This window comes from Variovorax sp. GW823-FHT04B03 (genome assembly GCF_058796495.1).
Genome location: NZ_JBXAIT010000004.1, coordinates 671393 through 774441 on the forward strand (window position 1 = coordinate 671393; position 103049 = coordinate 774441).

Annotated in this window: 100 protein-coding genes and 2 tRNA genes (1 of these 102 cut by a window edge); 29 read left to right on the forward strand and 73 right to left on the reverse strand. The window is 68.4% G+C overall.

Going from position 1 to position 103049, the window contains the following annotated elements; genetic code table 11:
• The 4 genes in view from AC1RAD_RS20420 to AC1RAD_RS20435 are tightly spaced (at most 22 nt apart) and all read left to right on the forward strand, a layout consistent with a single transcriptional unit that may run on beyond the window.
• Positions 1-1568: the 3' portion of a DUF8741 domain-containing protein gene (locus AC1RAD_RS20420; protein WP_492736845.1), read on the forward strand. 1210 nt of this gene lie to the left of the window's left edge; only the last 1568 of its 2778 coding nucleotides appear in the window; the start codon falls outside the window, past its left edge; its stop codon occupies positions 1566-1568.
• Positions 1569-1590: 22 nt separating this feature from the next.
• Positions 1591-6033: an Eco57I restriction-modification methylase domain-containing protein gene (locus tag AC1RAD_RS20425; RefSeq protein WP_492736847.1), complete on the forward strand. Its 4443-nt coding sequence runs from the start codon at positions 1591-1593 to the stop codon at positions 6031-6033.
• A 16-nt stretch (positions 6034-6049) separates the two neighbouring features.
• Positions 6050-8059 carry a hypothetical protein gene (locus AC1RAD_RS20430; protein WP_492736849.1) on the forward strand — a complete coding sequence of 670 codons (2010 nt, stop codon included), beginning with the start codon at positions 6050-6052 and terminating at the stop codon, positions 8057-8059.
• The gene (locus AC1RAD_RS20435; protein WP_492736851.1) at positions 8056-8826 is read left to right on the forward strand and encodes an HNH endonuclease; all 771 of its coding nucleotides are present in this window, start codon (positions 8056-8058) and stop codon (positions 8824-8826) included. The genes AC1RAD_RS20430 and AC1RAD_RS20435 overlap by 4 nt, the downstream gene beginning before the upstream one ends.
• Here the strand turns inward: AC1RAD_RS20435 and AC1RAD_RS20440 are convergent.
• Entirely contained in the window at positions 8814-9152 is a 339-nt protein-coding gene (locus AC1RAD_RS20440) for a hypothetical protein (protein ID WP_492736853.1), read from the reverse strand. The genes AC1RAD_RS20435 and AC1RAD_RS20440 overlap by 13 nt on opposite strands.
• Before the next feature lie 260 nt (positions 9153-9412).
• A complete protein-coding gene (locus tag AC1RAD_RS20445) occupies positions 9413-9826 on the reverse strand; it encodes a hypothetical protein (protein WP_492736855.1) in 414 nt (137 codons plus the stop codon).
• Positions 9827-9935: 109 nt separating this feature from the next.
• Here AC1RAD_RS20445 and AC1RAD_RS20450 point away from each other — a divergent pair, with 109 nt between their 5' ends.
• Complete coding sequence (locus AC1RAD_RS20450) at positions 9936-10112, forward strand: hypothetical protein (RefSeq protein ID WP_157627325.1); 177 nt, start codon at positions 9936-9938, stop codon at positions 10110-10112.
• Positions 10113-10246: 134 nt separating this feature from the next.
• On the opposite strand, the gene AC1RAD_RS20455 is transcribed toward AC1RAD_RS20450, so the two are convergent.
• From AC1RAD_RS20455 to AC1RAD_RS20470, 4 genes are all read right to left on the reverse strand, one after another.
• On the reverse strand, positions 10247-10810 hold the full coding sequence (locus AC1RAD_RS20455) for an HNH endonuclease (RefSeq protein WP_492736857.1): 564 nt from the start codon (positions 10808-10810) through the stop codon (positions 10247-10249).
• Positions 10811-10853: 43 nt separating this feature from the next.
• Positions 10854-10927: transfer RNA gene (locus AC1RAD_RS20460), tRNA-His, on the reverse strand.
• 40 nt (positions 10928-10967) lie between these two features.
• Positions 10968-11180, reverse strand: coding sequence for a short-chain dehydrogenase (locus AC1RAD_RS20465; protein ID WP_487848917.1), 213 nt, complete (start codon positions 11178-11180; stop codon positions 10968-10970).
• A 140-nt stretch (positions 11181-11320) separates the two neighbouring features.
• Positions 11321-11397 (reverse strand) — tRNA-Pro (locus tag AC1RAD_RS20470).
• A gap of 111 nt (positions 11398-11508) precedes the next feature.
• On the opposite strand from AC1RAD_RS20470, the gene AC1RAD_RS20475 reads away from it, so the two are divergent.
• A complete protein-coding gene (locus AC1RAD_RS20475) occupies positions 11509-12012 on the forward strand; it encodes a hypothetical protein (protein WP_492736859.1) in 504 nt (167 codons plus the stop codon).
• 3 nt (positions 12013-12015) lie between these two features.
• Positions 12016-12432 (forward strand): hypothetical protein, encoded by a 417-nt coding sequence (locus AC1RAD_RS20480; RefSeq protein ID WP_492736861.1) that lies wholly within the window; start codon positions 12016-12018, stop codon positions 12430-12432.
• A 14-nt stretch (positions 12433-12446) separates the two neighbouring features.
• On the opposite strand, the gene AC1RAD_RS20485 is transcribed toward AC1RAD_RS20480, so the two are convergent.
• From AC1RAD_RS20485 to AC1RAD_RS20600, 24 genes are read right to left on the reverse strand one after another with little or no spacing between them, the layout of a single operon-like run.
• A complete protein-coding gene (locus AC1RAD_RS20485; protein WP_492736863.1) occupies positions 12447-12914 on the reverse strand; it encodes an acyl-CoA thioesterase in 468 nt (155 codons plus the stop codon).
• Positions 12911-13444: a MarR family winged helix-turn-helix transcriptional regulator gene (locus AC1RAD_RS20490; RefSeq protein WP_062473285.1), complete on the reverse strand. Its 534-nt coding sequence runs from the start codon at positions 13442-13444 to the stop codon at positions 12911-12913. Before AC1RAD_RS20490 ends, AC1RAD_RS20485 begins: the two co-directional genes overlap by 4 nt.
• On the reverse strand, positions 13441-14217 hold the full coding sequence (locus AC1RAD_RS20495; protein WP_139702005.1) for an SDR family NAD(P)-dependent oxidoreductase: 777 nt from the start codon (positions 14215-14217) through the stop codon (positions 13441-13443). The genes AC1RAD_RS20490 and AC1RAD_RS20495 overlap by 4 nt, the downstream gene beginning before the upstream one ends.
• Before the next feature lie 53 nt (positions 14218-14270).
• Positions 14271-15020: an SDR family NAD(P)-dependent oxidoreductase gene (locus AC1RAD_RS20500; RefSeq protein ID WP_492736865.1), complete on the reverse strand. Its 750-nt coding sequence runs from the start codon at positions 15018-15020 to the stop codon at positions 14271-14273.
• A complete protein-coding gene (locus AC1RAD_RS20505; RefSeq protein WP_492736867.1) occupies positions 15017-16606 on the reverse strand; it encodes an ATP-dependent acyl-CoA ligase in 1590 nt (529 codons plus the stop codon). Before AC1RAD_RS20505 ends, AC1RAD_RS20500 begins: the two co-directional genes overlap by 4 nt.
• The gene (locus tag AC1RAD_RS20510) at positions 16596-17327 is read right to left on the reverse strand and encodes an ABC transporter ATP-binding protein (RefSeq protein ID WP_056571787.1); all 732 of its coding nucleotides are present in this window, start codon (positions 17325-17327) and stop codon (positions 16596-16598) included. The genes AC1RAD_RS20505 and AC1RAD_RS20510 overlap by 11 nt, the downstream gene beginning before the upstream one ends.
• Positions 17324-19111: a branched-chain amino acid ABC transporter ATP-binding protein/permease gene (locus tag AC1RAD_RS20515; RefSeq protein WP_492736869.1), complete on the reverse strand. Its 1788-nt coding sequence runs from the start codon at positions 19109-19111 to the stop codon at positions 17324-17326. The genes AC1RAD_RS20510 and AC1RAD_RS20515 overlap by 4 nt, the downstream gene beginning before the upstream one ends.
• Complete coding sequence (locus AC1RAD_RS20520) at positions 19108-20163, reverse strand: branched-chain amino acid ABC transporter permease (protein WP_070062349.1); 1056 nt, start codon at positions 20161-20163, stop codon at positions 19108-19110. Before AC1RAD_RS20520 ends, AC1RAD_RS20515 begins: the two co-directional genes overlap by 4 nt.
• 55 nt (positions 20164-20218) lie before the next feature.
• Complete coding sequence (locus AC1RAD_RS20525) at positions 20219-21382, reverse strand: ABC transporter substrate-binding protein (protein ID WP_492736871.1); 1164 nt, start codon at positions 21380-21382, stop codon at positions 20219-20221.
• 39 nt (positions 21383-21421) lie between these two features.
• Positions 21422-21886 (reverse strand): aromatic-ring-hydroxylating dioxygenase subunit beta, encoded by a 465-nt coding sequence (locus AC1RAD_RS20530; protein ID WP_492736873.1) that lies wholly within the window; start codon positions 21884-21886, stop codon positions 21422-21424.
• Complete coding sequence (locus AC1RAD_RS20535; protein ID WP_492736875.1) at positions 21883-23202, reverse strand: aromatic ring-hydroxylating dioxygenase subunit alpha; 1320 nt, start codon at positions 23200-23202, stop codon at positions 21883-21885. The genes AC1RAD_RS20530 and AC1RAD_RS20535 overlap by 4 nt, the downstream gene beginning before the upstream one ends.
• Before the next feature lie 26 nt (positions 23203-23228).
• On the reverse strand, positions 23229-24371 hold the full coding sequence (locus AC1RAD_RS20540) for an ABC transporter substrate-binding protein (protein WP_492736877.1): 1143 nt from the start codon (positions 24369-24371) through the stop codon (positions 23229-23231).
• A gap of 42 nt (positions 24372-24413) precedes the next feature.
• On the reverse strand, positions 24414-26870 hold the full coding sequence (locus AC1RAD_RS20545; protein ID WP_492736878.1) for a penicillin acylase family protein: 2457 nt from the start codon (positions 26868-26870) through the stop codon (positions 24414-24416).
• 37 nt (positions 26871-26907) lie between these two features.
• Positions 26908-28074: an ABC transporter substrate-binding protein gene (locus AC1RAD_RS20550; protein WP_062474998.1), complete on the reverse strand. Its 1167-nt coding sequence runs from the start codon at positions 28072-28074 to the stop codon at positions 26908-26910.
• A gap of 56 nt (positions 28075-28130) precedes the next feature.
• Positions 28131-28865: an SDR family oxidoreductase gene (locus tag AC1RAD_RS20555; protein ID WP_492736880.1), complete on the reverse strand. Its 735-nt coding sequence runs from the start codon at positions 28863-28865 to the stop codon at positions 28131-28133.
• Positions 28862-29674 carry a cyclase family protein gene (locus tag AC1RAD_RS20560; protein WP_095950538.1) on the reverse strand — a complete coding sequence of 271 codons (813 nt, stop codon included), beginning with the start codon at positions 29672-29674 and terminating at the stop codon, positions 28862-28864. Before AC1RAD_RS20560 ends, AC1RAD_RS20555 begins: the two co-directional genes overlap by 4 nt.
• Positions 29675-29691: 17 nt before the next feature.
• The gene (locus tag AC1RAD_RS20565; RefSeq protein WP_492736882.1) at positions 29692-30945 is read right to left on the reverse strand and encodes an SDR family NAD(P)-dependent oxidoreductase; all 1254 of its coding nucleotides are present in this window, start codon (positions 30943-30945) and stop codon (positions 29692-29694) included.
• Complete coding sequence (locus AC1RAD_RS20570; protein WP_492736884.1) at positions 30942-32114, reverse strand: thiolase family protein; 1173 nt, start codon at positions 32112-32114, stop codon at positions 30942-30944. The genes AC1RAD_RS20565 and AC1RAD_RS20570 overlap by 4 nt, the downstream gene beginning before the upstream one ends.
• Positions 32111-33736, reverse strand: a complete 1626-nt coding sequence (locus tag AC1RAD_RS20575) for an AMP-binding protein (protein ID WP_492736886.1) — start codon at positions 33734-33736, stop codon at positions 32111-32113. Before AC1RAD_RS20575 ends, AC1RAD_RS20570 begins: the two co-directional genes overlap by 4 nt.
• A gap of 10 nt (positions 33737-33746) precedes the next feature.
• Entirely contained in the window at positions 33747-34235 is a 489-nt protein-coding gene (locus AC1RAD_RS20580) for an aromatic-ring-hydroxylating dioxygenase subunit beta (protein WP_492736888.1), read from the reverse strand.
• On the reverse strand, positions 34235-35548 hold the full coding sequence (locus AC1RAD_RS20585; RefSeq protein ID WP_095746383.1) for an aromatic ring-hydroxylating dioxygenase subunit alpha: 1314 nt from the start codon (positions 35546-35548) through the stop codon (positions 34235-34237). The genes AC1RAD_RS20580 and AC1RAD_RS20585 overlap by 1 nt, the downstream gene beginning before the upstream one ends.
• 34 nt (positions 35549-35582) lie before the next feature.
• Positions 35583-36569: a PDR/VanB family oxidoreductase gene (locus tag AC1RAD_RS20590; protein ID WP_492736890.1), complete on the reverse strand. Its 987-nt coding sequence runs from the start codon at positions 36567-36569 to the stop codon at positions 35583-35585.
• 13 nt (positions 36570-36582) lie between these two features.
• Positions 36583-38088: an indolepyruvate oxidoreductase subunit beta family protein gene (locus tag AC1RAD_RS20595; protein ID WP_492736892.1), complete on the reverse strand. Its 1506-nt coding sequence runs from the start codon at positions 38086-38088 to the stop codon at positions 36583-36585.
• A 4-nt stretch (positions 38089-38092) separates the two neighbouring features.
• Positions 38093-40285 (reverse strand): thiamine pyrophosphate-dependent enzyme, encoded by a 2193-nt coding sequence (locus AC1RAD_RS20600; protein WP_492736894.1) that lies wholly within the window; start codon positions 40283-40285, stop codon positions 38093-38095.
• A 144-nt stretch (positions 40286-40429) separates the two neighbouring features.
• On the opposite strand from AC1RAD_RS20600, the gene AC1RAD_RS20605 reads away from it, so the two are divergent.
• The gene (locus tag AC1RAD_RS20605; protein WP_099791754.1) at positions 40430-40906 is read left to right on the forward strand and encodes a MarR family winged helix-turn-helix transcriptional regulator; all 477 of its coding nucleotides are present in this window, start codon (positions 40430-40432) and stop codon (positions 40904-40906) included.
• On the opposite strand, the gene AC1RAD_RS20610 is transcribed toward AC1RAD_RS20605, so the two are convergent.
• The 6 genes from AC1RAD_RS20610 to orn all read right to left on the reverse strand — a co-directional run bounded on the left by AC1RAD_RS20610 (position 40903) and on the right by orn (position 47613).
• The gene (locus tag AC1RAD_RS20610) at positions 40903-41781 is read right to left on the reverse strand and encodes a quinone oxidoreductase family protein (protein ID WP_492736896.1); all 879 of its coding nucleotides are present in this window, start codon (positions 41779-41781) and stop codon (positions 40903-40905) included. The genes AC1RAD_RS20605 and AC1RAD_RS20610 overlap by 4 nt on opposite strands.
• A complete protein-coding gene (locus AC1RAD_RS20615) occupies positions 41778-42581 on the reverse strand; it encodes an alpha/beta fold hydrolase (protein ID WP_492736898.1) in 804 nt (267 codons plus the stop codon). The genes AC1RAD_RS20610 and AC1RAD_RS20615 overlap by 4 nt, the downstream gene beginning before the upstream one ends.
• Positions 42578-43582 carry a 3-hydroxybutyryl-CoA dehydrogenase gene (locus AC1RAD_RS20620; RefSeq protein WP_492736900.1) on the reverse strand — a complete coding sequence of 335 codons (1005 nt, stop codon included), beginning with the start codon at positions 43580-43582 and terminating at the stop codon, positions 42578-42580. Before AC1RAD_RS20620 ends, AC1RAD_RS20615 begins: the two co-directional genes overlap by 4 nt.
• On the reverse strand, positions 43572-44645 hold the full coding sequence (locus tag AC1RAD_RS20625) for an NAD/NADP octopine/nopaline dehydrogenase family protein (RefSeq protein ID WP_492736901.1): 1074 nt from the start codon (positions 44643-44645) through the stop codon (positions 43572-43574). Before AC1RAD_RS20625 ends, AC1RAD_RS20620 begins: the two co-directional genes overlap by 11 nt.
• Before the next feature lie 215 nt (positions 44646-44860).
• Complete coding sequence (locus AC1RAD_RS20630; RefSeq protein WP_062475051.1) at positions 44861-46768, reverse strand: DEAD/DEAH box helicase; 1908 nt, start codon at positions 46766-46768, stop codon at positions 44861-44863.
• A gap of 248 nt (positions 46769-47016) precedes the next feature.
• The gene (gene orn / locus AC1RAD_RS20635) at positions 47017-47613 is read right to left on the reverse strand and encodes an oligoribonuclease (RefSeq protein WP_492736903.1); all 597 of its coding nucleotides are present in this window, start codon (positions 47611-47613) and stop codon (positions 47017-47019) included.
• A 62-nt stretch (positions 47614-47675) separates the two neighbouring features.
• Here orn and AC1RAD_RS20640 point away from each other — a divergent pair, with 62 nt between their 5' ends.
• From AC1RAD_RS20640 to rsgA, 3 genes are read left to right on the forward strand one after another with little or no spacing between them, the layout of a single operon-like run.
• Complete coding sequence (locus AC1RAD_RS20640) at positions 47676-48941, forward strand: M48 family metallopeptidase (RefSeq protein ID WP_095747692.1); 1266 nt, start codon at positions 47676-47678, stop codon at positions 48939-48941.
• A 31-nt stretch (positions 48942-48972) separates the two neighbouring features.
• The gene (locus tag AC1RAD_RS20645; RefSeq protein WP_095746391.1) at positions 48973-49323 is read left to right on the forward strand and encodes a 4a-hydroxytetrahydrobiopterin dehydratase; all 351 of its coding nucleotides are present in this window, start codon (positions 48973-48975) and stop codon (positions 49321-49323) included.
• 12 nt (positions 49324-49335) lie between these two features.
• On the forward strand, positions 49336-50295 hold the full coding sequence (gene rsgA, locus AC1RAD_RS20650; protein ID WP_083259283.1) for a ribosome small subunit-dependent GTPase A: 960 nt from the start codon (positions 49336-49338) through the stop codon (positions 50293-50295).
• Between the two features lie 25 nt (positions 50296-50320).
• Here rsgA and AC1RAD_RS20655 read toward each other — a convergent pair whose 3' ends face one another.
• The 8 genes from AC1RAD_RS20655 to rpsP form a co-directional block, all read right to left on the reverse strand.
• Positions 50321-51349: a hypothetical protein gene (locus tag AC1RAD_RS20655; RefSeq protein ID WP_492736905.1), complete on the reverse strand. Its 1029-nt coding sequence runs from the start codon at positions 51347-51349 to the stop codon at positions 50321-50323.
• Positions 51350-51368: 19 nt separating this feature from the next.
• Positions 51369-52454, reverse strand: a complete 1086-nt coding sequence (hisC, locus tag AC1RAD_RS20660; RefSeq protein WP_492736907.1) for a histidinol-phosphate transaminase — start codon at positions 52452-52454, stop codon at positions 51369-51371.
• 4 nt (positions 52455-52458) lie between these two features.
• Positions 52459-53460 carry a CobD/CbiB family protein gene (locus tag AC1RAD_RS20665; RefSeq protein WP_062475069.1) on the reverse strand — a complete coding sequence of 334 codons (1002 nt, stop codon included), beginning with the start codon at positions 53458-53460 and terminating at the stop codon, positions 52459-52461.
• A 58-nt stretch (positions 53461-53518) separates the two neighbouring features.
• The gene (locus tag AC1RAD_RS20670; protein WP_492736909.1) at positions 53519-54262 is read right to left on the reverse strand and encodes a CoA pyrophosphatase; all 744 of its coding nucleotides are present in this window, start codon (positions 54260-54262) and stop codon (positions 53519-53521) included.
• A gap of 127 nt (positions 54263-54389) precedes the next feature.
• On the reverse strand, positions 54390-54773 hold the full coding sequence (rplS, locus tag AC1RAD_RS20675) for a 50S ribosomal protein L19 (RefSeq protein WP_056572437.1): 384 nt from the start codon (positions 54771-54773) through the stop codon (positions 54390-54392).
• A 110-nt stretch (positions 54774-54883) separates the two neighbouring features.
• Positions 54884-55630, reverse strand: a complete 747-nt coding sequence (gene trmD / locus AC1RAD_RS20680) for a tRNA (guanosine(37)-N1)-methyltransferase TrmD (protein WP_492736911.1) — start codon at positions 55628-55630, stop codon at positions 54884-54886.
• 16 nt (positions 55631-55646) lie between these two features.
• Entirely contained in the window at positions 55647-56201 is a 555-nt protein-coding gene (gene rimM, locus AC1RAD_RS20685) for a ribosome maturation factor RimM (RefSeq protein ID WP_095950554.1), read from the reverse strand.
• A 15-nt stretch (positions 56202-56216) separates the two neighbouring features.
• A complete protein-coding gene (gene rpsP, locus AC1RAD_RS20690; RefSeq protein WP_007831311.1) occupies positions 56217-56480 on the reverse strand; it encodes a 30S ribosomal protein S16 in 264 nt (87 codons plus the stop codon).
• A gap of 179 nt (positions 56481-56659) precedes the next feature.
• On the opposite strand from rpsP, the gene AC1RAD_RS20695 reads away from it, so the two are divergent.
• Positions 56660-57184: a GNAT family N-acetyltransferase gene (locus AC1RAD_RS20695; RefSeq protein WP_062475081.1), complete on the forward strand. Its 525-nt coding sequence runs from the start codon at positions 56660-56662 to the stop codon at positions 57182-57184.
• 13 nt (positions 57185-57197) lie between these two features.
• A complete protein-coding gene (locus AC1RAD_RS20700) occupies positions 57198-57644 on the forward strand; it encodes a TM2 domain-containing protein (RefSeq protein ID WP_070062592.1) in 447 nt (148 codons plus the stop codon).
• Between the two features lie 43 nt (positions 57645-57687).
• On the opposite strand, the gene AC1RAD_RS20705 is transcribed toward AC1RAD_RS20700, so the two are convergent.
• The 5 genes from AC1RAD_RS20705 to hda form a co-directional block, all read right to left on the reverse strand.
• Positions 57688-58698 (reverse strand): inorganic phosphate transporter, encoded by a 1011-nt coding sequence (locus tag AC1RAD_RS20705; RefSeq protein ID WP_062475084.1) that lies wholly within the window; start codon positions 58696-58698, stop codon positions 57688-57690.
• A gap of 14 nt (positions 58699-58712) precedes the next feature.
• Positions 58713-59357 carry a DUF47 domain-containing protein gene (locus AC1RAD_RS20710; protein ID WP_056571891.1) on the reverse strand — a complete coding sequence of 215 codons (645 nt, stop codon included), beginning with the start codon at positions 59355-59357 and terminating at the stop codon, positions 58713-58715.
• A 222-nt stretch (positions 59358-59579) separates the two neighbouring features.
• Entirely contained in the window at positions 59580-60215 is a 636-nt protein-coding gene (folK, locus tag AC1RAD_RS20715; RefSeq protein ID WP_307637415.1) for a 2-amino-4-hydroxy-6-hydroxymethyldihydropteridine diphosphokinase, read from the reverse strand.
• A complete protein-coding gene (gene pcnB / locus AC1RAD_RS20720) occupies positions 60212-61849 on the reverse strand; it encodes a polynucleotide adenylyltransferase PcnB (RefSeq protein WP_492736914.1) in 1638 nt (545 codons plus the stop codon). The genes folK and pcnB overlap by 4 nt, the downstream gene beginning before the upstream one ends.
• Before the next feature lie 46 nt (positions 61850-61895).
• A complete protein-coding gene (hda, locus tag AC1RAD_RS20725) occupies positions 61896-62585 on the reverse strand; it encodes a DnaA regulatory inactivator Hda (protein WP_056571899.1) in 690 nt (229 codons plus the stop codon).
• Between the two features lie 152 nt (positions 62586-62737).
• Between hda and purM the strand changes: the two genes are divergently transcribed.
• The 5 genes from purM (at position 62738) to AC1RAD_RS20750 (ending at position 67181) form a co-directional block, all read left to right on the forward strand.
• Positions 62738-63778, forward strand: coding sequence for a phosphoribosylformylglycinamidine cyclo-ligase (gene purM, locus AC1RAD_RS20730; RefSeq protein WP_062475090.1), 1041 nt, complete (start codon positions 62738-62740; stop codon positions 63776-63778).
• 50 nt (positions 63779-63828) lie between these two features.
• Positions 63829-64899 (forward strand): AI-2E family transporter, encoded by a 1071-nt coding sequence (locus AC1RAD_RS20735; protein ID WP_070062317.1) that lies wholly within the window; start codon positions 63829-63831, stop codon positions 64897-64899.
• A 112-nt stretch (positions 64900-65011) separates the two neighbouring features.
• A complete protein-coding gene (locus AC1RAD_RS20740; RefSeq protein WP_492736916.1) occupies positions 65012-65590 on the forward strand; it encodes an isochorismatase family protein in 579 nt (192 codons plus the stop codon).
• Positions 65587-66216: a DJ-1/PfpI family protein gene (locus AC1RAD_RS20745; protein WP_492736918.1), complete on the forward strand. Its 630-nt coding sequence runs from the start codon at positions 65587-65589 to the stop codon at positions 66214-66216. The genes AC1RAD_RS20740 and AC1RAD_RS20745 overlap by 4 nt, the downstream gene beginning before the upstream one ends.
• Complete coding sequence (locus AC1RAD_RS20750) at positions 66186-67181, forward strand: GlxA family transcriptional regulator (protein WP_492736920.1); 996 nt, start codon at positions 66186-66188, stop codon at positions 67179-67181. The genes AC1RAD_RS20745 and AC1RAD_RS20750 overlap by 31 nt, the downstream gene beginning before the upstream one ends.
• On the opposite strand, the gene AC1RAD_RS20755 is transcribed toward AC1RAD_RS20750, so the two are convergent.
• Positions 67178-68470, reverse strand: a complete 1293-nt coding sequence (locus AC1RAD_RS20755) for an RNA polymerase sigma factor (protein WP_492736922.1) — start codon at positions 68468-68470, stop codon at positions 67178-67180. The two genes, AC1RAD_RS20750 and AC1RAD_RS20755, sit on opposite strands and share 4 nt — an antisense overlap.
• Before the next feature lie 143 nt (positions 68471-68613).
• On the opposite strand from AC1RAD_RS20755, the gene AC1RAD_RS20760 reads away from it, so the two are divergent.
• Positions 68614-69507 carry a formylglycine-generating enzyme family protein gene (locus tag AC1RAD_RS20760; RefSeq protein WP_492736972.1) on the forward strand — a complete coding sequence of 298 codons (894 nt, stop codon included), beginning with the start codon at positions 68614-68616 and terminating at the stop codon, positions 69505-69507.
• Positions 69508-69514: 7 nt separating this feature from the next.
• Here AC1RAD_RS20760 and AC1RAD_RS20765 read toward each other — a convergent pair whose 3' ends face one another.
• From AC1RAD_RS20765 to murJ, 5 genes are all read right to left on the reverse strand, one after another.
• Complete coding sequence (locus tag AC1RAD_RS20765) at positions 69515-69934, reverse strand: YciI family protein (protein WP_070062312.1); 420 nt, start codon at positions 69932-69934, stop codon at positions 69515-69517.
• Between the two features lie 31 nt (positions 69935-69965).
• Positions 69966-70388, reverse strand: coding sequence for a YciI family protein (locus AC1RAD_RS20770; protein WP_369629774.1), 423 nt, complete (start codon positions 70386-70388; stop codon positions 69966-69968).
• A gap of 123 nt (positions 70389-70511) precedes the next feature.
• Positions 70512-70940 carry a bleomycin resistance protein gene (locus AC1RAD_RS20775; protein ID WP_056571928.1) on the reverse strand — a complete coding sequence of 143 codons (429 nt, stop codon included), beginning with the start codon at positions 70938-70940 and terminating at the stop codon, positions 70512-70514.
• A 23-nt stretch (positions 70941-70963) separates the two neighbouring features.
• Entirely contained in the window at positions 70964-71815 is an 852-nt protein-coding gene (locus AC1RAD_RS20780; RefSeq protein WP_492700017.1) for a SirB1 family protein, read from the reverse strand.
• A gap of 64 nt (positions 71816-71879) precedes the next feature.
• The gene (gene murJ, locus AC1RAD_RS20785; protein WP_492736924.1) at positions 71880-73433 is read right to left on the reverse strand and encodes a murein biosynthesis integral membrane protein MurJ; all 1554 of its coding nucleotides are present in this window, start codon (positions 73431-73433) and stop codon (positions 71880-71882) included.
• A gap of 118 nt (positions 73434-73551) precedes the next feature.
• On the opposite strand from murJ, the gene rpsT reads away from it, so the two are divergent.
• Positions 73552-73866, forward strand: coding sequence for a 30S ribosomal protein S20 (rpsT, locus tag AC1RAD_RS20790; RefSeq protein ID WP_056571937.1), 315 nt, complete (start codon positions 73552-73554; stop codon positions 73864-73866).
• A 163-nt stretch (positions 73867-74029) separates the two neighbouring features.
• Here rpsT and AC1RAD_RS20795 read toward each other — a convergent pair whose 3' ends face one another.
• Positions 74030-74368, reverse strand: coding sequence for a DUF3579 domain-containing protein (locus AC1RAD_RS20795; RefSeq protein WP_119558463.1), 339 nt, complete (start codon positions 74366-74368; stop codon positions 74030-74032).
• 160 nt (positions 74369-74528) lie between these two features.
• Between AC1RAD_RS20795 and AC1RAD_RS20800 the strand changes: the two genes are divergently transcribed.
• From AC1RAD_RS20800 to AC1RAD_RS20815, 4 genes are read left to right on the forward strand one after another with little or no spacing between them, the layout of a single operon-like run.
• Positions 74529-75740, forward strand: coding sequence for an aspartate aminotransferase family protein (locus tag AC1RAD_RS20800; protein WP_492736926.1), 1212 nt, complete (start codon positions 74529-74531; stop codon positions 75738-75740).
• Positions 75737-76672, forward strand: coding sequence for an ornithine carbamoyltransferase (gene argF, locus AC1RAD_RS20805; protein WP_139706507.1), 936 nt, complete (start codon positions 75737-75739; stop codon positions 76670-76672). Before AC1RAD_RS20800 ends, argF begins: the two co-directional genes overlap by 4 nt.
• Positions 76673-76706: 34 nt before the next feature.
• On the forward strand, positions 76707-77267 hold the full coding sequence (locus tag AC1RAD_RS20810) for a hypothetical protein (RefSeq protein WP_369646124.1): 561 nt from the start codon (positions 76707-76709) through the stop codon (positions 77265-77267).
• Positions 77264-77581, forward strand: coding sequence for a YkgJ family cysteine cluster protein (locus AC1RAD_RS20815; RefSeq protein ID WP_062477195.1), 318 nt, complete (start codon positions 77264-77266; stop codon positions 77579-77581). Before AC1RAD_RS20810 ends, AC1RAD_RS20815 begins: the two co-directional genes overlap by 4 nt.
• A 12-nt stretch (positions 77582-77593) precedes the next feature.
• On the opposite strand, the gene AC1RAD_RS20820 is transcribed toward AC1RAD_RS20815, so the two are convergent.
• Positions 77594-78070 carry an Lrp/AsnC family transcriptional regulator gene (locus AC1RAD_RS20820; RefSeq protein ID WP_070062307.1) on the reverse strand — a complete coding sequence of 159 codons (477 nt, stop codon included), beginning with the start codon at positions 78068-78070 and terminating at the stop codon, positions 77594-77596.
• A gap of 175 nt (positions 78071-78245) precedes the next feature.
• Between AC1RAD_RS20820 and kynB the strand changes: the two genes are divergently transcribed.
• The 4 genes from kynB (at position 78246) to AC1RAD_RS20840 (ending at position 82389) form a co-directional block, all read left to right on the forward strand.
• Entirely contained in the window at positions 78246-78890 is a 645-nt protein-coding gene (gene kynB / locus AC1RAD_RS20825; protein ID WP_492736929.1) for an arylformamidase, read from the forward strand.
• 13 nt (positions 78891-78903) lie between these two features.
• The gene (gene kynU / locus AC1RAD_RS20830; RefSeq protein WP_492736931.1) at positions 78904-80184 is read left to right on the forward strand and encodes a kynureninase; all 1281 of its coding nucleotides are present in this window, start codon (positions 78904-78906) and stop codon (positions 80182-80184) included.
• The gene (kynA, locus tag AC1RAD_RS20835) at positions 80181-81041 is read left to right on the forward strand and encodes a tryptophan 2,3-dioxygenase (protein ID WP_492736933.1); all 861 of its coding nucleotides are present in this window, start codon (positions 80181-80183) and stop codon (positions 81039-81041) included. Before kynU ends, kynA begins: the two co-directional genes overlap by 4 nt.
• A gap of 94 nt (positions 81042-81135) precedes the next feature.
• Positions 81136-82389 carry an SMI1/KNR4 family protein gene (locus tag AC1RAD_RS20840; RefSeq protein ID WP_492736935.1) on the forward strand — a complete coding sequence of 418 codons (1254 nt, stop codon included), beginning with the start codon at positions 81136-81138 and terminating at the stop codon, positions 82387-82389.
• A 266-nt stretch (positions 82390-82655) separates the two neighbouring features.
• Here AC1RAD_RS20840 and AC1RAD_RS20845 read toward each other — a convergent pair whose 3' ends face one another.
• The 11 genes from AC1RAD_RS20845 to AC1RAD_RS20895 all read right to left on the reverse strand — a co-directional run bounded on the left by AC1RAD_RS20845 (position 82656) and on the right by AC1RAD_RS20895 (position 94770).
• A complete protein-coding gene (locus AC1RAD_RS20845; protein ID WP_492736937.1) occupies positions 82656-83840 on the reverse strand; it encodes an FAD-dependent monooxygenase in 1185 nt (394 codons plus the stop codon).
• A 5-nt stretch (positions 83841-83845) separates the two neighbouring features.
• Positions 83846-84148 carry a DUF6587 family protein gene (locus AC1RAD_RS20850; protein ID WP_062477175.1) on the reverse strand — a complete coding sequence of 101 codons (303 nt, stop codon included), beginning with the start codon at positions 84146-84148 and terminating at the stop codon, positions 83846-83848.
• 27 nt (positions 84149-84175) lie between these two features.
• Positions 84176-86071, reverse strand: a complete 1896-nt coding sequence (feoB, locus tag AC1RAD_RS20855; RefSeq protein WP_492736939.1) for a ferrous iron transporter B — start codon at positions 86069-86071, stop codon at positions 84176-84178.
• Entirely contained in the window at positions 86064-86363 is a 300-nt protein-coding gene (locus tag AC1RAD_RS20860; RefSeq protein WP_307586733.1) for a FeoA family protein, read from the reverse strand. Before AC1RAD_RS20860 ends, feoB begins: the two co-directional genes overlap by 8 nt.
• 140 nt (positions 86364-86503) lie before the next feature.
• Positions 86504-87340: an iron uptake system protein EfeO gene (efeO, locus tag AC1RAD_RS20865; protein WP_492736941.1), complete on the reverse strand. Its 837-nt coding sequence runs from the start codon at positions 87338-87340 to the stop codon at positions 86504-86506.
• 44 nt (positions 87341-87384) lie between these two features.
• A complete protein-coding gene (efeB, locus tag AC1RAD_RS20870; protein WP_159275669.1) occupies positions 87385-88686 on the reverse strand; it encodes an iron uptake transporter deferrochelatase/peroxidase subunit in 1302 nt (433 codons plus the stop codon).
• Positions 88687-88708: 22 nt separating this feature from the next.
• On the reverse strand, positions 88709-89887 hold the full coding sequence (gene efeO / locus AC1RAD_RS20875) for an iron uptake system protein EfeO (RefSeq protein ID WP_492736943.1): 1179 nt from the start codon (positions 89885-89887) through the stop codon (positions 88709-88711).
• Between the two features lie 11 nt (positions 89888-89898).
• Complete coding sequence (efeU, locus tag AC1RAD_RS20880; RefSeq protein WP_307694778.1) at positions 89899-90735, reverse strand: iron uptake transporter permease EfeU; 837 nt, start codon at positions 90733-90735, stop codon at positions 89899-89901.
• Positions 90736-90856: 121 nt separating this feature from the next.
• Positions 90857-91318: a metallophosphoesterase family protein gene (locus AC1RAD_RS20885; protein ID WP_095746437.1), complete on the reverse strand. Its 462-nt coding sequence runs from the start codon at positions 91316-91318 to the stop codon at positions 90857-90859.
• A 4-nt stretch (positions 91319-91322) separates the two neighbouring features.
• The gene (locus tag AC1RAD_RS20890; protein ID WP_159275666.1) at positions 91323-94190 is read right to left on the reverse strand and encodes an aconitate hydratase; all 2868 of its coding nucleotides are present in this window, start codon (positions 94188-94190) and stop codon (positions 91323-91325) included.
• A gap of 166 nt (positions 94191-94356) precedes the next feature.
• A complete protein-coding gene (locus AC1RAD_RS20895) occupies positions 94357-94770 on the reverse strand; it encodes a hypothetical protein (RefSeq protein ID WP_492736946.1) in 414 nt (137 codons plus the stop codon).
• 132 nt (positions 94771-94902) lie between these two features.
• On the opposite strand from AC1RAD_RS20895, the gene AC1RAD_RS20900 reads away from it, so the two are divergent.
• Positions 94903-95757 (forward strand): helix-turn-helix domain-containing protein, encoded by an 855-nt coding sequence (locus AC1RAD_RS20900; protein WP_062477152.1) that lies wholly within the window; start codon positions 94903-94905, stop codon positions 95755-95757.
• Here the strand turns inward: AC1RAD_RS20900 and AC1RAD_RS20905 are convergent.
• The 5 genes from AC1RAD_RS20905 to AC1RAD_RS20925 all read right to left on the reverse strand — a co-directional run.
• Complete coding sequence (locus tag AC1RAD_RS20905; RefSeq protein ID WP_492736948.1) at positions 95663-97921, reverse strand: acyl-CoA dehydrogenase; 2259 nt, start codon at positions 97919-97921, stop codon at positions 95663-95665. The genes AC1RAD_RS20900 and AC1RAD_RS20905 overlap by 95 nt on opposite strands.
• Before the next feature lie 122 nt (positions 97922-98043).
• Complete coding sequence (locus AC1RAD_RS20910) at positions 98044-98634, reverse strand: hypothetical protein (RefSeq protein WP_492736950.1); 591 nt, start codon at positions 98632-98634, stop codon at positions 98044-98046.
• Positions 98635-98645: 11 nt separating this feature from the next.
• Positions 98646-99812, reverse strand: a complete 1167-nt coding sequence (locus tag AC1RAD_RS20915; RefSeq protein ID WP_492736952.1) for a DUF2827 domain-containing protein — start codon at positions 99810-99812, stop codon at positions 98646-98648.
• A complete protein-coding gene (locus tag AC1RAD_RS20920) occupies positions 99809-100960 on the reverse strand; it encodes a DUF2827 domain-containing protein (RefSeq protein WP_492736954.1) in 1152 nt (383 codons plus the stop codon). Before AC1RAD_RS20920 ends, AC1RAD_RS20915 begins: the two co-directional genes overlap by 4 nt.
• Before the next feature lie 85 nt (positions 100961-101045).
• Positions 101046-103049: YadA family autotransporter adhesin (locus AC1RAD_RS20925; RefSeq protein WP_492736956.1), on the reverse strand; the 2004-nt coding region annotated here is incomplete at its 5' end.

The window sequence follows — 103049 nt, forward strand, 5'->3', positions numbered from 1 at the left end:
TGCTCGATGAGGACGCGCTGAGCGACGACCGCCTGTATGACGGCGAAGCCGACGACCTCGCCGGCAGCGACCTGGAGCCCGCCGCGCAGTTGCAAGACCCCAGCCACCTGCAAGTCCTGATCGCCGACGCGCACCGCCTGTCGGGCAAGGCCGGCGACCCGAAGCTGGGCGTGCTCATCCAGCACCTCGGCCCGCTGCTCAAAGACGGCTATCACCCTGTGGTGTTCTGCCGCTACATAGCCACCGCCCACTACGTGGCCGAACACCTCAAGGCGGCCTTTCCCCAGGCCACAGTGGAAGCCATCACCGGCGAACTCACGCCCGAGGAACGGCGCGAGCGCGTCGAAGACATGGCCGAAGGCGACAGCCGCATCCTGGTCGCCACCGACTGCCTCTCGGAAGGCGTCAACCTGCAGCACCTGTTTACCGCGGTCGTTCACTACGACCTGGCGTGGAATCCCACCCGCCACGAACAGCGTGAAGGCCGCGTAGACCGCTTCGGCCAACAGGCCGACGAAGTCCGCTGCACCATGCTGTACGGGCAGGACAACCCGGTCGATGGCTTTGTGCTCAACGTCATCTTGCGCAAGGGCGAGGCCATCCAGAAAGAGCTGGGCGTGCTTGTGCCGATGCCCGAAGACGAAGCCCGCATCAACCAAGCGCTGGTCAAGGCCGCGCTGATGCGGCGTGAACGCGTGGCCATCCCCTACACGCCGGATATGTTCGCTGAGGCCAACGTTGAATTGCAGCCGTTGCAAGCCCGGTGGCAAGACGCCTTGGAGAAAGCTAAGGCCAATCGCACGGTGTTCAGGCAGGGGCGTATCAAACCAGAGGAAGTGCTACCCGAGTGGCACAAGCAGCAACAGGCCCTGGGCACTCAGGCTGATGTGCAGCGCTTCCTGCAAAGTGCCTGCGTGCGGCTGGGCTCACCGCTGGAGCCCGCCCGCAAGCTGCGTCACCGCTTCTTGCCACAGCACCTGCCCGAAGCGTTGAAACTTCGCCTGGCCGATGAAGGCATCGTCGCGCCGCAGCTTATCGACTTCGACGAACTGCATCGCAGCCACCCACTGGTGGGTCTGCTGGCTGAACACCTACTGGAAGACAGCCTCTCGGGCGACCGCCCGCTTGCTGCCCGCTGCGCCGCGACCCTCACTGAGGGCGTGCAAGTCGTCACCACCGTTTACCTACTGCGCCTGCGCCATCAGCTCGGCTACGTGCGCCGGCGTGAACCATTCCAGATGATGGCCGAAGAAACCGTGGCGCTGGCCGTGCATGGCCGCAGCCAACCGCAATGGCTCAGCGACGACACGGTGGTCCGCCTGCTTGAGTGCACGCCCAGTGGCAATCTGCCTCCTGATACGGTACAGCGCGAAGTGCGCGCCGCGCTCGACTTCCTGGCCGCCCATCCGCAACAACTGCAAGCCCTGGCCGAGCAGCGTGCGCAGGCTCTTTTGGCTGACCACCAGCGTGTGCGCGAAGCCGCCCGCGACGTGGGCCACTACCACGTCAGCCCTTGCCTGCCGGTGGACGTGATGGGCGTGTACGTGCTGCTGCCCGACTCGTTGTGAGCCGCCGCCAGAGACCCAGACAATGAAAAAAGTCCGCAAAGCACTCGCTGCGCTCAACCTGCCGACACTCACGCTCGAAGGCGGCCTGTTCCTGCCTGACCAGCTCGACAAAGCCGCCCAAGGCCGAGCCAGCGGGCAAACCGAAGCCGACTACGGCACCCCAAAAGGCGTCAAGCTTAAGGACGAATACAGCCGGTCCTTCCAGATCGCCTGCGCACAATGGAAACACTTCGACGCGCAGCTCGAACGCGGCGACGTGGATGCCACCGCGCTCACTACCGCCTTCGTGCACGAGTTGCTGCGCGACGCCTTGGGCTATGCCACGCTGCAGACCGCCGAGCCGGTCAGCGTGGGTGAACGCCGCTATCCGGTGACGTTCAGCGCCCCTGGCCTCCCGGTGCTTGTGGCCCCCCACACTTTGGGCTTGGACGACGCCGACTCGCGCTTTGCCGTAGTTGGCAGCGGAAGTCGCAAGAAGTCCGCCTTCCAGGCCATGCAGGAGCTCCTCAACACCAGCCCTGGTCACCAGTGGGGCATAGTCAGCAATGGCAGGCAACTCCGCCTGTTGCGCGACGCCGCCACGCTGACCCGCCCCAGCTTTCTTGAAGTGGACCTAGCCGACTTGCTGGGGGGCGAGCGCTACGCCGAGTTCGCCAACGTCTGGCGCCTGATGCACGCCAGCCGCGCCCCGCAATCCGTGCAGGCGCCCGTGCCCGGCTCAAGCCTCTGTATGTGGGAGCGCTGGCGCGAAGTGGGACAGGTAGAAGGCACCCGCGTGCGCGAGGGCTTGCGCGAAGGGGTCACCGAAGCATTGATGATCTTTGGCGGGGGCTTCCTGCTGCACCCGGCCAACGATGCACTGCGTACCGCGCTGCACGATGGCACGCTTAGCCAAGACGCCTACTTCCAGCAACTGCTGCGCCTCATCTACCGCCTGATCTTCGTCTTCAGCGTGGAAGAGCGCGGGCTGCTGCATCCGCAGGACGACAGCCCTGCCGCCATGGCTTCCCGCCGCGCATATGCCGAGGGCTACGCCCTGGCTCGCCTGCGCGAGCGCTGCCTCAAGCGCCGCGCCCGTACCCGCTTTGACGATCACTGGCAGGCCATCCTCATCGTGTTCCGCGGCTTGGCCGAAGGTGAGCCACGACTGGCGCTGCCCGCGTTGGGCGGCCTGTTCGCGACCAGCCAGTGCCCCGACCTAGATGCGGCCAGCCTAGCCAATACTCACCTGCTTGCCGCCATGCAGCAATTGCGCTGGGCCAGTACCGGGCAGGGCCGAGCCAGCACCTTCGCCCCGGTGGACTACCGCAACATGGGTCCGGAAGAACTGGGCAGCGTGTACGAGAGCCTGTTGGAACTAGTACCGAGTATCGACCTGCCGGCACGCACTTTCGGCTTCGTGGGCCTCACTTCCGAAGGCAGTACCGCCGGCAACGCTCGTAAGCTCACCGGCAGCTATTACACGCCCGATGCGCTGGTCCAGGAGCTCATCAAGTCCGCGCTGGACCCGGTCATCGAGCAGCGCCTGGCCGCTCAACCGGTCAGCCCTATTGACGCCCTCCTCGCGATCCGCGTCATCGACCCCGCCTGCGGCAGCGGCCACTTCCTGCTGGCCGCGGCACGCCGACTGGCGGAAAAGCTGGCACAACTGCGCGCTGTGCAGGGCGGCCAGGAAGGCGCCGTCAAGCCTCAAGACTACCGCCATGCCCTACGTGAGGTCATCGCCCACTGCATCTTTGGCGTGGACCGCAACCCCATGGCCATCGAACTCGCCCGCACTGCCCTGTGGTTGGAAGGTTTCGAGGAAGGCCGCCCCCTGGGCTTCCTGGACCACCACCTGCAGGTGGGCGACGCGCTCTTGGGCCTGACCGACCTGAAGGCCCTGGAACGCGGCATCGCCAAGGACGCGTTCAAGCCGCTTTCTGGTGACGACAAGGAGACGTGTAAGCAACTGGCCAAGGCCAACGCCGCCGCCCTCAAGGATCTGGAAAAGAAGCGCACTGCCCAGGCCTTTGGCCAGCTCGACGTGACTCACCAGAGCGACAGCGGCCTAGCAGGCTTGCAAACCATTGAAGCGCTGCCCGAAAACACCACCGCCGAGATCGCCGCCAAGGAAACCGCATATCGGGCTTTCTTACAGCAGGCGCAGACTGGCCGGTTGGCTCAGGCCGCCGATCTGCTACTAGGCGCCTACTTGCTGCCCAAAGCGAGTGGTGCGCAAGACAGCGTACCAACCACCGCCACGATTTACCTCACGCTGCAAGAAAGCGCCTTGCCGGCGGACCAGCAGGGAGCCCTCGTCGCCGCCCAAGCCGCCTGTCGCCAGGCCCGCGTGCTGCACTGGCCGTTGGCCTTCCCACAGGTGTTTGCCTCGGGAGGGTTTGATTGCGTACTGGGCAATCCGCCGTGGGAGGTGACACAGATGGGTGAAGAAGAGTTCTTCGCAACGCGTGCACCGTACATCGCCGCGTTGACAGGCGAAAAACGCAAACGCGCGATTGCAGCTCTGCCCCTGGATGATCCGCGCTTGTGGACGATCTATGTTGCTGAGAGTCAGCGCATCGCAGCGGCCAACAACTTCTTTCGCGAATCCGGGCGCTATCCTCTTACTGCGGTCGGCAAGCTAAACACCTATCCGCTTTTTGCTGAGACCATCAGCCAGCTCACGCATGCACGGGGCCGCGCGGGTTTCATCGTGCCAGCGGGCATTGCTACGGACGACAGTACGAAGGGGTACTTTTCAGACCTCATTCGACGACAACGGTTGGTGAGCATTCGTTCGTTCGAAAACGAAGAGTTCATTTTCCCCGCGGTGCATCATGCTTTCCGTTTTTGTCTTTTGACACTTGGCACAACTGATCAAGCGGACTTTGTATTTTTCGCTCGGCAACCCATACAAATTCATGATGAACGGCGCCGCTTCCAGTTGACCGCTGATGAGTTCAGACGGCTCAATCCGAACACGCTCACCTGCCCCATTTTCCGCAGCCAAAGCGATGCCGAACTTACAAAGAAGCTCTACCAAGCCTCGCCGGTGCTGATCGACGAGAACCGGCCCGGTGGCAACCCCTGGGGCATTAGCTTCTCGCAAGGATTATTCAACATGACGAGCGACAGCCAGCTTTTCGCCGATGCGCCCGGCGTGGACCTGCTGCCATTGTATGAAGCCAAGATGATTCACCAGTTTGATCACCGCTGGGCTACGTACATGTCCGATGGTGAAAGTCGCGACGTCATCGAGGCAGAGAAGGCCGCCCCATCCTATGACGCGACGCCTAGATACTGGGTCAAGAAATCGGAAGTAGAGCAGCGCCTTGTCGACAAAGGTTGGACAAGCAGTTGGTTAATGGGGTGGCGCGACATCACTGGCGTTGAAAAGATTCGCACCGTCATTGCGACAGTAATACCTATGGTGGGGGTGGGGCACACCATGCCCATATTTACTACCACGCAGGAGCCTAAACGGGCGGCGGCATTGCTTGGTAACTTTGGATCGCTGGTGCTTGACTTTGCTGCCCGTGTCAAAGTCGGTGGCACCCACTTGACCTACTCCTACTTCAAGCAATTCCCCGTACTTCGTCCTGATCAGTACACCGACGCCGACCTTGCCTTCATCGTCTCGCGCGTGCTGGAACTCACCTACACCGCACACGATCTGGCGCGATGGGCTCAAGACTTGGGCTACACCGGCGGTCCCTTCGCTTTCAACTCTGAGCGGCGCGCCGTGCTGCGCGCCGAACTCGACGCCTTTTACGCCAGGCTCTACGATTTGGAGCGCGACGAACTGCGCTACATCCTTGATCCCGCCGACGTGATGGGCGCAGACTACCCCTCAGAAACTTTCAGAGTGCTCAAGAACAAGGAGCTAAGGGATTTCGGCGAATACCGCACGGGGAAGCTGGTGCTGCGCGAGTTCGACCGCATGGCGCTTGCCAAAGCGAATGACGAGCCCTACATCAGCCTCCTAAACCCGCCACCAGGCCAGCAGACACAGCCCACCTATTCCACTCACGGCATCGTCAAAGACGAGATCGATGCGCGACTGCTTGGCCTGCTGCTCGCGATGGTTCAGCAGCGGGGAAGTTCGCCGCGCCGCCATTTGACGGATGCGCTATCACTGGCCGGTCAAAGTACATTGCTCGGCACGTTCGCCGATGCGCAGGGTATCGACATCGTCGCTGAATACCAGCGTCGCCATCCTTCCATCTTCGACGCGTCCCGGCTCGCTGGCGACCGCACTCACGCCTGGCTCCGCCACCTGGAATCCGTGGGCGTGATCCGGTTTGAATCGCAGGCAGACCTGCTTGTCGCCATGCCCGGTGCCGCCGTACCCACTCATGTGCTGCTGGACGATGACACGGTCCGCATCGCAGCAGTGTTGGCGCAAGCCGCAGCAAAAGCCTCGTCCAACGCCGCCGCAATCAACGAGACACCGGCCACGGTCCCATCAGTGAAACGAGCGTGACGACAGGAGCAGCGCGATGGACGAACTGACCCAGCACTTGCCCACCGACAGACGCCATCCGCGTCTTTGGTTCGAACGCTTGGACATTTTCAGTGAGCCCGATGAAGCGCATATCTTCCGCACCATCCCTTTTCATCGCGGCCTGAATCTGGTGTGGGCCAAAGAGCCTGCGGCAGGCAGTGCACAAGGGATACGCGCCGCCGGTCACGGCGTCGGTAAGACCTCCCTATGCCTGCTGCTGCGTTTCTGCCTTGGCGAACCTTCCAAAGCGGTGACAGAACTGCGCGACGAACTTTTTGGCGAGTTTGCGCAAGGGGGCGTTGTCGCCGTCTTGCACGTGGACGGCCAGCCTTTCACGCTGTGCCGCTACTTCAACGGTCACAAGGAAGGCGTGGCCTGCGCGGGTGATGACACCGCGGACATTTGGACCCGTGCACCGGAATACGGCGATCGAGCGTTTATGAAGAAAATCGCCGACGACATGATGGACCGCGTATCCCCGCGAAGCATTCCGGAGACGGGCCAAGTTATCGAATGGAAGCATGTGCTAGCGTGGATCAGCCGGGATCAGGGTTCGCGCTTCAAGTCCTTCTTCGCGTGGAGAGATGGCGAAGGAGCACAGTTGCAGCGAAGCCGACAAGATCCACCGATCGTCATGCGGGCCGTATTGGGATTGCTGGAACAGACTGAGTTGCATCTCATGAATCGGCTGGCAACGCTGGAGCACGATCTGGAGCAGGCGGAGAAGAAGACAGACGAGCTTCTTCAGGAGCCTGTGTTAATCCGGCGTCGCATCGAGTCGAGCCTGCGAGCAAAAGGCAAGCTCCCGGAGGACTTGCCCGTTCGTGCAAATGATCTTTTTGACGACTCCGTGGAGCAGCGCATCAAGGCGGCGAATGAGGAAGCCGCATCCCGCTTGGCGCAGTGGGACGCCAGACAGGAAGACGCCGATCAAGCCGTTGCCGATTTGCGCGCGAGCTTGAAGCTTCTCCACAACGAGCAGGACAAGGTGAAGGCCGAATACGAACTCGCCGACGCTGCCAGGCGCGGCGATGAGGAGGCCTTTCGCTCCATCGGAGCCCAGCTGTTGAAACTCAGGCAACTGGCTGGTCCCTGCGAGGAAGGCAACGTGCTCTTCTCGCAGTGCCAGCATGTCCAAGCGGAAATCAGCAAGCTGGAACTTGCGAGCTTGCGCGATGCGCGCGACAAACGCAACCTACAACAAGCAATGGCGGACTCAGCCAGTCGAGCCAGCAGAGCACTCGCGCGCAAGAACGAGTTGGATGCGAAGATCAACCTGATGAGAGGCCAAGCTGAATTGTTGGAGGCCGCCCAGAAGAAAACCCGTCTCGCCAAACGAACTGCCGAAATCGAAGCGAACAAGTGGCCGGACCTTCTGGATGAACTCAATCGCTGGGAGCACACGGCAGGCTCCACTCAGGCGCAGGCGGCCATCGATTCCTCTCTGAAGAACAGCGCGCAAATCGAACAGGAACTGAATCGTGTGCGTACTCAGTTCACCGTGCTGCAACAAGACCGGTCTGAACGGGAAAAGGCACTGGCACACATCACGGATGGTCTGACGCGCCAGCTACTTCCCGAAGGTGCTTTCGGCTCATTCGACCCTCGTGACGAGAATCGGCCCTTTCGCTTGTCCCTGCGCGGCGGCGAAGCCTATCGCGTGCTGGAAGTGCTGCTGGGTGACGTCGCCTGCATGCTGGATAGCCCCAGGCCGGAAAGCGCACTACCCGGTCTATTCATCCACGACTGCCCCAGGGAGGCAGACATGAGTACAGGGCTGTACGAGAATTTCCTTTCGTTGATCGACCTCCTACAAAGAGAGCAATACGCAGGCCGCGAGCCACCGTTCCAGTACATCGTGACCACCACTACGCCACCGCCGGTCAATCTGCAGAACAGGGCTGTGTGTCTGACGCTGGATCCCAGCTCCGACAAGGAATTACTGTTTGGTCGTCGGTTTTCAGACGAGCGACAAGCAGCGATTGGTTTGACAGATTCCCCATGAGTCCGCTCCAACGCGCTCTGATCGAGAAGATCGGTCACGACAATGGCTTCGAACATGTGCTTGCGCACGACGCCGAAGCGGTGACGGTTGCCTCGGCTCGTCATCGGACTCGGGCCATGGTGTCGGTGTCCACGGTAGGTAGCTTTGATGTCCTCTTTCAGGCCACTACGCCTGCTTTGCTCTCGGAGCTGCAACGCTCATTTGGACCTTCCACAGCAGGGGTGAGTGGCTTTGCAGCGGCCACAGAAGCCGAACTCGCCTTGCTGTTACGGCGGGCGGCCAATCTATCTCAAGCACTGCCGAACCAGGCGACTCAGGATTACCAAACCGCCGTGATGGCCGAGCTGGCCCAGTTGCCGGCCGGCATTAGTGGGACGGAAGTAGAACGGCTCGTTCGCCAGCGCGTGGGACAAGCCAAGTTTCGTAGCGCCATGCTCGAATACTGGGGCGGAGCCTGCTCCGTCACAGGGGTGACAGTGCCCGCGGTTCTGCGAGCCAGCCACGCCAAGCCATGGTCCGAGTGCACATCGGATACTGAAAGGCTTGATGTGTTTAACGGCTTCTTGCTTGTTGCCAATCTCGACGCCGTGTTTGACCGTTTTCTAGTCACCTTCGATGAGGAAGGAACGCTTATGGCATCGCCTTCACTGACTCAGGAGGTATTGCAGCGTCTGGGCATCCTCCCCGGCATGCGGCTGCGCTGGATGGCTGATGCCCATCAAGCCTATCTGTCATTCCATCGAACGCGCTTTCTTCACGCGTCTTGATGTGGCGAGCTTTCGGCGCATTCCGATGTTCGTCGCACGCAGTTGGCGAAGCCGATGTCGCTACTTGGCGATTGGTTGTGCCTGACCATCGCTACCCTCTGGAATAGCTTGGCAGCGTCTTCGGCGAGATCCGCCGCAATCCACATGATTTTGTCTCGATGCGACGCCCCGATCGCATCAAACCACGCCCCCTCATCCCCATAGCAGCAACTCAGCAGAGATTGCAGTTGGGTCAGCTTGTTCTCAAGAATGTCTGACGCGTCCGGCTGGTGGTTCGCGTCGTGGGATTCGGGCGTGGTTTGCCCGGCGATAATTTGATCAGCCATTTGGTGTGCGTCCTTTCCGAGGTTTTGCACGTCACTTGGTCAGACGGTCAGGGTGTTAGCGCACCCCGGCCGTCGCCTTTTGTGCCTCACATCGACATCGCTGCGGTGTGCATCGATGTCCCGCCGTGAGGCGCGGCGGTCGTTCAAATGTAGGGAGAGAAGCGCGTCAGCGGAAGCCTCTCACGGTGAACAAATGAGGACTCGCGTCGACTTGTAGTCGCGCACGCGAAGGCAATCGCGCTGCGAGCCGCTCGCCTGCCTTAACCAGCCCCCGCGGCCCACGCCTCCACCCGCTGCACCAACGCATCCCGCCGCGCCACCACCTCCGCCAGCAGGTACTGCCGCGCCTGCTCTTGCGCCACGTCGCTCGACAGAAACCACTGCTCACGCTCGGCGCTGCCTTGCGGTGGCGGGGTGCCCCACCCTGCTTCGCCGTTGGCGCCTCTGAACGCTTCGGTCATGGGCAGGCGGCCGTCGGTCTTGCCGATGCCCGACAGCGCATCGGGCGGGCCGTCGAGCGCGATGCGCACGTGCACGACGCTCTCGCCTTCGGTGCGGATCGATGCGCCCAGGCCGCCCTCGCGGTGCACGCGCCACAGCTCGGCTGCGGAGGCGTTGCGGACCCAGCTCTCCAGGGCTCGGACCAGGCTCTCGAGAATGATTTGTTGGTTCATGAGGAATATTTCACACGTTTCTGTCTGGTGTCGGCAAGCGGCCACGGTGCGATGGGGCCAAAAAGCCGTTGTAACTTCTTGCCTTGGCGCCTGCGCTATATTTCTTGGCATGGAAAAGGCATCCGACATAGGCAAACCCACGGTTCCGATCGATCTGATCGGGCCGGAGCATTGGGTCCGTTCACGGCGCGGCCCTCGCCGTACGACGAAGGTGCTCTTTATCTTGCTCGGCGGGCTCGCAGCAGCCACAGCAGTGGCTTACAGCTTCTTCGGCGCGGGGCGCTGAACACAAGCAAGCAAACAAGCAAGCCGCCCACGCCTCCACTGATTCACTCACTCGCTCACCGCGAGCCGCACAAGGCAAAGCCCGCTGTCCGTTGATCCAACGGGCAGCGGGCTTTTCTCTTTGTGCGCATGGCGCTACTGCAGCCGCGAGCCGCGCGGCAGGCGCCTGGCCAGCCATTCGTGCACGTCCGCGCGGATGTTGCGGCCTTCGAGCAGGAAGTTCTCGAAGCGGCTCGGCACGTACGGCAGGTAGACCAGCGGCATGCCCGCTTCTTCGGGCGTGCGCGCGGCCTTGCGGTTGTTGCAGACGGCGCAGGCGCTGACAAGGTTGGTCCAGCTCCACGGGCCGCCGCGCGACTCGGGCATGACGTGTTCGCACTGCAGGTCGCGGTCGGCGAACACCTGTGCGCAGTAGGCGCAGGTGTGGCGGTCGCGGCGCAGCAGCTTGGCCTTGGTCACGCCGGGCACGACGTCGAAGAGGTTGATCTTCGACGCACCGCGCAGCGCGATGATGGGCGCCACGTCGATGCGCGACTGCACACCGCGCGCCACGTTGAAGCCGCCGCGCAGCGTGGCCAGCGGCAGAGCGCCGTCTTCCCAGGCCACGTTGCCGGTGGCGTAGCGCAACACCGCCTGCTCCAGCGAGATCCAGGCTTGCGGCGTGCCCTGAATATCGAGTTGCAGGACGTGTGAATGCATGACGAATCGCCTCCCTTCGCGGCGATGGCTTGTGTTGAACGGATGGGGTGCACGAACGGAGTCGAACCGTTGTCAGCGGGACCACAACCCGCGGCTCTGCCATTGAGCTACACGCACCATTGAAAAGAAGAAACAGAAAACGAGCAGTGCTGAGCTGCTACCACTCGCCCGACGCGCGCACGCGCTGGTCGAGGTCGAGGCTGTCGAGCGACGCCTCGCTGCCGCCCGGCAATGCCGATGCGCGATCGGCCACGTAGCGCGGCCCGAGCCCCACGCCGAAGCGCTGGGCCAGCGACCACACCATGTGCCTGCGCGGCAGCGGCGCCGGGTGCACGGCGATCATCCGGATCGGTGTGTTGCGCTTGCGCATGAGGGCCTCCTTGGTGGGTAACGAAAAAAGAAAGTAATGACTTGAAAAATGTCCGGTGACGGGTTCCGGCGCCGCCCTATCTTTGCGGCCGGTTTCCGCGGGCGGGCCACGCGTTGGCATGGCCCGGTCCCGCTCGGGTGTGGTCCGTGTGGCAGGAGTTGAACCTGCGACCCTCTGGTCCCAAACCAGATGCGCTACCAGGCTGCGCCACACACGGAAGAAAAACAAAAGAAGCCTGCCGCGCTTCCATTTCGGTTGTGTCCTCACGCGACGGGCCGCGCGCTGGGCGCGGCCCCGTCGAACGTCGCTGCACAGGAGTGATCAACTCATGCACATCCCGCCAGACCGTCGACGCGGCAATTTCTGGCGGTGGGGTGAAGGCACACCCGAAATGGAAAAGCGGCAAAAACAAAAAGGCCCGGAACCTTGCGGTGTCCGGGCCTCTTTGCGAGAGAGCTTGAGAGATGCGCGCCTACGCGCGACCTCCACCCGGGGGCACCTGATGAGCCTCGAACTGACCACCCACGCGCAGACGGGCTGCGGCTTTGGCGGCGTACGCGGTGTTCAGATGCGAAGACAACGACAGGGGCGACGGCATGTCGAAACCATGGCAGAACCCGACGCGCACGAGCGGTCGGCCCGAAGCGGGTCGATGGCTGGTGAGGGTCAGTGCGGTGTTCACGATGGTTCCTGGTCAAAAATTGCCGCTGTCGGCTGTAAGGGGTTGGAAAAAAGGGACGGCTTGTGCCGTGAATTGGAGGCAACTGTAAAGAGTGTTTACGGCGACGTCAACAACCGGGACAATCTTTTCTTGTCTTGTTGTTGTTTTTGAACAGTGCCCCATACCACCGTCGCGCGCCGCCGCAATGCGCTTGTGCTGCATCGCCGCTTTCTCGAGGACGCCGTCGCGGCGGGCCTGCCCGCCAAGGGGCTCGACCAGGCGTTCGCGCGCAAGCTCGAAATCTCTCCGAGCATGTGGAGCCAGATCAAGAGTGCGCGGCCCATCGGCGACAAGCTCGCACGGCAGATCGAACGGCATTGCGACGTGGCCGCCGGCTGGCTCGACGAAGACAACACTGCGTCTTCAGAAGCACCGCCCGATGCGGCGGAAGAGCGCTTCGTGGCCGCCGCGCGTGACGCGTGGCGACAGGCCAATGCGAAGGGAAAGCGGGAACTCAGCGGCTGGCTGAAGAAGCACGCGCTGGAGAAGAAGGCGCTGGAGCCTGCCGACGGCGCTGCGCCGGCGCCCTAGCCTTGCTCAGGCCTTCAGGCCTTGCCAGCGGGCTCGGCAGCAGCCAACGCCGGCGCATCGCGCAGGATGGCCGCGCGCATGTCGTCCGGCACGGCGATGGCGCGGTGGGTGTCGAGCGAGGTCGTCACCAGCACCTGACGCACCTGCATGCGCACCTCGCCCGAGGTGGGCTCGAAGCAACGCAACAACAGCGTGATCGAGCGCGAGCCCAGCTGCGCCACCGAGAGGCCGAGCATCACGCGGTCGCCCATGCGGCTCACGGCGCGGAAGTCGGCGTCGAGCTTCACGGTCGGCAGGCCGACGCGGCGCTCGCCGATCAGTGCGTGGTAGCCCACGCCGAGCCCCTCGCTCACCCAGTCTTCGACCAGGCCGTTGAGCATCACGAAGTACTGCGGATAGAAGACGATGCCCGCCGGGTCGCAGTCGGAAAATCGGATCAGGCGCGGGCGCTGGAACTCCACACCACCGCCCTCGCCGCTCATGCGCGGTCCTCGACCGCGCCGTCGCCGCGCATCACGTGCACGCGCAGCAACCCGAGCTGGTTGTGCATCTGCTTGACGGTCTTCATGTCCAGGCCCGAGAACATCTCGAGGATCCACTGCTCGTGCTCGGTGGCCATGGCTTCGAAGGCGTTGCGGCCTTCGGGCGTGAGGCTCACGATCCAGGCGCGGCGGTCGTCGGGGCTGGGCGCGCGCGCCACCATGCCTTCGCGCTCGAGTTCGTCGGTCAGGCCGGTGACGTTGCCGCCGGTGACCATCAGGTAGCGCGAGAGCACGCGCATCTTCAGGCCGTCTTCGTAGCGGTACAGCTGGGCCATGTAGTCGAAGCGCGCCAGCGAAATGCCGAAGCGCTCGCGCAGCCGGCGCCGGATCTCGGCCTCGATCTGCGTGGTGCTCGCGAGCATGCGCAGCCACAGCTTGAGCATGGCGTGGTCTTCATGGCCGGCGCGGGCTTCGTGGCCGAGTTCTTCGGCGTCGCTCAGCACGGCGTGGGAGGCATCGTTGCGACTCATGTGACTTCTCCTCCGGAAACGGAGATCGACTGGCCCGTGACCGAGGCGGCGCCTTCGCCGCACAGCCAGCGCACGGCGTCGGCCACTTCGGCCGGCTGCACGATGCGCTTTTGCGGGTTCACGCTGGAGAACTCGGCCAGCGCATCGGCTTCGCTGCGGCCGGTCTTGCCGACCACGTTGGCGACGCTGTTGCGCAGGATGTCGGTGTCGGTGTAGCCCGGGCACACGGCGTTCACGGTGATGCCCTTGCGCGCCACTTCGAGCGCCAGCGCACGCGTGAGGCCGATCACGCCGTGCTTGGCCGCGGTGTAGGCCGACACGTAGGCGTAGCCCTTCTGGCCCGCCGTGCTGGCGATGTTGACGATGCGGCCCCAGCCGGCGTCGAGCATGTCGGGCAGCGCGGCCTGCGCGCACAGGAAGCTGCCGGTGAGATTGACCGACAGCATGCGCTGCCACAGCTCGACCGAGGTCTTCAGGAACGGCGCGCTCTCGGCGGCGCCCGCGTTGTTGACCAGCACGGTCACCGCCCCGCGTTCGGCCCGCGCCTGCGCGAAGGCCGACTGAACAGCCTCCGGGTCGGCCACGTCGGCCGCCACCACGCCGTGGCCGCTGCCCGCCAGGGTCTCGGCCACGCGCTGCAGGGCCTGCGCATCGCGGCCCAGCAAGGTCAGCACGGCCCCCTGGGCAGCGAGGGTGCGGGCGATCTCTGCGCCGATGCCGCGAGCGGCGCCGGTGACGAGGGCATGACGGCCAGTGAGCGAATTTGTGTGCATACCTGAATGGTTTAGTTCTGAATCATTTTAGCCATTTGCGCACCGCCGGGGTGCTACCGCATGAAACGGCCGCCGTTGAGGTCCAGCGTCGCCCCGGTCATGAAGGCCGCGGCCGGCGAGGCCAGGTAGACGACGGCGGCGGCCACCTCGTCGGCCAGGCCGAAGCGGCCGAGCGGGATGCCGGCCTTCAGCACCTGCTGCCGCTCGGGTGGCAGCGCAGCGAGCGCGGGGCTGTCGATGGCCGCGGGCGCCAGCGCATTCACGGTCACGCCGTGCGGCGCCAGCTCCTGCGCAAAGGCACGCGTCAGCGCCAGCAGGCCGGCCTTGCTGGCCGCGTAGTGCACGCCGGTGGCGCTGCTGACCTGCTGCCCGGCCAGCGAGGCCAGGTTGACGATGCGGCCCGCGCCGCGTTCCCGCATGTGCCTTCCGGCGATGCGGCAGCCGAAGAAGCTGCCGCGCAGGTTGATGGCGAGCACGTCGTCCCACTCGGCGGGCGTGATGTCCCACAGCGAGGTGGTCGGCGTGCGCGCCGCGTTGTTGACCAGGATGTCGACCGCGCCGAAGTGCGCCACGGCCTGCGCGAAGCGGTCGCCGAAGGCCTGCTCGTCGCGCACGTCGAGCGGCAGCGCGAGGCCATTCACCTCGGCGGCAACGGCCTGGGCGTTGGCTTCGTCGATGTCGGCCAGCGCCACGCGCGCACCGGCCTGCGCCAGCCCTCGCGCGATGGCCGCGCCCAGCCCCTGCCCTGCGCCGGTCACGAAGGCCACGCGCCCTGCCAGTGGAAGCGCGGTGGCGTGCGTCATCCGGCTTTGGCGGGCCGACCGTCCCAGGTCTGCGGCCCCACGCCGCGCTCGCGCAGCTTGAACTTCTGCACCTTGCCGTTCTCGGTGCGCGGCAGGTCGGGCAAGAGGTCGATGTAGCGCGGCACGGCGAAGTACGGCAGCCGGCCTTCGCAGAAGCGCGCCAGCTCGGCCGGGTCGATGGCCACGCCCTCGCGCGCCACCAGCGCGGCCATCACCTCGTCTTCGGCCAGCTCGGAGCGCACGGGGTACACCGCGCACGAGGCCACGCCGGGGTGGCTCAGCAGCACCTGCTCGACCTCGAAGGACGAGATGTTCTCGCCGCGCCGGCGGATCGCGTCCTTGATGCGGTCCACAAAGCGGAACGCGCCGTCGGCATCGCGCACCACGCGGTCGCCCGTGTGGAACCACAGGTTGCGCCAGGCCTCGACGGTCTTCTCGGGCATGTGGAAGTAGCCGCTGGCAAAGGCATAGGGCTCGTCCGCGCGCAGCAGCAGCTCGCCGGCCTCGCCGGGCGGCAGCGGCACGTCGTCTTCGTCGGCCACGCAGGCCTGGAAGCCGGGGCGCAGCCAGCCCATGACGCCGCCGCGCGGCGAATCAGGCGCGGTGGCGATCGCGAAGTTGGTTTCGGTCGAGCCGTAGCCTTCGAGCAGCGCCACGCCCGTGCGCGCCTGGAAGGCCTGACCCGCCGCCGCGGGCACGCCGGGCCCGAGGCCGGTGCGCACGCGGTGATTTCGCTCGCCCTCGCCTTCGGGCTGCGCCAGCAGGATCGGCACCATCGCGCCGAGCAGGTAGACCACGGTCGCGCCGTTGGCGCGCATCGCCGGCCAGAAGCCCGAGGCGGAGAAGCGCGACTCGAACACCACCTCGGCCCCGGTGAGCGCGGCCTGCGCGAAGGTGTTGAGCGCATTGATGTGAAACAGCGGCAGCGTGGTGCACAGCACGTCGTCGCGGCCGACGCCGAGCACCTCGGCGCTGTTCACGCCCCACCAGAAGTATTGCGCCTGCGGGCAGATGACGCCCTTGGCCGGGCCCGTGGTGCCCGAGGTGTAGAGGATGGCGAGCGGGTCGCCCGGCTGCACCGTGGCGGGCGGCAAGGCCTGCGCACCCGGCGGGTAGGCCGACGCGCGCACGCCGGCGGGCGGCGTCCACGGCGCTTCGGCCTCGCCGACCACCCACACCTCGCGCAGCTCCGTGCGGGCCAGGTCGGCCGTGGCCAGCCGATCGAGAAAGCCCGCCTCGATCACCAGCAGCTTCGCCTCGCTGTTCGCGAGGAAGTATTCGATCTGCGGCCCCATCGACGCGGTGTTGACCGGCACGACCGAGGCGCCGAGCCAGCCCGCGCCGAGAAAAGTGTCGAGGAACTCGATGCGGTTGCCACACATGACGGCGATGCGGTCGCCGCGCGCCACGCCATGCTGCGCGAGCGCACCGGCGCGCGTGGCCGCCGCATCGGCCGCGTCGGCATGCGTCCATTGCCGGCCTGCGATGCGCAGCAGCGGGCGGGCGCCGAACAGCGCCGCCTGCCGCTGCAGCATGGCGGGCAGCGTGCGTTGCGCCGGCGGCACCGCGCGCGGGTCACTCGTCATCGTGCGTGCCTCCGCCGAGGTAGGTGGCCTGCACGCGCGGGTCGCTGGCCAGTTCGGCCGACGCGCCCGAGAGCGCGATCTCGCCCGTTTCCAGCACGTAGCCTTCGTCCGAGCTTTCGAGCGCGGCGCGTGCGTTCTGCTCCACCAGCAGGATCGACACGCCGTCGTCGCGCAGCTTGCGCACGATGGTGAGGATGTCGCGCACGATCAGCGGCGCCAGGCCCAGGCTGGGCTCGTCGAGCATCAAGAGGCGCGGCGCCGACATGAGCGCGCGGCCCACGGCCAGCATCTGCCGCTCGCCGCCCGAGAGCGTGTCGGCGCGTTGGGCGCGGCGCTCGGCCAGGCGCGGAAAGCGGTCGTACACCGACTGCAGCTGCTTCTTCATCGCATCGCCCCGCAGCCGCTTGGCGTAGGCGCCGAGCTGCAGGTTGTCGAGCACGGTGAGTTCGCCGAACAGTTCGCGCCGCTCGGGCACGAGGCACAGGCCGCGCTCCACGCGCGACTCCACATCGAGCCCCTGCAGGTCTTCGCCTTCGAAGCGCAGCGTTCCTTTGCACGGCAGCAGGCCCATGGCCGCGGCCAGCAGCGTGGTCTTGCCCGCACCGTTGGGGCCGATCACCGAGATGATCTGGCCCCGCTGCACGTCGAGTGACACGCCGCGCACCGCCTCCACTTGCCCGTACGACACATGCAGGTCCCCGATCTCCAGCATCGCGGTCATACAACGCTCCCCAGGTAAGCCGCCTGCACACGCTCGTCCGCGCGGACCGCCGACGGCACGCCCTCCACGAGCTTGGAGCCGAAGTTCATCACCACCAAACGGTCCACCAGTTTCATCACGAAGTCCATGTCGTGTTCGACGATCAGGATGGTCACGCCCTCCTCGCGCAGCTTGCGCAGCAGGTCGCCCAAGGCCATCTTTTCCTTGCGGCGCAGGCCGGCCGCGGGCTCGTCGAGCACCAGCAGCACGGGGTCGGCGGCCAGCGCGCGTGCGATTTCCAAAATGCGCTGCGTGCCCAGCGGCAGGCTGCCCGCGAGCTCGTGCGCGCGGTCGCCCAGGCCGATGCGGTCGAGCTGGCGCTGCGCCTCCTGCAGGATCTGGCTTTCTTCTGTGCGATCGAGCCGCAGGCCCGCCTTCAGGATGCCCGAGCGCGTGCGCGAGTGCGCGCCCAGCGCCACGTTGTCCAGCAGGCTCATGTGCGGGCGCAGCTTCACGTGCTGGAAGGTGCGCGCCAGCCCGAGCCGCGCCACCGCGCGCTGCGGCATGCCGGCGATGTCGTGCTCGAGAAAGCGCACCTGGCCCGCGCTCATCGGCAGCGTGCAGGTCAGCAGGTTGAACATGGTCGACTTGCCCGCGCCGTTGGGCCCGATGAGGCCGATGATCTCGCCCGCCTTGACGTCGAAGCTCACGTCGTTCACCGCCACCAGCCCGCCGAAGCGCTTCACGGCGCCGTTGACCGACAGCACCTGCGTGCCGCGTGCCGGCAGCTGCCGGTGCGGCAGCGGCTCGACCGGCGCACCGGTGTAGCGCGAGGCGCCCTGCGGCGCGGCACGCCGGCGCGTCCAGCGCCGCAGCAGGCCCATCACGCCGCCGCGCGCAAAGTGCAGCAGTAGGATGAACAGCGCCGCGAAGGCCACGGCCTCCAGCTGGCCCGCGCGCTGCGTGAGCATCGGCAGCACGTCCTGTAGGCCGTTCTTCAACACCAGCACCAGCGCCGCGCCCACCAGTGCACCCGCCAGCTGCCCGAGCCCGCCGGCCACGGCCATCAGCAGGTACTCGATGCTGGCGCGCACGTCGAAGGGCGACGGGCTCACGAAGCGGTTCATGTGCGCATAGAGCCAGCCCGCCAGCCCCGCGAACAGCGCCGCCGTGACGAACAGCGACAGCCGCACGCGGTACGCATCCGCCCCCACGCTGGCCAGCAGCGTGGCGCCGCCGCGCAGCCCGCGAATCGCGCGGCCGGGGCGCGACTGCAGCAGGTTGTGGCTGAACAGGCAGGCCAGCCCGACCACGACCCAGATCAGGTAGTACATCGCGCGCGGATCGGCCAACGACCAGCCGCCGATCTGCAGCGCCGGGATGTTCGACAGGCCCGTGTGGCGCCCGAGCGCATCGACGTTGCCGAACAGCATCGCGATCGACAGCCCCCAGGCGATGGTGCTCAGCGGCAAAAAGTGCCCGCCCAGGCGCAGCGTGAGCATGCCGATGGCCAGCGCCGACAGCCCCGTGAGCAGCAGCGCGAACAGGAGCCCCAGCCACGGCGACAGGCCCTGCGTGGTGGTGAGCCACGCCGTGGCGTAGGCCGCGATGCCCACGAAGGCCGCCTGGCCGAACGAGGTGGCGCCGCCCACGCCGGTGAGCAGCACGAGGCCCAGCGCCACCAGCGCGCCGATGCCGATGTCGTTCAGCAGCGAGACCGTGAAGCTGCCCGCCACGGCCGGCACCAGGGCCAGCACGACGATCACCGCCGCGATCCACGCCATGCGTTTGGTGTTGCCGTTCATTGGTCCACCTCGTCTTCTTCCTCTTCCGAATGGGCCGCCATGAAGGAGCGCAGCATGAGCACCGGGATCAGCAGGCTGAACACGATCACGTCTTTCAGCGCGCCGCTCCAGAACGACGCGAAGCTCTCGACCACGCCGACCGCCAGCGCGCCGATGGCCGTCATCGGGTAGCTCACGAGCCCGCCGATGATCGCGGCCACGAAGGCCTTCAGGCCGATGATGAAACCCGAGTCGTAGTACATGGTGGTCACCGGCGCGATCAGCACGCCGATGAGCCCCGCCAGCAGCGAGGCGCAGCCGTAGGCCAGCAGCGCCGTGCGCACCGGCCGGATGCCGACCAGCCGCGCGCCCACGCGGTTCACGGCCGTGGCGCGCAGCGCCTTGCCGGCCACCGTGCGCTCGAACACCAGGAAGAACAGCCCGCTCAGCACCACGGCCGCCCCCACCATCAGCACCACCTGGCCGCTGACCGTGAAGCCGTCGCCCAGCGTGAACACCGCGCTCGTGAGCGGCGTGGTGCGCGAGCCCTCAGGTCCGAAGAACAGCAGGCCCAGGCCCGACAGCAGAAAGTGCAGCGCGAGCGACACGATCAGCAGCACCAGCACCGAGGCATCGGCGATCGGCTGGAACACCACGCGCGCCAGCAGCGGCGCGATGGGCACCACCAGCAGCACGGCCACCGCGATGTGCACGGCCACCGGCACGCCGGGCCGCGCCGCCAGCCAGGCGAGCACGCACGGAATGGCGGGCAGCACGCCCCACATGAGCACCGCCTTCGGGATGCGCGCGGCCTCGCCGCGCCGCAGCAGGCTGCCGATTTCGGTGGCCAGCGCCAGCGCGGCCAGCACCGCGACCATGCCGATGGTCGGCGGCACGCGGCCGGTTTCGAAGGCCGCCAGCGACAGCGCGGCAAAGGCCGCGATGTCGCCGAACGGCACGAACACCACCCGCGTGACCGAGAAGATCAGCACCAGCCCGAGCCCGGCCAGCAGATAGACGGCACCGTTGGCCAGGCCGTCGGTGACGAGGATCAATGCCACGTCCCAGTTCATAGAAAAACCTCTGTCGGAGTCATCGTTGTCGTTGTCGTGAAGAAAAACGGGAGATTCAAGGGGCGAGCTTCCATTGGCCGTTGTCGAGCTTGACGATCACGCGGGCGCGCTCGTCCACGCCGTACAGGCTGCCGGGCTTGAAGGTGTAGACGCCGTGCGTGCCGACCACTTCCTTGGTGCTGAAGATGGCGTCGCGCAGCGCCACGCGGAACTCGGGCGTGCCCGGCTCGGCCTTCTTCATGGCGCGCGAGGCGGCGTCGGCGAACACCAGCCAGCCGTCGAACGAGTAGGCCGAGAAGGCGTCGCTGGTGGGTGCGTTGTTGACCTTCTGGAACACGGCGCGGAAGTCGGTCGCGATCTTCTTGGTCGGGTAGTCGGCCGGCAGCTGCTCGGCCACGATCACCGGGCCCGTGGGCATGAGCGCGTTCTGGCCGGCCGCGCCGACCACGCGCACGAAGTCGGGGTTGATGAGGCCGTGCTGGCCGTACACGCCGCCCTTGAAGCCGCGCTCCTGCAGCGCCAGGAACGGCAGCGCGCCCGGCGTGCCGGCGCCGCCGGTCATCACCGCGTCGGGGCGCAGCGCCACGATCTTCAGCACCTGGCCGGTCACCGAGGCGTCGGCGCGCGCGTAGCGCTCGTTGCTCACCACCTTGATGCCGGCGCCCGGCGCGGCCTTCATGAGGGCTTCGTACACCAGGTCGCCCCAAGCGTCGGAAAAGCCGATGTAGCCCACGGTCTTGACGTTGTTGCGCTTCATGCGCTCGACCACCGAGTCGATCATGAGCTGCGTGGGCTGCGCCACCGTCATGACCCACGGGTTCTCGTTGGGGTCGAGCAGGATGGGCGTGAGGCCGATCATCGGCGTCTTGGCCTCCTTGCCCACCTGCGCCATCGCGATGGCCGACGGCACGCCCGAGGTACCCATGAGCACGTCGACCTTTTCGTCCTCGATGAGCTTGCGCGCGTTGCGCCCGGCCGTGGTCGGGTCGGAGCCGTCGTCGAGCACCACGAGCTGGATCTTGCGGCCGTTGACCTCGCCCTTGTAGGCCAGCGCGGCCTGCATGCCCTTGGCGTACGGCACGCCCAGCGAGGAGTTGGGCCCCGACAGCGACACGCTGAGTCCGACCTTGAGGTCGGCCGCCAGTGCGCTCGCCACACCACAGGCGGTCAGCGCCGCGGCGAGGGCACCGCGCGTCAAGGTCTGCATCAGGTTCTTCATGTCGTAGCTCCAGTGAGGAAGGATGGAAGGAACAGAAACTCAGATGAACAACTGGATCGCGGGCAAGGCGCGCGTGGCATTGAGCAGGTCGATGCGCTTCTCGCGGATGGACCAGCCCGTGGGGGTGCGAATGAGGTGGTGGCGGGCGGTGCCGCTCAGCAGAATCTGGTCGTCGCCGCGCGCCTCGATGTAGAGAAAGGGCGTGCGCAGGCGCACGTCGTCGGCGCCCTCTTCCTCGATGTGCGAAGGCTGCAGCACATGCTGGCTGTGGCTGGCCGGGTGCTGCGAATGCGCGCGCGGGTTCTTCAGGCGCTCCACGCGCAGCTGCAGCAGCAGCCGGTCTTCATACGCCAGCGAGTTGTGCGAGAACGGATCGGCCTGCGCCGCGCCGAGCAGCGGCACCCAGTAGTGGCCGTCGTCGGCGAACAGGGCCAGCCAGTCGTCGAAGCGGCGCGCGTCGAGCAGGGCCGCCTCGTGGGCGATGAAGTCGCGCGGGTCGTTCATGCCGCCACCTCCGGCGTCATGGCGCGGGCCCAGGCGCGGAACTGGTTGCGCATGAGCAGCTCGTTGGTGCCGTTGGTGGTCACCGTGGCCTGCTGCGTCTCGGCCGGGTCGTGGTTGCGGTGCAGGCTGATCCATTCGTTGCCGCCGGCGCGCAGGCCCTTCTGGATGCTCTCGAACAGGTGCACGTCGTCGTGCGCCACCACCGACATGGGCGAGAACACGAGCCGGTTGTAGCTCATGGCGCGCTCGAACAGGAGCGCGGGCGCGCCGGCCGCGCGGAAGCTCCAGGCCTCGACGAGCGTGCGGTTGGCCGCCAGCGGGCGGATCACGCGGATGGCCTGCGGCGAGCCCTTGACCGACAGGCTCGGGTACAGCACCGAGTTCTGCGGCGAGCGCTGCAGGATGTCGGCGGCGCGCTCCACGCCGTGCGCGGCCTGCATCGCGGCCTCGTACTCGGGCAGCTGCGCGTAGTTGGAATGGATGCTGAAGTTCACGCCCAGCACGCTGTGGCCGTTGGCGAACACGCGCCCGCCCATCTGGTCGAAGAACTCGTAGCCCGAGCCGAAGGGCAGGATCTGCTCCATCGCCATCGGCTTGGGGTCGGTGGGCGCATGCCCTTCCCACAGCGCCTCGGCGGCCTTGGTGGCCGACTCGTGCGTCGACATCGGGTGCACCGTGTCGTTGATGTTCTCCAGGTACATCTTCCAGTTGCAATGGACGATGTTGCGCAGCACGCCGCCGCCCACGGTGAGCTTGCCCTCGGGCGAGCGGTCGACCATGTTGTCCAGCGCGCCGAGCACCTCGCCGAAGTAGTCCTCGAACGACGGGCCCGTGTCCGCGAGGCGCACGAACACGAAGTCGCGGTACACCTTCACGTGCTTCACCACCGACAGCCCCTGCCCCGACTCGCAGGCCTTGAGCTGCGTGCCCTCGTAGCCGTTCTTCAGCGGCAGGCCCAGCGGCGCGCCGTCGAGCTTGTAGGTCCACGCGTGGTACGGGCAGCGAAAGAAGCGGCCGGTGTTGCCGCTCTCGTCCGTCACCAGCTGCGTGCCCTTGTGGGCGCAGCGGTTGTACATGACGTGCACCGCGCCGTCGGGCTGGCGCACCATGAGCAGCGGGCGGCCCGCGATCTCCTGCGTGACGAAGTCGCCCGCCGCCGGCACCTGGCTGGCATGGCCCAGGAAGACCCAGGTGCGGGCGAACAGGCGCTCCTGCTCCAGCGCGAACAATTCGTCGCTGAGGTACAGGTCGCGGTGCACCCGGTCGTCGCGGACCAGCGCCGCGACGAGATCGGGGCGGTTGCGGTAGGCGGTCATGGCGGTGGGCTTCGGTTAGACCAAGGTCAGGGAACGAGCTTCCACTGGCCCTTGTTCATCTGCACGATCACGACGCCGCGCTGGTCCGAGCCGTAGCGGTCGTCGGGCTTGAAGGTGTAGATGCCGTGCGTGCCCACCAGCTCCTTGGTGCCCACGATGGCATCGCGCAGCGCCGTGCGGTACTGCGGCGTGCCGGGCTCGCCCTTGGTGCGCGAGGCCGCGTCGGCCAGCAGCAGGTAGGCGTCGTAGGTGTACGACGAGAACGCATCGGTGGGCACCGCGCCGTTCGCCTTCTGGTACGCAGCGCGAAAGCCCATCGCGACCTTCTTGATGGGGTTGCTCTCGGGCAGCTGGTCGGCCACCAGCACCGGGCCGCTGGGCACCTGCAGGCCGTCGATGGCCGTGCCGCCCACGCGCACGAAGTCGGCGTTGATGAGGCCGTGCGTGCCGTAGATCTTGCCCTTGTAGCCGCGCTCGGCCAGTGCCAGGTAGGGCAGCGCGCCCGGCGTGCCGGAGTTGCCCGCGAACACCGCGTCGGGCCGCGCCGCGACGATCTTCAGGATCTGCCCGGCCACCGACGAGTCGCTGCGTGCATAGCGCTCGTTGGCCACCACCTTGATGCCCGCGGTGGCGGCGCTCTTCATGAGCGAGTCGTAGGCCAGGTCGCCCAACGCGTCCGAGAAACCGATGAAGGCGACCGTCTTCACGCCCGACTTCTGCATGCGCTCGACCACGCCCGCCACCATGAGCGGGAACGGCTGCGACACGGTGACGGTCCACGCGCCGTCCGCGCCCGGGATGGTCACGGGCGTGGGCGAGATGAGCGGCGTGTTGAGCTCGCGCGCCACCGAGGCGATGGCCATCGCGCCCGGCACGCCCGAGGTGCCGATGAGCACGTCGACCTTGTCTTCCGTCACCAGCTTGCGCGCGTTGCGCCCGGCGGTGGTCGGGTCGGACGCGTCGTCGAGCACGATGAGCTGCACCTTGCGCCCGCCGATCTCGGGCCGCTCGGCGATGGCCGCGCGGATGCCCTTCTCGTAGGGCACGCCCAGCGCCGCGACCGGCCCCGAGAGCGAGCTGATGAAGCCGATCTTGAGGTCTGCCGCCGCCGCACCGACGGCGGTGAAGGCGGCCAGCAGCGCGAGGCCAAGGCGGGAGATTTTCTTCATGGGAGCTTCCTCTTCGGGGGTTGGAATGGGGACGAGGGACGGTCAGTAGCGCAAGGTGCGGCGCGATTCGAGGTCGGCATCGACCTGCGCGGGCGTGAGCCGCTCCGGCTTGCATTCGAAGCGCTCGAACAGCGCCAACTGGTCGGCGTAGTGGCGGTCGCGCACGCCGGCCGGGCTCACGAAGCCGCTCTGCCCCGGCGCAGCGACCGAGCACATGTCGAGCGCGCCCGGGCGCAGCACGACGCGGTAGTTGAGCGTGCCGCGGTTCATGTAGGGGCTGACCTCGGGCTCGTCGCCCGCGCCGGCCCACGGCACGCCGATGGCGTTGATGCGCGAGAAGCGGTGCCGCACCACGGGCGTGGTCCACGCGGCCATGTCGGGCCCGAGGCGGGTGCGCAGCTCGCCCACCGCATCGGTCAGCGCGGCGCGCATCATCGTGCGCGGGTCCTGCCCGTTGAAGAAGTCGTGCCGCTGCGGCACGCCCGAGGCCGGGCCGCTCAGCGCGTTCCACAGCAGCTTGGCCACGGCCGCGGGCTGTGCGCTGCCCGGCGAACCGCGCGGCGTGAGCGTGGGGTAGCCGAGGTTGGCGTAGGTCGCGAACACGGCCGGCGGCAGGTCGTCGGCCAGCAGGCGCCGCGACATCGCACCCAGCCAGGCGCGCAGCACGGTGGTGGCGCGGTTGTCGTACACCTCGCCGCCCGGGGCGACGCGGTTCTTCAGGTCCCAGTTCGCGAGCAGGTCGGCCGCGCGGCGCGCGGGGTCGCCGGCCGGCAGGCCCTTGGCCGCGTCGACGATGAGCGGCACGAAGTAGCGTGCGTTCAGGTCGGCCAGTGCCGCGCCCTGGCTCACGCGCCAGACCTCGTCGGCGCCCAGCTTGGCCGTGCCCTGCAGCTGCGCATGGATTTCGGCCACGCGGTCGACGTGCGAGAAGTTCGCGCCGTCCGCGCGCAGGCCTTCGGCGATCTGGTTGTTCCAGCTCGCGAGGTAGCCCTGCGCGGGGTTGTAGGCGCGCGGGTTGGCGCTGAACGGCAGGCTGCCCTGCCACTCCATGCTGCCGTCGCCGCGCGCGGGAAAGCGGATGTCCTGCGTGGCCGGGCGGCGCGGCATGCGGCCCAGGCCCACGGCGCCGATGTTGCCCGCCACGTCGGCATAGAACCAGGTGATGGACGCGGCCACGCGCTCGCCCTGCGCGAGAAAGCCCGACCAGTCGCGCGCCCGCGCGGCACGCGCCCAGCCCAGCATGGTCTCGACCTCGCGGCCCTGCCAGGTGCTGCGCGCGGTGTAGGCGCGGGCGTTGTCCACGTCCCAGCTCTGCACGAAGCCGTGCACCGTGGCGTAGATGTCCACGCTCTGCGGCGCGGCGCCCTTCACGCGGATGACGTCGGTGCGCCGGGTCATCGGGCGGTAGGCGCCGTCGTACTTGTATTCGTGGCGGTTGGTCGGGTTCAGTTCTTCCTGGTAGATGTCGTTGGTGTCGAGCGAGCCCACCGTCGAGCCCCAGGCGATGGTGCCGTTGGTGCCGAACAGCACCGGCAACAGGCCGATGGGCGTGAGGCCCGTGAGGTCGTAGCCCGCGCCGTGCAGGCCGATGCCGTGCACGAACGACGGGTTGTTGAAGCCCTGCTGCGGGCCGTTGTACAGAACGGCCACGCCTTCCTTGGTGCGCGAGGGGCCGAGCACCCAGGCGTTGCTGGCGGTGGGCATGCCTTCGGTGGCGGCCAGGCCCATGCGGGCGACCTGCGTGGCGCGAAAGTCGGCGGCGGCCTGCGCGGAAACCGGCGCGAGCGCGGCGTCGCCGGGCTCGGCGCTCGCCAGCCGGTTCGCGTTGCCGCGCGGCACGATGGTCGGCGCGGTCGGGTCTTCGAGCCAGCGCAGCTGCTCGTACAGCTGCAGGCCGGCCACGTCGCCGCGCGCGGCCTTGAGCTGGTTGAGCAGCGAGAGGTTGGCGACCTCGGCGGTGCCCGCGAAGAAGCGGTTGAGGATGAGGCCGATCCAGACCATGGTCACGTCGTCGGCGGTCCACGGTGCCGGCTCGAAGCCGTTGTCGATGAACTCGCGCGGCATCAACTTCGCGCGGTCGGCCAGCACGTCGCGGATGCGCGCGTTGACGCCCGCGGCGTAGCCTTCGAACATGGCGCGGTCGTCCGCGCTCAGCGCATCGATCTGGCGGCGGATCGACACCGGATCGATGTTGGAGCGCGTGGCCTTGTCGGTCGCGACGAACTCGGCCCCCAGCACCTCGGCCACGCTGCCGTTGCCCGAGCGCCGCGCCATCTCCAGCTGGTAGAGCCGGTCTTCGGCGACGGCATAGCCGAAGCCGTGGAACAGGCCGCGCGTGTCGCTGGCGTAGACGTGCGGCACGCCGTAGCGGTCGCGCTTGATGGTGACTTCTCCTCTGCCGCCGGGGGCGGTCGCGGCGCAGCCGGCCAGCAGCGCGGCGGCGAACAGCACGGTGCCGGTCGCGCGCCGGCGGCGCAGGGAACGAAGCAGCGGGTGCATGGGGTGGGCGGCGTTCATCGGATCGACGCGAGGGCGTTCAGGGCACCAGCTTCCACTGGCCCTTCTCGAGCTTCACGACAACGCGCGAACGGTCGTCCGAGCCGTAGCGCTCGGTCGGCTTGAAGTTGTAGACGCTGTGCGTGCCCACCAGCTCCTTGGTGCTCACGATGGCGTCGCGCAGCGCCAGGCGGAACTGCGGCGTGCCGGGCTCGGCCTTGGTGGCGAGCGCGCGCTGGGCGGCGTCCAGGTACACCAGCCATGCATCGAAGGTGTAGGCCGAGAAGGCGTCGGTCGGCGGGGCGCCGTTGGCCTTCTGGTAGGCCGCGCGGAAGTCCATCGACACCTTGCGGATCGGGTTGTCGTTCGGCAGCTGCTCGGCCACGATCACCGGGCCGGTGGGGGCCAGCAGGCCTTCGACCGACGCACCGCCCACGCGCACGAAGTCGGGGTTGATGAGCGCGTGCATGCCGTAGATCTGGCCCTTATAGCCACGCTCCGAAAGCGCGAGGTACGGCAGCGCACCCGGCGTGCCCGAGGTGCCGGTGATCACCGCGTCGGGGCGCAGCGCCACGATCTTGAGCACCTGCCCGGTCACCGAGGCGTCGCCGCGCGCATAGCGCTCGTTCGACACGATCTTGATGCCGGCGGGCTCGGCGCTCTTTTGCAGCGCGCCGTACACCAGGTCGCCCCAGGCGTCGGAGAAGCCGATGTAGCCCACCGTCTTCACGCCCGACTTCTTCATGCGCTCGACCACCGCGCTCACCATGAGCGGTGCGGGCTGCGGCAGCGTGACCATCCACGCGCCCTCCTCGCCCGGCAGGTTGGCGTTGGCGATGGAGATCAGCGGCGTCTTGGTTTCGCGCGCCACGCCGGCAATGGCCAGCGCGCCGGGCGAACCGGCCGTGCCGATGATGACGTCGACCTTGTCCTCGTCGATCATCTTGCGTGCGTTGCGCGCGGCCGTGGTGGGGTCGGACGCATCGTCGAGCTGCACCAGCTGGATCTTGCGGCCGCCCAGGTCGGCCTTGTAGGCGAGCGCGGCCTTCATGCCCTTTTCGTACGGAATGCCCAGCGACGACACCGGCCCCGACAGCGAGGTGATGAAGCCGACCTTGAGATCGGCGGCCCACGCGCTGGCGGCGCTCAGCGCGCCGAGGCCCGCGGCGACGGCCGCGAGGGTGCGAATTCGGTTCAGGACTTTCATGGCGATGCTCCAGAGGTGATGTTTTTGAACGGAACGAAACGGACGCTGAAATGAAACTAGAGGGCCAGGCTGCCGACGCTGGTGCCGCCGCAGACATAAAGCACCTGGCCGGTGACGAAGCTGTTCTCGGGCGCGGCGAAGAAACGCACGGCGCGTGCCACGTCGGCCGATTCGCCCAGGCGCTTGACGGGCACCGAGGCCGCGAGCGCGCGCTCCTTCTCGCTGCCGGCCTCGACCACGTCGTAGAACATGTCGGTGCGAATCGGGCCCGGCGCCACCACGTTCACCGTGATGCCGTCGGCCGCGAGCTCCAGCGCCCAGGTGCGCGCCATGCCCAGCATGCCGGCCTTGGTGGCCGAGTAGCTGGTGCGCGTGGCCAGGCCCAGCGCGGCGCGCGACGACAGCAGCACCACGCGGCCGAAGCGCTGCGCACGCATCGCGGGCAGTGCGCCCTGCACGAGCTGGATGGCGCAGCCCAGGTGCAGGTCGACCAGCGCATCGAGGTCGTCGAGCTTCACGTCGGGCAACAGCGCGGCGCGGATGACGCCGGCGTTGTGGACGATGGTGGTCGGTGCGAAGCGCTCGACCAGTTCGCGCACGGCCTGGCCGGTGGCGGCGCGGTCGGCCAGGTCGACCTCGAGGCTGTGCATCTTGGGGTGGTCGATTTCGGCCTTGCGACGTGCAAGCGAGATCACCTCGTAGCCTTGCGCGAGCAGGTCTTCGCAGATGGCCTTGCCGATGCCGGCGCTGCCGCCGGTGACGGCCGCGACCTTGGGGACGGCGGCGCTCATGCCGTGGCTCCCACCAGGGCCAGCACGCGCAGCGGGCTGCCGCTGCCCTTCTCGATCTTCAGCGGCGGGCAGATCAGCACCGCGCCCGACGCTGGCAGCAGGTCGAGGTTGCTCAGGCACTGCAGGCCGTAGCGGCCCGCGCCGTGCATGTAGTAGTGGCAGGGGTACGGCGGACGCAGGTGGTAGCCCTGCCCGGCGTCGGTGCCGATGGCTTCGGAGCCAAAGCCCAGCACGTCGCGCTGCTCGACCAGGAAGCGCACGGCCTCGGTGCTCGGGCCCGGCGTGTGCTGGCCGGTCTCGTCGAAGTTCTGGTAGGCCTCGGGGTCGGTGCGCTTGGACCAGTCGGTGCGCATGAGCACCCACGCGCCCTTGGGAATGCGGCCGTGCGCGGCTTCGTAGGCCTCGATGTCTTCGAGCGTCAGCAGGTAGTCGGGGTCGTCCTTCACCTGCGGCGAGCAGTCGATCACGCAGGCCGGCGCCACGAAGTGCTGCACGGGGATGGTGTCGACCGAGTTGTTCGGCAGGTCGCGGCCCGAGATCCAGTGGATCGGCGCGTCGAAGTGCGTGCCGGTGTGCTCGCCGCAGGAGAAGTTGTTCCAGTACCAGCCCGGGCCGCGCTCGTCGTACTTCGACACTTCCTCGATGCGGAAGGGCCAGCACTGGCCCATCTCGGGCGGCAGCGCGATCTGCGGAAACTCGGGCGTGAGCGTCTGCGTGAGGTCGATCACGCGGATGCGGCCGCTGGCCATGGCGGTCACGAGGCTGCCGAGGACTTCGGCGGCGGACATCAGTTCGGTTGTCGTGGTCATTCGTGTGGCTCCTGTTCTCAGCCGCCAGCGGCCAGTTCGCGTTCGAGCACCTTCGGGTTGTCGCGCCAGCGCTCCAGCCACTCCTGCGCCACGTCGCCGGGGTACACGTCTTCCACGCCGTCGCGCAGCGCCTTCACGATGGCGTTGGCCAGCGCGGTGGGCGCCAGCTTGGGCGGCGGCGTGTGCTGGTTCCATTCGTCGTCGATGGGGCCGGGGAACACGTTGATCACGCGGATGCCGGCGGGCCGCATCTCGGCGCGCAGGCACTGCGCCAGCGAATGCGCCGCGGCCTTCGAGGCGCTGAAGGTGCCGTGCGGCGGGAAGTTGCTCAGCGCGTAGATCGACAGCAGGTTGACCCACGCCGTCGCGCCCGTGGCGCCGTCGGCCGAGCGGCCCTTGAGCGCGGGGCCGAACTCCTGCGCCAGACGCAGCAGGCCGAAGTAGTTGATGTCCATCTCGGCCTTGGCCACGTCGGTGCCGCGCCGCGCACCGATGCCGAAGGTGCGGTGCACCTCGGCGTTGTTGATCACGATGTCGACCTTGCCGCCGATGGAGCCGGCCAGCTCGGTCACCTGGCGGCCGTTGGTGAGGTCCAGCGGCACGAGCGTGACCTGCGGCAGCGCCGAGATGTCGTCCAGGCCGTCGCCCATCTTCTTCCACGGTTCAGCGTGGCCGACCCAGACGATGTCGGCGCCGGCCTTCACCAGCGCACGCACGAGGGCCTGGCCCGTCTCGGTCTTGCCGTCGGTCACCAGCACCTTGCGGAACTTCGGGTCGCTGGTCATTTCGCGCAGCATCTTGTCGTCGGCCATGTGGGGACTCCCTTCAGTCGGAAAAGCAATGAGGACGGCCTGGCCGGCGCGGTCGAGCCGGGCGCCGACACGCACGCGCGTGGGCGCATCGCCGACCTCGCCGTGCAGGTGGACCATGAGCGTGGGGCCGGCATCCAGGTGCACCAGGCCCAGCCGCCAGGGCAGCCGCTCGCGAAAGAACAGGTCGTTGCTGTGGTGCAGCGTGGTGCTGCCGAGCAGCGCGCCCTCGCCGCTCTGCTGGCGCCAGCGCAACGCCGACGACAGGCACTTGTGGCAGACCTCGCGCGGCGGGTACTGCACGGTGCCGCAGTCCTCGCAGGTCTGCAGCTCGAAGCGGCCTTCGGCGGCGGCGGCCGTGAGGCCGAGCGCCACGCGGCCGCGCGCGCCGGGCGGCAGGTTCATCTGCCGGGTACGCAGCACCGGGTTCTTGCGCGGGGGGCGCATCATGGGCATCGTCATGCGGGTCTCCCCAGGATGACCGCGCCTGTACAGAGGCAACGGTCGTAGGTCACCATGCCGAAGCCGGCGACGAGGCCCAGCTGGGCGTTGGGCACGGCGCGCGCGCCGGCCTGGTCGGTCAGTTGTCGGATCGCCTCGACCATGCCGAGGAAACCACCCGCCGCACCGGCCTGCCCGGCCGAGAGCTGGCCGCCGCTGGTGTTGTTCGGAAAGCTGCCGTCGAAGGTCATGGTGTTCGCCTGCACGAAGGCCGAGCCCTCGCCCTTCTCGCAGAAGCCCAGGTCTTCGAACTGCATCATCACGATGACGGGGTAGTCGTCGTAGGTCTGCACGAAGTCGAGCGCGGCGGGCTGCACGCCGGCCTGCGCATAGAGGTCGTCGCGGTCCTTGCGCCAGCCGCCCTGCACCATCACCGGTTCTTCGGCGTAGGCGTTGTGGCGCTCGATGGCGCCGCGGATCACGACGTGCGCCAGGCCCAGGTCGCGCGCGCGCTCCTCGCTCATCACGAGGAAGGCGTCGGCGCCGGCGCAGGGCATCACGCAATCGAACAGGTGGATCGGGTCGGAGATGGGCCGCGCGGCCATGTACTCGTCGAGCGTGAGGCCCTTCTTGAACATGGCGTTGGGGTTGCCCAGCGCGTTGGTGCGCTGGTCCACGCAGATGCGGCCGAAGTCCTCGCGCGTGGCGCCGTAGGTGCGCATGTAGTTGGCGGTGATGAACGCGAAGATCGAGTTCGGGCCGCCCGAGCCGTAGGGGTAGCTGGCGTCGCGCGCGAAGTTGCTGAAGCTGCCCAGCGTCTGGCGAAAGGAGTCGACGTGGTTGGTGTCGGCGCCCACGCAGGCGACGATGTCGGCATCGCCCGCCTGCACCGCACGCGCCGCGCGGCGCAGGCACATCACGCCCGAGGCACCGCCGGTGGGCATGTGGTCGAGCCAGCGCGGCGACAGGCCCAGGTGCTGCGTCACGCCCACGGCCGTGTCGGGCGCCAGCGAGAAGCTGCTCAGGCACAGGCCGTCGATCTGCTCCTTGGCCACGCCGCTGGCCTGCACCAGCGCGTCGATGGCCTGGCCGACGAACCAGTGCGCGGTGCGTGTGGAGTAGCGCACGTAGGGCACGGTGACGGGCACCGCGACCGCGACGCCTTCATAAGAGAGCCGTCGCTTGGTCATGCCTGCCTCTTTTTCATGGAGCGCGTGTCGATGCAATGGCCCTGGCCCGGCAGCGACTGCGCCATCTCGCGCAGCTGGCCGCGCTGGATCTTCTGCGAGGGCGTGAGCGGCAGCGCGTCGACGAAGGCCACGTAGCCCGGCGCCTTGTAGTACGCCAGCTGCGCCAGCGCGTGCTGGACGATGCTGGCCGCGACTGCTTCGCGCTGCGACGCATCGCTGCCGTCGCGCAGCACGATGCAGGCGAGCACTTCGTCGCCGCGCACCGTGTCGGGCGTGGCGGCCACGGCCGAGGTCTTCACGGCCGGGTGCTGGTTGAGCACGCTCTCGACCTCGACGGCCGAGATGTTCTCGCCGCTGCGGCGGATCACGTTCTTCTTGCGGTCGACGAAGAAGAAGTTACCGTCGGCGTCGCGACGCACGAGGTCGCCGGTGTGGAACCAGCCGTCGGCCCAGGCTTCGCGCGTGGCTTCTTCGTCCTTCAGGTAGCCGGAGAAGAAGTAGCGGCGCGGGTCGGTGCCGGCCGAGCGCACCAGCAGTTCGCCGGGCATGTCGGTGCCGACGTCGCTGCCGTCCTCGCCCATGAGGCGGATCTCGACGAAGTCTTCCTGCCGTCCGAAGCAGCTGGTGCCCACGAGGCGCGGCTCGCGGTTGGCCATGATGCAGGCGGCCGCGCCGGTCTCGGTCATGGCCCAGGCCTCGACCAGCGGGAAGCCGAAGCGCTCCTCGAAGGGCGCGTGGTTCTTGCGGTCGACACCGGCGCCGAAGCCCCAGCGGATCGCGTGGTCGCGGTCGGCCGCCGACGCGGGGGCCGACAGCAGCATCGCGGGCATCACGCCCAGGTAGTGGACGATGGTCGCGCCGCTTTCCTTCGCGCTGGCGAGCCAGCTCTTCGGGTGGAAGCGGTCGAGCTGCACGAGGCAACCGCCGGCCACCAGCACCACCATGGTCGAGAACGCCATCGCGTTCATGTGGTTGAGCGGCAGCGGCGTGATCACGCGTTCGGCGTCGGGGCGGATGCTGCACACGCCGTCGAGCGCGGCATACCACTCGCCGGCACGCAGGAAGTACGCGTTGCTCAGGATGCAGCCCTTGGGCCGTCCCGTGGTGCCCGAGGTGTAGAGCAGGCCGCATTCGGTGTCGGTGCCGATGGGCTCGCCGGCGCGCGGCGCGGCGGTCTTCGCGGGCGGCACGGCATCGTCGGGGCCCATGGTCTCGAAGGCCACGCCGGCCTGCGCGGCGGCGGCCTGCAGGTCGGCGGCGCGCTCGGGCAGCGTGACGGCCAGGCCGATCTCGCTGTGGCCGATGAGGTAGACCAGCTCGGCCGAGCGCATCTCGGCGTTGATCGGCACCACGCTGGCGCCCAGCGCGTTCAGCGCGAGCCAGTGGAAGATGAAGGCGGGCCGGTTCTCCAGCAGCAGGCCGACGCGGTGGCCGTGGCCGTAGCCGGCCTGCGCGTAGGCGCTGCGCAGCCGCTCGATTTCTGCGGCGGCTTCGCCCCAGCGGATGGCGCCGGCGGCGATGCCGTAGGCGGCGGCGGTCACCGATTCGGTGAAGAGGAATTCGGCCTGCGGGGTGCGCGCGGCCGTGGCGGCGAACACTTGGTGGACGGTGGCGTGGGTCATCGCGTCCCTGTCAGATGAAGAGCTGCACGGCCGGAAGCGCCGCGTCGCAGTTGAGCAGGTCGACGCGCTTGAGCGTCATGCGCAGCGCGCCGTCCTGCACCGTGAGGTGATGGAAGAAGGTGCCGACGTAGAACTGCAGCTCGTCGCCCTGCGACTCGGTGTAGTGGAATTCGGTGCGCACCACGAAGCGGCGGGCCTCGGTGTCGAAGGTCTCGACCACGGGCACCTGCAGCAGGTGGTGGCAGCGGCTTTGGGGCTGCTGCGAGAACGCGCGCGGGCTCTTCAGGCGTTCGATGCGCAGCTCGCGCAGCAGCTTGTCCTCGTACAGGTGCGAGGTGTGGTTCAGGCCGTCTTCCTGGTCGGGCACGAGCGGAATCCAGTAGAACGCGTCGTCGGTGAAGAGCGCGTTCCATTCCTCGTAGCGGCGGGTGTCGAGCAGGCGCGCTTCGTTGACGACGAAGTCGATGAGGTCCTGGCGGGTGATATCGGCGGCGGCCATTACATCGTCTCCGTCATGCGCTGCACCCAGCTTCGATATTGGTTGCGCATGGGCAGCTCGTTGGTGCCGCCCGTGGTGATCTCGCCGCCCTTCAACTCCGATTCGTCGTAGTCGCGGTGCAGGCTCACCCACTCGTTGCCGCTGGCGTGCAGGCCGGCCTGCATGCCGCGGTAGGCCTGCAGGTCGTCGTGGCCCACCACCGAGAACGGCGAGTTGATGAGGCGGTTGTACATGGTGGTGCGCTGCAGCAGCTCGGGCGGCGCGCCCTTGAGGCGGAAGGTCCAGCTCTCGATGAGGGTCTTGTCGGCCGAGATGGGCTTGACCACGCGGATCGCCTGGATCGCGCCCTTGATCGTGAGGTTCGGGTAGTACACGGTGTTGTGCCGCGCCATGCCGAGGATCTGCGCCGTCTTCTCTTCGCCGTAGCGCGCCTTCATGGCGTCGTCGTACTCGGGGATCGCCTTGTACTTGCTGTGGATGCTGAAGTGCACGCCCGTGAAGCTGTGGCCGTGGTCATAGGTGCGGATGCCCATGTCCTCGAAGAACTTGTAGTCGGACATGAAGGGCACGAACTGCTCCACGGCCATGGGCTTGGGCTCGTCTTCGGGCTTGTCGGCCCACATGCGCTTGGCGGTACCGGCCGACGACTCGTGCGCCACCATGGGGTGCATGGTGTCGTTGAGGTTCTCGACGAACATCTTCCAGTTGCACTGGTGCATGAAGCGCAGGCAGCCGCCGGCGATTTCCAGCTCGCCCTCGGGCGAGCGGTCGGCCATGTTGTCGATGGAGCTGAGCGAATCGCCGAAGTACTCGTCGAAGTCGGGGCCCGCGTCGTTGATCTTCACGAAGATGAAGCCGCGGTGGCTGCGCACGTGCTTCACCGGGGTGAGGCCCTTGCCCGACTCGCACTCGTGCAGCTGCGTGTGCTCGTAGCCGGTCTTCAGCGGAATGGCCAGCGGCGCGCCGTCGGTCTTGAAGGTCCAGGCGTGGTACGGGCAGCGAAAGAACTTGCCGGTGTTGCCGCAGGGCCCGTTCACCAGGCGCGAGCCCTTGTGAGCGCAGCGGTTCATCATGACGCGCACGCTGCCGTCGCTGTGGCGCACGACGATCAGCGGGCGGCCCGCGATCTCGTTGGTGATCCAGTCGCCCGACTTCGGCAGCTGGCTCTCGTGGCCGACGTAGTTCCAGGTGTTGGCGAAGAAGTGCTCCTGCTCCAGCTCGAAAAGCTCCTGGCTGGTGTACAGGTCGCGGTGCACGCGGTCGTTCTGCACGAGCGCGCGAACGGCATCGGGGTTGTCTCGGTACGAAGGCATGGTTCTCCTGGCTCCTTCCTGGCTGGCTTTTTCTTCAGAGGTCGAGCACCAGGCGCGCACCCTTGGCGCGCGAGATGCAGATCTGCATGACGGTGCCTTCCGCCTTCTCGCGGGCGGTGAGCACGTAGTCGCGGTGGTCGATCTCGCCCTCGATCACGGGCACGGCGCACACGCCGCATTCGCCGCGCTTGCAATCGAACATCGGGTCGCAGCCGTGCTCGATGAGGCAGTCGAGGATGCTCTGGCCGACCGGCACGGTGAAGCGCTGGCCCGACTGGGCGAGCTCCACTTCGAAGGGCTGGTCGCCCTCCTCCACGACGGGTTCGGTGAAGAGTTCGAAATGCACGCGGTCGTGCTCCCAGCCGCGGGCCTGGGTGCGCGCGAGCACGGCGTCGAGCATGACCTTGGGGCCGCACACGTAGAGGCGGTCGCCGGCGGGCACGGCATCGAGCAGCGCGTCGATGTCCAGCGGCGCGCCGGCCTCGGCGTCGGCATGCACGCGCAGGTCGTCGCCCAGCAGCGCCTGCAGCTCGGGCAGGAAGGCCATCAGGTCGCGGCTGCGGCCGGCGTAGTGCATGCGCACGGCGGCGCCTTCGGCGCGGCGGCGCGCGGCCATCGACGCCAGCGGCGTCACGCCGATGCCGCCGGCCACCAGCACCGTGCCGCCGGGGCCGGTATGCAGCGGAAAGTCGTTCTTCGGCGGCTCGATGGTGAGCACGCTCCCCTCGGCCAGCCCTTCGTGCATGAAGCGCGAGCCGCCGCGGCCATCGGCCTCCTTGCGCACGGCGATCACGTAGTCGGTCGGGGCGTTGGTGGCGTTGCGCTCGGTGGCGAAGTTGATGAGCGAGTAGTGGCGCCAGTCGGTGGTGCCGTCGGCCAGCGTCACCTGCACGCGGATGTGCGCGCCGGCGGCGAAGCCGGGCAGCGCGCGGCCGTCTTCGGCGCGCAGGCGCAGCAGGCGGATCAGCGGGTTGAGGGCGCGCGCCTCGGCGACGCAAAGCTGGAGCGTGGGGGCGGTCATGGTTCGGGTCCCTTCAGGCCAAGGCGTGCTGCACCAGCGCGGCCTGCAGCTTGTGGCCGTGTTCGTCGGCCAGCGCCGCGTCGCGCAGTTCGCGCAGGGTGGCGGGCGCCAGCGCGGCACCCGCACGTTCGAACGCGCGCATCACGGTGTCGTAGTTGCGCAGGCCGCGCTCGTGCGTGTCGCTGTAGCCCTTGACCAGGCGCTGGCACTGGGCGAGTTCGACGGCGAGCGCGGGGTTGCGTGGCGCGGTGGCGGCGATGCGTTGCAGCCACTCTTCGATGCGGCGGTTTTCGTCGGCGTAGCGCATCGTCGAGCGGCGCCAGCCCTTGCAGGCCGCGACCATGCGCAGCATCAGGTAGCCGCGCAGCGAGCTGGTGCGGATCACGCGGCCGTGCTGCGTGAAGCGCTCGACGAGCTTCTTCGGCAGCGTGGAGTGCATGAGCCAGCGGCCAAGGCCGCCGGGCAGCGTCTCGCAGATTTCCTGCAGGCGCGGGTGCATGTACTCGTGGATGGCGAGCAGCTGGCCCGGCTGCACGCCGGCCTCGCCGTGCACGCGCTCGAAGCGGGTGGCGCGGGTCTTCAGGGTGGCGACGCGCGCCGTGTCTTCGTAGGACATCCACAGCGCGAGGTGGCGCGCGGTTTCGCGCAGCAGGCGGTGGGCGTCGTCGGGCAGCTTGGCCACAGCGGCCATGCGGTCGAGGTACAGGCCGGCGTAGGCCAGGTCCTGGTAGTCGATGAGGCGGCGCACGCCTTCGAGCAGGAAGTCGTGCGCGGGCAGCGGAAAGTCGCGCTGCACGCGCTCGACCAGTGCGCGCACGGCCGGGTGGCGCGGTTGCGGTGCGGGCGTGGCGGCCGGTGCCACCTTGGCGGGTTCGCCGTCGTCACCGTCCTGTGCGCGGTCGAACGCCGCACCGAAGGCCTTGAGGCTGGGCTTCACGCCCACGCCGCCGCGCTCGATGGTGGCCTCGAACTGCGCGCGGCCGAACGGCAGCACGCCCGAGCCTGCCAGCGTGCCGAAGAGCACGGCGCTGATCACGCTGCCCGAGGCTTCGGCGGCCTGCGCCATGTCGAAACGGATGAAGCGCTTGGCGGCGCGCGCGGTGTGGGCGAGCAGCTGCTCGCTGTCGACGCGGCCGTCGCCCATGGCGCTCTTTTCGGCGATGGAGAAGACGCGGTGCGTGGAGGCGATGAGCGTGGTGCGGTCGCGCGTGACCAGCCCGCGCTGCACCGCGCGGCCGGCTTCCATGAGCTCGGAGGCGAGCACCACGTCGACGTCGCCCGGCAGCGGCATCAGCGCGAGCACCGGGCGACCGCCGTCGGACTGCGCTTGCGCGTCGGGGTACAGCTCGACGTAGTAGATGGTCGCGCCGGTGCGCTGGGCCACGCCGGGCACCGAGGTGGTCTGGGCGACGTAGCCGTTGGCTTCGCCCATGTCGACGATCCAGTCGGCGAGCACGCCGCCGCCCTCCCCGCCCATGGCGAGGATGGCAATCTTGATGGGTTGAACCTTGTTCGTCATGGCGTCAGAAGGCATAGGCGTCACGGCGGCGCGCGTCGCCGCGCTGCATCCAGCCGATGACGGCGGTTCGCACGCGCTGGCGGAAGCGGTCCCAGGCGGTCGGGTTGCTCACGACTTGGGCCTTGTAGAACGAGGGGCACAGCACGGCCGCGTGCGACACGTCGCCGCAGTTGCCGCAGCCCACGCAGCTGTCGAGCACGGTGGCGACGGGGTCGATGCGCAGCGGATCGGGGTTGGGCTTGATCGACAGCGACGGGCAGCCCGACAGGCGGATGCACGAGTGGTCGCCGGTGCAGGTGTCGGCATCGACGCCGAACTTGTCGCGCACCACGCGCTTGCCGTCGGCGATGGCCTTGCGCACCAGCGGCTTCTCGCGGCGCTGCTTGTTGAGCATGCACTCCGACTGGGCGATGAGGACCTTGGGGCCCTTCTTCGTGGTGGTGAGTGCGTCTTTCAGCGCGTCGCGCATGCCGGCGACGTCGTAGGTTCGGCGCATCGTCTTCACCCATTCGACGCCCACGCCGCGCACGGCGCGCTCGATTTCGTGGCCGGTGCTGCGCGTCTTGTTGACGGCGGTCGACGAGAGGATGTCCTGCCCGCCCGTGGCCGAGGTGTAGTTGTTGTCGACAATGATGGTGAGGTTGTCGCTCTTGTTGAAGACCGCGTTGGCCACGCCACTTGTCAGGCCGTTGTGCCAGAAGCCGCCGTCGCCCATCATCGAGATCGCGCGCTTGCCCGCCGGTGCGTTGAGTGCCGAAGCGCCCGCGCCGCCGAGGCCGTAACCCATCGTCGTGTTGCCGATGTTGAAAGGCGGGAGGATCGAGAACAGGTGGCAGCCGATGTCGGCGCTCACGTGGTGCGCACCGAGTTCGCGCTCGACCAGCTTCATGGCGCTGAAGATCGGGCGTTCCGGGCAGCCGGTGCAAAAGCCCGGCGGGCGCGCATGCACCACATCGCCGAGCGCGCTCGACGGCTGCGCGGGCTCGGGTGCATCGTTGACGCCGATGGCCGCCACTTCCTTCAGCGGAATCACCTTGCGCACCGGTACGGGCACGGGCAGCGGCGCGAGGCGTTCGTAGCGCTCGCAGAAGACGCGCGTGCCCTTGAGCAGTTCGAGCGTCGTGTACTCGCCGGCCACAGGCAGCATGTCCTTGCCGTGCAGCGCGGTGGTGGAGCCGGCCTGGCGCAGGATGGTCGCGAGGTTCTGCTCGACGAAATTGGGCTGGCCTTCTTCCACGATGAGCACGGCGCGCTTGCCTTCGCAGAAGCGGATGACTTCGCTCTCGATGACGGGATAGGCCACGTTCATCACGTACAGCGGCACGCGGGTCTCGCCGTACACGTCGGCCAGGCCCAGGCGTTCGAGCGCACGCAGCAGCGTGTTGTAGCTGCCGCCCTGCACGATGATGCCGATGTCGTCGGCGTCTTCGGAGAAGAACTCGTTGAGCTGGCGCTCCTCGATGAAGCGCACGGCGGCGGGCCAGCGGTCCTTCACCTTCTCTTGTTCATGCACGAAGCTCGCGGGCGGCAGCACGATGCGGCTGACGTCGCGCTGCGGGTTCTCCAGTGCTTCCTTCAGCGTGAACTTGGCGCGCTTGTTGTCGCCGGCGATGAAGTGGCCGTGCACGTGGCAGGCGCGGATGCGCAGCTGCAGCATCACGGGCGTGTTGCTGGCCTCCGAGAGGTCGAAGCCGGTCTTCACCGCATCGACGATGCTCGGCAGGTTGGGCCGCGGATCGAGCAGCCAGATCTGCGACTTCATGGCGAACGCATGGCTGCGCTCCTGCATGATCGACGAGCCTTCGCCGTAGTCCTCGCCCACGATGATGAGCGCGCCGCCGGTGACGCCACCCGAAGCCAGGTTGGCCAGCGCATCGGACGCCACGTTGGTGCCCACGGTCGCCTTGAAGGTGACGGCGCCGCGCAGCGGGTAGTTGACGGAGGCGGCCAGCGTGGCGGCAGCAGTGGCTTCGCTGGCGCTGTTCTCGAAGCGGATGCCGTGGTCGGCCAGGATGTCCTGCGCGTCGGCCAGCACGTCCATCAGGTGCGAGATGGGCGCGCCTTGGTAGCCCGCCACATACGAAACGCCCGACTCCAGCAGGGCCTTGGTGACGGCCAGAATGCCTTCGCCGCGGAACACTTCTCCACCAGTAAGTCTCAGCTTCTTGACTTCTTCGACGAACGAACGCTCAGCCATGGATGTCCTTCTTCTTTCTCGTGGGAGGATGCGGCCCCGGGGTCACATCACGGTTCCTATAATGTTTAGAAATGAATGTATCCACAATCATGAATTACCCTAGCCATGCAATCCGCATGCCTGCGGCAAACAGGAGGCACCGTCATGTCTGAACCGCTCAAGGAAACGCATCGCTTCGTCGACGACTACCTGCCCGCGCTGCTGGCGCAGGCCAGCCAGCTGATCTCTTCGGAGTTCCACGAGGTGGCGCGACAGCAGGGCTTCTCGGTGTCGGAGTGGCGCGTGATGGCGTCGCTGGCGGGCAGCGACGCGGTCAGCATCGGCCAGCTCGCGCAGGTGACGGTGACCAAGCAGCCGACGGTGACGCGGCTGCTCGACCGCATGGAAGCGCGCGGCCAGGTCGAGCGCCTGCCCCATGAAAGTGATCGCCGCATCACGCTGGTGCGCATCACGCCCGCGGGGCTGAAGGCGGTCGAGCACCTGATGGAACTGGCGCGCGAACACGAGCGCCGCGTGCTCGAACCCTTCGGCCTGCGACGCGCCGAAGAGCTCAAGCAGACGCTGCGGCAGATGATCGACCTGCATGTGCATGTGCCGGTCGAGGTGCCGGACGAAGACTAAGGTACGAGCACCGCGCGGCCGCGATGGCCGCGCTGCGAGATCCAGTCGAGTGCCAGCGCGGCATCGGCGAGCGCAAAGGGCTGCACGTCGAGGTGCAGTCGGCCGTCGGCCAGGCGCGCAAGCAACTCTGGAGCGGCTGCGCGGCCCGCGGCTTCTCGCCTGAACATGTTGAGCGGCAGCAGCGCCACGTCGCGCTGCAGGAAATGCGCGATGTCCAGCTGCAGCGTCGGGCCGGCGGTGTAGCCGATCAGCACGGCGCGACCACCGGGGCGCACGGCAGGCAAGGTGGAGGCGAGCACGTCGCCGCCGACGGTGTCGATGAGCAGGTCGGCGCTGGCGACTTCAGGCGGTGCGGCTTTCGGATCGACAGGCGTTGCGATGCAGCCTGCATCGCGTGCCAACTGCATCACCAACGAACCCACCGCGCCGCTTGCGCCCGTCACCAATACTTGCTCTCCAGGCTTCAATCGGGCGACCTCATGCAAGGCGACCCAGGCCGACGTGGTGGGCGAGAAGAACGCTGCGCCGAGCGCCATCGGCACCTCATCGGGCAACACGCCGAGTGCGTCGTCAGGTGCATCGATCAGCTCGCACCAGGTGCCATCGAACAGCGTGCCCAATCCGCTGCCACGCAACCACACGCGTTGTCCTTCTGCATAGCGCTCGCTCGCGACGACAACGCCCGCGGCTTCCACGCCCGGCGTGTACGGCAACGGCGGATGCCGCAGGAAGCGGCCTTGCCACACAGTGCGATCGATGTGGCCGACGGTCGCGGCCTGCATGCGCACGAGGGTGCGGCCGGGTCGCGCCACGGGCTCGGCCACGTCTTCGAGCACCGGCACCGCATCGAAGCCATGGATGCGGACGGCCTTCATGGCCGTGTCGCCAGAAAGTCGAGCACCGTGCGCGCGAAGGCTTCGGGCATCTGGTCGGGCAAGGGCACCATGCCGCCGTCGACGTCGACGATGCGCGCCTGCGGCAGCTGATGCTGCAGCTCCGCCGCATGCGGCGCGGCGAAAGGGTCGAGCGTGGCGCGCACGATGAGCGTCGGCTGCGCGATGCGGCCGATGCGGTCTTCCATGCGGTACGAGGCCACGGCGCGGTGCCCTTCTTCGACACGGTGGCCGACCTTCATCGCATCGCGCACGAAGGCCTCGAGCAGGTCGGGCCGCCCCGGCGGATAGAAGGCCTGCCGCTTCTGCCACAGCGCGGCGAGGTGGCTGCCGTCGTCACTGGGTGCCACTTCGTCGATGGGTGGACGCTGCGCGCGGGCGCGGCGAAACACCTCGTCGGTGTACGGCGTGGACGAAAGCACGAGGCTGCGCACGCGCTCGGGAAACGCCGCGGCCAGTTCGATCGCGATCACGCCGCCGGTGTGGTGCCCCACCACGTCGGCTTGCGCGATGCCGAGCGCATCGAGCAGCTCGCACGCCACGCGCGCCCACTGCGCAATGCTCGCCGGCACGCCGCCGTCGGCCGAATCGCCGAAGCCCGCCGTGTCCATGGCGATGGTGCGGTAGCCCGCGCCAGCGACGAGCGGCAGCACCTCGCGGTACTCGGCCCAGCTGCGCGGCGACTGGTGCAGCAGCAGCACGGCCGGCGCCTGCGCGTCGCCGCACACGGCGTGGTGCACCTGCCCCACCGACAGGTCGGCGAAGGCGCGGCGGATCGTCATGACAGCGTCTCGTCGGCCGGCGCGCGCCACAGGCCCGCGTGCTTCAGTTCGCCGAGTGTGCGCGAGAGCACGTCGCGCCGGTAGGCGGCGGTGTCGCGGCCCGCGTAGTCGTAGAAGCCGCTGCCGGTCTTGAGGCCCAGCCGCCCTTCCTCGACCATGCGTCCGACGATGGCCGGCGCCGTGTAGCGACCCGCGTCGAGCGAGGCCGACATCTCGCGGCTCGCGTGGTGCAGGATGTCGCAGCCGCCGAAGTCGATGAACTCGACCACGCCGAGCGCCGCGAAGCGCAGGCCCAGGCCGTAGCGCGTGGCCTTGTCGATTTCTTCCGCTGTGGCAGCGCCTTCTTCGATCATGCGGGCCGCCTCGTTCATCACGAGCGCCTGCAGGCGTGGCACGATGTAGCCGGGCGAGGCGCCGCAGACCACGGGCAGCTTGCCGATGGCTTCCATCAGTGCCTTGGTGCGCGCGAGCACGCCGGCGTCGGTGCCGGGGTGGCAGCTCAGTTCGACCACCGGAATCACGTAGGCCGGGTTGAGCCAGTGCATGTTCAGGAAGCGCTCGGGCCGGCGCACCAACGCGGCCAGCTGCGTCACGAGGATGCTGCTGGTGGTCGAGGTAAGGATCGCGTTGTCGCGGCAATGGCGGTTGAGGTGCTCGAAGGCCTCGCGCTTGGCGTCCATGGTTTCGGGCACGCCTTCGAACACGAGCTCGGCAGCGGCCAGCGCGTGCGGTGCGTCTGCTGCATTCACGAAGTCCACGCGCGCGGCGATGCGCTCGACCTGCGAGGCATCGATCACGCCCAGCTGCGCAAGGCCCGAAAGGCTCGCCGCGATTTCCGCCTGCGCCTCGTCGCGCAAGCGCTGCCAGGCCTCGGGCGTGCGCGGGCGCAGGTCGATCAGCGCGATGCGGTGGCCCGCATAGGCGAACGCGATGGCGATGCCGCGGCCCATGCGGCCGGCGCCCACGGCAGCAAAGCGCGGCGGCGCGGGCTCATTCGCCATCGTGCAGCCTCTGCTTGAGCTGGGTCGCGCTCAGGCTGGCGAGGCCCAGGCTCTCGAAGGTGCGCGGGCCCTGGCGCAGGTCGCGCCCGAGGAAGCCGCCGACGATGGCCAGCAGGCCGTGCGCGATGGGTGCATCCACGCCCGCATGGCGCGCGGCCGAGGCCAGGAAGGCCAGGCCGAGTTCGGTGTCTTCGGTGATGTAGCGGTGCGTGTGCAGGTCGATGTTCTCGCGCCAGTCGCCCGACTTGACGAGCTGCTTGTGCGCATCGCCGTACATCCACTGGTCGTTGTTGTAGTGGTCGGCCAGCGGGTAGTGCGGCGCGCCCTGCCCGAAGGCCTCGCGCACCGCCATGCGTTCCTGGTCGAGCCGGTCGGTCACGTCGCGCACGGCGCGCTGCGTGCCTTCGTTGTGGATGTCCCAGCGCTCGAAGTGCTGCAGCGGCGCGGCGTTCATCACCATCAGCGGTGGATGGATGACGGGGCCGGCATTCATCAGCGCGCCCGAGAGCGCGTCGCCGCAGCCGTGCACGGCCGGGTAGGCGCGGCGGATCACCTCAATGGCCTGCGCCTCCTTGCGCGCCGGGTAGACGCCGGTGGGCAGGCGGATCGCGCGGATGGTGACGTTGACTTCGCGCTCGCCGTGCTTGCGCGCGAGGTACGGCAAGGTGCCGGTCTCGGCCCAGGCCACGTCGGCGCGGTTGCCGGCGGCCTTCACCGCCTGCGCCATCACGTAGCTGCCGAAGGTGCCCGGCGGCAGGAACACGACCTGGCCGTCGACCAGGTGCGGCGCCATGGCCAGCGCGATGTCGTGCTGGGCGATGGCGGGCGTGGGAATGACGATGAGCTTGGCGCCCTTGAGCGCGGCGCCTATGTCAGCAGTCGCGAGCGCAATGGGCACCTCGCGCGCCCCGGCGGCGTCCTTCAGCGTGATCGCGCCGGCCTGCACGACGGGTTCTAGCGCGGCGGCGTCGCGGCGCCACAGGCGCACTTCATGGCCGGTTTCAGACAGGTCCGCGGCGGCCGCATAGGCGCCGTGGCCACCCCCAAGAATCGCAATTTTCATGATCGAAAGTCGAGAACAGGTGTCGATGAACCGGCAGCCGCGAACGGACCGGGGAGAAGCAATGCGCCATTACATTACTTTTCATCGATTCAGGTGTCAACCAACTTCATGGGCGCCGGACTGCTCGGAAACCCGACAACGAAAAAGCCCGCGTTCGTGAGAAGCGCGGGCTTTTGGGGGGAAGCAGCCCTTTTCAGGGCCGCTTGCGGGGGCGATCAGCGGCTGGGCTTGAACGCGCGCTTTTGCGCGTCGCGGGGCACGAACACCTTGCCCGGGCCGCCGTGGCCGGCGCCGTTGCCGCGCGGTGCGAAACCTTCGCGGGGCGCAAAGCCTTCACGGGGTGCGAAACCGCCGTCGCCGCGACCGCCGCCATGGCCGTGGCCGCCGCGCGGGGCGCTGTCGCCCCAGCCCGGCTTGCGACCGTAGCCGCCGCCGTTGCCGCCTTCGTCACGGCCGCCGCCGAAGCCGGCGTTCTGGCCGCCCTGGAAGCCGCGCGGGCCTTGGCCTTGGGCCGGGCCGCGCGAATTGCGGTCGTTGAAGCCGCTGGCGCCGGCATAGCCACCACCGTTGTTGTTGCCGCGGTAGCCACCGCCGCCGCCTGCACCGCCGTTGCCGAACTTGCGATCGCGCGAGAAGTTGTCGCCACGGCCACCGCGGTACTCGCCCATCGGGGGACGCGATTGCGGCATGCGCTGTTGCGGCTCGAGGCCGGCAACCACTTCCGCCTTGAACTGCTGGCGGCTGTAGTGCTCGATGTCCATGATCTTGCGGCGATCGCGGAACTCGGCGAACGTGATGGCCAGGCCATCGCGGCCGGCACGGCCGGTGCGGCCGATGCGGTGGGTGTAGTCCTCGGCCTTCATCGGCAGGCCGAAGTTGAAGACGTGGGTGATGGTCGGCACGTCGATGCCGCGGGCGGCAACGTCGGTGGCCACCAGGATCTGCACCTGGCCCTGGCGCAGTGCCATCAGGCGGCGGTTGCGCAGGCCCTGGCTCAGGGCGCCGTGCAGTGCGACGGCGCTGAAGCCTTCTTGCTGCAGGTCGTTGGCGAGGCCATCGCACTCGACTTGCGTGCTGGCGAACACGATCGCCTGGTTGATGCTGGTGTCGCGCAGCCAGTGGTCGAGCAGCTTGCGCTTGTGCTGGCTGTTGTCGGCCCAGTACAGCGACTGCTTGATGTTGGCGTGCTTCTCTTGCGGGCTGTCGATGGTGATGCGCTGCGGCTCGCGCATGACGCGCTGGGCCAGCTGCTGGATGCGCGGCGCGAAGGTGGCGCTGAACATCATGGTCTGCTGGCGCTCGATGGTGAGCTGGTTGACTTCAGCCAGGTCGTCGGCAAAGCCGAGGTCGAGCATGCGGTCGGCTTCGTCGACGACCAGGAACTTGACCTGGTCGAGCTTGAGCTGCTGCGAGCGCTGCAGGTCGAGCAGGCGGCCCGGCGTGGCGACCACGAGGTCGGCGTTCTGCAGCTTGGCGATCTGCAGCTGGTAGGGCATGCCGCCCACCACGTTGGCGACGCGCAGGCCACGGCAATGGCGAACCAGTTCGATGGCGTCGTGTGCAACCTGCTGCGCGAGTTCGCGCGTCGGGCACAGGATCAGGGCGCCGGGGGTGGCGGCCTTGAAATGACGGGCGTTGGTCGGGTCCTTGCGCTTGGGCTTCTTGAGCGGCGCTTCGCCACGGGCAGCGGCTTCAGCGGCCAGGCGCTGGAACTCGGCCTTGGCTTCGGCTTCGGCTTCGGCCTGGCGCTTGATCAGCGTGTGCAGCACGGGCAGCAGGAAGGCGGCGGTCTTGCCCGAGCCGGTCTGGCTCGACACCATCAGGTCGACGAAGCGGGCCGAACCGGCTTCGCCCATGGCGATCGGCACGACCTTTTCCTGCACGGTGGTCGGCTGGGTGAAACCCATGTCGGCCACGGCGGCGATCAGTTCGGGGGCGAGGCCCAGCTTGATGAAACCGTTGGGCGCGGCGGGCGCTTCGGCTTCGGCGGCCTCGGGGGCTGCGGCGTCCAGTGCGTCGAGGATCGGGGCCTCGGACACGGTGTCCGCGACAGCGGTGAATTCGTTATGGGTAGCGGATTGCACAGGCGCGAGTTCGCCCTGCGCTTCAAAAGCGTCGGTCATGAATATCAATCTCAAACGCGAGCGCTGCCGTAGGCGGCGCCCCGTTGGTGGTTAAAAACATCAACCATCCAACGACATTCAACTTCCGGCTTTCGTCGGAGGCTGCGGCCCTTTTTGATCAGCGAATGCGATCGGGCGCGGTGTGCAAGATAGGGAGATGCGAGAGACGCTGATCTGTGTCCAAAGACGCGTTCAAATCAGCGAAGCCTGCGATTATGGCACGGCTTCGGGTTTTTACCTAATTGTTGTCAATCCACCAAGCGCAGGAAGGTTTCCCGGTAGTGCGCGAGCTCCTCGATGGACTCGTGCACGTCGGCCAGCGCGGTGTGCGCCTGCTGCTTCTTGAAGGCGGTGTAGGCCGCGGGCTTCCAGCGCTTGGCCAGCTCCTTGAGGGTGCTGACGTCGAGGTTGCGGTAATGGAAGTACGCCTCGAGCTTGGGCATGAACTTGACCAGGAAGCGCCGGTCCTGCCCGATGGTGTTGCCGCACATCGGCGAGCCGCTCCTGGGGATGTACTTGGCGATGAATTCGAGCAGCTGCTGCTCGGCCGCGGCTTCGTCCAGCGTGGAGGCCTTCACCTTATCGATCAGGCCGCTGCGGCCATGGGTGCCCTTGTTCCAGGCGTCCATGGCGTCGAGCACGGCGTCGCTCTGGTGGATGACGAGCACGGGGCCGTCGATGCGGGGCGTGAGGTCGGGGCCGGTGACGACCACGGCGATCTCGAGCAGGCGCTCTTTCTCGGGGTCGAGGCCGCTCATTTCGCAGTCCAGCCAGACCAGGTTCTGGTCGCTTTTCTTCAGGGTGGGGGCAGCTGCGGGGGGCGTCGGGTCAAGGAATTCGGGCATCGCAGGATTGTCGTCGAAGGCCTGCGCCCCGATATACCGGGGACTAAACTCGCCGCTTCATGATGTCTTATTCGCTCATCTTCACCCTTGCCTTCGCGGCGGCGCTCGTGGCGGGCCTGCTCGTGAAGTTCTGGCTGGCCACCCGCCAGGTGCGCCACGTGGCGCGCCACCGCGGCGCCGTGCCGGAAGCTTTTGTACAAACCATCACGCTCGCCGCGCACCAGAAGGCGGCCGACTACACGATCGCCAAGGTCCGCTTCAGCCTGGTCGAAATGGCCTGGGGCGCCGCCCTGCTGTTGGGCTGGACGCTGCTTGGCGGGCTCGACACGCTGAACAAGCTGTTGCTGGTGTGGCTGGGCGGCGGCATGGTGCAGCAGTTGCTGCTGCTGGGAGCATTCACGGCGATCAGCAGCCTTCTCGAACTGCCGTTCGCACTCTGGCAGACCTTCAGACTCGAGGAACGCTTCGGTTTCAACAAGATGACCTGGGGGCTTTGGTTCAAGGACACCCTGAAGTCGATCGGCATCGGCACCGCGATGGGATTGCCGATTGCCGCGCTGATTCTCTGGCTCATGGGCGCAGCCGGCGAGCTGTGGTGGCTCTGGGCCTGGGCTTCATGGATGGGCTATAGCCTGCTGGTCATGGTGATCTATCCGATCTTCATTGCGCCGCTGTACAACAAGTTCGAGCCGCTCGACGACCCAACGCTCAAGGAGCGCGTGACGGCCCTGCTGAAGCGCTGCGGCTTCAAGGCCAAGGGCCTTTTCGTGATGGACGGCAGCACGCGCAGTGCGCACGCCAATGCCTATTTCACGGGCTTCGGCGCGAGTAAGCGTGTGGTCTTCTACGACACGCTGCTGCGCCAGCTCAATGCCGGTGAAATGGAAGCGGTGCTCGCCCACGAACTCGGCCACTTCAAGCACCGCCACATCGTGAAGCGGCTCGTCGTGATATTCGCGCTGAGCCTGGCCGGCTTCGCGCTCCTGGGCTGGGTCTCGACGCAGGTCTGGTTCTACGCCGGCCTGGGCGTGCAGCCCAACCTGTCGCCGGCCGCGCCCAACAACGCGCTGGCGCTGCTGCTGTTCATGCTGGCCGTGCCGGTGTTCAGCTTCTTCGTCGCCCCGCTGCCGGCGCGCCTGTCGCGCAAGCACGAGTTCGAGGCCGACGCCTACGCCGTGGCGCAGACCAGCGGCGCCGACCTGTCGGCCGCCCTGCTCAAGCTCTACCAGGACAACGCCTCGACGCTCACGCCGGACCCGGTGTTCGTCAAGTTCTACTACTCCCACCCGCCCGCCTCCGAGCGCCTTGCGCGCATGGCCGCGGCGTGACCCTCGACCCACCTTTTCAGCGAAGCCCCTCATGAGCAGCATGTTCAAACCCAAGGACTGGAAGAACCTTCCGCCCCGCAAGGCCCTGAGCGCCACCGAGATCGTCTCGGGCCTGGCCCAGCTCGACGGCTGGAAGCTCACCGGCGACGGCGCCGATGTCGCGATCGAGAAGACCTTCACCTTCGCGAACTACTTCGAGACCATCGCCTTCGTGAATGCGCTGGCCATGGTGGCCCACACGCAGGACCACCACCCCGACCTGTCGGTGCACTACAACCGCTGCGTGGTGCGCTTCAACACGCACGATGTGAACGGTCTGTCGATCACCGATTTCGATTGCGCTCGGCAGGCCGACGCGCTGGTTGCGAGCCCCGCCGCATGAGGACACGCGCCTGTGGCTAAGCCGGGCCGCGCTGCCTTCACCCCCGCTGCGCACAACACGGGGAAGGCGCACCACGACGGCCTCGTCGTCGCCAGCCACGGGCGTCACTGCCTTGTCGAAACGCCCACGGGCGAGCGGCTGATCTGCCACCCGCGCGGCAAGAAGAGCCAGGCCGTGGTCGGCGACCGCGTGCGCTGGCAGGCCACCGAAGACGAAGGCACCATCGAAGAGGTGCTGCCGCGACGCAACCTCTTCTACCGGCAGGACGAGATCCGCACCAAGTCGTTCGCGGCCAACCTCGACCACGTGCTGATCCTGATCGCGGCCGAGCCCGAGTTTTCCGAACACCAACTGGCGCGCGCGCTGATCGCGGCCGAGGCCGAGCGCATCACGCCCATCATCGCGCTCAACAAGAGCGACCTCGTCGAACCGTTCGCGCGCGCCTGGGCCAAGCTGGCGCCCTATCGCCGCATGCACCACGGCGTGCTGCCGCTGTCGCTCAAGGCCTCGGGCGAAGCGGACTACGCCTCGCTGATGAAGCTGCTGGCGGGCAAGTCGACGCTGGTGCTCGGCCCATCGGGCTCGGGCAAGAGCACGCTCACCAACCTGCTGGTGCCCGGTGCGAGCGTGCTGACCCAAGAGATTTCGCAGGCCCTCAACTCGGGCAAGCACACGACCACCAGCACCACTTGGTACTGGATCGACGAGGCCCGCACCACAGGCCTCATCGACTCGCCGGGCTTCCAGGAATTCGGCCTGAACCACATCGAACCGATGCAGCTCGCCGGCCTCATGCCCGACATCGCCGAGCACACGGGCGACTGCAAGTTCTACAACTGCACCCATCTGCACGAGCCCGGCTGCGGCGTGATCTCGAACGTCGAAACGGCGACGCAACCCGGGCCGATCAGCGCTTCGCGCTACAAGATCTACGGCGAGCTGTTCGCCGAGCTGAGCCAGACGCGCTACTGACGCCGTACCGAGGGCCCGGCCGCGCTCAGGCCAGCCAGGTGCGGTACGACTTCCAGGTCGGGTCGAAGGCCAGGTCGAGGGTCACCGGCAACTCCAGCGCTTCCTGAACCGATTGCGCATGCGCAATGGCCGCCTGCGCATCGGCCACATGGAAGTGAACGGTGCGAACGCCCTCCTCCAGCACGATGTGCGTGCAGCAGCCTTCGCCGTGCGTCTGCAGCAGCGCGGTCAGCCGGTCTTCGTAAGCACGGGCCTCGTCCAGTTCCTCGCCCGATTCGACGGGGATGGCAGCCGAGAGCCGGTGACCCAGGTCGGCACGCCCGAGCAGCGCGTTCGCGGCGTCGTTTCGCATCACGACCGCCTCGACCTCGCTGCCGTCCTCGGCGGTGCGCGTGGCGGTCAGGCCGGACCAACCGTGCTCGCCCGCGGGAAACACGCCGGTGTGGCCCAGATCCTCGCGCCAGCATGCGTCGAACAGAGGCACGAAGTCATCGAGCGGCACGCCATCGAAATCCGCTTGCGCATCCGCCTCGACGTGATCGACCGGCCCAACCTTCACGGCGAAGTCGTACTCGCCCAGGATGTGGTCGAGCATGATCAGGCTCATGTGGCGCGCGTGGTCCTGCATGTCCATCGGAATGGGCTTGGCAAAGCCCATCTCCAGCGCCACCCGCCCCCTGTAGGGCTCGTGCTTCACGAGAACGTCCACGCTGGCCAGTTCGAAGTCGTTCATGCGCATGCTGAAACCTTCGCGCATGCGCTGCCGGAAGGCCTCCACCTCGACCTGCGGCAATGCGGGCGCGCTGTGCACCAGCGCCATGAGGTCCTCGAAATCGTCTTCAGCGCCGTGCGCTGTCAGCACGAGCGTGAAAGCCGGCGGGTCGCCCAGTACTTCGGCCGCCAGGTTCGGAAAGAAGGGCTGCAGCAGCGCATTCAATTCGCCCACCAGTGCGTGGCCGGACAAGGACTGCAGGCTCTCGAGCTTGTCGCTCAAGGCTTGCCAGAACGATGCGCAGGCAACGGCGCGCGGGTCGGCGTGAAGGGTCGAAATCAACAGGATTTCTCTCAGGGTTTCAGGCCAGGATGTCCTGCAGGCACTGAACGAGCGCGCTGCACTGGTCCCGCGTGCCGATGCTGATGCGCAGGTACTGCGCGATGCGCGGCTGCCTGAAATGCCGTACCAGCACCGCGCGCTCACGCAGCGAGGCAGCCAGTTCGGCCGCGTCGCGCTGCGGGTGGCGCGCGAACACGAAGTTGGCCTGCGACGGCAACACCTCGAAGCCCAGGTCTTCGAGCTGAAGGCTCAGGCCTTCGCGCGTGTCGACGACCTGGTCGCGTGTCTTGCGGAACCACGCCTCGTCGTCGAGCGAGGCCACGGCACCGGCCGAGGCCAGCCGGTCGATCGGGTACGAATTGAAGCTGTCCTTGACCCGCACAAGCGCGTCGATCAGGTGCGCCTGCCCGCAGGCAAAGCCGACCCGCAGACCGGCCAGCGAGCGCGACTTGGACAGGGTCTGCACCACGAGCAGGTTCGGATACCGACTGATCAACGACAGCGCGCTCTCGCCGCCGAAATCGACATACGCCTCGTCGACCAGCACGACGCGATCCGGGCACGCCGCCAGCAACTGCTCGATGCGCGCCAGCGGCTGGCCGATGCCGGTCGGCGCGTTCGGGTTGGCGATGACGATGCCGCCGCAGCCTTGCCGTGCGCGCGCCGCGAACGCATCGATGTCGATGCGCAGGCCCTCATCGACCGGCAGTTGCTCGCAGGCGATGCCGTAGAGCTGGGCATAGACCTTGTAGAAGCTGTAGCTCACGTCGGGCATCAGCAGCGGCTGCGCCTGCTGGAAGAAGGCGAAGAAGGCGTGCGCGAGCACTTCGTCCGAGCCATTGCCCGCGAACACCTCGCCCACCTGCAGGCCGTGGCGGCGCGCCACGGCGTCGCGCAGCGCGAGCGACGTGGGGTCGGGGTAGCGCTCGAGGCCGTCGGCCGCCGCGCGCTGGATCGCCGCGATGGCGTCCGGCGATGGCGGGTACGGGTTCTCGTTGGTGTTGAGCTTGACGAGGTTGGTGATGCGCGGCTGCTCGCCGGGCACGTAGGGCTCGAGCGCGCCGATGCGCGGGCTCCAGAAGGCCGGTGCGGGCGGGGTGGTCATGGCCTCAGCCCAGCAGCCGCGCGAGCGTGAGCAGGGCCAGCAGCACCATCCACATCACGACCGAGCGCCAGACCAGGCCCACCACGCTGCGCAGGTGGCCGGGCTCGGGCTCGCGACCCGGCGTGCTGCCGCTGTCCAGGCGCCGGCCGACGCTCGGCGACTCGCCGGCCTGCGCGCGCGGCAGCGGATCGGCCACCGGGATCGGGCTCAGCGAGCCACCGCCCAGGCGCACGTTCACCGCGCCGGACGTGGCCGCAAGGATCACGCCGTCGTTCTCGTTGGGGAAGCGCCGCGCGTCGTTGCGCCAGCAATCGATGGCCTCTTCGAAGCTGCCGACCACGGCGAAGCCGAGCGCCGTGATGCGCGCGGGCAGCCAGTCGACGGCATGCCAGGCGCGCTCGGCCGCGTCCTGCACCGCCACGCTCGAGGGCTGCACCGGCGCGCCGTTCTTGTGGGCCCAGTAGCGCGCGACGAACTCGCTCATGCGATAGAACACCGCGCCCGCCGGCCCCAGGCCGAGAGCTGCGAGCACCGAGAACCAGGCCAGCACGCCGAAGACATGCCGGTGCGCCGCAATGACCGAATGCTCGATCACATGGCGCACGATTTCGCTGCGCGGCAGCTCGGCGGCATCGACGCCCTGCCAGTGCGCCAGCAGCGAGCGCGCGAGCGGCTCGTCGCCCTCGTCGAGCGCATCGCGGATGTCGGTGAAATGGTGGCTGAACTGGCGAAAACCCAGCGTCATGTAGAGCACCGCGACGCTCCACAGCACGGCGAACGGCAGGCCCAGCGTGAGCACCAGCAGCCAGTGCACGCCCAGCGACAGCAGCGTCGGCACGAACACCGCGAGCCCCCAGGCGATCCATCCGTGGTGCGGCTTGCCCGCATCGAAGTTGCGGCTGGTCCAGCGCGTCCACGCCAGGACGCCGCCGTACACGGGGTTGTGCGGGCCCAGCGGCCGCACCTGCTCGATCAGCAACGCGCACAGGATGGCAAAGAAGCTCATCCTTCGATGATAGCGAGAGCACCTGAAGGTTTTCGCCCCAGGTGGCGCTCGATCAGGCTCAGGCGGCGAGGAAGCGGTAGAGGTTGCGCAGCATGCCTGCGGTGGCGCCCCAGACGAAGCGCTCGTGGGGACCATCGGCGTACGGCATCGAGTACCACTCGCGCCGGACCCCATCGGTGGCGCTGACCGCGTGACGGCGGTGGTTGGCCGGGTCCATCAGCCAGGCCAGCGGCACCTCGAAGGCCTCGGCCACCTCGAACGGGTTGATGTCCAGCACGAAGTCGGGCTGCACCAGCGCGACCACCGGGGTGACGACGAACGAGGTGACGGTCGTGTAGGTCGGCAAGGTGCCGAGCACCTCGATGAACTGTGCCGACAGGCCCACCTCTTCCCAGGCTTCGCGCAGCGCGGCGGCCTGGATGTTGGCGTCTTCAGGATCGACGCGCCCGCCGGGAAAGGCCACTTGGCCCGAATGGGTCGACAGGTGCGTGGTGCGCTCGGTGAGCAGCACGGTCGCGCCTTGCGGTCGCTGCACGATCGGCACCAGCACGGCGGCCTGGGCCGGCACGCGGTCGGTCATGCGGGGCTCGCGGCGAAGCTCGGGCGTCCACACGGGCGGCGAGGCAAAGCGCGCGCGCAGGGCCATTGCCGTCAGCTGCGCCGGCGCCACCGCCGGCAGACCATCGCTTCCGTCCACGAAGGGCGCCTGGCGCGGGTCGATCTGCAGCAACGCGGGGGGCACCACGGCATTGACGGGTTCGACGACGGCGGAGGACGTGGGGGCGGAAGTGGAGGAGGTCAAGAGAGGATGCGGCCTGTGGCGGAATGAAAGGAGTAGAGCGTAAAAATGGAAAACTGTCTTGAAGCGCGGCGCCAACGCAAAAAGCCGCCAGAGCGGCGGCTTTTTGAGCAGAAAGGACGGCGGCTGATTAAGCGGCCGACGCAGCCTTCTGCGACTTGCCCGGCAGCTTTTCCTTGATGCGTGCCGAACGACCGCTGCGCTCGCGCAGGTAGTACAGCTTGGCACGGCGCACGTCGCCGCGGCGCTTGACTTCGATGCCGGCGATCAGCGGGCTGTAGGTCTGGAACGTACGCTCCACGCCTTCGCCGCTGGAGATCTTGCGCACGGTGAAGCCGCTGTTGAGGCCACGGTTGCGCTTGGCGATCACGACGCCTTCGTAGGCCTGCACGCGCTTGCGGCTGCCTTCGACGACGTTCACGCTGACGATGACCGTGTCACCGGGCATGAAATCGGGGATGGTCTTGCCGAGACGGGAAATTTCTTCCTGCTCGAGGGTCTGGATGAGGTTCATGATTTCCTGGATATCGATCGTTTCGGGCTGCACTAAAGGCGCCGTGGGCTTTGGCGGAAGAACCACCAACAAACCGGGCGCGGCCGGACAGAGGATCGGGGAACCGCGGATTATAGCTTTTTTTTCAGCGCGGCCTCATCGGCCTTGTTGAGCTTGCCTGCCGCCCGCGCGGCATCGATCAGCTCGGGGCGCCGCGCGGCCGTGATGGCCAGGCGCTGGTCGCGCCGCCAGCGCTCGATCTGCGCATGGTGACCCGAGAGCAGCGGCGCCGGAACGCCCTGCCCGTTCCACTGCTCGGGCCGGGTGTAGTGCTGGCAGTCGAGCAGACCGTCGAGCGCCGGGTTGAAGCTGTCCTGCACATGGCTGGCCTCGTCGCCCAGCACGCCGGGCTGCAGCCGGGCCACGGCGTCGAGCAGGGCCATGGCCGCGATCTCGCCGCCCGACAGCACGAAGTCGCCGAGGCTGACCTGGTGGGTGACGCGGGCGTCGATGAAGCGCTGGTCGATGCCTTCGTAGCGTCCGCAGACCAGCACCGCACCCTCGCTCGCCGACCAGCGCTCGACGGCCTCGTGGCGCAGCGCCTCGCCGATGGGCGAGAACAGCACCACCGGCGCCGGTGCGCCGCGGGCCGCCAGCGCGGCATCGAGGCAGGCCGCCAGGGGCTCGGCCATCATCACCATACCGGGCCCGCCGCCGAAGGGGCGGTCGTCCACGCGCTTGTAGTTGCCCTGCGCGAAATCGCGCGGATTCCACAGCACGACCTCGACCTGCTTCGACTCGTAGGCGCGGCGCGTCACGCCGCTGGCCATGAAGGGCGCGAACAGTTCGGGAAAGAGCGTGAGGACGTCGAAGCGCATGCGCGCGCGGCCCGGATCAGAAATCGGGTTGCCAGTCGACCGTGATGAGGCGGCCGGGCAGGTCGACCTTGTCGACGAAGACCGAAACGAAAGGCACCATGCGCTCGATGGCCTTGCCGTCTTCTTCGGCCGTCAGCACCAGCGTGGTCTGCGGGCCGGTGGCGAGCAGTTCGCGCACCGTGCCGAGCACGACGCCTTCGCGGTTGACGACCGACAGGCCGATCAGGTCGACCCAGTAGTACTCGTCGTCGCCGGCGGTCGGGAAGCTCGAGCGCGGCACGAACACGCGCGCGCCGCGCAGCGCCTCGGCCGCATTGCGGTCAGGCACGTCCTCGGACGAGGCGACGATGCAGTCGGAATGTTCTTTGGCTTCGCGGACCGCGAGCCGGAAAGCGGCGGGTGTGGAGGCTCCGGGAGCCTGCAGGAACCAGCGCTTGGAAGAAAAAAGCGCCTCGGGCTGGGCGCTGTGGGGCAGGACCTTGAACCAGCCCTTGATGCCCCAGGCATCGGCGATGCGTCCGACCTCGATCGCATCCGCCGGCAGTTCGGCGGCTTCGAGTGTGGGCAGCATCGCCGTGCGGGCGGCTTAGGCGGCCGCCTTGGGGGCCGCGGCAGCGGCTTGCTTGATCAGGCGCAGCACCGTGGGCGAAGCCTGGGCACCGACGCTCTTCCAGTACGCGAGGCGGTCCTGGGCGATGCGGATGCTTTCTTCGTTTTCCTTGGCGGTCGGGTTGTAGAAACCCAGGCGCTCGATGAAACGGCCATCGCGGCGAACGCGCTTGTCCGACACGACGATGTTGAAGAACGGACGGCCTTTGGAGCCGCCGCGGGAGAGTCGAATGACGACCATGATTTATCCTTGGGTGGTCAGCGAGCCAGTTCAAATAGAAAGAGGCCCGCTCACGATGTTCTTCCAGCGTCGAGACACGCGACATGGCCACCCGGCCAGCGCACGCTGAAAAGCCCACGATTATAGCCCGACCCGGGTTTTTCTCCGAATTCCGGCCCCGCGCCGCCGCCCTCACCCGCATGACCCTCACCCTCCGCCCCAGCCGCGACGAAGACATCGCAGCCATCACGGCCATCTATGCGCACCACGTGCTGCACGGCACCGGCACCTTCGAAACCGAGCCCCCGTCCGAGGCCGACATGGCCGCCCGGCGCGCCGATGTGCTGGGCAAGAACCTGCCCTACCTCGTCGCTGAAGAAAACGGCGAAGTGTTGGGTTTTGCCTACTGCAACTGGTTCAAGCCCCGCCCGGCCTACCGGTTTTCGGCCGAGGACTCGATCTACATGTCCGAAGCCGCGCGCGGCAAGGGCGTGGGCGCACAGCTGCTGGCGGCGCTCTCGCAGGCGGCCGAGGCGGTCGGCGTGCGCAAGCTGATCGCGGTGATCGGCGATTCGGCCAACGCCGGCTCGGTCGGCGTGCACCGCAGCCAGGGCTTCACGCACGTGGGCGTGCTGAAAGACTGCGGCTGGAAGTTCGACGCCTGGCGCGACGTGGTCCTGATGGAAAAAGTACTCGGCGAAGGCAGCCGCACCAAACCCGAATGATGTGATGAAGAAAATGAAAAGCAAGACCGTGGCCGCCTGGCTCTCCTTCCTCGGTGGCCCGCTGGGCCTGCACCGCTTCTACCTGCGCGGCATGGGTGACTGGCTCGGCTGGCTGCTGCCCATTCCCACGGCGCTGGGCATCTACGGCATCGAGCGCCTGCGCATGTACGGCGTGGACGACGGCGTAAGCTGGGCACTGATCCCGCTACTCGGCTTCACGATCGCGGGCTGCGCGCTGATGGCGATCATCTACGGCCTGATGACGCCGGAGAAATGGAATGCCCGCTTCAATGCCGGCGCAGCGCCCGACGCCGCACCGGGCCAGACCAACTGGCTCACGATCGGCGCCGTGGTGGCATCTCTGTTCTTCGGCAGCTCGATCCTGATGGCGAGCATCGTGTACAGCTTCCAGCACTACTTCGAACACCAGATCGAAGAAGGCCGAAAGATCTCACAGTAGCCGAATCAGGCGCGGCGACCTCTGCGAACGAGGCGCCGACGCTTCAGAATATCTGCCAGCTGAACCAGTAAGCCATCGCCGCGACGAAGGCCGAGGCGGGAATGGTCAGGACCCAGGCCCAGACGATGTTCCCTGCCACGCCCCAGCGCACCGCGCTGGCGCGCTGCGTGGCACCGACACCGACGATGGCGCCCGTGATCGTGTGGGTGGTCGACACCGGAATGCCCAGCGCGGTGGCCAGGAACAGGGTCAGCGCCCCGCCGGTCTCGGCACAGAAGCCGCCCACGGGCTTGAGCTTGGTGATCTTCTGGCCCATGGTCTTCACGATGCGCCAGCCGCCGAACATGGTGCCCAGCGCAATGGCGGCGTAGCAGCTCACGATGACCCAGGTCGGTGGCACCGCGTCGCTGGCCGAGGCGTAGCCGGTGGCGATCAGCAGCATCCAGATGATGCCGATGGTCTTCTGCGCGTCGTTGCCGCCGTGGCCCAGGCTGTAGGCGCCAGCCGAGACCAGCTGCAATCGCCGGAACCATCGGTCCACCCGCGACGGCGTGGCGCGCCGGAAGCCCCAGGCCACGACGATCATCATCAGCGAGCCCAGCAGGAAGCCCAGCAGCGGCGACACGAAGATGAAGGCCACGGTCTTCCAGATGCCGGAGGCCACGAGGCCGCTGGTGCCGGTCTTGGCGATCACGGCGCCCACGATGCCGCCGATCAGCGCGTGCGAGGAGCTGCTCGGAATGCCGTAGTACCAGGTGACGAGGTTCCAGCTGATGGCGCCGATGAGCGCCCCGAACACCACGTGCACGTCGACCACCCCGGGCTGGGCGATGCCCTTGCCCACGGTCGCCGCTACGCTCAGGTGGAAGACGAAGATCGCGATCAGGTTGAAGAAAGCCGCGAACACCACGGCCTGCCCCGGCTTAAGCACGCCGGTGGACACCACCGTCGCGATCGAATTGGCGGCATCGTGGAAGCCGTTCATGAAGTCGAACAGGATCGCGAGCGCGACCAGCACCACCACCACCCAGAGGGCGACCTGCACCGTTGTCATCGGCTGCTACCCGCTCAGGAATTCTCGAGGACGATGCCCTCGATCACGTTGGCCACGTCCTCGCACTTGTCGGTGATCGTCTCGAGCAGCTCGTAGATCGCCTTGAGCTTGATGACCTCGCGCACGTCCGGCTCCTCGCGGAACAGCTTGCTCATGGCGCTGCGCATCACGCGGTCGGCGTCGGATTCGAGGCGGTCGATTTCCTCGCAGGTCTTGAGCGTGGCCTCGGCCACGGCCGGATCGGCGATCTTGCCGAGGTACTTCACGGCGTCCTTGAGGCGGTCGCAGCACTTCACGCTCAGGGCCGTGAGGCGCACGATCTCGTCGGTCATGTGGCGCACGTCGTACAGCGCCATGGTCTCGGCCGAGTCCTGGATCAGGTCGGCCACGTCGTCCATCGTGTTGATGAGCTTGTGGATCTGCTCGCGGTCGATGGGCGTGATGAAGGTCTTGTGGATCAGGCGGTTGACGTCGTGCGTCACGCGGTCGGCGGCGCGCTCGGCGTTGTCGACGTCGCGGTTGTACTGTTCGCGCAGGTGCACGTCCGCATAGTGGGTGACGAGCTGCTCGAACGCACGCGCCGCCTCCACGATGCGCTCGGCATGCTGGTTGAACATTTCAAAAAAATTGCCCTCTCGGGGCAGCAGCTTGCCGAACATGGAAAAAACTCCTGGGACGCGCCAATCACAATTTCATGACGCCTTCGTGAAAACTTCCCGAGTTTAACGGGCGCGACCGGAACGACCGGTCGGGCCGACCTTCCGGCCCCGGCTTGACCGGCTCGCTCAGGCCGGCAGCTGCAGTGCCACGACCAGCCGCACGCACGCGGCAACGCCGGCGAGATCGGGCAGTTGCGGCCGCATGCCGGCGGCCCCCGAGGGTCAGCGGATTTTCTGGATGACCTGGCCGGTCACGCGCGCCAGCGCGGCGCGTGGCACCTTGTCGGGTGCGATCTCGGCCAGCGGCTTGAGCACGAAGGCGCGCTCGCGCATGCGCGGGTGCGGCAGGGTCAGCGTGGGGCTTTCGATCACCGAATTGCCGTGCATCAGCAGGTCGAGATCGAGCGTGCGCGGCGCATTGGGAAAGGGCCGCTCACGGCCGGCCAGCGTTTCCAGGCGCTGCAGCGCGATGAGCAGCTGCTCCGCGTCCAGCCCGGTGCGCACGGCCACCACGGCGTTGATGAAGTCGGGGCCTTCGGCATCGACCGGCGCGCTGCGGTAGAGCGACGAGCGGGCCGTGACCTGGGTGCGCTGCAGCGCACCGATGGCGGCCATGGCCTCCTTCACGGTCGCCTCGGCATCGCCCAGGTTGGCGCCGATGGCGACGAAGGCCTGCACGGTCGGGTAGTCCTCGCGCGGACCGCGTGGACGCGAAGGCGCGCGGCGCACGGGCGGACCGCTCTTGCTGCCGGCCGATGGCGGCTTGCCTCCGGCGCGCGGCGCGGGCTTGCCCCCCTTGGCTGCCTTGGCAGCCGGGGCGCTCTTCTTGCCGTCCTTCGGCCGGTCGGGCGTGCTCATTCGCCCGCGGCGCTCCCGCCGCCCTCGCTGCCACCACCACCGCTACCGCCGCCCACGGGGCGCGGCTTGCGCCGGCGCTTGCGCTTGCGCGGCGCGGCGGCTTCGCCGTCCGGCGGCACTGCGTCGGCCTCGATGTCGGGGCCGTCGCCATCGTCCGATCCGGCGGCGGCCTGTTTCTGGCGCGCCGGCTGCTCGCTGCGCGGCTTGGGCGCAGCGGCCGGATCGCGCAGGCGCACGCGCTGGCGCACCTTCTGTTCTTCGCGCACCTGTTCGAGCAGGTCCTGGCGGCGCAGGTCGTCGGCGGTGCTGAACTCCTGCCACCACTCGGCGATGGCCTCGCCGACCTCGCCCACGTCGGCGCGCAGGCGCATGAAGTCGAAGGCTGCGCGGAAGCGCGCCTGCTCGACCAGGCTGTAGGGCGTGGAGCCGGTGCGCTTGTCGAAGCGCGGCTGCATCATCCAGATCTCGCGCATGTCGGCGGCCAGCTTGCCGCGGCCCGACACGTCGCCGATGCGCGAATTGAACACGTCGTCGATCGCGTCCTGCAGCGCTGGGAACGGCGGCTGCGGGCGCTGGCCGTGCCGGCCTTCCTGGCGCTGGGCCCAGCCGTCGCGCACGTCGGCCCACAGCACGCAGGCCAGCAGGAAGCTGGGCGCCACGGGCTTGCCTTCGCCCACGCGGCGGTCGGTGTCCTGCAGGGCGGCCTTCACGAAGGGCTGGTCGGCGCGCTCCACCACCACGTCGAGCAGGGGATAGATGCCGGTGGCGAGCCCCAGCTTGCGCAGCTGCTCCACCGTGGCGATGGCGTGGCCGGTCTGCAACAGCTTGAGCATCTCGTCGAACATGCGGCTTTGCGGCACGTCGGCCAGCAGCTTGCTCGACTCGATGAGCGGCGCGGCGGTCTTGGCTTCCATCTTGAAACCGAGCGCTGCGAGCTTGGCCGAGAAGCGGATGGCGCGAATGATGCGCACCGGGTCTTCGCGGTAGCGCGTGACCGGGTCGCCGATCATGCGCAGCGTGAGCTTCTGGGCGTCCTTGATGCCGTTGTGATAGTCGACCACGACCTGGTTGGCCGGGTCGTAGTACATGGCGTTGACGGTGAAGTCTCGGCGCGCCGCGTCTTCTTCCTGCGGGCCCCAGACGTTGTCGCGCAGCACGCGGCCGCTGGCATCCACCGCGTGCTTCATGCTCGCGAGCTCGCCCTTGCTGGTGCGCTCGTTGCCGGCCACCTGCTCGGCGGCGGCGCTGTCCATGTAGGCGCGGAAGGTCGAGACCTCGATCACCTCGTGCTCGCGACCCCGGCCGTACACCACGTGCACGATGCGAAAGCGCCGGCCGATGATGAAGGCGCGGCGGAACAGCGACTTGACCTGCTCGGGCGTGGCATTGGTGGCCACGTCGAAGTCCTTCGGACGCAGGCCCAGCAGCAGGTCGCGCACCGCGCCGCCCACCACATAGGCCTCGTAGCCGGCCTGCTGCAGCGTGGTGACCACGTTCTTCGCGCGTTCGTCGACCAGGGCGGGATCGATCTTGTGAACCTCTGCCGGCACCTCCTGGCGCTTGCCGAAGCGGCTCTTGCCCTGTGCGCTGCCGGCGGACTTGCCGAGCAGCTTGTCGATGAATTTCTTGATCATTGGTTGTTTTTCGAGGAGAAGCAGACGCTTCTTCTTATTTATTCGCTTATTCGTTTTCGAGCATGGAGCGGATCAGCGGAATGGTGATCGCGCGTTGGGTCTGCAGGGCGTAGCCGTCCAGCTGCGACAGCAGCTCCATCAGGCTGCCCAGGTCGCGGCTGAAGCGGTGCAGCATGAAGTCGAGCACGTCGTCGGACAGCATCACGCCGCGCGCGTCGGCCGCCTGGCGCAGCACCGCGCGGCGTTCGCTTTCGCTCAGCACCTGCAGGTGGAACACGTGGCCCCAGCCGAGGCGGGTGCGCAGGTCTTCGCGCAGCGGCAGGTCGGCCGGCGGCAAGGCGCCGGCGGCGACCACGCCGCGCTGCAGGGTCTGGGCGTTGACAAACCAGTTGAAGGCCGCGTGCTGCTGCACCGCGGTGTAGAGGTGGACGTCGTCGAGCAGGACGGCGCCCCAGCGCTCGTCGAACTCGGGCGGCTCCAGCAGGCCGGCGTGCAGCCAGCCCACGCTGGCGCCCTGCTCGGCCAGTGCGACACGCACGGATTCGAGCAGGTGGGTCTTGCCACTGCCGCTGTCGCCCCAGAGGTAGGTCGGCACCGGCGAGTGCAGCGCGGGGCTGCCATCGGCGCCGCCCACCCACACTTGCAGGTGTCGCAGCGCCGCCTCGTTGGGGCCGGCAAAAAAGGCGTCGAAGCTGGGGCCCGTCGCAATGCCGATATCGAGCGCGAGCTGTTTCATCCCGGGAAGGTTCATGGAGGGGGCCCGGAGGGCCCTTAAAATCGTGAGGAATTCTATCGGCCCGGCCGCCTCGGTCGCCGGCGCCTCCCCTGCCCGCCCTTCCTCGCTGCTTCGCGAACCTTTTCGCTCCTTCTTCTCGACACCGCCCGCCCATGACCTCCTCCACGCCCACCCCGCTCAGCTACAAGGACGCCGGTGTCGATATCGACGCAGGCGACGCCCTGGTCGACCGCATCAAGCCGCTGGCGAAGAAAACCATGCGCGAAGGCGTGCTGGCCGGCATCGGCGGCTTCGGCGCGCTGTTCGAAGTGCCCAAGCGCTACAAGGAGCCGGTGCTGGTGAGCGGCACCGACGGCGTGGGCACCAAGCTCAAGCTGGCCTTCGAATGGAACATGCACGACACGGTCGGCATCGACCTCGTGGCCATGAGCGTCAACGACGTGCTGGTGCAAGGCGCCGAGCCCCTGTTCTTCCTGGATTACTTCGCCTGCGGCAAGCTCGACGTGGACACGGCCGCGGCCGTGGTCGGCGGCATCGCCCGCGGCTGCGAAATCTCCGGTTGCGCCCTCATCGGCGGCGAAACCGCCGAAATGCCCGGCATGTACCCGGCCGGCGAGTACGACCTGGCCGGCTTTGCGGTCGGCGCGGTCGAAAAGTCGAAGATCCTCACCGGCCAGAACGTCAAGCCCGGCGACGTGGTGCTGGGCCTGGCCTCGGCCGGCGTGCACTCCAACGGTTTCAGCCTCGTGCGCAAGGTGATCGAACGCGCCGGCGCCGATTTGCCCGCCACCCTCGACGGCAAGCCCTTCCGCGAAGCCGTGATGGAGCCCACCCACCTGTACGTGAAGCCCGTGCTCGAAGCGCTGGGCAAGCACCCGATCAAGGCGCTGGCGCACATCACCGGCGGCGGCCTGCTCGAGAACATCCCGCGCGTGCTGCCCGAAGGCACCGCCGCCCACCTGAAGAAGGGCAGCTGGCCCCAGACCGAACTGTTCGCCTGGCTGCAGAAGGTGGCCGGCATCGACGACATCGAGATGAACCGCACCTTCAACAACGGCATCGGCATGGTCGTGGTGATCGATGCGGCCGAAGCCGCCGCCTGCGCCGCCACGCTGCGCGCTGCCGGTGAGTCGGTGCACGAGATCGGCGTGATCGCCGAGCGCGGCGACGGCGCGGCCGTGGTCGTCGCCTGATCGCGCGCCCGTTCTTTTTTCTTTTTCTCACCGCACGCCCCGCTCCCCGGATGGCCACGCCGCTGCCCGACGCCACCCTCGCCGCCCCGCCCCCGGCCGCCGCCTCCCGCCACGTGGTACTGGCCAGCTACCTGCTGATGCTCGCGGGGCTGATGCTCGTGATGTGGCAGCACCTGCTGCCGGGGCTGCTGTGCGTGTGCATCGGCTTCCTGGTCGCACGCTGGTTCGCCCGGCTGTTGGGCGGCTGGCTGTCGCGCCTGAAGCCCCTGCGTTCCGGCGCCGACAGCCTGGCCCGGGTGGTGGCGGTCACGCTGGTGCTGCTGGGCCCGATCGGCCTGGTCACGCTGGGGTTCTCGCAGGCGCGCGAGTACGTGCTCGATGCGCCCGACCAGTACCGCGAACTGCTCGACTACACGGCCCGCACGGTGCTCGAGTTGCGCTCAAAGCTGCCACCCGACATCGCCGTCTACCTGCCCGAGGGCGCGGCCGAGGTGCAGCGCATCGTCGCCAACTACCTGCGCACGCAGGCCGGCTCGCTCGCCATGGCCGGGCGCGCCTGGCTGGGCGGGCTGCTGTTCGCCTACGTGGGCCTGATCATCGGCGCGCTGGCCGCCGTGGCGCCGGCGCCAGCCCAGCGCCGGCCGCTGGCGCAGCAGATGTTCCTGCGCATCACCACCTTCGGCGAGGCCTTCGGCCAGATCGTCGCGGCGCAGTTCTGGATCGCCGCCTTCAACACGCTGCTGACCGCGATCTTCCTGCTGTTCCTGATGCCGCTGTGGGGCCTCGAGCTGCCCTACACGCCCGCGCTGATCACCCTGACCTTCGTGGCCGGGCTGGTGCCGATCGTGGGCAACCTGGTCTGCAACTCGGTGATCACGCTGGTGGCGCTGTCGGTGTCGCCGGTCACGGCCGCGGCCTGCCTGGCCTTCCTGATCCTGATTCACAAGGCCGAGTACGTGATCAACGCCAAGGTGGTCGGCGCGCGCACGCAGATGCGCGTGTGGGAGCTGCTGTCGGTGATGTTCGTGGCCGAAGCGGTGTTCGGCCCCGCCGGGCTGGTGGCGGCGCCCCTGTACTACGCGTACCTGAAAAAAGAACTGCACGCAGGCGGCCTGGTCTAGCGACCGGGCAATGTCCTGATCTGATCGGTTCCGGTCCGCTTCGGCGCGGACGAAGCGCTGGTGGCGTCCAAGAATAGGCGGCATCATCCACCTTGCCTTGCCCGCCACCGCCATGACCACCTGTCTGATTGTGATCGACGCCCAGGAATCGTTCCGCCACCGCCCCTACTGGAACGCCGCCCTGCTCGCGCCCTACCTCGAGGCCCAGAACGCGCTGATCGCCGGCGCCGTGGCGGCCGGACTGCCGGTGGTGCGCGTCTTCCACGTCGATGCGCCGGCATCCCCGGCCAACCCCTTCGCGCTCGAATCGGGCCATGTGCGCCCGATCGAGGGCCTAGCGTCCTTCGAGGCCGCCGCCACCTTCACCAAGCACCGCCACAGCGCGCTGGTCAACAGCGGCCTGGACGTGTGGCTCACGCAACACGGCATCCGCCGCCTGATCGTGAGCGGCATCCGCACCGAGCAATGCTGCGAAACCACCACGCGCCACGCCTCGGACCTGGGCTGGGAGGTCGACTATGTGACCGACGCCACCCTCACCTTCGACATGGTGCAGCCCGACGGCGACGGCCGGCCGCTGTCGGCCGCCGACATCAAGGCGCGCACGGCGACCGTGCTGGACGGGCGCTTCGCCACAGTCTGCAGCGTGGCGCAGGCGTTGGCACGGGCCACGGAAGGCGCGACCGCATGACCGCTCTGCGCGTGCGCATCCTGGCCTACGACGGCGTCGAGGCGCTCGATTTCGCCGGCCCCTTCGAGGTCTTCACCACCGCTGTCCGCGTCCACCAGCGCCTACAGCCGGGTGCGCCCGCGCCGTTCGAGGTCGCCTCGGTCGCCCACACCCGCGCCGGGGAACCGGTGCAGGCGCGCGCCGGCCTGCGGCTGCTCGCCGACCACACGCTGGCCGATGCCGCCGCCACCGCCGACGTGCTGGTCGTCCCCGGCGGCGTGGTCGACGCGCCCATGGCGAGCCCCGACACCCTGCGCTGGATCGCCCGGTGCGCGGCCGGCGCGCAGCTCGTCGCCTCGGTCTGTACCGGCGTCTTCCTGCTGGCGCAAAGCGGCGTCGTGACGCGCGAGGCGGTCACCACGCACTGGGAAGACCTCGCCGACCTGCGCGCGCAGTTCCCGCAGCTCGACGTGCGCGACGGCGTGCGCTGGGTCGACACCGGCCGCATCGTCAGCTCGGCCGGCATCAGCGCGGGCATCGACATGAGCCTGCACCTCGTCGAACGCCTGGCCGGACGCGACCTGGCCGAGCGCACCGCGCGCCAGATGGACTACGCATGGACCCGCAACGAGCCCCTGTTCGCGTAGTCTTCGTGCTCCTGCCCGACAGCCTGGTGCTCGACTGGGCCGGGCCGGCCGAGGCGCTGCGCATCGCCAACCAGCGGCTGCGCGCGGCGGGCCAACCCGAGCGCTTCCTCATCGAATTCGCGGGACCGCGGCCCAGCATGAGGGGCTCGGTCGGCGTCGCGCTGTCGGGGCTGTCGCCGTTGCCGACGCAGTGGGACGGCCCGGGCTGGGTGGTGCTGGTCGGCCTGCCGGGCGACACCATCGCGACCGACACGCCCGAGGCGCAGGACCTGCTGCACTGGCTGCGCGGCCAGCGCTTCACGCGCGGCGACGTCGAGCTGGTCACGGTCTGTGCGGGCGCCCTGCTCGCGGCGCACGCGGGCGCGCTCGCGGGCCGGCGCGTCACCACGCACCACCATCACCTGGACGAGCTGCGCGCCGTGGAGCCGCGCTGCGAAGTGGTGAGCAACCGCGTCTTCGTGCTCGATCCGCCGGTCTACAGCAGCGCGGGCGTCACGACGGGCATCGACCTGATGCTGCACCGCATCGCCGACACCTGCGGCGAGGCGCTGGCGGCCCAGGTGGCGCAGACGATGGTGGTGGCGCTGCGGCGCGGCCCGCACGACCCGGAGCTGTCGCCCTTTCTCGCCTACCGCAACCACCTGCACGCCGCGCTGCACCGGGTGCAGGACGCGGTCAGCGAACAACCGCAGGCCGACTGGAGCGTGCCGCGCATGGCCGAGGTCGCCCACACCTCGGCGCGGCACCTGACGCGGCTGTTCGTCGAGCACGCGGGCGTGGCGCCGCTGGCCTACCTGCGCCGGCTGCGGCTGGCGGCCGCGCAACTGGCACTGGCCTCGGGCGCCAGCGTGACGCGCGCGGCCGAGCTGTCTGGCTTCGGCTCGGACACGCAGCTGCGCCGCGCGTGGCACCAGTTCGGGCTGCCGGGCTCGCCCTCCGCAGGCACGTCGGCGCCCGTCCGCTAAGGCTTGTCGCCGCAGGCCTCGGCGCGCGCCCGCAGCAGCGCCTGCTCGCGCGTGTTGCGCGTGAGCGCGGCCGCGCGCTGGAACTCCCGCCGCGCCTCGTCGCGACGGCCCAGCTTGAAGAGCAGGTCGCCGCGCACGGTCGGCAGCAGGTGGTAGCCCTTCAGCGCGGGCTCGTCCTGCAACGCATCGACCACCTCCAGCCCGGCCGCCGGCCCGAAGGCCATCGACAGCGCGACCGCACGGTTCAGCTCGACGATGGGCGACGGCGACAGCGCGGCCAGCGCGTCGTACAGCGCCGCGATGCGGGCCCAGTCGGTCTCGCCCGCGGTGCGCGCACGGCCGTGGCAGGCGGCGATGGCGGCCTGCAGCGCGTAGGGGCCGAGCGCGCCGCCCAGCGCTTCGGCGCGCGCCAGCGCCGCCAGGCCGCGGCGGATCAGCATCGGGTCCCAGCGTGCGCGGTTCTGGTCGAGCAGCAGCACCGGCTCGCCCGAGGCGCCCACGCGCGCGGCGGTGCGCGAGGCCTGGATTTCCATCAGCGCGACCAGCCCGTGCACCTCGGCCTCGCCGGGCACCAGCTCGGCCACGATGCGGCCCAGGCGCAGCGCCTCGTCGCACAGCGCGGGGCGCATCCAGTCGTCGCCGGCGGTGGCCGAGTAGCCTTCGTTGAAGATCAGGTAAAGCACCTCGAGCACCGAGGCCAGCCGGGCTTCGAGCTCGTGGCGGCGCGGCACCTCGAAGGGCACGCGCGCCTCGGCCAGCGTGCGCTTGGCACGCACGATGCGCTGCGCCACGGTGGCCTCGGGCACGAGAAAGGCGCGCGCGATCTCGTCGGTCGTGAGGCCGCCCATCAGCCGCAGCGTGAGCGCCACGCGCGCCTCGGTCGAGAGCACCGGGTGGCAGGCGGTGAACACCAGGCGCAGCAGGTCGTCGCCGATGTCGTCGTCGAGCGCCGCATCCACCGCCTGCGCGAAATCGGCCTGCGCCATGGCGTGCAGCGCGTCGAGCTCGCGGCCGATCTCGGGCGCCTTGCGCTCGGCCAGCTGCACGTGGCGCAGGCGGTCGAGGGCGCGGTGCTTGGCCACCTGCGTGAGCCAGGCGGCGGGGTTGTCGGGCACGCCGTCGACGGGCCACTGCTCGAGCGCGGCCACCAGCGCGTCCTGCGCCAGCTCTTCGGCCAGGCCCACGTCGCGCACCTTGCGCGCGAGCGCGGCGATGATCTTCGCGGACTCGATGCGCCAGACCGCCTCGATGGCGCGGTGGATGGCGGCGGTGTCTGGTCCGCTGCTCATGCGGCCTCGCTGCGGCGCGGCGGTCCGGATAGCATGCGGCCATGACACCACGCCTCGTCTTGTGGAGCCTGGGTTTCGCGTTCGGCCTCGCCTGCGGCGGCGTGCGGGCGGACGACCTTGCCGTGGAACGCAACAGCCTGGGCATGGCCTTCGTGCGATTGCCGGCCGGCGAATTCCTCATGGGCAGCGACGAGGCGCCCGAGGCGCTGGCACGCGACTACCCGCAGCTGCCCAAGGAACGCTTCACCCAGCTGGCCGACGAAGGGCCGGTGCACAAGGTGCGCATCACGCGGGCGTTCTGGATGGGCCGGCACGAGGTGACGGTGGGCCAGTTCCGGCGCTTTCTCGAAGCCTCGGGCCACGTGCCCGAATCGGTGGCCGACGGCACCGGCGGCTACGGCTGGCGCGCCGACTACGACCCCGCCACCACGCGGCGCGGCGACGCCTTCGAGGGCCGCGACCCACGCTACTCGTGGCGCAACCCGGGCTTCGCGCAGGGCGACGACCACCCGGTGGTCAACGTGAGCTGGAACGACGCGCAGGCGCTGGCCGCCTGGCTGAGCAAGACGGAGGGCCGGCGCTACCGCCTGCCGACCGAGGCCGAGTGGGAGTACGCCTGCCGCGCCGGCACGCGCACGCGCTACAGCACAGGGGACGATCCGGCCACGCTGCTGCGCGGGGCCAATGTGTTCGACACGCGCAGCGCCGCCCATTGGCCGCGCTGGCGCGCGATGGCGCTCGCGGGCGACGACGGTTTTGCCTTCACCGCCCCGGTCGGCAGCTTCGCGCCGAACGGCTGGGGCCTCTACGACATGCACGGCAATGCGTGGGAGTGGGTGGCCGACTGGCATGGCGACGAATACTACGCGCGCTCACCGGTCGACGACCCCCAGGGCCCGGCCACGGGCACCGTGCGGGTGCGCCGCGGCGGCTCCTGGCACACCTGGGCTTTCTATGCCCGCTCGTCGTACCGCAACTGGAATGCGCCGGACACGCGCTACACGCTGGTGGGCATCCGGCTGGTGCGGGACGACTAGAGACCGTTCACTTCTTGAGCGTCTGCTGCATCGACGTGAACTCGCTCGCCACGTCCTGCACCTCGGGCGAGAAGTCCTCCATCTCCTGCACCTGGCGGATCTCGATGACCTCGTCTTCGCTGCCCGGGCAGCGGCTCGCCCATTCGATGGCCTCGGCGCGCGAGGCGACATCGATCAGCCAGTAGCCGCCCAGCACTTCCTTGGCCTCGGCGAAGGGGCCGTCGACCACCTTCGGCTTGCCGCCCGGAAAGCTCACGCGCGCGCCCATCGACGGCGGATGCAGGCCCTCGCAGCCGATCAGCACGCCGGCCTTCTGCAAGGACTCGTTGAAGGCCATCATCGACCCCACGCGTTCGACGTCGTCGGGCACCGTGCCGGGCGCGGCGTTTTCGTAGCCGTGGGGAATCATCAGCAGCATGAATCGCATGATCGTTTCTCCTTCGAGGAATGGATGAAGTTCAGCGGCCGGCCTTGGCAGCCGACTCGGTGCGCAGGCGGTCTTCCTGGGCCAGCAGCTCGGGCGTCATGGCCTCGCCGAAATCGGTGGCCTCGAAGACCTGGCGGATCTCGATCTCGCCTTCCTGGAACGGGCTGCGCTTGATCCACTCGATGGCTTCTTCCTTCGACTTGACCTGCAGCAGCCAGAAGCCCGCCAGCAGTTCCTTCGTCTCGGTGAAGGGGCCGTCGATGACGGTGCGCTTCTTGCCTTCGCAGCGCACGCGCGCGCCCTTGGACGACGGGTGCAACCCCTCGCCCGCCAGCAGCACGCCGGCCTTGACCAGTTCCTCGTTGAACCGGCCCATCTCGGTGAGGAGCTCGGTGCTCGGCATCACGCCGGCTTCGGAATCCTTGCTCGCCTTGACCAGAACCATGAATCGCATGTCGTTTCTCCTGAAAGTGGGTGGGGATCGGGAGACGCCGGAATCTGCGTGCTCCTGTTCACACGTCGCGCGAGCGGGCCACGGATCGACACGGCCGCGTCGATCTGCTTGTAATTTTGTGTTTCAGAGATAGCCGCAGAACCGCAGCACGTGGCCGTCGGGTTCGCGGATCGCGAATTCGCGCAGGCCCCAGGGCTGGGACGTGGGCGGCTCGATGATGGTCACGCCGCGCTTCACGTAGGCGGCATGCAGGCCGTCGATGTCCTTGCCGACGTGGATCACGATTTCGCCGCGCCAGGGCCGGGCCTCGCGGCTGCCGCATTGCCACAGGCGCAGGTACACGGGGTCGCCATAGCTGCGGTCGCCCTTCATCACGCGGGCGTAGCTGGGCGGCTCGCCGGCGATGAAGTCGATCTCGAAACCCAGCACCTCGGAAAACCAGCGCGCGGCGCGCGAGACGTCGGACACCGGCAGCACCGGCTGCACGCCGTGGAATTCGTGCAGCGTGCCCAGGTCGGGCGCCGCGCTCACGCCGGTGCGGGTGTCGGTCATGGGCGTTGTGGCTGTAGGGCTGGTTAGTTGGCCAGGCGCCGCAGCAGCGCCACGCGCTCGGCGATCGCGTCGATGTCGAGCGCGTCTTCGGCGTTGGCGAGGTAGGTTTCGAGGTCGCACACGGCCAGCGCCGCGTGGCCCTGCTCGGCATGCGCCACGCCGCGGTCGCGGTGCTCGCCCCAGGCGGTGGGCAAGAGCGCAATGAGGCGGTTCTGCACCGCGATGTAGCGCGGCCAGTCTTCCTGCGCGTGGTGCACTTCCTTCAGGTTGCGCAGCATGCGCGCGATGATCTCGCGCGGGCTCGCGGGCTGCAGGTACAGGCCCAGCGGCACGTCGAACTCGCCGACCAGCCCGTTGCCACGCTTGTAGGGTTCGAGCCGCTCGCCCAGCTCTTCGCGCGAGAGCGACTTGCCGGTGAACGGGTCGATCACGACCTGCCCCTTGGGCAGCGTGACCTTGACCATGAAATGCCCCGGGAAGCTGATGCCGCGCGTCTGCAGGCCCAGGCCCTGCGCCAGCTCCATCCACAGCACGGCCAGCGAGATCGGAATGCCGCGGCGGGTGCGCAGCACGGCGTTCAGGTAGCTGTTGTCGGGGTCGTAGTAGTCGTTGACGTTGCCGCCGAAATTCAGGTCGCTGAAGAAGAACTGGTTCAGCGCGCGCAGCCGGGCCAGCGGCGCGGCGTCGGCCGGCAGGCGGCGCTTGAGGCGCGCGAGCAGTTGGTCGACGTCGCCCAGCACCTGCTGCACGTCGAGTTCGGGGTATTCGTCCTGCGCGATGCTGGCGGCCGCTTCGAGCAGCGGAAAGTGGTCATCGCTGCCGACCAGCGACTCGAAATATTCCAGTGCCGTGGGAACCTGGTAGCTGAACGTCATATGGCTTTGTAGAGGAGCCCGCGGGGAGCGTCAAGGCAGTGTTTTCCGGCTCGCCAACGGCGCTTCAGCGGCGCATGAAACTGCGCAGGCGCACGCCTGCGGCGGTGAGCACGGCGAAATAGAGCAGCGCGGCGCCGGCGATGAGCGCGGCCAGAAGGCCGATGCGGTGCAGGCGCTGCGCGCGCAGGCCGACCCAGTCGAAATAGTGCGCGCCCCACGCCAGCAAAACCGCCAGCACCACGGTGCCCAGCAGCACCTGCAGCGCGAACTTGCCCCAGCCGGGCTCGGGGGTGTAGCTGCCGCGGCGGATCAGGCCGATCAGCAGCCACAGCGCGTTGACCAGCGCACCGATGCCGATGGTCAGCGTCAGCGCCGCGTGCTGCAGCAGCGGCACCAGGAAGAAGTTGAGCACCTGCGTGAGCACCAGCACCGTCACGGCGATCAGCATGGGCGTGCGCGTGTCGTGCTTGGCGTAGTAGCCGGGCGCGAGCACCTTCACCGCCACGAGGCCGACCAGCCCCACGCCGTAGCCCATGAGCGCCACGGTGGTGCGGCCCACGTCCTCGCCGGTGTAGGCGCCGTTGTGGAACAGCACCGCCACCAGCGGCTTGGCGAACAGCAGCAGCGCCACCGCGCACGGCGCCGCAAGCAGCACCACGAGGCGCAGGCCCCAGTCGAGCAGCGAGGAGTAGCGCGCGTCGTCCTTGGCGGCGCGGGCGCCCGCGAGCTGCGGCATCAGCACCACGCCCAGCGCCACGCCGAGCATGGCGGTGGGGAATTCCATCAGCCGGTCGGCGTTGGTGACCCAGGTCACGCTGCCGGTGGCCAGGTGCGAGGCGATCTGCGTGTTGATGAGCAGCGAGATCTGCGCCACGCTCACGCCCAGCAGCGCCGGCAGCATGAGCTTCATGACCTTGCGGGTGGTCGGATCGGTCCAGGCGGCGCGCAGCGCCTTGAAGCTGGCGCCGATGCGCGGCAGGAGCCCCAGCGCGCGCAGCGCCGGGATCTGCAGGGCCAGCTGCAGCACGCCGCCGACCATCACGCCCACGCACTGGGCGTAGATCGGCTCGATGCCGTAGCGGCGGAACAGCGGCGCGCCGATGGAGATCGACAGGATCAGCGCGATGTTGAGCAGCACCGGCGACGCCGCCGGCACCGCGAACTTGCGCCAGGTGTTGAGAATGCCGCCCGCCAGCGCCACCAGCGACATGAAGCCGATGTAGGGGAACATCCAGCGCGTCATGACCACGGCGGCGTCGAAGCCCTGCAGGCCGCTGGCCATGGCCCAGACCAGCAGCGGCGCGCCGGCCACGCCGGCCACGCACAGCACCACCAGGGCCCAGGTCAGCAGCGTGGCGACGTGGTCGACCAGCTCCCGGGCGCCCTCCTGCCCCGCCTCGGTCTTGCGCGCGGCCAGCACCGGCACGAAGGCCTGGCTGAAGGCGCCCTCGCCGAACACGCGGCGAAACAGGTTGGGGATGCGAAAGGCGACGTTGAAGGCGTCGGTGAGCGCGCTGACGCCGAACACCGAGGCAAACAGCACGTCGCGCACGAGGCCCGTGATCCGCGAAGCGAGGGTCAGCAGGGAGACGGTGGAGGCGGATTTGAACAGGGACACGGGGGCGAGTGTAGGGCTGCGAAAGGTGGCAAAAGCAGGCAATTCGGCAAAAACCGGAACCCGGCCTATAATGGAGGGCTTTGCTGCATCATCCTCAGACACCTAAGGAACACTAAATATGGCATCCGCCAAGCCCAAGAAGAAGAACCCGCGCCTCGCGTCGGGCCGCAAGCGCGTCCGCCAGGACGTCAAGCTCAACGCTGCGAACACCTCGCTGCGCTCCAAATACCGTACCGCTGTCAAGAACGTCGAAAAGGCTGTTCTGGCTGGCGACAAGACCAAGGCAAGCGAACTGTTCGCGAAGGCCCAGAGCATCGTCGACACCGTCGCCGATAAGGGCATCTTCCACAAGAACAAGGCCGCCCGCGACAAGAGCCGCCTGTCGGCCAAGGTCAAGGCCCTCGCCCTGGCGCCTGAAAAGGCCGCCGCCTGACACCTGTCAGGCAAGCCCGGACCGGAATCCTCCGGTCCGCCGTTTGATCGGGGTGCGCTGCAGCAAGCAAAAGTGAAAAACCGCCTTCGGGCGGTTTTTTCATGGGCGCTCGAAAAGTGCCCAGGCCAGGGCGGCCCGCGCAGAAAAGAAAAAGGCCTGGAAGTCAGGCCTTTTTGGGAGGGGGCGGCGTGTCCGCCGGGTCGGGCACCAGGCAGGCCTCGGCCACCTGCAGGTTGTTGTCTTTGGCGAAGTTCACGCAGAAGTCCCAGGCCATGGGCTCGGCGTCGCGCAGGGCGCGGTTCACCACCACGCATTTCACGCCGTTGATGGTCGTGGGAATGCACCAGGGCGAGTAGCTCAGGTGGCTGCCCGGGTAGGCGCCGCCGGGGCGGAAGGAGCACATGACGCCGGCGAGGCGTTCGGCCCAGTCGCTGGGACGAAAAGTGCGGCCATCGTGGGTGATGCCCTGGATGAAGATTTCTTTGGCGTTGGGGGAAATCATCGTGAAGTGAGGCGACCGGAACAGGTGCTGCGGTGCAGCAAGCGATTGTATCCGGGGCCCTTTTTGCATCCTGAATGGGGGGCATTGCTGTGATGCGGAATCCTCAACGAAGCCGTCAAACCGCACGCCTAGAATTCGCGTTCCCTATCTGGAGAACCGAATGAGCGCCACCGCCCAGCAACCCACCTCGCCCCACGTCATGAACACCTACGGTCGCCTGCCGATCGCGCTGTCGCACGGCCAGGGCTGCCGAGTCTGGGACACCACGGGCAAGGCCTACCTCGACGGCCTGGGCGGCATCGCCGTCAACACGCTGGGCCACAACCACCCCGAGCTGGTGCCCGCCCTGCAGGACCAGCTGACCAAGCTGATCCACAGCTCCAACTACTACCACGTGACCGGCCAGGAACAGCTCGCCACCAAGCTCACCGAGCTGTCGGGCCTGACCAACGCTTTCTTCTGCTGCACCGGCCTGGAAGCCAACGAAGCCGCCCTGAAGCTGGCGCGCAAGTTCGGCCACGACAAGGGCATCGAGCGCCCCGAGATCGTCGTCTACGAAGCCGCCTTCCACGGCCGCAGCATCGCCACGCTGTCGGCCACCGGCAACCCCAAGGTGCAGGCCGGCTTCGGCCCGCTGGTCGAAGGCTTCATCCGCGTGCCGCTGAACGACATCGAGGCCCTGAAGAAGGCCACCGAAGGCAACCCCAACGTGGTCGCCGTGTTCTTCGAAACCATCCAGGGCGAAGGCGGCATCAACCCGATGCGCGTCGACTACCTCAAGCAGGTGCGCCAGCTGTGCGACGAGCGCGACTGGCTCATGATGATCGACGAAGTGCAATGCGGCATGGGCCGCACCGGCAAGTGGTTCGCCCACCAGTGGGCGGGCATCAAGCCCGACGTGATGCCGCTGGCCAAGGGCCTGGGCTCGGGCGTGCCGATCGGCGCCGTCGTGGCCGGCCCCAAGGCCGCCAACATCTTCGGCCCGGGCAACCACGGCACCACCTTCGGCGGCAACCCGCTGGCGATGCGCGCCGGTGTGGAAACCATCCGCATCATGGAAGAGCACAAGCTGCTCGAGAACGCCGCCACCGTGGGCGCCCACCTGAAGGCCGCGCTGGAACGCGAAATCGGCGGCCTGCCGGGCGTGAAGGAAATCCGCGGCCAGGGCCTGATGCTGGGCATCGAGCTCGACCGTCCCTGCGGCGTGATCCTAAACCGCGCCTGCGACGCCGGCCTGCTGCTGAGCGTGACGGCCGACAAGGTGATCCGCCTCGTGCCGCCGCTCATCCTGAGCATTGCCGAAGCCGACGAGATCGTCGCGATCCTCGCGCCGATCGTCAAAACCTTCCTCTCGGAGCCCGTTGCGCAATGACGACCGCCGCCGCACCGAACGCCCTGCGCCACTACCTGCAGTTCTCGGACCTCACGGCCGACGAGTACGTCTACCTCTTCGATCGCATGGCGATCATCAAGAAGAAGTTCAAGACCTACGAAAAGCACCAGCCGCTGGTCGACCGCACGCTGGCCATGATCTTCGAGAAGGCCAGCACGCGCACCCGCGTGAGCTTCGAGGCCGGCATGTACCAGCTCGGCGGCAGCGTGGTGCACCTGACCACGGGCGACAGCCAACTGGGCCGCGCCGAGCCCATCGAGGACAGCGCCAAGGTCATCAGCCGCATGGTCGACCTGGTGATGATCCGCACCTACGAGCAGACCAAGATCGACGCCTTCGCCGCGCACTCGCGCGTGCCCGTCATCAACGGCCTGACCAACGAGTTCCACCCCTGCCAGATCCTGGCGGACATCTTCACCTACATCGAGCACCGCGGCTCGATCCAGGGCAAGACGGTGGCGTGGGTGGGCGACGGCAACAACATGGCCAACACCTGGCTGCAGGCCGCCGAGATCCTGGGCTTCACCGTGCACGTGAGCACGCCCAGCGGCTACGAGGTCGACCAGTCGATCGCGGGCATCCGTTCGGGCGACAGCTACAAGGTCTTCCAGGACCCGATGGAAGCCTGCCGCGGCGCCGACCTCGTCACCACCGACGTGTGGACCAGCATGGGCTACGAGGCCGAGAACGAGGCGCGCCGCAAGGCCTTCGCCGACTGGTGCGTCGACGAGGACATGATGCGCATCGCCCAGACCGACGCCCTCTTCATGCACTGCCTGCCCGCGCACCGCGGCGAGGAAGTGCAGGCCGAGGTCATCGACGGCCCGCAGTCGGTGGTGTGGGACGAGGCCGAGAACCGCCTGCACGCGCAAAAGGCGCTGATGGAGTTCCTGCTGCTCGGCAGGCTCTGACAGGCACCGAACCGCTGACCCACCCAGGCGCCGCATGGAGCTGATGAACCGCTACCTGCCGCGCTACCAGTTCGCGGAGACGCACAGCCTCCACGTGCCCGCGTCGCCTGCGCGCGTGCTCGACGTGGCGGCCCGGCCCGAGATCACCGACGACCCCGTGGCGCGCAGCCTGATCGCGCTGCGCGAACTGCCGAACCGGCTGGCCAGCCGGCTCGGCCTCGCCGCCCCCACGCTGCGCCAGCGCGAGGCCTTCGGTTTTGCCGACTTCACGCCGCTGGGGCGCGACGGCGAACGCGAGCTGGCCTTCGGCCTGGCCGGCCGCTTCTGGCGCTTCGACTACGGCCTGGTCCCGCTGGCCGACGGCCCGGCCTTCGCCGCGCTCGATGCCACGGGCCTGGCCAAGCTGGTGCTTCACTTCACGGCCGAGCCCGAAGGCACGGGCACACGGCTCACCACGCGTACCCGGGTCTGGTGCGGCGATGCCGCCGCGCAGCGCCGCTTCACCGCCTACTGGCTGCTGATCCGTCCCGCGAGCGGGCTGATCCGCCGCCGCATGCTGCAGCGCGTGCGTGACGCCGCGCTGCTCGCCCCATGAATCCCTGCCAGACCTGCGGCGCCTGCTGCGCCAGCTACCGCGTCGACTTCAGCGTGCACGAGCTCGACGACCACGGCGGCCGCGTGCCCTCGGGCCTGGCGGTCGACGTGAACGACGCCCTGTGCCGCATGCGCGGCACCGACCACACGCCGGCGCGCTGCGCCGCGCTCACCGGCAAGATCGGCCAGTCGGTGGCCTGCGGCATCTACGAATGGCGACCCAACCCCTGCCACGAGCTGCAGGCCGGCAGCGACGCCTGCCAGCGCGCGCGCCTGCGGCATGGGCTGCCGATGCTGTCCGACGAACTGCACTGACGGCAGGCCGGCTCAGGCCATGGGTACCGGCAACCCGCCCAGCTGCCCCTTGAACTCCTGCAGCGAGAAATGCGTCTGCACATGGCGCACGCCCGGCAGCCGGTGCAGCTTGCGCTGCAGCAGGTCGGAATACGCGTCGAGGTCCTTCGCGACCACCACGAGGATGAAATCCGCCGGCCCCGAGATGCCGTGGAACATCACCACCTCGGGAATCGCACACACCGCGTCCTCGAAGGCGCGCGACGAGATCTCGGTCTGGTGGTCGATGCCGACCATCACGAAGGCCAGCACGCCGAAACCCAGCGCGCGCCGGTTCAGGCCCGCGTGGTAGCCGCCGATCACGCCGTCGTCCTCCAGCTTCTTCACCCGGCGCCAGCACGGCGACTGCGACAGATGCGCCATCTGCGCCAGCTCGCCCGAGGTCAGGCGGGCGTTGTCCTGCAGCGCGCGCAGCAGCTGGAGGTCGGTTCGGTCGAGGTCGGCTTGCATGATTTTTTCTCCATTTCTCGTCGATTGAATAGATTATTCAATCTTTCGATGATTGATGGATAACTTCTCGACGCAAGGCAGTCACTGCGCATAGCATTCGGCACCCGACGGCCCCTTGTGGACCGACACCAACCGGCCCACACTGCCCTTTTCTTCCTTCGCCCTGCCGCCCGCCATGACCGCCCCGCTCCGACTCTGGGACATCTCCGCCCCCGTGCACGCCGGCAGCCCGGTGTTCCCGGGCGACACGCCGTATTCGCAGCAGTGGTGCGCCACCATCGGCCCCGGCTGCCCGGTCAACGTGAGCGCGATCACGCTGTCGCCGCACGTGGGCACCCATGCCGATGCGCCGCTGCACTACGCCCCCGAAGGCCAGACCATCGGCCAGGTCGACCTCGCGCCCTTCCTCGGCCCGTGCCGCGTGATCCACGCGATCGGCCGCGGCCCGCTGGTCACCTGGGAGCACATCGCGCATGCCGTGAACGACACGCTGCCCCCGCGCGTGCTCGTGCGCACCTACCCGGCCATGCCCGTCGACCGCTGGGACCCGCAGCTCGCGGCCTATGCACCCGCCACCGTCGAGCGCCTGGCGGCCATGGGCGTGAAGCTCATCGGCATCGACACCGCCAGCATCGACCCGGCCGACAGCAAGACGCTCGACAGCCACCAGCGCATCCGCCACCTCGACCTGCGCGTGCTCGAGAACCTCGTGCTCGACGACGTGCCCGAGGGCGACTACGAACTCATCGCGCTGCCGCTCAAGCTGACAAGCGCCGATGCCTCCCCCGTGCGCGCCGTGCTGCGCGAACTTCCCCGCTGAAACCCTCCCTTCCATGACGACGACCCTCGCCGACTGCCGCGCCCTCGACGCGCAAGACCCGCTGCGCGCCCTGCGCGACCAATTCACCCTGCCCGAGGGCGTGCTCTACCTCGACGGCAACTCGCTCGGCGTGCTGCCCAAGGCCGCGCCCGCGCGCATCGCCGACGTGGTGGCCAAGGAATGGGGCGAAGGCCTCATCCGCTCCTGGAACACCGCGAGCTGGTTCGACCTGCCGCAGCGCCTGGGCGACAAGGTGGCCCGCCTGATCGGCGCCGCGCCCGGCGAGGTGGTGTGCACCGACAGCACGTCCGTCAATCTCTACAAGGTGCTGTTCGCGGCGCTCTCGCAGCAGAAGGCCAGCGGACGCAAGCTGGTGATCAGCGAGCGCAGCAACTTCCCCACCGACCTGTACATCGCCGAATCACTGTGCCGTGAGCGCGGCTTCACGCTGAAGCTCATCGATGCAGCCGAGCTGCCTGCTGCGCTGACCGATGAGGTCGCCGTGCTCATGCTCACGCACGTCAACTACCGCACCGGCGCCATGCACGACATGAAGGCCGTCACCGCCGCCGCGCACGCCGCGGGCGCGCTCACCGTGTGGGACCTGGCGCACAGCGCGGGCGCCGTGCCCGTGGCGCTCAACGACAGCAACGCCGACTACGCCATCGGCTGCGGCTACAAGTACCTCAACGGCGGCCCCGGCGCGCCCGCTTTTGCCTGGGTGAACACGAAGCACGCGGGCCAGTTCGAGCAGCCGCTGTCGGGCTGGTGGGGCCACGCGGCGCCCTTCGAGTTCACGCCGCACTACCGCCCCGCGCCAGGCGTCGGCCGCTACCTGTGCGGCACGCAACCGGTCATCGCGCTGGCCGGCCTCGAGTGCGGGCTCGACACCGTGCTGGCCGCCGAAGCCTTCAACGGCACCGGCGGTGCGATGGCCGCGCTGCGCACAAAGTCGCTCGCGCTCACCGACCTGTTCATCCAGCTGGTCGAGCAACGCTGCGCAGGACAAGGCCTCTCGCTTGTCACGCCGCGCGACCACGCACTGCGCGGCTCGCAGGTGTGCCTCAGCCGCGAGGAAGGCGCCTACGCCATCGTGCAGGCGCTGATCGCGCGCGGCGTGATCGGCGACTACCGCGCCGGCGATTCGCAGATGCCCGACATCCTGCGCTTCGGCTTCACGCCGCTGTACCTCGGCTTCGAGGACGTGTGGCACTCGGTCGAACACCTCGTGCAGGTGCTCGAGACCGGCGAGTGGCGACGCGCCGAATTCAACCGCAAGAACGCAGTGACATGAGCACCGAGAACGACAACAACAAGACCCCCGAGTCCATCGTCCACGAAGAGAAGGCGCAGCTGGACTTCAGCAAGTCCATGAGCTATGGCGACTACCTGCACCTCGACGAGATCCTGAACGCGCAGCATCCGCTGTCGCCCGCGCACGACGAGATGCTGTTCATCGTGCAGCACCAGACCAGCGAACTCTGGATGAAGCTCATGCTGCACGAGCTGCACGCCGCCGTGCAGTGCATCGCGCAAGAGCGCCTGCCCGACGCCTTCAAGATGCTCGCGCGCGTGAGCCGCATCATGGAACAGCTGGTGAGCGCATGGACCGTGCTCTCGACCATGACGCCGCCCGAGTACACGGCGATGCGCCCCTACCTCGCCAACTCCAGCGGCTTCCAGAGCGCGCAGTACCGCTGCATCGAGTTCCTGCTCGGCAACAAGAACGCCGCCATGCTCAAGCCCCACGCGCACCGCGCCGACCTGCTCGCGCAGGTGGACGCGGCCTACCGCGCGCCCTCGCTGTACGACGAGTCGCTGCGCCTGCTCGCACGCCACGGCCTGCCCGTGCCCGCCGACCGGCTGGAGCGCGACTGGACCCAGCCCTACGAATCGAGCGACGGCGTCGAGGCCGCCTGGCTCACGGTCTATCGCAACCCGCACGACCACTGGGACCTGTACCAGCTCGGCGAAAAACTCACCGACCTCGAAGACGCCTTCCGCCTCTGGCGCTTCCGCCACGTGACCACGGTCGAACGCGTGATCGGCTTCAAGCGCGGCACCGGCGGCACGGGGGGCGTGAGCTACCTGCGCAAGATGCTCGACGTGGTGTTGTTCCCCGAGATCTGGAAGCTGCGCACCGATCTGTAGTGCGTCATGCAGGGGCTTGCAGCAGCCCCGGGCGAACGAGGGTTGCTCCCTCGGCGCAAAGCGCTACATTTTGGAGAACACGGAGGCCGCTGCCATGAACAACAACACCTCGTTCTCTGCCGAAGAGCTCTCCACCCTGCGCGAACATGGCGTCGTGCTGTTCGCCGATCGCGTGATCTTCGACGCGCAGCCGCCGATGCCGCAGCAGCAGATCGATGCGGTGCAGGCGCTGTGCGCCGGCCCGCTGCCCGAGGCGCTGGTCGCGCTGTGGCAGCACACGGCGGGCGGGCGCCTCGACTACGACCTCGCGCTGCCGATGAACGGCAATGTCGAAAGCGTCAGCTGGTCAGAATTGTTCTGGGATGGCAGCGACGGCTACCGCGATCTGCAGGGCTGGATCGAACACGAACAGGAACTCGCCGAGGAAGGGGCCGAAGACAGCGGCACGCCCTGGAGCGGCAAGCTCACGCACCTGCCCTTCGGCGGCTTCGAGTACTGCGACCGCGTCTACGCGGTGGTCGAGCCCGGCGCCACGCACGGCCAGGTCATCGCGTGGAAGCAGGGCCTGCCGCAGGCCTGGACGCATGCGCTGCACGAAGACGGCCTGAGCCCCGTCGCGGCCGACCTGTATGGCGCCTTAGCGGCGCTGCATCTCGACGAAGACCCGCTGGCGCCGACGGGCGACTACTTCTCGGGGCAGGCGCTGCTCGCCTACCTCGACGACCGCCATGAAGGCTACGGGCTGGACCTCGACCTGATGGACAAGCTGGTCACCTTCTATTGCCGCGCCATCGTCGACTGGCGCACGCCGCTGGCCGACGGCACGCTGCGCCATCACCCGGCGCTCGCACGCGCAGCACTGCGCCACGCGATTGCCACCGACGACGCTGCGCTGGTCGCCGAACTTGCCGCCGCAGGCCTGAACTTCGAAGGGCCGCATGAAGGCAGTGCACTCGCCACCGACGTGGCCGTGGGACACAGCGCCTTCGCCGCCGCGGCAGCGCTGGTGCGCGCAGGCGCGCCGGTGGCATCCGACGTGCTGCGCAACATCGACGGCCAGATCTCGCCCGAACTCACGCGCGCCCTGCTGGACAACGGCGCCGAGCCGACCGTGGCGGCCATCGTGAAATGCGCGGCCTGCGGTGCGCCCGCCAGCGCGCATCTGATCGCCGACGCCTGCACGCAGATCGGCATCGACGTGCCGCCGGCCTTCGTGGCGGATCGCGATGCGATGTTGGTCGAATTGGAAACCACGCTCGCGCAGATGCGCGATGGGACGCAGGGGCATTACCTGGGGCAGGAAGGTCTCGCGGAGCGCATCGAGCATCTGCAGACGTTCCGGCTCTGACTTTTTTCGGGGCGACGCTCACGCCGACGGGGCACCTTGCTCCGCGAATGTCCCCCGGCCTGCGGCCTCCTCCTTAATTTCGCTGCGCAAGGCACCCCATCGGCGTGAGCGTTGGGCAGTGCGGTCGTTGATCGGCCAGCACAACGACCGCGCCCATCGTGCCCAGGACACTGGGTGCTTCCCGCAGCGAAATCAAGGAGGAGGGGCGAAGCCCCGGGGGACATTCGCGGAGGGAAGTACCCGGTGGCCTGGGCACGCGCCCCGAATCAACCGCCGTACAGCCAGGGCTGATCGAGCAGCCGGGAGCCCAGCAAGCGCATCGCCATGTCGCGCCCGAAGCGCACCGCACCGGTGGCATGAAAGATCTCGCCATTGCGACGCGCACGCGCCTGCACTTGCGCGTTGCGTTCCCAGCGCGCCTCGGCATAACGCGCGAACGCAGCCGGTACACCCAGCGCCGAGGTATCACCCAAGGCATCCGCCAACGCGACCGCATCTTCGATCGCCATGCCAGCGCCTTGCGCAAGGTACGGCACCATCGGATGCGCAGCATCGCCCACCAGCGCCACGCGCTCGTGCGCCATGTCGCCAGGCCCGGCCACGGGCGCACGGTCGCTCAGCGTCCACGCACGCCAAGCAGGCATCGCGTCGAGCAATGACTGAAGGCTCGCACAGCTGCGCCCCATCGCCTGCTTCAGCGCGACAAGGCTGCTGGCCTGGTCCCAATCGCGCGCATCGCCAGCCGGTGCAGATTCGGCGATCACGACGACATTGAGCGCGTCCCCCGCGCGCACCGGGTACGCAACCGCATGCAGACGCGGCCCGAGCCACACATCGACGCGCGAACGACGCAGCGCAGCAGGCAGGTCGGCCTGACGCACCAACGCGCGCCACGCCGTGTGGCCCGTCACGCGCGGCGGCGCTTCGGCGGATGCGGATTCAAGCTGTGCCCGCACCAGGCTCCACAGGCCATCGGCCCCCACCAGCGCCTCGCCCTCCCACGCACGCGCGTCGCTGCTCGAGACGCAGACCAGGTCGTCGCTGGTCTCGACCTGCCGGATGCGCGCGGCCGTGACCAGCGAGCCCGTGCCCTGCGCGCGCACGGCATCGAGCAGCAGCGTGTGCAAATCGGCGCGGTGCACGCAGCAGTACGGCGCGCCGTAGCGCTGCTGCATGGCATCGCCCAGCGGCATGCGGGCCAGTTCGGCGCCGCTGCCGGCGCGGTGGACCACCAGCGCCTCCGGACGCGCCGCGATGGCCGCGAGGCCGCGGCCGAGGTCGAGCTGTTGAAGGCGGCGGGTGGCGTTGGGGCCGAGCTGCACGCCGGCGCCGATTTCGCCGAACTCGGCGGCCTGTTCGAAGACGTCGGCGCGGTGCTTGGCGCGGGACAGCGCCAGCGCCGTGGCCAGCCCCCCGATCCCGCCCCCGGCGACGAGGATGTGTGCGGGCATCGGACTCAGCGTCCGGTGCTGGGCGTGGTGGAAGTCAGCGCGGGGCTGCTGTGGCTGTCGGCCGGGTCGGCGCCAGCGGGTTTCTTGGGGGCACAGCTGCCGCAGCTGTCGCACGAGCCGCAGCCCGAGGTCTTGGCCAGCGAGGCGGCGAGCTGATCGGCACGGGCTTGGTCGATGAGGCCCGCGCGCTGCGTGCCGGCCGCGAACTTGCGCGCGGCGCCACGGCGCCAGCCGGCAGGCATCCAGCGCCAGACCGCGTAGAGCGCGGCGGCCGCGACGATCAATCCGACGATCAGTTGCTGTGTCATGTCTTCTTCAACCCTTTCCCTGTGGTTTTACCCCGCGCCGAAAGCGAGTGCAATGCGATAGGTCAAGAAGCATGCCACGTATGCCAGGGCGAATAAGTAGCCCGCCATGATCCACACGTATTTCCAGGAGCCGGTTTCGCGCTTGACGGCCGCCAGCGTCGAGATGCACTGCGGCGCGAACACGTACCAGACCAGCAGCGACAGCGCGGTCGCCAGCGACCAGCTGCCGGCGATGAGCGGCTCCAGCGCGCTGGCCACGTCGTCGCCGGTGGCCGAGAGCGCGTACACCGTGCCCAGCGCGCCCACCGCGACTTCGCGCGCGGCCATGCCCGGCACCAGCGCGATGGAGATCTGCCAGTTGAAGCCGATGGGCGCGAAGATGTGCTCCAGCCCGCGGCCGATCATGCCGGCCAGGCTGTACTGGATGGCGGGGCCGGTCGCGCCCTCGGGCGGCGACGGGAAGGTCGACAAAAACCACAGCAGGATCGTGAGCGTGAGGATGATCGTGCCCACGCGCTGAATGAAGATCCACGCCCGCTCGTACAGGCCCAGCGCCAGGTTGCGCAGGTTCGGCCAGCGGTAAGCCGGCAGCTCCATCAGCAGCGGCGAGTGCCTCGTGCTGTCGCGAAAGCGCTTCATCACCCAGGCCACGGCCATCGCCGAGACGATGCCGAACACATACAGCGCGAACAGCACCACGCCCTGCAGGTTGAAGATGCCGCCCACCTCGCGCGCCGGAATGAAGGCCGCGATGAGCAGCGCATACACCGGCAGCCGCGCCGAGCAGGTCATGAGCGGCGCGATCATGATGGTCGTGATGCGGTCGCGCCAGTTGCTGATGGTGCGCGTGGCCATCACGCCCGGAATGGCGCAGGCAAAGCTCGACAGCAGCGGAATGAACGAGCGGCCCGACAGGCCCACGGTGCCCATCAGGCGGTCGAGCAGGAAGGCCGCGCGCGGCAGGTAGCCGGAGTCTTCGAGCGCGAGGATGAACAGGAACAGGATCAGGATCTGCGGCAGGAACACGATCACGCCGCCCACGCCCGCGATCACGCCGTCGACCAGCAGGCTCTGCAGCATGCCCTCGGGCATGTGCGTCTTGATGAGGTTGCCCAGCCCTTCGGTGCCGGCCTTGATGGCGTCCATCGGCACGTTGGCCCAGCTGAACACGGCCTGGAACATCAGGAACATGGTGACGGCCAGCACCAGCATGCCCCACACCGGGTGCATCACGACGCGGTCGATGCGGTCGCTGGTGTCCAGGCTGCCCACGGGCTCCTTCACGGCCAGGCCGAGGATGCGGCGCACCTCGCGCTGCGTGGCGAGCACGTCGTCCAGGCCGGGCGCCTTCCAGGGCTGGGGCGCCGCGGCGGCGACCGGTGCGTCGAGCGCCTCGAGCAAGTTCTTCGCGCCGCCGGTGTGGACACCCACGGTCTCGATCACCGGCACGCCGAGTTCGCGCGAGAGCACGGCGGTGTCGACCGCGATGCCCTGCTTCTTGGCCATGTCGGTCATGTTGAGCGCCACCACCATCGGCAGGCCGAGCTGGCGCGCTTCGAGCACCAGCCGCAGGTTCAGGCGCAGGTTCGTGGCGTCGGTCACGCACACGAGCAGGTCGGGCAGCGCTTCCTGCGCCTGGCCGGTGACGATGTCGCGCGTGACGGCCTCGTCGGCGCTCAGGGCGTTCAGGCTGTAGGCGCCCGGCAGGTCGAGCACGAACACGCGGCGGCCGGTGGGCGTGCGCAGCGTGCCTTCCTTGCGCTCGACGGTCACGCCGGCGTAGTTGGCGACCTTTTGGCGGCTGCCGGTCAGGAGGTTGAAGAGCGCGGTCTTGCCGCAGTTGGGGTTGCCCAGCAGCGCGATGCGCGCGGGCTGCGCGGTGGCGCCGAGACGGCCCGGCCCCTGGATGACGGCTTCAACCATGGTTCGCGGCCCCCGGCGTGACGTGGATCAGCGCGGCCTCGTGGCGGCGCAGCGCGAAGGTGGTGTGGCCCAGGCGCACGGCCAGCGGCTCGCGGCCCGGGGTGCCGGTGGCGACGATGCGCACGGCCTCGCCCGGCACGAAGCCGATTTCGGTCAGGCGCAGCACCAGCTCGCGGTCGTCCGCGCTGTCAGGGCGGGCCACGTCGAGCACGGTGGCCCACTGATGGGACGGAAGCTGGTCGAGGCTCAGCGCGGTGATGGTCGGCGCTGCGCCGAGGTCGTTGTTTCGCACGGTGGAGGTGCGCCCCCCGGAAACCCCGGGACACGCCAGTAAGCAAAAGCCAGATGCTAGCAATTCTCACTCGCGAAAACCTGACCAACCCCAAAAAGTCCCGGGTCAGCCGGAAATGAGCGCGTCCCCCGGGGCCGGACTCAGTTCAGTCCGAGCATCCCGCGCAGCTTGGACAGGTCTTCGGCCAGCGTATTCACCCGGCCAGCCAGCATCTTCCGGTCGCGCTCGGTGAGCTTCGAATAGGTTTCGAAGCCGCCGTCGGCCGTGCGGTACTTGGCCAGCGTGTCGAACACCACCTTGAAGTTGGCGTCGGCCTTCTCGGCGAAGGGCTTGTCCTGCTTCACGACCAGTGGGCGCAGCAGCTCGACGATCTTGTAGGCGCCCTCGAAGTTCGACTGAAAGTCCCACAGGTCGGTGTGGCTGTAGCGGTTTTCCTCGCCGGAGATCTTGGTGGCGGCCACCTCTTCCATCAGCACGGCGGCGCCGCCCACGACCTTCTCGGGCGGGAAGGTCAGCGCGCCCAGGCGCTTTTGCAGCTCGAGCACGTCGGCCAGCAGCTTGTCGGCCACGGGGTTCAGGTCCTTGGTGCTCTTGAGCGTCCACAGGCTGTACTCGATGCGGTGGAAGCCGATGAAGGCCGGGTCTTTCTCGGCCTTCTCGTGGTCGTCCGCGCGCGAGTCGATCGACTGGTCGAGGTCGGTGAACAGCTCGGCCACGGGCTCCACGCGTTCGTAGTTGGTGCGCGTGGGCGCGTAGAGCTTCTTGGCCTTCTCGATGTCGCCGGCCTTCACGGCGGCGGTGAACACGCGCACATCGGCCGCCAGCTTGCGCACGTTCTGCGTCACGTAGATCTTGTAGTCCGAGATCGGACCGACCAGCTCGAGTGGCGACACGGCGGCCTGCGCGCCGACGGCGTAGAGCCCGGCAAAGCCTGCGACGAAAGCGGCGAGGAAGCGGCGGCGGAACTGCACGGTCATGGATCTCCTTGGATGCGGTGCTGTGGTGATGAAAAAGGGAGCGATCAGGCGGCCAGCAGGCTGCGCCCGAGCCAGTCGTCGGCGCCCTGCACGCCCGGCAGCGTGAAGAAGAAGCCGCCGCCGATGGGCTTGATGTATTCCTCGAGCGGCTCGCCATCGAGGCGGGTCTGCACGGCGACAAAGCCCTTCTCAAGGTCGGCCTGGTAGCAGATGAACAGCAGGCCCATCTCGAGCTGACCCGACTTGGTGACGCCGTTCGAGTAGTTGAAGGGCCGGCGCAGCATCAGGTTGGCGTCCGAGGCCTTGGTGCGCGGGTTCGCCAGGCGGATGTGCGCGTCCATCGGCGTCGCCTTGCCTTCGGGGTCCTTCGTGTAGTCGGGCACGTCGTGCTCGGTCTTGCCGCCGTCCAGCGGCGCGCCGCTGGGCTTGAGGCGGCCCATGATGGCCTCCTGCTCCTGCAGCGGCGTGCGGTCCCAGCGCTCGACGAAGTTGCGGATGATCCGCACCGCCTGGTAGCTGCCGCCCACGGCCCAGGCGGGCTCGTCGCCGTTCGGCTGCACCCAGACGTGCTTGTTCATGAGCGTGTCGTCCGCCGAGTCGGGGTTGGCCGAGCCGTCGCGAAAACCCAGGAAGTTGCGTGCGCTCTCCGCGGGCTGTCCCGCCACGGCCGGGATCGGCGGCACGGAGCCTTCCTGCTTCCAGTGCAGCACCAGCAGGTCGGGCGTGTTCTTGATGATGTCGCGCAGCGCGTGGATGTTGGTGTCGGGCGTGTTGGCGCAGAACTGGATCGACAGGTCGCCGTGGCACAGCGCGGCGTCGAGCGCGTCGTTCGGGTGGCGCTGCATCGGCTTCAGGCGCAGCGGCTTCTTCTTGTCGAGGCCGAAGCGCTCGTCGAACAGCGAGGCGCCGACCGACACCGTCACGGTGAGCCCGTCGGGCTGCACAACCGGGCCGAGGATGCCGGAGCCCGCGGGCGGCAGCTTGGGGTCGGGGTCGGTCTGCGGGCCGCCCTGCGTGAGGAAGGCGATGCGCTCGGTGAGCGTGCGCATCAGCCGCTCCAGGTCGGCGCGGTTCTCGGCCAGCACGTAGAACGAGGCGATCATGCCGGCCGTCGGGCGCGGCGTGACGACGCCCGCCTGGTGCTTGCCGCGGAAGGGCACGCGGTCTTGCGTGTGGGTGCTCTGCGGCGCGTCGGTGACCTGCGCACCGGTGTCGGGCGGGCCCGGAATGGCCGCGCCGGCACGCGCGCTGGCGGCGAGCCCGGCAAAGGCCACGCCCGCGGCGCCGAGCATGCGGCGGCGGTGCGGCGAGGCAGGAGCGGTGTCGTTCTTCTTCGTCGGTTCCATGGGGTCGTCGTTCTCTCTCAACTCATTCCAGACCGAGCGCGGCGTTCACCTTGCCCAGTTCCTCGGCCAGCGCACGCACCGGCACGGCCAGCGCCTGGCGCTGCGCGTCGTCCAGCGGCGCGGGCTGGAAGCCTTCGCCGGCGCGGTACGGCGCCAGTGCGGCGTCGAAGGCGGCAAAGCGCTCGTCCACGGCCTTCTGCTGCGCGGGCGCGGCCTTCACCAGCAGCGGCTGCAGCAGGTCGGCGATCTTCTTGGTGCCTTCGTAACTGCCCTGCAGGTTCACCAGCTCGGCATGGCCGTAGTGGTCTTCACCGCCGGCGGGCAGGTTGTCGGCCACGCGGCGCAGCAGCTTCGAGGCGGCGCTCGCGAGCCGCTCGGGCGGCACGCTCAGCTCGCGCAGGCGCGCCTGCAGCATCTCGGTATCGGCCAGCAGCTGGTCGAGGACCGGCGCCAGTGCCTTCGCGTCGCCCTGGCCGTACAGCGCGTACTCGATGCGGTGGAAGCCGCTGAAGCCCGGGTCGGCCTCGCGCTTCTCGAAGTAGTCGGCACGGGCGTTGATGCGCGCGTCGAGGTCGGCGAACAGCTCGGCCATCGGCTCGATGCGCTTGTAGGCCTGGTGGGCCGGCGCGTAGAGCGCGCGCGCCTGCGCCAGGTCGCCGGCCTTGACGGCATCGGCCAGCGCGCGCACCGCGTCGTCGAGCGTGACGGCCTCCAGCCGCAGGAACACCTGGTACTCGGCCAGCGCGCCCACGTAGTTGACGAGCGACGGCCGCGCTTCCTCGGCCAGCGAAGCCGCCGACGGCGTGACGTGCAGCTTGCCGCGCGGGTTGCTCAACAGGCCGCAGGTGATGGCGAAGTCGCCCGGCGAGAGCTTGACCGTCATGGTCTGCGAGAAGCCGGGCGCGATGTTCTCGCGCTCTTCCACCACCATCACGCCGTCGAGAATTTCCCACTCGAGCGCGCGGTTCGACTGGTTGACGATGGTGAAGGTCGTGCGGCCCGCGGGCACGGTGATCTCGTTGGGGTCGCAGGCGTTGCCGCGGATCGTGACGGTGACGGCGTGGTCGACCGCCTTGGGCGGCGCCTTGCGCGCCTGGTTCGAGGCGTACCAGAAGGCCGCGAGGCCGGCGACGACCAGCAGCGCCGAGGCGCCCACGGCGACGCGCATGAGCGTCGATGACGAAGAAGAGGAGGAAGACATCGGGAAAAAAATCAGCCGGCAACGGCCGTGCGCGGCGCCGGCGCGGCGGCCGGGCGCAGGAAGAAGAACAGGGCCACGGCCAGGAAGGCCAGGTAGACGATCACCTCGCCCACCACGGGCGCAGCCTGGTAGCCCAGCAGGCCCGACAGCACGGCGCCCACGGGGCTGTCCATCGGCAGGGTTTCGCTCATGTCGAACACCACGGTCTGCAGCTGGTTCCACACGCCGGCCTCGTGCAGCTTGCGCAGCACGCCGGCCAGCAGCCCGGCCGCGACCAGCAGGATGAACAGGCCCGTGAAGCGGAAGAAGCGGCGCAGGTCGAGCCGCACGCCGCCCGAGTAGATGCCCCAGCCGACCACCACCGACACGGCGATGCCGGCGAGCGCGCCCACGGGCGCTTCCCAGCCGGTGCTCTGCTGGAACACGGCCAGCAGGAAGAAGACCGACTCCAGCCCCTCGCGCGCGACCGCCAGGAACACCATGCCGATCAGCGCCCAGCCCTGCCCGTCGGCATGCTGCGCCAACGCCTTGTCGATCGACGCATGCAGCTCGCCCTTGATGGAGCGGGCCGCCTTGCGCATCCAGAACACCATCGTGGTCAGCATGACCACGGCGATGAGCCCGACCACGCCTTCGAACAGCTCCTGCTGCTTCTGCGGAAACTCCGCCGCCAGCAGTTGCAGGCCGGCGCCGGCGAACAGCGACAGCGCGGTGGCCAGCAGCACGCCGACCCACACCGCGGGCATCAGCACGCCGCGACCGCTTTGTTTCAGGTAACTGGCAACAATGCCGACGATCAGCGCGGCTTCGATGCCTTCGCGCAGCATGATGAGAAAGGGAATGAGCATCTCGGAACAGAAGAACGTTCTTTGAAAATGCCCCGATGTGGTGCATTTTTCAGAGAACGGCCCGAGGATACCCCATCAAATAAGATTTATTCTCAATTAGGGGTATTCGACCTCGCCCCGCTCACAGGGGCAGTTCGACGATGCGTGCGCTGACGGTGTCGCCATCGACGATCAGTTCGGCCACGGCGATAGGCAGCTTGAATCGGCGCGGGCCGGCGCTGCCCGGGTTGACGTAGAGCACGCCGCCGCGCTCCTCGACCTTGGGTTGGTGCGAATGGCCGGAGATCACGACACGCACACCGGCACCGGCGGGGTCGATGTCGATCTGAGAAAGGTCGTGGATCGCGTAGACATGCACGTCGCCGACCTTCAGGAATGCCGTCTCTGGAACGGCCCCGGCCCACGCCTCGCGGTCGTTGTTGCCGCGCACCACCGTCAGCGGCGCGATCGCGGCGAGTGCGTCGAGGATGCCGGCGTCGCCGATGTCCCCGCCGTGCACGATGAAGTCGCTGCCCTGCAAGGCCGCCACGGCCTGCGGGCGCAGCAGGCCGTGGGTGTCGGAGATGAGCCCGACGCGGATCAAGCGATCAGGCCGCCAGCAGCTGCCGCAGCACGAACGGCAGGATGCCACCGTGCTTGTAGTAGTCGACCTCGATCGGCGTGTCGATGCGCAGGCGCACCGTCACCTCCTGGTGGCTGCCGTCGGCGCGGTGCACGACCAGCTTCACGTCCATCTGCGGCTTGAGTTCGCCGCCGATCACGACATCGATCTTTTCCTCGCCCGTGAGGCCCAGCGTCTGCCACGAATCGGCGCCGCGGAACTGCAGCGGCAGCACGCCCATGCCGACCAGGTTGGCGCGGTGGATGCGCTCGAAGCTGCGCGCCACCACGGCCTTGATGCCCAACAGCTGCGTGCCCTTGGCGGCCCAGTCGCGCGACGAGCCCGTGCCGTACTCCTCGCCGCCGAACACGATGGTGGGCGTGCCCGCTGCCATGTACTTCATGGCAGCGTCGTAGATGAACATCTTTTCGCCGCCCGGCTGGAACAGCGTGACGCCGCCCTCTTCCTGCGTGCCGTTGGCGTCCGGCGGAATCATCAGGTTCTTGATGCGCACGTTGGCGAAAGTGCCGCGCACCATCACATCGTGGTTGCCGCGGCGCGAGCCGTAGCTGTTGAAGTCGGCCTTGGGCACGCCGTGCGCCTTGAGCCAGATGCCCGCGGGCGAGCTTTCCTTGATGGAGCCGGCCGGCGAGATGTGGTCGGTGGTGATCGAGTCGCCGAACAGCGCCATGACGCGCGCGCCCTGGATGCCCGCGTCCGACGCGTGCGGCTGCATCTGGAAGCCTTCGAAGAACGGCGGCTCGGCGATGTAGGTCGAGGTGGGCCAGTCGTAGACCTGGCCGGTCGTGCCCTTGATGCTCGTCCAGAACTTGCCCGGATCGCTCTTGACCTTCTCGTAGTTCGCGCGGAACGACTTGGCGTTCATCGCGAAGCGCAGGTTGTCGTCGATCTCCTTCGGCGTGGGCCAGATGTCGCCCAGGTACACGTCCTTGCCGCCCTTGCCCTTGCCCACGGGCTGGGTCATGAGGTCGGTCATCACGTTGCCCGCGATGGCGAAAGCCACCACCAGCGGCGGCGAGGCCAGGAAGTTGGCCTTCAGGTTCGGGTGGATGCGCGCCTCGAAATTGCGGTTGCCCGAGAGCACGGCCGCGCCGATGAGGTCGTTCTTCGTGATGGCTTCGTTGATCTCGGGCGTGAGGTCGCCGGCATTGCCGATGCAGGTGGTGCAGCCGTAGCCCGCGAGGTAGAAGCCCAGCTTCTCCAGGTACGGCAAGAGGCCCGCCTTCTCCAGGTATTCGGTGACGATGCGCGAGCCCGGGGCCAGCGAGGTCTTGATGTGTGGCTGCACCTTCAGGCCCGCTTCCACCGCCTTCTTGGCCAGGATGCCGGCCGCGAGCATCACGCTCGGGTTGGAGGTGTTGGTGCACGAGGTGATGGCCGCAATGAGCACGTCGCCGTTGCCGATGGTGACGTCGCCCTTGGGCGCCGACGGCGCCGTGGCGCTGGTGTGGGCCGCGGCCTTGGTCGAGCGGTTGGCCACCATCTCGATGACCGGGCGCGGCGAGCCGGGCGGCGGCGGAGGCACTTCGGTGTCGCCGCTCTGGCCTTCGCGCGTCAGCGCGTAGCGCTGCTTGAGCTTGTCGGCCGGCTGGTTGAAGCCGTTGGCGTCGTTGGGCTTGCTGTACAGCTCGGCGAACTTGGTCGACAGGTCGCCCAGGTTGATGCGGTCCTGCGGGCGCTTGGGGCCGGCCAGGCTGGGCGAGACGGTGCCCAGGTCGAGCTTGACGACCTTGGTGTAGTCGATGTCGCCCGGCGCGGGCATGCCGAACAGGCCCTGTGCCTTGTAGTAGGCGGCGAAGCGCTCCACTTCCTCCTTGGTGCGGCCGGTGCCTTCGAAGTACGCCACGGTCATCTCGTCGACCGGGAAGAAGCCCATGGTGGCGCCGTACTCGGGCGCCATGTTGCCGATGGTGGCGCGGTCGGGCACGGCGATGGACGCGGCACCGGGGCCGAAGAACTCGACGAACTTGCCCACCACCTTTTCGGCGCGCAGGATCGAGGTGACGTACAGCACCAGGTCGGTGGCCGTGACGCCTTCGCGCAGCTTGCCGGTGAGCTCGAAGCCCACCACGTCGGGCGTGAGCATGTAGACCGGCTGGCCCAGCATGGCGGCCTCGGCCTCGATGCCGCCCACGCCCCAGCCGACCACGCCGATGCCGTTGATCATGGTGGTGTGGCTGTCGGTGCCCACCAGCGAGTCGGGGTAGTACACGGGCGTGTCGCTCTTGTCGGCCGGGCTCTTGTAGACGCCGCGCGCAAAGTACTCGAGGTTGACCTGGTGCACGATGCCGAAGCCCGGCGGCACGACGCCGAAGGTGTCGAAGGCCTGCATGCCCCACTTCATGAACTGGTAGCGCTCGTTGTTGCGCTGGAACTCCAGCTTCATGTTCAGGTCGAGCGCCTTGGGCGTGCCGTAGTAGTCGACCATCACCGAGTGGTCGACCACCAGGTCGACGGGCACCAGCGGCTCGATGGTCTTGGGCGACTTGTTCAGCTTGGCGGCCACGCTGCGCATGGCGGCCAGGTCGGCCAGGAGCGGCACGCCGGTGAAGTCCTGCAGCACCACGCGGGTGACGACAAAGGGAATTTCGTCGGTGCGCTCGGCGTTGGGCGCCCAGTGGGCCAGCTCTTCGACGTGCTTGGCCGACACCTTCTGGCCGTCGCAGTTGCGCAGCACCGACTCGAGCACGATGCGGATCGACACCGGCAGGCGCTCCACCGAGGGGTACTGCTTGGCCAGTTCCTTCAGCGACCAGTACTTGCCGGACTTGCCCGACGCGGTCTTGAAGGTCTTGAGGGTGGACGCAAACGCGTGCGCCGGGGCTTTGGCCATGAGAAGACTCCTGTGTGTTCGTGGAAGCCTCTCAAGGATAGCGAGGTTCAATGTCAGTGGCTGTAGTCGGTCTTCCTTGTCGGGCTCTCCCGGAACTATCGTTCTCATAGCGAAAACGCCCGCCGCACGGGGTGCGGCGGGCGTGGAGCGGACGGTCGTCAGGCGTTCAGGCCATCGCCATCTGGGCACTGGCCCGGGTGCGGCGCAGGCCGGTCCATTGCAGCTCGGCCAGCACGACCACGCACAACGCCTGCGCCAGCACCCAGGCCATGCCGAGCGCGGTGACCGCGAACACGCCGCTCACCAGCAGCGCCACGCAGGCCACGGCCCAGGCGAAGTTGCCGACGACCACGAGGCCGATCAGCGTGCGCGGCGGCGTGCGGCGGCTGGCCATGAAGGCGGCGGCCGCCGCGTAGGCCAGCAGGAACACACCGGTGCCCATGAGCAGCCAGGCCGGCAGACCGGTCAGGGAGGCAAGGACGTCGGTGAACGCCACCTGCAGCGCGCCGGTCGCGGCGCACGAAGCGGCGTCGGCCCACATCACGTTCGACAGGAAGCGGGGGGAAGCGAAAACAGACATGTGAATCTCCTGGGTGGGTACGCTGCAGGCCAGTCCTGCTGCGTTGGGGTCGATGATTCCGCCGGGCGTGGATCGCGTCGATGACCTGGGAGGTCATGGCGCCGCGCCGCCGCCGCGCCAGAATGCGGCTCCATGAACACCCCCCGCACCCATTCGTCCAAGGCCGCCGCCGCTGGCCTTCCCGGCGCGCGCGACCCGTTCGGCGCCCACCTGCGGCACTGGCGCACCCACCGCCGCCTGAGCCAGCTCGACCTGGCGCAGGAGGCCGAGGTGTCGACCCGCCACCTGAGCTACGTGGAAACCGGCCGCGCCGCGCCCAGCCGCGAGATGGTGCTGCGCCTGGCCGAACGGCTGGACGTGCCGCTGCGCGAGCGCAACGCGCTGCTGGTGGCCGCCGGCTTCGCGCCCATGTACCGCCAGCGCTCGCTCGACGACCCGGCCATGGCCTCGGCGCGCCGCGCCATCGACCTGGTGCTGAAGGGCCACGAGCCCTTCCCCGCGCTGGCCGTGGACCGCCACTGGAACCTGGTGGCGCACAACGCGCTGGTGCCGCTGCTCATGGAAGGCTGCTCAGCCGAGCTGCTGAAACCGCCCATCAACGTGCTGCGCCTGAGCCTGCACCCCGAGGGCGTGGCGCCGCGCATCGCGAACCTGGCGCAATGGCGCACGCACCTGCTGGAGCGGCTGCAGCAGCAGATCGCCGCCACCGGCGACACCGTGCTGCAGGCGCTGCACGACGAGCTGGAGGGCTACCCGCCGCCGGCCGTGAGCCACGACGCGCCGCTGCTCGACACCGCGCTGTCGGCGGTGGCCGTGCCGTTCCAAGTGGTCATGCCCAGCGGCGTGCTGAGCTTCATCAGCACCATCACGATCTTCGGCACGCCGGTGGACGTCACGCTGCAGGAACTCGCGGTGGAGTCGTTCTTTCCGGCGGACGAGCAGACGGCGGCGGCGCTGACGGCACTGGCGGCGCAGCAGGCGCGCTGAGGCCGGCGCTGCCGTCCGCGTTGCGCGCCGGCCCTTCGAAGTCGTCGACCTGGATGACCTTGTCGGCCGCCTGCAGGTAGGCCAGCGCCAGCGCGGGGTCGCTGGCCGATTGCGCCGCTTCGTCGAGCGAGCGCGTGCGTCGCAGCACCTTGTTGAGCGCGGCGGTCTCGTCGCCCAGCCGCGCGCCGAGCGCCATCGCCTGCATCAGGTCGCGCAGGCCGCCCGGGCCGGGCTCCGACAGATCGGGCACGAGCCGCGCGACCACGTCCGGGCGCGTGCGCAGCAGTTCGGCCAGCGCCATCAGTTGCACGTCGCGCAGCGGCGCCAGGTGCGCGGTGCGGCGCAGCACCAGTGCACCCAGCAGGCGCCGCCCCGGCGTCGGCAGGTTGGCGTACAAGTCGCGCAGGATCTTGCCGGCTTCGTCCAGCTGCAGCCGGATCGCGGCCTGCGCGAAGGGCAGCAGCTCGGGCGCCGCATCGACGCGGTAGCGCCACACGCAGGCGCTCGCCAGGTACAGGTGGGCCAGCACGTCGCCCAGCCGCGCCGACAGCAGCTCCATGCGCTTGAGCTTGCCGCCGAGCAGCCCCATGGCCAGGTCGGCGGTGAGCGCGTACTTGGCGCTCATGCGCGCGATGAGCCGCGCCTCATGGGCCAGCGCCTCGGGCGGATCGCCGAGCACCGGCGCACCGAAGAGGCTGTGCCACAGGTTGACGGCCACGTGCTTGCCGTGCGCGATGAGTGCCTTGCCCAGCGCCGTTTCGTCTTTCGCCTGCACCGCCGCCATCTCATCGAGCACGTGCGGGTGACAGCGCACCGCGCCCTGCCCGAACACGATGAGCGCGCGCGTGAGGATGTTCGCGCCCTCCACCGTGATCGCGATCGGCGCCTGCCGGTAGGCCACGCCGAGCAGGTTCGACGGGCCGGAGATGATCCCCTTGCCGCCCAGGATGTCCATGCCATGGTTGACCGCGCGGCGCCCGGCCTCGGTGAGCTGCACCTTGAGGATCGCGCTGGCCACGCTGGGCCGCTCGCCCTTGTCGAGCGCGGCCGCCGTGAAGCGCCGCGCGGCATCGGTCGCGTACAGCTGCGCCGACATCTGCGCGACCAGCCCCGCCACCGCGTGGAACTTGCCCACCGGCAGGCCGAACTGCTCGCGGATCTGGCCGTAGGCGTTGCTCACGTACAGCGCCGTCTGCTGCATGGCCGAGCCCAGCGCGGGCAATGAGATGGCGCGCCCCGCGGCCAGGCACTCCATCAGCATGCGCCAGCCCTGCCCCACCTGCGCCTCGCCGCCGATGACCCAGTCCATCGGCACGAACACCTGCCGGCCGTGGATCGGGCCGTTCATGAAGGCGCTGTCCATCGGGCGGTGGCGTCGGCCGATCTCCATGCCTTCATGCGGCACGGGAATCAGCGCGCAGGTGATGCCCAGCTCGCGCTGGCCTTCGGGCCGGCTTTCGTCGATGGCATGGAACGCGAGGCCGACCACGGTGGCGACCGGCGCGAGCGTGATGTAGCGCTTGTCGAAATCGACCAGGAAGCCGCGCGTGCGCCGGCCCTGGAACTCGCGCTCGACCAGCACGCCGCGGTCAGGAATCGCGGCGGCGTCGGAGCCCGCATAGGGCGAGGTCAGGCCGAAGCACGGCAGCTCGCGGCCGTCGGCCAGGCGCGGCAGGTAGTGGTCTTTCTGCGCGTCGGTGCCGTAGCGCAGCAGCAGCTCGGCCGGCCCGAGCGAATTGGGCACCATCACCGTGACGGCCGTTGCCACGTTGACGCTCGCGATGCGCGCCACCACTGTCGCGTGCGCGTAGTGGCCGAAGCCCAGGCCGCCGAAGGCCTCGGGAATGATCATTCCGAAGAAGCGCTTCTCGCGCAGGAAGCGCCACACCTCGGGCGGCAGGTCGTGCGCCTGGTCGATGGCGTGGTCGTCGAGCATGCAGCACAGCGCGGGCACCTCGTTCGCCAGGAAGGCTTCTTCGCGCGCGCTGAGCTGGTTGGGGCCGGCGGCCGTCAGGGCATCGAAATCGGGGCGCCCGGCAAAGAGCTGGCCTTCGAACCCGACCGTGCCGGCCTCGAGCGCGGCACGCTCGGTGTCGCCCAGCGGCGGCAGGGCCTTGGAGAAAGGCTGCATCGCCCATCGGCCGATCAGGGTCGCCAGTGGCATGGGGTCTCCTTGCGCCGCACCGGAGCGCGCGGCATGCGTCCATTCTTGGACGGCACCGGCCCGCACCGGGCCGGTCAAGGGCGTTCACGCGTGTCGGAGACGGGCTCGCGCGCCCCGCAGGCTCAGCGGCGCTTGGGCGCCTGCCCCGCCGGCGCGGCGGCCGGCACGGGCGCATTCGGATCGCGCCAGCCGTACTCGACGTAGCGGCGGATCACGAGGCAGCCCGGCGGCGAGTCGATCAGAGAGACCGACGAGGTGGGTTCCTTGTCGTCGGTGTAGACCGTGTAGATCGGCAGCAGCGGCGTGCGCTTGTAGTTCTTCAGTTCCTGCTCGGCCACGCTGGCGCAGGTGAAGGGTGCCACCGAGATGCGCTCGGCCGCCACGGTGCAGGCGCCGCTGTCGTCGGGAATGGCGGTGATCGACGCGGCCACGCCCGCGTTCGGGTACTGGATGCCGACCAGTGAGAACACCGGGCCGGCATCGGGGCGCTTGCGGTCCCAGTCGAGCAGCACGTCGTGCGCGCGGCTGCCCTGCACGGTGAGCGTGGCCAGCCGCGTGATCGCGGGCAGGCAGCGCTGCACGCCCACGCTGGCGGCGGCGCGCGTGAGCGTGTCCTGCGGCGCCGCGGGCGGGGCCAGCACGCCTTGCGCGAGCGCGCTGCCGGCCATCGCGAGCATGCAGGCTGCAACGGTGGATCGGGCAAGGACGGTCATCGGTGTCGCCTTCACGCGTAGAGGCTCTCGATGGCCGCCGAATAGAGGCGCACGTTCTCTTCGCCTTCCGGGTCGAGCTTCGCGATGAGTGCGCGGGCGCGCTCGCGGTAGGCCGGCAGGTTGGCGTCGTGCTCGGCGAATGCGCGCCGCAGCGCCTGCCCGCCCTCCTCGCAGTCGAAGCCGTGGTAGCGGTAGCCGCAGTCGCCGATCAGGTGCGAGTTGTGGATGAGCGGCCAGCCGCCGTACAGCGCCTCGTAATAGAGGTAGTTCTGCGCGTTCTCCCAGTGGTGCGCAAAGACCGCGTCGATCGCGCCCGGCAGCACCTGGTACAGCGGAAAGCGCCCCTCGAAGGTCGCCAGGCCGTGCCGCACCAGATCGAGGCTCTGAGCGAAAGCGACGAAGTTCGGCTTGTCCTTCAGGTGGAAGCTGTTGTAGACCCACATCTTCTCGATGAGGCGCGGCTGCGCGCGGTGCGCCGACTCGCAGCCCAGCATGGGGATGAAGCTGGTCTTCACCATGCAGATGTTGGGCTCGAAGATGGCCACGCGCCACTGCTTGCGCCCCGGTTCGTAGGCGAAGCGCTTGCCCTCGGCGCCGCGCGCCATCGCCTTCTCGACCACCATCGGGCTCCACAGGTGCGGCATGAGCTTGGTGGGTGCGCGGAAGGTGCTCGCGAAGTACGGCTTGCAGGACGTTTCGTACTCGGGCAGCGTCCACACCTCGTCGTACGGTGCGCCGCTGACCAGCATGCCGTGCGGCTTGTTGAAGGTCATGCGCTCGATGTCGATCACGTAGTCGTTGCCCACGCGCATCGAGACGATTTTTCCGCCGCGCTCGCGGAACGCCACCGACCAGTCGCGCCCGAGCTGCGCGCTCATCTCGATCATGAGGTCGAGCTCCTGCGCGGCGGTGGCCATGTCGATGATCGGCACCGGCGAGTCGGCCAGGAAATTGGTGGCGTCGGCCGGGCCGCCGTCGCCGCCGCCGGCCACCAGCACCGTGCGCTCGACGCAGGGCGAACGCAGCAGCAGCATCACGAGGAACAGGCAGTTCTGGTAGACGCCGTTCTCCCACAGGCTCTGCTCGCCCTTGCGGATGAAGATGGAGACGCCGACTTTCAGCTTGGTGGGTGAAACGGCCGCGCGCGGGCCTGCGGTGGGGTTCTGCACGTTGCTCATGCGGCCACCTTCGCGTTGCCGGCACGGAACGCCGGATCGCCGCCGACCAGGTTCAGCAGCCGCTGCGCGTAGCCGTCGATGTTGGCGGGGTGCATCGGATCGATCGCGTCGAACACGCGCTGGCTGCGCGCGCGGTAGTCATCGAGTTGCGCGTCGTGGCCGCGCACGGCTGCAGCCAGCTGCTCGGCGCCGACGGCGATGTCGAAGTCGGGGTAGTAGTAGCCGGCATCGCGCAGCCAGGGCGAGTTGTGCACCAGCGGATAGTTGCCGTACAGCGCGTCGAGGTAGCTGTAGTTCTGGTCGTTCTGCCACTGGTGCGACACCACCGCGTCGGCGTGTTGCACCATGAAGCCCGCGAAGTCGTGCCGTCCGTGAAAGGTGGCCTTGTGCTGGCGCACGATGTCCAGCGAGTTGGCCAGGTAGAGCATCGTCGGATGGTCTTTCAGGTGCAGCGTGTTGAGCACGTGCATCGCGGCGACGTGCTCCGGGTTGGCGCGGTAGGCCTCGTCGCTGATCAGCATCGGGATGCTGCACGACTTCACCACCGAGATGTTGGGCTCGAAGATCGCCACCCGGAAACCCGGCTGCTGCGCCGTGCGCGGCTGGTAACCGAAGCGAAAGCCCTGCGCCTGCACCTCGTCCACGCGCTGCGCCAGGAACTGCGGCGACCACAGGTACGGCACCTCGTGCACCGGGCAGCGGTGCAGCGTGCGCATCATCGGCGCAAAGGCCGCGTCCTTGGGCAGCAGCCAGATCTCGTCGCAGCGGTCGGTGGCGCCGAAGTGCCCCTTGTCGGCAAAGACGATCGGCTCGGCCAGCGCCACGAAAGGCTGCCCCACGCCGTGGAAGGCCACGCGCCCGCCGCAGGCGCGGAAGTACGACAGCCACTGCACGTCGAGCGCGCCGGCCATTTCGATGACCACGTCGAGCGCGTCGGTCAGCTCGCGGGCGCGGCCCAGCGTGAGCCCCATCGCCGACAGGTCGACCTGCGGCGGCATCGCCTGCTGGTCGCCCGCGTCGATGAGCGTGACGGACTCGACGAATTCGATGCGTTGCAGCAGCCGGGCCAGGAACAGGACGTTCTGTCCCATTCCGTTTTCCCAGATGTTCTGCCCCGCGTGGGAGAGGACTGAAATACCGATGCGCATGGCCGAAGTGTGTACCAAAAAAACAATGGCTCCCGCGCGCAGGGCGCGGGAGCCACCGGACCGGGGGCGTCGGCCTAACGGCCTTTTACTTCCACTTCCAGCCGATGCCCGCGTTGACGCCCCACTCCTTGCCGGTGGAGCTCAGGCCCGCGCCCCAGGAGATCTTGCCGTCGTCCGACAGGGCCTTGAAGGTCAGCGCCACGGCGCTGTAGCCCTTGTACGAACCCATGCCGATGCCGATCGTCTTCTCGCCCGGGTACAGCGTGGGCAGGTAGGTGCCCGACATCGCGAAGGCCATCGCCGAGCCCGAGTAGGCGATGCGCGCCACGTCGCCCACCTGCTTCTGCACCTGCTGCAGCTGGCCCAGGTTGACCGCGTCGCCCGGCAGCACGCCCGGCGCCACGTTGCTGATGCGCGTGGGACCCGAAGTCTCGGTGCCCAGCGTGATCTGGTTGTAGTTCACCGACCCGTCGGGGTTGGTGGCGTACTGCACGCTGCTGGCCTTCGCAGCCGCCGAGACCGCCTTCAGCTGCGCCACGTTGGTCGCGTCGCTGTCGGCCGAGCCGGCTGCCACGCCCGTGATCTGGCGGAACTGGTTGTTGGCCGCATCGCCCACCGACACCGCCGCCTGCGTGCTGGTCGTGGCCTTGATGGCCGCTTCCTGCTGCGCATTCGCGCTGCCCGGCACGTAGCCAGCCACGCCCGCCGCCCGCGAGGCCACCGAGTTCGCACCCAGTGCCACGCCGCCGGTCTGCTGGACCACCGCGCCGAAGCCGATGGCCGTGCCCTGCGCGATGTTCTGCGCCTTGCTCAGCGGCGTGCCGCCGGCGTCCGCACCGTCACCCAGGGCCACGCCGCCGCCGCCGGCACGGGAGTTCGCGCCGATCGCCTGCGAGCCCGTGGCCAGCGCCCCGGTACCGATGGCGATCGCGTTGGTGCCCGTGGCCTGCGCCCCGAAGCCCACCGCCACCGCGCCGTCGGCCGTGGCCCGCGCGCCGTTGCCGGCCGCGAAGGAGTTGGCGCCGCTGGCTTCGGAACGCGGCCCGATCGCCACTGCTTCCTTGCCGCTGGCCACGGAGTCGGCGCCGGTCGACTGGGCGTGGAAGTATTTCGTGCCCTTGTCGTTGATCGTGTTGACCGTCGTGCTCAGGCTGCTGATGCTGCTCGTGGCCGTGCTCAGGCCGGTCGACGTCGAGGTCGACAGGCTGGAGAGGCCGCTGGCTGCGCCGCCCACGCTGGTGGACAGGCTGTCCAGGTTGCTGTTGGTGGTGCTCAGGCCGGTCGACAGGCTGTTGACGGTGCTGTTGGTCGTGCTCAACCCGGTGGACAGGCTGCTCACGTTGCTGTTCGTCGTGCTCAGGCCGGTCGACAGGCTGCCGACGGCGCTGTTGGTCGTGCTCAGGCCGGTCGAAAGACTGTCGACGCTGCTGCCCACCGTGCTCAGCCCGGTCGACAGGCTGTCGATGCGGCTGGCCGAGGTGCTCAGGCCGGTGGACACCGAGCTCGACAGGCTGTTCACGCTGCTCGTGACCGTGCTCAGGCCGGACGACGTGGAGGTCGAGAGGCTGTTCAGGTTGCTGTTCGTCGTGCTCAGGCCCGACGAGAGGCTGCCGACATTGCTGTTGGTCGTGCTCAGGCCGGTGGACAGGCTGCCGATGCTGCTGTTGGCGGTGCTCAGGCCGGTCGACAGGCTGCCGATGCCACTGTTGGCGGTGCTCAGGCCGGTCGACAGGCTGCCGATGCTGCTGTTGGCGGTGCTCAGGCCGGTCGAGGTCGAGGACGACAGGCTGCCCAGGTTGCTGTTCGTCGTGCTCAGGCCCGTCGACAGGCTGAAGATGCCGCTGTAGGCGGTGCTCAAGCCGGACGAGAACGAGGTGGACAGGCTGCTGACGTTGCTGTTGGTCGTGCTCAGGCCGGTCGACAGGCTGTCGATGCTGCTCGTGGCCGTGCTCAGGCCCGACGAGGTCGAGGTCGAGAGACTGTCGACGTTGCTGTTCGTCGTGCTGAGGCCGGTCGAGAGGCTGTCGATGTTGCTCGTGGCGGTGCTCAGGCCCGAGGACGTGGAGGTCGAGAGGCTGCTGACGTTGCT

Excerpts from the sequence above, each read along its gene's own strand:
- AC1RAD_RS20445 (WP_492736855.1), bottom strand. The coding sequence starts at position 9,826 with ATGAACCAACAAATCATTCTCGAGAGCCTGGTCCGAGCCCTGGAGAGC.
- hisC (WP_492736907.1), bottom strand. The coding sequence starts at position 52,454 with ATGACCACCCCGCCCGCACCGGCCTTCTGGAGCCCGCGCATCGGCGCG.
- AC1RAD_RS20550 (WP_062474998.1), bottom strand. The coding sequence starts at position 28,074 with ATGAAAGTCCTGAACCGAATTCGCACCCTCGCGGCCGTCGCCGCGGGC.
- AC1RAD_RS20440 (WP_492736853.1), bottom strand. The coding sequence starts at position 9,152 with ATGGCTGATCAAATTATCGCCGGGCAAACCACGCCCGAATCCCACGAC.
- AC1RAD_RS20615 (WP_492736898.1), bottom strand. The coding sequence starts at position 42,581 with ATGACGATCCGCCGCGCCTTCGCCGACCTGTCGGTGGGGCAGGTGCAC.
- AC1RAD_RS20590 (WP_492736890.1), bottom strand. The coding sequence starts at position 36,569 with ATGACCGCCCCCACGCTCCAGCTTTGCGTCGCCGAGGCGCGCGCCCTC.
- AC1RAD_RS20425 (WP_492736847.1), top strand. The coding sequence starts at position 1,591 with ATGAAAAAAGTCCGCAAAGCACTCGCTGCGCTCAACCTGCCGACACTC.
- AC1RAD_RS20595 (WP_492736892.1), bottom strand. The coding sequence starts at position 38,088 with ATGACGAACAAGGTTCAACCCATCAAGATTGCCATCCTCGCCATGGGC.
- AC1RAD_RS20840 (WP_492736935.1), top strand. The coding sequence starts at position 81,136 with ATGAACAACAACACCTCGTTCTCTGCCGAAGAGCTCTCCACCCTGCGC.
- AC1RAD_RS20920 (WP_492736954.1), bottom strand. The coding sequence starts at position 100,960 with ATGCGCATCGGTATTTCAGTCCTCTCCCACGCGGGGCAGAACATCTGG.
- kynU (WP_492736931.1), top strand. The coding sequence starts at position 78,904 with ATGACGACGACCCTCGCCGACTGCCGCGCCCTCGACGCGCAAGACCCG.
- AC1RAD_RS20485 (WP_492736863.1), bottom strand. The coding sequence starts at position 12,914 with ATGAGCGGCGAGGGCGGTGGTGTGGAGTTCCAGCGCCCGCGCCTGATC.
- AC1RAD_RS20770 (WP_369629774.1), bottom strand. The coding sequence starts at position 70,388 with ATGCGATTCATGGTTCTGGTCAAGGCGAGCAAGGATTCCGAAGCCGGC.
- efeU (WP_307694778.1), bottom strand. The coding sequence starts at position 90,735 with ATGCTCATTCCCTTTCTCATCATGCTGCGCGAAGGCATCGAAGCCGCG.
- AC1RAD_RS20515 (WP_492736869.1), bottom strand. The coding sequence starts at position 19,111 with ATGAACGGCAACACCAAACGCATGGCGTGGATCGCGGCGGTGATCGTC.
- AC1RAD_RS20895 (WP_492736946.1), bottom strand. The coding sequence starts at position 94,770 with ATGTCTGTTTTCGCTTCCCCCCGCTTCCTGTCGAACGTGATGTGGGCC.
- AC1RAD_RS20850 (WP_062477175.1), bottom strand. The coding sequence starts at position 84,148 with ATGACACAGCAACTGATCGTCGGATTGATCGTCGCGGCCGCCGCGCTC.
- kynA (WP_492736933.1), top strand. The coding sequence starts at position 80,181 with ATGAGCACCGAGAACGACAACAACAAGACCCCCGAGTCCATCGTCCAC.
- AC1RAD_RS20705 (WP_062475084.1), bottom strand. The coding sequence starts at position 58,698 with ATGACAACGGTGCAGGTCGCCCTCTGGGTGGTGGTGGTGCTGGTCGCG.
- rpsP (WP_007831311.1), bottom strand. The coding sequence starts at position 56,480 with ATGGTCGTCATTCGACTCTCCCGCGGCGGCTCCAAAGGCCGTCCGTTC.
- AC1RAD_RS20775 (WP_056571928.1), bottom strand. The coding sequence starts at position 70,940 with ATGACCGACACCCGCACCGGCGTGAGCGCGGCGCCCGACCTGGGCACG.
- efeB (WP_159275669.1), bottom strand. The coding sequence starts at position 88,686 with ATGGAACCGACGAAGAAGAACGACACCGCTCCTGCCTCGCCGCACCGC.
- AC1RAD_RS20820 (WP_070062307.1), bottom strand. The coding sequence starts at position 78,070 with ATGCAAGCCGACCTCGACCGAACCGACCTCCAGCTGCTGCGCGCGCTG.
- AC1RAD_RS20455 (WP_492736857.1), bottom strand. The coding sequence starts at position 10,810 with ATGCATTCACACGTCCTGCAACTCGATATTCAGGGCACGCCGCAAGCC.
- efeO (WP_492736943.1), bottom strand. The coding sequence starts at position 89,887 with ATGTCTTCCTCCTCTTCTTCGTCATCGACGCTCATGCGCGTCGCCGTG.
- AC1RAD_RS20625 (WP_492736901.1), bottom strand. The coding sequence starts at position 44,645 with ATGAAAATTGCGATTCTTGGGGGTGGCCACGGCGCCTATGCGGCCGCC.
- AC1RAD_RS20915 (WP_492736952.1), bottom strand. The coding sequence starts at position 99,812 with ATGAGCAACGTGCAGAACCCCACCGCAGGCCCGCGCGCGGCCGTTTCA.
- AC1RAD_RS20510 (WP_056571787.1), bottom strand. The coding sequence starts at position 17,327 with ATGACCGCGATGCTGGAGATCGGGGACCTGCATGTGTCGTACGGGCAA.
- AC1RAD_RS20735 (WP_070062317.1), top strand. The coding sequence starts at position 63,829 with ATGGCCACGCCGCTGCCCGACGCCACCCTCGCCGCCCCGCCCCCGGCC.
- hda (WP_056571899.1), bottom strand. The coding sequence starts at position 62,585 with ATGAAACAGCTCGCGCTCGATATCGGCATTGCGACGGGCCCCAGCTTC.
- AC1RAD_RS20530 (WP_492736873.1), bottom strand. The coding sequence starts at position 21,886 with ATGAACGACCCGCGCGACTTCATCGCCCACGAGGCGGCCCTGCTCGAC.
- AC1RAD_RS20545 (WP_492736878.1), bottom strand. The coding sequence starts at position 26,870 with ATGCACCCGCTGCTTCGTTCCCTGCGCCGCCGGCGCGCGACCGGCACC.
- AC1RAD_RS20610 (WP_492736896.1), bottom strand. The coding sequence starts at position 41,781 with ATGAAGGCCGTCCGCATCCATGGCTTCGATGCGGTGCCGGTGCTCGAA.
- AC1RAD_RS20490 (WP_062473285.1), bottom strand. The coding sequence starts at position 13,444 with ATGAGTCGCAACGATGCCTCCCACGCCGTGCTGAGCGACGCCGAAGAA.
- AC1RAD_RS20430 (WP_492736849.1), top strand. The coding sequence starts at position 6,050 with ATGGACGAACTGACCCAGCACTTGCCCACCGACAGACGCCATCCGCGT.
- AC1RAD_RS20585 (WP_095746383.1), bottom strand. The coding sequence starts at position 35,548 with ATGCCTTCGTACCGAGACAACCCCGATGCCGTTCGCGCGCTCGTGCAG.
- AC1RAD_RS20565 (WP_492736882.1), bottom strand. The coding sequence starts at position 30,945 with ATGACGATGCCCATGATGCGCCCCCCGCGCAAGAACCCGGTGCTGCGT.
- AC1RAD_RS20580 (WP_492736888.1), bottom strand. The coding sequence starts at position 34,235 with ATGGCCGCCGCCGATATCACCCGCCAGGACCTCATCGACTTCGTCGTC.
- AC1RAD_RS20525 (WP_492736871.1), bottom strand. The coding sequence starts at position 21,382 with ATGAAGAACCTGATGCAGACCTTGACGCGCGGTGCCCTCGCCGCGGCG.
- AC1RAD_RS20745 (WP_492736918.1), top strand. The coding sequence starts at position 65,587 with ATGACCGCTCTGCGCGTGCGCATCCTGGCCTACGACGGCGTCGAGGCG.
- AC1RAD_RS20780 (WP_492700017.1), bottom strand. The coding sequence starts at position 71,815 with ATGACGTTCAGCTACCAGGTTCCCACGGCACTGGAATATTTCGAGTCG.
- trmD (WP_492736911.1), bottom strand. The coding sequence starts at position 55,630 with ATGCGCTTCGACGTCCTCACGCTCTTTCCCGAACTGTTCGCGCCCTTC.
- AC1RAD_RS20570 (WP_492736884.1), bottom strand. The coding sequence starts at position 32,114 with ATGACCAAGCGACGGCTCTCTTATGAAGGCGTCGCGGTCGCGGTGCCC.
- argF (WP_139706507.1), top strand. The coding sequence starts at position 75,737 with ATGACGACCGCCGCCGCACCGAACGCCCTGCGCCACTACCTGCAGTTC.
- AC1RAD_RS20760 (WP_492736972.1), top strand. The coding sequence starts at position 68,614 with ATGGCCTTCGTGCGATTGCCGGCCGGCGAATTCCTCATGGGCAGCGAC.
- AC1RAD_RS20800 (WP_492736926.1), top strand. The coding sequence starts at position 74,529 with ATGAGCGCCACCGCCCAGCAACCCACCTCGCCCCACGTCATGAACACC.
- AC1RAD_RS20450 (WP_157627325.1), top strand. The coding sequence starts at position 9,936 with ATGGAAAAGGCATCCGACATAGGCAAACCCACGGTTCCGATCGATCTG.
- AC1RAD_RS20910 (WP_492736950.1), bottom strand. The coding sequence starts at position 98,634 with ATGACCGTCCTTGCCCGATCCACCGTTGCAGCCTGCATGCTCGCGATG.
- kynB (WP_492736929.1), top strand. The coding sequence starts at position 78,246 with ATGACCGCCCCGCTCCGACTCTGGGACATCTCCGCCCCCGTGCACGCC.
- AC1RAD_RS20620 (WP_492736900.1), bottom strand. The coding sequence starts at position 43,582 with ATGGCGAATGAGCCCGCGCCGCCGCGCTTTGCTGCCGTGGGCGCCGGC.
- AC1RAD_RS20905 (WP_492736948.1), bottom strand. The coding sequence starts at position 97,921 with ATGCCACTGGCGACCCTGATCGGCCGATGGGCGATGCAGCCTTTCTCC.
- AC1RAD_RS20845 (WP_492736937.1), bottom strand. The coding sequence starts at position 83,840 with ATGCCCGCACACATCCTCGTCGCCGGGGGCGGGATCGGGGGGCTGGCC.
- AC1RAD_RS20740 (WP_492736916.1), top strand. The coding sequence starts at position 65,012 with ATGACCACCTGTCTGATTGTGATCGACGCCCAGGAATCGTTCCGCCAC.
- AC1RAD_RS20765 (WP_070062312.1), bottom strand. The coding sequence starts at position 69,934 with ATGCGATTCATGCTGCTGATGATTCCCCACGGCTACGAAAACGCCGCG.
- AC1RAD_RS20665 (WP_062475069.1), bottom strand. The coding sequence starts at position 53,460 with ATGAGCTTCTTTGCCATCCTGTGCGCGTTGCTGATCGAGCAGGTGCGG.
- AC1RAD_RS20475 (WP_492736859.1), top strand. The coding sequence starts at position 11,509 with ATGCACATCCCGCCAGACCGTCGACGCGGCAATTTCTGGCGGTGGGGT.
- AC1RAD_RS20505 (WP_492736867.1), bottom strand. The coding sequence starts at position 16,606 with ATGACGAGTGACCCGCGCGCGGTGCCGCCGGCGCAACGCACGCTGCCC.
- AC1RAD_RS20500 (WP_492736865.1), bottom strand. The coding sequence starts at position 15,020 with ATGACGCACGCCACCGCGCTTCCACTGGCAGGGCGCGTGGCCTTCGTG.
- AC1RAD_RS20695 (WP_062475081.1), top strand. The coding sequence starts at position 56,660 with ATGACCCTCACCCTCCGCCCCAGCCGCGACGAAGACATCGCAGCCATC.
- AC1RAD_RS20435 (WP_492736851.1), top strand. The coding sequence starts at position 8,056 with ATGAGTCCGCTCCAACGCGCTCTGATCGAGAAGATCGGTCACGACAAT.
- AC1RAD_RS20535 (WP_492736875.1), bottom strand. The coding sequence starts at position 23,202 with ATGACCGCCTACCGCAACCGCCCCGATCTCGTCGCGGCGCTGGTCCGC.
- AC1RAD_RS20645 (WP_095746391.1), top strand. The coding sequence starts at position 48,973 with ATGAGCAGCATGTTCAAACCCAAGGACTGGAAGAACCTTCCGCCCCGC.
- AC1RAD_RS20600 (WP_492736894.1), bottom strand. The coding sequence starts at position 40,285 with ATGGCTGAGCGTTCGTTCGTCGAAGAAGTCAAGAAGCTGAGACTTACT.
- AC1RAD_RS20605 (WP_099791754.1), top strand. The coding sequence starts at position 40,430 with ATGTCTGAACCGCTCAAGGAAACGCATCGCTTCGTCGACGACTACCTG.
- AC1RAD_RS20465 (WP_487848917.1), bottom strand. The coding sequence starts at position 11,180 with ATGCGCAAGCGCAACACACCGATCCGGATGATCGCCGTGCACCCGGCG.
- AC1RAD_RS20495 (WP_139702005.1), bottom strand. The coding sequence starts at position 14,217 with ATGCACACAAATTCGCTCACTGGCCGTCATGCCCTCGTCACCGGCGCC.
- AC1RAD_RS20900 (WP_062477152.1), top strand. The coding sequence starts at position 94,903 with ATGAACACCCCCCGCACCCATTCGTCCAAGGCCGCCGCCGCTGGCCTT.
- AC1RAD_RS20575 (WP_492736886.1), bottom strand. The coding sequence starts at position 33,736 with ATGACCCACGCCACCGTCCACCAAGTGTTCGCCGCCACGGCCGCGCGC.
- orn (WP_492736903.1), bottom strand. The coding sequence starts at position 47,613 with ATGCCCGAATTCCTTGACCCGACGCCCCCCGCAGCTGCCCCCACCCTG.
- AC1RAD_RS20630 (WP_062475051.1), bottom strand. The coding sequence starts at position 46,768 with ATGACCGACGCTTTTGAAGCGCAGGGCGAACTCGCGCCTGTGCAATCC.
- folK (WP_307637415.1), bottom strand. The coding sequence starts at position 60,215 with ATGAGCACGCCCGACCGGCCGAAGGACGGCAAGAAGAGCGCCCCGGCT.
- purM (WP_062475090.1), top strand. The coding sequence starts at position 62,738 with ATGACCTCCTCCACGCCCACCCCGCTCAGCTACAAGGACGCCGGTGTC.
- AC1RAD_RS20795 (WP_119558463.1), bottom strand. The coding sequence starts at position 74,368 with ATGATTTCCCCCAACGCCAAAGAAATCTTCATCCAGGGCATCACCCAC.
- rplS (WP_056572437.1), bottom strand. The coding sequence starts at position 54,773 with ATGAACCTCATCCAGACCCTCGAGCAGGAAGAAATTTCCCGTCTCGGC.
- AC1RAD_RS20710 (WP_056571891.1), bottom strand. The coding sequence starts at position 59,357 with ATGTTCGGCAAGCTGCTGCCCCGAGAGGGCAATTTTTTTGAAATGTTC.
- feoB (WP_492736939.1), bottom strand. The coding sequence starts at position 86,071 with ATGGTTGAAGCCGTCATCCAGGGGCCGGGCCGTCTCGGCGCCACCGCG.
- efeO (WP_492736941.1), bottom strand. The coding sequence starts at position 87,340 with ATGACCGTGCAGTTCCGCCGCCGCTTCCTCGCCGCTTTCGTCGCAGGC.
- AC1RAD_RS20815 (WP_062477195.1), top strand. The coding sequence starts at position 77,264 with ATGAATCCCTGCCAGACCTGCGGCGCCTGCTGCGCCAGCTACCGCGTC.
- AC1RAD_RS20520 (WP_070062349.1), bottom strand. The coding sequence starts at position 20,163 with ATGAACTGGGACGTGGCATTGATCCTCGTCACCGACGGCCTGGCCAAC.
- AC1RAD_RS20560 (WP_095950538.1), bottom strand. The coding sequence starts at position 29,674 with ATGACCACGACAACCGAACTGATGTCCGCCGCCGAAGTCCTCGGCAGC.
- pcnB (WP_492736914.1), bottom strand. The coding sequence starts at position 61,849 with ATGATCAAGAAATTCATCGACAAGCTGCTCGGCAAGTCCGCCGGCAGC.
- rimM (WP_095950554.1), bottom strand. The coding sequence starts at position 56,201 with ATGCTGCCCACACTCGAAGCCGCCGAACTGCCGGCGGATGCGATCGAG.
- AC1RAD_RS20640 (WP_095747692.1), top strand. The coding sequence starts at position 47,676 with ATGTCTTATTCGCTCATCTTCACCCTTGCCTTCGCGGCGGCGCTCGTG.
- AC1RAD_RS20750 (WP_492736920.1), top strand. The coding sequence starts at position 66,186 with ATGGACCCGCAACGAGCCCCTGTTCGCGTAGTCTTCGTGCTCCTGCCC.
- AC1RAD_RS20700 (WP_070062592.1), top strand. The coding sequence starts at position 57,198 with ATGAAAAGCAAGACCGTGGCCGCCTGGCTCTCCTTCCTCGGTGGCCCG.
- AC1RAD_RS20890 (WP_159275666.1), bottom strand. The coding sequence starts at position 94,190 with ATGGCCAAAGCCCCGGCGCACGCGTTTGCGTCCACCCTCAAGACCTTC.
- AC1RAD_RS20540 (WP_492736877.1), bottom strand. The coding sequence starts at position 24,371 with ATGAAGAAAATCTCCCGCCTTGGCCTCGCGCTGCTGGCCGCCTTCACC.
- AC1RAD_RS20555 (WP_492736880.1), bottom strand. The coding sequence starts at position 28,865 with ATGAGCGCCGCCGTCCCCAAGGTCGCGGCCGTCACCGGCGGCAGCGCC.
- AC1RAD_RS20810 (WP_369646124.1), top strand. The coding sequence starts at position 76,707 with ATGGAGCTGATGAACCGCTACCTGCCGCGCTACCAGTTCGCGGAGACG.
- rpsT (WP_056571937.1), top strand. The coding sequence starts at position 73,552 with ATGGCATCCGCCAAGCCCAAGAAGAAGAACCCGCGCCTCGCGTCGGGC.
- AC1RAD_RS20755 (WP_492736922.1), bottom strand. The coding sequence starts at position 68,470 with ATGAGCAGCGGACCAGACACCGCCGCCATCCACCGCGCCATCGAGGCG.